Genomic DNA, 106,197 nt, shown 5'->3' on the forward strand with positions numbered 1-106,197 from the left:
AATCGGTGGAGCTGCATGACAAAGTCATCGGGCATTATCTGAACATAAAACACTATCAATAAGTTGGAGTCATTACCTAGCTCACCAATGGCTAATTTCCAGAACACGATAAATGAATATGAAAATCACCGGGAAGAGTCCGGCGGTCTGAAGTTCGTCGTTTATGAGGTTCTGCCGGACGTTGTCGGAAAAAGGGTTGCCACTCTGTTCGGCTATGATGAAGAGAATTCTCCTTTAGCGCGAGTGATCGATTTCTTAACCGTGGGGACTATTTTTGCGGATTCGTTTGTTTTTATCGGCTGGTACGGGCCGATAATAATGTTGATGCTGATGATAGCAACTCCATTGTTTTTTTTACAAATGTGTCCTAAAAATTCAGTTTTTTATGTCCAATTTTCAATTTGTACAATATTATTAGTCCTGTGCACTTTCTCTAATATGCTTGTTTATGCGTCATTATCCTTAATGTTATTTTATCCACTGTTCTCAAAGAAGAGACGCAAGAACACGCAGTTAATTAATTCAGGAATGAAATGAATAGTGTAATATTAATGTCGACTTACAATGGCGATAAGTATCTTTGTGAGCAACTTGATAGCCTATTAGTATTGGAAGGGCATCCTGATATTCTTATTCGCGACGATGGCTCTAGTGATAATACTATAGAAATTATTAAGAATTATCAGTTAAAGCATAGAAATATTAAACTGATCGAGGGCAGCAATATTGGTGTTGTAGCCAGTTTTTTTGATTTGATACAGCAGGTAGATACAGGTAAATATAGCTATTATGCTTTTTGCGATCAGGATGATTTCTGGGAAACAGATAAAGTAAGCCATGCAATAAAGTGTATCAAAGAGTATAAAGGTGCAGTAATGTACTGCTCTACGCTCAATGTTGTAGATGCTTCACTGCATTTCCAGTTTCGGTCCCCTTATCCTGAAAAAAATCTAACGCTATCGAATGCTTTAGTCGAAAATGTTGTGACGGGATGTACTTGTGTGCTTAATGCTGAGGCTTTCGGCCAGATAAAATCAAACTTGCCTGCAACCAATCGAATCGTAATGCATGACTGGTGGTTTTATCTGGTCATAGTAAGTACGGGGTCAATCTATTTTGATCGTGAATCGCGTATTAAGTACAGACAGCACGGAGAAAATGTCGCAGGAATGAAGAAAACATTTTCCGACATCGTGCAGAAATTTAAAAAACCGAAAAAAAGTAAGTACCCCCCCTTACTTTGTCAGTTACATGAATACCAGCGAGTGTGCGGTGGAATGTTGACTAAGGTTGATAATAATAAATTACGCGTGTTTATAGAAATCCTGGAAAAGCACAAGATGTTCCGTTTTTTAAGTTTGATTATGAACAAAAAAATTTACCGTCAGTCATTAGCAAATAACCTTTCATTAGTCTATTCGTTTTTGACAAATAGAATATAAAATTATTTTACTGAGCTTGATTATTACGCTTTTAAGTTAAATGGACGTGTGTATGAAATATATTGCATTTTATCTGCCTCAATATCATCCCGTAAAAGAAAATAATGAATGGTGGGGAGAGGGGTTTACTGAATGGTTTAACGTTTCAAAATCTAAACCTCGTTTTAAAGGGCATAATCAGCCACACATTCCAACGACTATGGGTTTCTATGACTTACGTGTACCCGAAACTCGTATTCGTCAGGCGGAACTAGCAAAAGAATATGGTATTGATGGTTTTTGTTACTACCACTATTGGTTCAACGGGCATCTGTTGCTTGAAAAACCATTAGAAGCTGTCCTGAAAGATAAAGAGCCCGATTTACCGTTCTGCATCTGCTGGGCTAATGAGAACTGGACTCGCGCGTGGGATGGAATGGAGCGCGAAGTCTTGATCAAGCAAGATTATACAGAACAAGATGCACTAGAACACTTTGAATACTTGTTACCTTTTTTAAAAGATGACCGTTATATCAAAGTTGATGGTAAGCCAGTGTTCTTGCTCTATAGATATGATCACATTCCCGATATTGATAACTTCATTCATACCTGGAATGAAAAAGCGAAGGAAAATGGACTGGAATCCATTTATTTCATCTGTGTTAAAAATGGTTTTGTCACGAGTGGCTATGAGGAAATCTTCAAACATAATTTTGATGCAGTTGTTGATTTTCAGCCAAACAGAATTGATTTCCCGTCCGTAAAAACCAAAGAGCAATTCCTGGTTGATACTGCTCGTAGCATTTTACCTGACGCTCTTTTCCAGTACCTCAAACGCAATGCCTCTGCCGTTAATAAGATCTCTTATAAACATATGGTGGATAATATTGTTGAAAGCTATGCAAAAAAACCGCAAAAAGTGATCCCTGCCGTATTCCCTAGCTGGGATAACTCCGCCAGACGAGCAACGCCAACCGTAATTCAAAATGATGAGCCGGAAAGCTATGGCTATTGGCTGGATGAAGCAAGTAAGTTCTCAGCCTCAAATGGACTTAGTGAGTCATTTGTATTCATTAATGCATGGAATGAATGGGCTGAAGGCTGCCATCTGGAACCTGACCTAAAAAATGGTAATGCGTTCTTGGAGCAGACCAAAAAGGTAAAAAATAAACATGAGTAACCTCAGAGTCGCTATGGTTGTCCCTACCTACAACGGTGGTGACATCTGGAAGAAATCTGCAGCGAGCATACGTAATTATTTTTCTGGCGACGTTCTTGTTATCGATTCTGGCTCAAAAGACGATACGGTTAGCATCGCTAATGAAATGGGGTTTAGCGTGTTGGGTATTAATTCACGTGATTTTAATCACGGCGGTACCCGTAATCTTGGTCTGCGGCAACTAGTTTCGTCTAGCGATATCGTATTTTTCATGACACAGGATGCGGTCCTTAACGATGCCGAATCCATTGAAAACATGATTTCGATGTTTGATGCTGATGATCAACTGGCTGCAATTTACGGTAAACAAATTCCACACGATGACGCGAATGTCATTGCTCGCCATGCCAGACATTTTAACTATTCCGAACGAAGTTATGTTGTTTCAAAGGAAAGCGGTAAACCGTTAGGCATTAAGGCTGTGTTTATGTCCAATTCGTTTTCCGCTTATCGAGTCGCTATTTTTGAAAAGTTAGGCGGTTTTGCAGAGAATACTATTCTGTGTGAAGACATGCTTTTTGCAGCTAATGCACTCTCAGCAGGTTATAAAGTTGGATATGCTGCGAATGCCGTGGCAAAACATTCACATAACTACACTGCTGTTGATGAATTTTCACGATATTTTGATATTGGTGTCTTCCATCAGGAACAAAACTGGATCAGACGTGATTTCGGTGGAGCGGGTGGTGAGGGTAAGAAGTTCATTGTATCTGAAATGAGATTTGTTTTAAAAAGACAACCGCTCTATTTGATTCAGGCATTTATCAACAACGGTGCTAAATTCTTGGGATATCAGTTAGGAAAAAGATATAAGCGATTACCTTTATCTTTATCGAAGAAATTCAGCATGCATAAAAAATATTGGAAATGAATATCTTGCAGGATTAATATGAAAATCAATGTGAAGCTCACTGTTGGTAAAATAGCCAATGCCTCAGTTGACTTATTTTTGTTGCTTTTTTCTTTCGGTATATCAATATATCTTATTGAATATCTCTTTAATAATCTTCCGGCATTTATACCGCAAGACGAATTCAACGATAAAGTTGCGACGCACTCTATTTTAAGTGTGATCTGTGTTGGTTGGTTTTGGATCAGACTGCGACATTACTCCTATCGCAAACCATTTTGGTTTGAGTTAAAGGAGATACTAAGAACGCTGCTGATATTTGCAATCATTGAACTCGCAATAAATGCCTTTTCGAAATGGCATTTCTCCCGCTATCTCTGGGTGTTCACTTGGATGTTTGCATTCATCCTGATTCCATTAGGTCGTTCCGTTACACGTAATATACTGGATAAACTTGGCTTATGGAAACGTGACACAATCATAATCGGTTGTGGGAAAAATGCTCGCGATGCTTATCTGGCTATAAATAGTGAAAAAAATCTTGGGTATAAAGTCACTTGCTTTATTGGAGATAGTACAGAAAAAGAAATGTTGGGATGTCCAATTATTAATATGGATATCAATAAAATAAAAGATACGATTAACAAATTTACCCAGTTTATTATCGCCGTTGAGTCAGAGCAGATTGAAATAAGAAATACTTGGATCAAAAAACTCTCAAAACATAAATTTCGTTATGTCTCAGTTATCCCAACAATTCGTGGATTACCGCTTTATGGTACTGATATGGCCTTTATATTCAGCCATGAGGTGATGATCTTGAGGGTAAACAATAATCTGGCTAAGCGGACCTCACGATTTGCTAAAAGAGCTTTTGATATTTTTGGTTCGCTAGCCATTATTCTTGTTGCTTCCCCACTTCTTGCTTATCTCTATCTTCAGGTGAAAAAAGATGGCGGCCCAGCCATCTACGGGCATGAGCGCATTGGACGAAACGGTAAGCGCTTTAAATGCTTGAAATTCAGGTCGATGATCCTTAATTCTCAAGAAGTGCTTAATGAACTACTTGCAAAAGATGAGAATGCCCGAAAAGAGTGGGAGAAAGATTTTAAATTAAAAGACGATCCTCGCATTACCAAAATTGGTCATTTTATTCGGAAATCAAGCCTTGATGAGCTTCCTCAGCTGTTTAATGTCTTAAAAGGTGAAATGAGTCTGGTGGGGCCTAGACCTATCGTTCATGATGAGCTGATCCGCTATAGCGAGGACGTTGACTATTATTTAATGGCCAAACCGGGAATGACTGGACTGTGGCAAGTTAGCGGTCGAAATGATATCGATTATGAAACCCGCGTCTATTTTGATGCATGGTACGTTAAAAATTGGTCGCTTTGGAATGATATAGCCATTTTGTTTAAAACCATAAATGTTGTACTCAAACGAGATGGCGCCTACTAATAATAGTGAGTTTTTATGAATGTTATTGATACAAAAATTTTCGATGTAAAAATTATTGAGCCTAAAGTTTTCGGCGATCATCGTGGTTTCTTCCTCGAAACTTTTCAGAAAGATCGTTACAAAGAAATGTTAAACATTGATCTGGATTTTGTTCAGGATAATCATTCTCGCTCATCTCAAGGTGTTCTGCGCGGACTGCACTTCCAGCGAAATAATCCTCAAGGAAAATTAGTTCGCGTTGTCAGAGGTGAAGTTCTGGATGTTGCTGTTGATATTCGAAAAGATTCGCCAACATTTGGTGCATGGCAAGGTGTTTTATTGAGTGAAGAAAACAAAAAACAATTTTGGGTTCCACCTGGACTTGCGCACGGTTTTGTCGTCTTGTCTGATGTTGCTGATTTTGAATATAAATGCACTGATTACTATGATCCAACGTCTGAAGGTTGTCTGCTTTGGAATGATCCTTTTTTGAATATTGAGTGGAATATTAAAAACCCTAAATTATCTGAGAAAGATAAAAATGGGAAAACTTTCAAGGAGTTATTCCTTTAAGTGCGTTAAAGATAAGCGATTTGCTAGCAGCACATCGCTTTGGGATGTTACCCGTAAAACCTCACGTTCGATCTTTAATGGTATCGTGCTACCGATTTGGTAATTTCTGAGTTAACATTCCTAAAACATTCAAGCCGCGCAATCGTTCGCGGTGACCACACCTGACAGGAGTATGTAATGTCCAAGCAACAGATCGGCGTTGTCGGTATGGCAGTGATGGGGCGCAACCTGGCGCTCAACATCGAAAGCCGTGGTTATACCGTCTCCGTTTTCAACCGCTCCCGTGAAAAAACTGAAGAAGTGATTGCCGAAAACCCAGGCAAGAAACTGGTTCCTTTCTATACGGTTAAAGAGTTTGTTGAGTCCCTGGAAACGCCTCGTCGTATCCTGTTAATGGTGAAAGCGGGCGCAGGTACTGATGCTGCCATCGATTCCCTGAAACCTTATCTGGATAAAGGGGACATCATCATTGATGGCGGTAATACCTTCTTCCAGGACACCATCCGTCGTAACCGTGAACTTTCTGCTGAAGGCTTCAACTTTATCGGTACCGGTGTGTCCGGTGGTGAAGAGGGCGCTCTGAAAGGTCCATCCATCATGCCGGGTGGTCAGAAAGAAGCGTACGAGCTGGTAGCACCAATCCTGACCAAAATCGCCGCGGTCGCTGAAGATGGCGAGCCGTGCGTGACCTACATCGGTGCTGACGGTGCGGGTCATTACGTTAAGATGGTTCACAACGGTATTGAATACGGCGACATGCAGCTGATCGCAGAAGCCTATTCACTGCTGAAAGGTGGCCTGAACCTCACCAACGAAGAGCTGGCGGAAACCTTCACCGAATGGAACAAGGGCGAGCTTAACAGCTACCTGATCGACATCACCAAAGATATCTTCACTAAGAAAGATGAAGAGGGTAAATACCTGGTTGATGTGATCCTGGATGAAGCCGCGAACAAAGGTACCGGTAAATGGACCAGCCAGAGCTCTCTGGATCTGGGTGAGCCGTTGTCTCTGATCACTGAATCCGTATTTGCACGCTATATCTCTTCTCTGAAAGAGCAGCGTGTAGCAGCATCCAAAGTGCTGTCTGGCCCACAGGCTAAACCCGCAGGCGATAAAGCGGAGTTCGTGGAGAAAGTGCGCCGTGCGCTGTATCTCGGTAAGATCGTGTCCTACGCGCAGGGCTTCTCTCAGCTGCGCGCAGCATCCGACGAGAATAACTGGGAGCTGAACTACGGCGAAATCGCGAAGATCTTCCGTGCGGGCTGCATCATTCGTGCGCAGTTCCTGCAGAAAATCACCGATGCTTACGCTGAAAATACGGGTATCGCAAACCTGCTGCTGGCTCCTTACTTCAAGACAATTGCTGATGAATATCAGCAGGCACTGCGTGATGTGGTTGCTTATGCGGTTCAGAACGGTATTCCGGTTCCGACCTTCTCCGCTGCTGTGGCGTACTACGACAGCTACCGTGCTGCCGTTCTGCCTGCAAACCTGATTCAGGCACAGCGTGACTACTTTGGTGCACACACCTATAAACGCACTGATAAAGACGGCGTGTTCCACACCGAGTGGCTGGATTAATCTGATTTAAACTAGTCCGATAGCAGGGCCCGGTGAATTTCACCGGGCTTTTTTTATTGCTCCGCCCCCATGATGACTTGCTTCGCCCAGACGAGTGCATTAAATGCAGAATAAACCACTAAATTATCGCATTCCTGCAGCAAGGCATTCGCCTTGACAGCCGATAAACTTAAGAGGTAAAAACCTCAACAGTTGTTTATCGCGGTGGTGTACTCGCGCCATCTGACACTCATACTTGAAGAAGTTGAACGAATGAAAATAGCAATCTCCGGAACAGGCTATGTCGGTCTTTCAAACGGTATCCTCATCGCGCAGAACCATGAAGTGGTCGCGCTCGATATCGTTCAGGCGAAAGTGGACATGCTTAATCAGAAGGTCTCCCCGATTGTTGATAAGGAGATTCAGGAATATCTTTCCAATAAAGATCTGAATTTCCGTGCAACGACGGACAAAGCAGATGCTTACCGTAACGCGGATTATGTCATCATCGCAACGCCGACCGATTACGATCCGAAAACCAACTACTTCAACACTTCCAGCGTCGAAGCGGTGATCAAAGACGTTACGGCGATCAACCCTAACGCGGTGATGATTATCAAGTCCACCATTCCCGTGGGCTTCACCAAATCCATCAAGGAAAAGCTGGGCATTGATAATGTCTTCTTCTCGCCAGAATTCCTGCGTGAGGGAAGGGCGTTATACGATAACCTGCACCCGTCCCGAATTGTGATCGGTGAGCGTTCTGAACGCGCTGAGCGTTTTGCTGCGCTACTGCAGGAAGGCGCGATTAAAAAAGATATTGCGGTGCTATTTACCGACTCTACCGAAGCCGAAGCCATCAAACTTTTCGCCAACACATACCTGGCGATGCGTGTGGCCTATTTCAACGAGTTGGACAGCTATGCAGAAAGCCTGGGTCTGAACACGCGTCAGATCATCGAAGGCGTTTGCCTCGATCCGCGCATTGGCAACCATTACAACAACCCGTCATTTGGCTACGGTGGCTACTGTCTACCTAAAGATACCAAGCAGCTGCTGGCAAACTATCAGGCGGTGCCAAACAACCTGATTTCAGCGATTGTTGACGCTAACCGTACCCGCAAAGACTTCATCTCTGATTCTATTCTGACGCGCCAGCCGAAAGTCGTGGGTGTGTATCGTCTGATTATGAAGAGCGGCTCGGATAACTTCCGCGCCTCATCCATTCAGGGGATCATGAAACGTATCAAGGCGAAAGGTGTGCAGGTTGTGATTTACGAGCCAGCAATGAAAGAAGATGAGTTCTTCCATTCGCGCGTGGTTCGCGATCTGGATGCGTTCAAGAAAGAAGCTGACGTGATCATCTCCAACCGCATGGCCGAAGAACTGGCGGACGTGGCGGATAAAGTCTACACCCGCGATCTGTTTGGCAGCGACTGATAACTGTCTTTTTGGTGTAAAAAAGCCCGGCATAGCCGTAATGCCGATCAGTTAAGGATCAGTTGACCGATCCAGTGGCTGTGTAAGAATCCGGAAATGTTCACCCGTTTCCGGATTTTTTTATGCACATTGGACAGGCTCTTGACCTGGTATCACGTTACGATTCTCTGCGTAACCCTCTGACTTCTCTGGGCGACTATCTGGACCCGGAACTGATTTCCCGATGTCTGACCGAAGCTGGTATCGTTACCCTGCGCAAGCGCCGTCTGCCGCTGGAAATGATGGTCTGGTGCATTGTCGGTATGGCGCTTGAACGTAAAGAACCCCTTCATCAAATCGTGAACCGTCTGGACATCATGCTGCCGGGCAGTCGTCCCTTTGTCGCACCCAGCGCCGTTATCCAGGCCCGACAGAGGCTGGGCAGCGAGGCTGTCCGCCGTGTGTTCACGCAAACAGCGCAGCTCTGGCATAACACCACGCCGCATCCGCACTGGTGTGGTCTGACCCTGCTGACCATCGATGGTGTGTTCTGGCGAACACCGGACACACCAGAAAACGACGCCGCCTTCCCCCGTCAGACGCATGGCGGAACCCCAGCACTCTACCCGCAGGTCAAAATGGTCTGTCAGATGGAACTGACCAGCCATCTGCTGACGGCAGCAGCCTTCGGTACGATGAAAAACAGCGAAAATGAGCTTGCTGAGCAACTGATAGAACAAACCGGCGATAACACCCTGACGTTAATGGATAAAGGTTATTACTCACTGGGACTGTTAAATGCCTGGAGTCAGGCGGGAGAACACCGTCACTGGATGATCCCTCTCAGAAAGGGAGCGCAGTATGAAGAGGTCCGAAAACTGGGTAAAGGCGACTATCTGGTGACGCTGAAAACCAGTCCACAGGCACGGAAAAAATGGCCGGGTCTGGGAGATGAGATGACAGCCCGCCTGCTGACCGTGACGCGCAAAGGAAAAGTCTGCCATCTGCTGACGTCGATGACGGACGCCATGCGGTATCCCGGAGGAGAAATGGCAGACCTGTACAGTCATCGCTGGGAAATCGAACTGGGATACAGGGAGATAAAACAGACGATGCAACTGAGCAGGCTGACGCTGAGAAGTAAAAAGCCGGAGCTTGTGGAGCAGGAGCTGTGGGGTGTCTTACTGGCGTATAATCTGGTGAGATATCAGATGATTAAAATGGCGGGACAGCTGAAAGGATACTGGCCGAACCAGCTGAGCTTCTCAGAATCATGCGGAATGGTCATGAGAATGCTGATGACGTTGCAGGGCGCGTCACCGGGGCGTATCCCGGAGCTGATGCGTGATCTTGAGAGTATGGGGCAGCTGGTAAAATTACCGACAAGAAGGGAAAGGGCCTTCCCGAGAGTGGTAAAGGAAAGGCCATGGAGATACCCCACAGCCTCTAAAAAGGGCCAGTCAGTTGCTTAACTGACTGACATTACGGCATAGCCGGGCTTTTTTGTTTTAGACGTTGTAGTAATTTCGATACCAGTCCACGAAGTTTTTAACCCCCTCTTTAACCGAGGTTTTTGGCTTGAAGCCCACCGCCTCATAAAGAGGCTTGGTGTCTGCGCTGGTCTCCAGTACGTCACCGGGCTGCACGGGCATCATGTTCTTTTCCGCTTCGCTGCCTAAAGCGTCTTCCAGCGCGGTGATGTAGTCCATCAGCTCCACCGGCTCGCTATTGCCGATATTGTAAATGTGGTACGGCGCAGAGCTGGTCGCAGGAGAACCGCTTTCAACGGTCCACTCGGGATTCGGCTGCGGGATAACGTCCTGAAGACGAATAATTCCCTCGACGATGTCATCAATATAGGTGAAGTCGCGCTTCATCTTGCCATAGTTGTATACGTCGATGCTTTTACCTTCGATCATCGCTTTGGTGAATTTAAACAGCGCCATATCCGGACGCCCCCACGGGCCGTACACGGTAAAGAATCGCAGGCCAGTGGTTGGCAAACCGTAGAGATGGGAGTAAGTGTGCGCCATCAGTTCGTTCGCTTTTTTGGTGGCTGCATACAGCGAGACCGGGTGATCTACAGAATCATCGGTAGAGAAGGGCATTTTGCGGTTCAGACCATATACCGAACTAGACGAGGCATACACCAGATGCTGCACCTTATTATGGCGGCAACCCTCAAGAATATTCAGGTGACCCATCAGGTTGGATTCAGCATACACATGTGGATTTTCTATGGAATAGCGAACGCCCGCTTGAGCAGCGAGGTGGATCACCCGGTCAAACTTCTCGTTTACAAAGAGCGAGGCCAAACCTGCGTTATCTGCCAGATCGAGTTTGCGGAACGTAAAATTCTCAGATGCCAGGAGGTCAAGTCGGGCTTGCTTAAGGCTGACGTCGTAGTAGTCGTTCAGATTATCGATACCCACAACCTGATGGCCTGCTTTGAGAAGTCTTTCGCTGACGTGAAAGCCAATAAAACCCGCGGCTCCGGTGACCAAAAATTTCATACCAATCCTCTTCAGTAACAAATATCGCGATGCGCGGTGCGCAAAAGATGGTGTGCATCATACCGCTAAGTGCCAGCTAAGCAAAACTTCGCCTGTTCGGGGATAACTCATAGGATTCTTATAGAAAAATCGGCAGCACGCGATAAACTAAACAAACAATATTTTATTTTTTGCTTTTTGCCTGTTAAGGATTGTATGACGCAGAACAACAATAACGTGGTCAGCAGAAGCGATGATCGCGAGCAGATCGATTTGATTGATTTAGTTCTCCAACTTTGGCGCGGTAAATGGACTATTGCAGCGTGTATACTTATCGCAGTTGTGCTTGCTGGTGCTTATTTATTGATAGCTAAGGAAAAATGGACTTCCACTGCTATTATTACTCAGCCTGATGCCGCTCAAATAGCAACCTATAATAACGCGCTGAATATCGTTTATGGATCTGCCGCACCGTCGGTGGGGGACGTACAGGCTCGCGTTATTAGTCGTTTCAACTCCTCATTTGCTGCACTTTCGCAAACCCTCGATAATCAGCAAGAACCTGAAAAATTGACTATCGAATCTGCTGTAAAAGGACAGTTCTTGCCGTTGAATGTCAGCTACGTTGGAGAAAGCGCTGAAAGTGCACAAAAACAGCTCGCACAGTACATTCAACAAATTGATGAGCAAATAGCGCAAGAATTGAGCGTTGATCTTAAGGATAATATCAAAGAGCAAATTAAGATGCTCAACGACTCCCTTCAGAATCAGGAGAAAGTGTCTAAGGAACAAAAGGATCTGCGTATTAAGCAAATTGTTGAGTCGCTAAAAGTGGCTCAAGCGGCAAAGATTACCGAGCCGCAGCTGCAGCAGACTCAGGATGTTACTCAGGAAACCATGTTCCTGCTAGGGACCGATGCATTGAATTCGATGGTTCAGAATGAGTCCACTCGACCGCTAGTATTTCCTGCAACCTACTACCAGACAAAACAGAACCTTTTCGACATTGAGAATTTGAATGTCGCGCCAACAACTATTCATGCATATCGCTATGTCATGAAGCCCGATCTGCCAATCAAACGTGACAGCCCGAAACGTGTGTTGACCATGATTCTGGCAATCATCCTCGGCGGCATTGTCGGCTCTGGTGTCGTTCTCGGGCGCAACGCCCTGCACAACTACCAGCCAAAATGCTAATCAGCAGACAAAAAAGACCGGGTTCCCCCTAATGCCGATCGTTTAAGGATCGGTTGACCGAGCCAGTGGCTGGTGTAAAAAGGGTTCCATGCTCATCATGGAACCCTTTTTAAATGGAATTTTCACAAGCCCTCGGCATTATTAACCTGACCGCTCCTGATGACGTCCAGAGTCTTGCCGATCTCCTTCCCCCCGACCTTATTCAGCAGGCCTTTTCCCTCACAGATACGGTGACGCTGCGTAAGCGTAAGCTTCCTCTTGAGTCCATGGTCTGGCTGGTTATCGGCATGGCGATGTTTAACAACAACCCCCTCTCCCATATCGTCAACCTGATGGACATCGTCGATCGTACCGGCAGACCCTTTACTGCCCCCAGCTCTGTCATTGCCCGGCGCAAAAAACTGGGTGAGGATGCCATCCGGGTGCTGTTCGACCTTACACAGCAGCACTGGCATGAGGAAGCCCGGCATCCGCTCTGGAACGGGCTGACGCTGAACGCTGTTGATGGTGCGGTCTGGCGGACGCCCGACACACCGGAAAATGTCGCTGCCTTCGCGAAAGCGGAAAACCAGTACGGTGAAAAAGGTTACCCACAGGTTCGCATGGTATGCCTGATGGAACTGAGTCGTCACCTGCTGCGCGCCAGCGTGATGGATCGGTATGACGTTAACGAGATGCGGCTGGCAGCAGGGCTGGCAAAACAGGTACCGGATAACAGTGTCACGTTGTTCGACAGGGGCTTCTGGTCAACAGGTCTGTTGCACGACTGGCACAAAGCCGGTGAGAACCGCCACTGGCTGCTGCCGCTGAAGAAAGGGACGCAGTATGAGGTGATACGCAGGCTGGGCAGACAGGATGAGCTGATAACGCTGAAGACGTCACCACAGGCAAGAAAACAGTGGGAAGGACTGCCGGATGAGCTCACTGTCAGGTTAATCAGGCGGAAAGTTAACGGTGTGGAACGTCAGGTTGTGACATCGATGACGGATGCAATGCGTTACCCGGCAGCAGATGTAGCGGAACTGTATAAACACCGGTGGGAAATAGAACTGGGGTATCGTGAGGCGAAGCAGTTCCTGTGCGGCAACCGCTGGACGCTGAGAAGTAAATCACCGGAGATGGTGAGACAGGAGTAGTGGGGAATACTGCTGACATACAACCTGGTCCGGTATCAGATGGTGAAAATGGCGTTCATGCTGAAGGGTGACTGCCTGCCGTATCAACTGAGCTTCAGCGGCTCGGTGGCAGAGATACTACGGCTGTTAATCGGGTTGCCGGGGTCATCACCTGGAGCAGTACCGGGGCATCTGAAACACTTCTACAGCAATGCCGCGATGCTGAAACTGCCGCCGAGACGAGAGCGGGAGTATGAGAGAGAAGTAAGACCCAAAAAGCCAAAATATCCTTTTAAAAACAATGCCGGTCACCTTAAGTGACCGGCATTAGGGGTTCCCCGGTTTTTTATTTATGACGCTTACGAAGATTCTCTATCACTGCCGTCAAATCCAGCTCCTGATCCTGCAGCAGCACCAGCAGGTGATACATCAAATCAGACGCTTCATTGGTCAGTTCCTCGCGGTCATGCACCGTCGCGGCCAACGCAGTCTCAACACCTTCTTCTCCCACTTTCTGCGCAATACGCTTGGTGCCGCTGGCGTACAGCTTCGCGGTATAAGAACTCTCAGGGTCCGCCGTTTTACGTTCAGCCAGAAGCTGCTCAAGCTGGTAAAGGAACAGCCACTGGTGGCTAGCCTCACCGAAGCAGCTGCTGGTTCCTTTGTGGCACGTTGGCCCAATTGGGTTTGCCAGAACCAGCAGGGTATCGTTATCGCAATCCGGCGAAATGCTGACCACATTCAGGAAATGACCTGAGGTTTCCCCTTTGGTCCACAGACGCTGTTTGGTGCGCGAGAAGAAGGTAACTTTACCGGTCTCGACGGTTTTGGCTAAGGCGTCCTGGTTCATATACCCCAGCATCAATACTTCGCCGGAAACGGCATGCTGGACAACCACGGGCAGTAGTCCGTCCGTTTTTTCCCAGTCCAGCTGTGCCTGTTGTTGCTCTGTTAACATACCCTGATCTCCACGCCCTGGCTGGCCAGGTACGTTTTTAATTCACCAATATTAATAATCTGTTTGTGGAACACGGACGCCGCCAGTGCGCCATCGACGTTTGCATCGCGGAAGGCTTCCAGGAAGTGTTCCATGGTGCCCGCGCCTCCGGAGGCGATCAGCGGGACGTGGCAAACCGCACGCACTTTTTTCAGTTGTTCGAGGTCATAACCGTTACGCACCCCGTCCTGGTTCATCATGTTGAGGACAATCTCGCCCGCGCCACGCTTCTGCACTTCCTGCACCCAGTCGAGGGTTTCCCATTGGGTCACTCGGGTTCGACTTTCATCACCGGTATACTGGTTAACGTGATATTTGCCCGTTGCGTCGTCATACCAGGTGTCGATCCCAACGACAATGCACTGCACGCCAAAGCGATCGGCCAGGCGAGTAATCAGCTCCGGGTCTGCCAGGGCAGGGGAGTTGATGGAAATCTTGTCGGCACCAAACGAGAGAATTTTGGCCGCGTCTTCAGCTGATTTAATCCCACCCGCCACGCAGAATGGAATATCGATCACTTCTGCTACGCGTGCTACCCAGCTTTTATCGACCACTCGGCCATCGCTGGAGGCGGTGATATCGTAAAACACCAGCTCGTCAGCCCCTTCATCAGCATAGCGTTTTGCCAGCGGGACGATGTCGCCAATGATCTCGTGGTTGCGGAACTGCACGCCTTTCACCACCTGGCCATCGCGCACGTCCAGGCAAGGGATTATCCGTTTTGCCAGCATTGAATCGCCTCCGTCACAGTAAATTTTCCTTCCAGCAGGGCGCGTCCAACGATCACGCCCTGCACACCGGTACCGCGCAGCGCGGCGATGTCAGCTAAATCACCAATTCCGCCGGACGACTGGAAAGCCACCTGCGGAAAACGTGCACAGACCTCGTCATACAGCGAGACGTTAGAGCCCGCCAGTGTGCCGTCGCGGGAGATATCAGTGCACAGTACGTGCTTCAGGCCAACGGGCTGATAAATAGCAACCAGTTCTTCCAGCGTCACACCAGAGTTTTCCTGCCAGCCGCTCACCGCAACCTGTTTGCGGCCCTGTTCGTCGATACGCACATCCAGCGCCAGTACCAGCGCATCCGCACCGAAACGGCGGAACCAGCCTTTGACCATTTCGGGGTCTTTTACGGCGGTAGAGCCAACGACAACGCGCGCCACACCAGCTTCAAGCAGAGCCGCAACGTCTTCTTCAGTGCGCACGCCACCACCTACCTGAACGGGGACATTCACGCCAGCGACCAGCTTTTTGAGTAGCGGGATCTGGCGTTTCGCCGGGTCTTTCGCGCCCGTGAGATCCACCAGGTGCAGCACTTCTGCACCCTGAGCCGCGTAATCCTGCAGACGTGGCAGTGGGTCGTTCCCGTAGTCACGTTGCTGCCCGTAATCGCCCTGATGAAGACGAACAACCGTGCCGTCAATTAAATCTAAAGCGGGAATAATCATCACATCTCCAGGAAGTTTTTCAGCAGCTGCGCGCCTGCGGCGCCAGAGCGTTCCGGGTGAAACTGCACGCCGAAGAAGTTATCTTTCTGCACCGCTGCGGTAAACGCTTCACCATAATTGCACTGAGCGATGGTGTACGGATTCACTGGCATGGCGTAGCTGTGCACGAAGTAAAAATACGCGCCATCCTCAATGCCGCGAAATAACCGATCACCTGCTTTGGCGTAAACGCGGTTCCAGCCCATATGCGGCAAAGGCAGGCCGTGGTCGTTCATTTTCGGCACGTCTTCTTCAATAATGCCCAACAGGTCGACGCCGTTGCTCTCTTCACTGCGGCGGCCCAGGATCTGCATACCCAGGCAAATGCCCAGAACTGGCTGGGTACAGGCTTTGATCAGATCGACCAACTCGCGTTCGCGAATCTGATCCATCGCGGCCTGTGCGGTTCCCACGCCCGGTAAAAAGAGTTTGTCGGCGCGCAGCACCACGTCCGGGTCACGGCTCACCACCGGCTCATAGCCATGACGCGCAATCGCCGATTTCACGGAGTTCAGGTTGGCGCATCCGGTATCCAGAATCACCACATTCATTACAGCACTCCTTTCGATGAAGGCAGGGCGTCACCTTCCACGCGGATCGCCTGGCGAAGGGTACGGCCAAAAGCCTTGAACAGACTCTCCACACGGTGGTGGTCGTTTTTGCCCTTGGTCTTAAGGTGCAACGTCAGGCCCATGGTGTAGGACAATGAACGGAAGAAGTGCTCAACCATTTCGGTGCTGAGATCGCCCACACGCTGGTAGGTGAAATCGGCTTTATATTCCAGGTGCGGACGTCCGGAGATATCCATGGCGCAACGCGCCAGGCACTCGTCCATCGGCAAGACAAAACCAAAACGGTTGATGCCACGTTTATCACCGAGCGCCAGCTTCAGGGCTTCACCTAACGCCAGGCCGGTATCTTCCACGGTGTGGTGATCGTCAATATAAAGGTCGCCTTTTACAGTAATTTCCATGCGGAAACCGCCGTGGGTGGCAATCTGATCCAGCATATGGTCGAAGAATCCCACACCTGTGTGGATCTTGCTGCCGCCTTCGCGATCCAGCCAGACCTTCACATCAATCTGCGTCTCTTTGGTGTTACGTTCAACGTGGGAATAGCGGTCACGTTTTGTTAGCTGCTCACCAATTTTCGCCCAGTTAAGACCGTTACGGTCATAGCGCAGCCCCACGATGCCCATATTTTCCGCCAGCGTAATATCGGTGATGCGATCGCCGATGACATAGCTGTTAGTTTTATCCAGCAAATCTTCCGCCAGATAGCGCTCCACCAGTTTCACTTTCGGCTTACGGCAGTCGCACTCATCGGCCGGCATGTGTGGGCAAATCAGCACTTCATCAAAGACCACACCCTGTGAGGTTAATACCTGCATCATCAGATTATGTGGGCCGTCAAAGTCCGCCTGCGGGAAGCTGTCGGTACCCAGACCGTCCTGATTGGTGATCATCACCAGCTTATACCCGGCTTTTTGCAGCTTAAGCAGTACGGGGATCACGTCCGCTTCAAAAGCCAGCTTGTCAAAACGATCGACCTGAAAATCGGCTGGTGGCTCCGAAATAAGGGTGCCGTCACGATCGATAAAAAGGATCTTCTGGGTCATACTTTCTCCGCTTTCAGGGCGTCAATCACGCGCTGGCTCTCTGCGCGGGTGCCTACGGTAATGCGCAGGCAGCCGCTCAGGGAAGGTTGTTTATTCTGGTCTCGTAAGATAATGCCCTGATCCCATAAAGATTTAAATACGGCACTGGATGCAGTGAAACGCACCAGGATGTAGTTGGTTTCCGAATCGAACACCTGCTCCACGCACGGGATATTCTTCAGAGCGGTCACCAGATACTGACGTTCCTCCAGGATTTGCGCCACACGATCGCGCATCGCGTTGATCCCCTGTGGGGTCAGCGCCTGTGCTGCAATATCGGCAACTGGCGTCGAAAGCGGGTAAGGGGCGATCACTTTCAACAGCAGGTCGATGACCTCTTTATTGGCCAGCGTGAATCCACAGCGCAGACCGGCGAGGGCAAAGGCTTTCGACAATGTACGCAGCACGACAAGGTGCGGATATTCTTCCAGCCAGCCTGTCAGCGTCGCCTGCGGGCAGAACTCAATGTAGGCTTCGTCAGCGACCACCAGGGCTTTCCCACGCGTCATCTCCAGCAGGGTACGGATGTCCTGCGGGTTGATAATCTGTCCGGTCGGGTTGTTTGGGCTACAGACAAACACCACCTTTACACCATCGAGATTATCGGCAATGCCCTGCAGATCCAGCTGCCAGTTGTCGAGAGAAAGGACGTTGCGACACGCCACGCCGAAGGTTTCCGCGCTGACGCTATACATGCCGTAGGTAGGCTGGCAGTACATCACCGCATCTTTACCCGGCTCGCAGAAGGCACGGATCAGCAGCTCAATACCTTCATCGGCTCCACGGCTAACCAGCACCTGCTCCGGCTTCACTCCCGCGTACTGCGCGTAGTTTTCGATAACGGCCTTTGGCTGACACTCCGGGTAGCGGTTCAGGGTTTGCTGAGAAAGCTCAAATTGGACCGCTGTCGGGAATTCGTTAGCGTTCAGCCAGACATCACCTTTACCACCTAAACGACGTGCAGACTGATACGGAGTCAGTTGACGGACATTTTCACGGGCTAATTCTTCAATGCTCATGCTTGCTCCTTCAGGGCTGCAACGCGCAGCGTAACGGCATTTTTGTGGGCGGTCAGGCGTTCAGCAGCAGCCAGTGTCTCAATGGTGGACGCCAGTGAGGCAAACCCTTCGCGGGACAGCTCCTGCACAGTCATGCGTTTCTGGAAATCCGCCAGGCCGAGGCTTGAACAGGTTGAGGTATAACCATACGTCGGCAGAACGTGGTTGGTGCCGGAGGCGTAATCACCCGCGGATTCCGGTGACCAGTCACCCAGGAAAACCGAACCTGCGCTGGTGATGCTGTCGACCAGGTCGCGTGCATTTCGGGTCTGAATAATCAGGTGCTCCGGGCCGTACTGATTAGAGATGGCTATACACTGCGCCAAATCGCGCGCCACAATCAGACGGCTGGCGGCTAACGCCTGACGTGCCGTTTCGGCGCGGGGCAGGTCAGCAAGCTGGCGCTCAACGGCTTCACCGACGCGTGTTGCCATATCGGCATCCGGCGTCAACAGAATGACCTGCGAGTCAGGGCCGTGTTCCGCCTGAGACAGCAGGTCGGACGCGACGAAGTCCGGCGTTGCGCCGCTGTCGGCAATGACCAGCACCTCAGACGGACCGGCAGGCATGTCGATTGCTGCACCGTCCAGACGCTGGCTGACCTGGCGCTTGGCTTCGGTCACGAAGGCGTTGCCCGGGCCAAAAATTTTGTCGACCTTTGGAATGGATTCGGTGCCAAACGCAAGGGCGGAAATCGCCTGTGCGCCACCCACTTTATAGACCGCCTGTACGCCGCACAGCTTTGCTGCGTAGAGGATCTCATCGGCAATCGGTGGCGGAGAGCAGAGCACCACTTTCTGACAACCCGCGATACGCGCCGGGGTAGCCAGCATCAATACGGTGGAGAACAGTGGAGCCGAACCGCCAGGGATATACAGCCCAACGGACGCTACCGGGCGGGTCACCTGCTGGCAACGCACACCAGGCAGGGTTTCAACATCCACAGTTTGCAGCTTTTGTGCGGTGTGGAAGGTCTCAATGTTTTTCACCGCGACGGCCATCGCCTGCTTGATGTCATCACCCAGACGATCACTGGCATCAATGATTTCCTGTTCGGTAACCTTCAGTGCGCCCACCTCAGTCTTATCAAATTTGGCACTGTATTCACGCAGCGCGTCATCGCCACGGGCTTTGACGTTCTCAAGGATCTCCGCTACGGTGCGTGAAATGCTTTCGGAGGCGGAAATCGCCGGGCGCATCAGCAACTCACGTTGTTGTGCGTCGCTACAATTATTCCAGTCGATGATTGTGTTAAAACCCATGGCCGTTACTCCATCATCTTCTCAATTGGCAGCACCAGGATTGAGCTTGCCCCCAGCGCCTTCAGTTTTTCCATGGTTTCCCAGAACAGGGTTTCGCTACTGACCATATGCATCGCCACGCGCTGCTGATCGCCCGCCAGTGGCAGGATGGTTGGGCGCTCGGCACCCGGTAACAGAGCAATCACTTCATCCAGACGCTCGGTTGGCGCGTGCATCATGATGTATTTGGATTCACGTGCCTGGATCACGCCCTGAATACGGGTCAGCAGTTTGTCGATCAGCTGCTGCTTGGCATCGGCCATGTCGCCGTCACGCTGAATCAGGCAGGCTTTTGAGCGGTAGATAACTTCCACTTCGCGCAGGCCGTTCGCTTCCAGCGTTGCGCCAGTAGAGACGAGGTCACAGATGGCGTCCGCCAGACCCGCACGCGGTGCGACTTCAACAGAGCCATTCAGCAGACAGGATTTAAACTGCACACCTTTTTGATCCAGGTAACGCTTTAACAGGTGAGGGTAGGAGGTGGCGATACGTTTGCCGTTCAGTGCAGCCGGGCCGTCCCAGGCTTCATCGACCGGCGTTGCCAGTGACAGGCGGCAACCGCCGAAGTCCAGACGACGCAGGGTGAAGTAACGCGGGTCTTCGCCTTGTGCACGGCGAGTGAGAAGTTCTTCTTCCAGCACGTTTTCACCGATGATGCCGAGGTCAACGACGCCATCCATCACCAGGCCTGGGATATCGTCATCACGCACACGCAGAATGTCGATGGGCATGTTTTCAGCCAGAGCAATCAGGCGCTGGGTGTGCAGGTTAATTTTGATCCCGCAACGGGCCAGCAGTTCGCGTGAATCGTCACTCAAACGACCTGATTTTTGAATAGCTATGCGTAAACGTGAGTTATCTAACATTCTTTATTCCTCGTTAACCTGTTTTAACCTGTCTGAATTTGGTCCAAAAAAAAGCCCCCGGAAGAAGATCTTCCGGGGGCTTTTTCATGCGTTCATGCACCACTGGAAGATCCAAACGTCTTCCAGCACACATCGCCTGAAAGACTAGTCAGGATGATGGTGATGATGGTGGTGTTTAAATTGAACGCGTGTCATATAAATTCTCGATGAATGCTTATTCATTTGATGCCTTTTAACCTAAACCAGTTGTGCAACATATTGCAAGGGCTTTTTTTGATCATTAATTCATTTCATATTGATGCTATGAATTGTGTGTTCTGCCGGGCTGGCGTAGCCTTATGAAAGACGAGTACGAGTCAGGAGAATTCGCATGAAAAAGGTCGCGATTGTCGGTTTAGGATGGCTGGGAATGCCGCTGGCGATGTCATTAGCCGCGAAAGGCTGGCAAGTGACCGGGAGCAAAACCACGGCGGATGGGGTAGAAGCAGCGCGCATGTGCGGTATTGATGGTGTCGAACTGCGTCTGGAACCCGAGCTGGTGTGTGATGCTGACGATCTGGACACGCTGATGAACGTCGATGCGCTGGTGATTACGCTACCCGCGCGGCGCAGTGGCCCGGGTGAGTCGTTTTATTTGCAGGCGATGCAGGAAATTGTCGACAGTGCGCTGGCACACCATGTTCCGCGCATTATCTTTACCAGCTCGACGTCAGTCTATGGAGATGTCGAAGGTGTGGTGAAAGAGAGCTCCGGGCGCAATCCTGTTACCGCGAGCGGCCAGGTACTGAAAGAGCTGGAAGACTGGCTGCATAATCTCCCTGGCACGCAGGTTGATATCATCCGTCTGGCGGGTCTGGTGGGGCCAGGGCGTCATCCAGGACGTTTTTTTGCCGGGAAGTCAGCGCCAGACGGGCAACATGTTGTCAATCTTGTGCACCTTGACGATGTTATTGGCGCAATTGAGCTACTCTTACAGGCTCCCAAAGGTGGACACATCTATAATATATGTGCACCTTCTCATCCTACGCGTAGTACGTTTTACCCGCTTATGGCACGTCAGTTGGGCCTGGCTCCGCCGGTTTTTGGTGAGACAAAGGATGAAAGTAAAGGCAAAATTGTTGATGGCAATCGCATTTGTCATGAGCTGGGGTTTGAGTATCAATATCCCGATCCGCTGGTGATGCCCATGGAATAAGTCTCGCAGCGGAGACGATCGCACACCAGAAGGGGGCGAGCATGAAACCGCTGCTTGATGTTCTTATTATTCTGGATGCACTGGAAAAAGAAGGGAGCTTTGCAGCCGCCTCAGCAAAGCTCTACAAAACCCCTTCGGCGCTGAGCTACACCGTTCAAAAACTGGAAAGCGATCTCAATATTCAGATCCTCGATCGCTCCGGGCACCGCGCACGTTTTACCCGTACCGGGCAGATGCTGCTGGAAAAAGGACGTGAAGTCCTCCATACCGTTCGCGAACTGGAAAAACAGGCCATCAAACTTCATCAGGGATGGGAAAATGAGCTGGTTATAGGAGTCGATGATACCTTTCCGTTTTCGCTTCTTACGCCGCTGATTGAGGCATTTTATCAACACCACAGCGTGACCCGGCTTATCTTTATAAACGGTGTGCTGGGCGGTTCCTGGGATGCGTTAACCCAGGGAAGGGCGGATATTTTCGTCGGTGCACTCCATGAACCTCCGCAGTTGAGTGATTTTGGTTTTGCCCGTCTGGGCGTGCTGGAGCAGGTTTTCGCCGTTGCGCCGCATCATCCGCTTGCTCAGGAACCAGAGCCTATTAATCGCCGGGTTATTAAAGGCTACCGTGCGATTGTAGTGGGGGACAGTTCACGGCCAGAGTGTGCGGTTTCCTCGCAATTACTTGATGAGCAGGAAGCCATTACCGTTTTTGACTTTAAAACCAAGCTGGAATTGCAAATCAGTGGTCTGGGTTGCGGCTATTTGCCTCGTTATCTTGCGCAGCGGTTTATTGATAGCGGTGCGCTGGTTGAAAAACAGGTGCTTGCTCAAAGCAGTAATGAATCAGCGTGGGTGGGCTGGAATGAACAAACCTCTGGACTGGCAAGCAGCTGGTGGCGAGACGAGATTTTAGCAAATAGTGCTATCGCTGCCGTTTACTCTCAGGCCAGCGTCGAGAAATCAGCCAGTTAGCAAAAAGAAAATCACCCAGGGCATTGCAAAGTATTGCCTTTTGTATCCGATGTGGGGCAAAATGCGGCCGCTGCAACCAAATGAATAATCGACGATATAAAAGGCGTCGGTTATTTTTTTTTGCATGTACGAAACGAAACTAAAAACCAAGAGGCCGGGCTTCGTACCGGATAGATATTTACTAAAATCCGACAGTTGTTGTCGCTGAGGAATAAAGAAATGGGGCAATTTTTCGCTTACGTGGCGGTTATCACCGTAAAGGAGAATAACTATGTCGCATAACGCAACTCCAAACACCTCTCGCGTGGAATTACGTAAAACACTTACGTTGATTCCGGTTGTTATGATGGGCCTGGCCTATATGCAACCAATGACGCTGTTCGATACATTCGGTATCGTATCAGGCCTCACTGACGGTCACGTTGCAACGGCGTATGCCTTTGCGCTGGTCGCTATTCTCTTTACTGCGCTGAGCTACGGTAAACTGGTTCGCCGTTTCCCGTCCGCAGGCTCTGCGTACACCTATGCTCAGAAATCCATTAGCCCGGCGGTAGGGTTTATGGTGGGCTGGTCATCACTGCTGGACTACCTGTTCATGCCGATGATCAACATTCTGCTGGCAAAAATTTACTTTGAAGCACTGGTACCTTCTGTACCGTCGTGGATCTTCGTAGTGGCGCTGGTGGCCTTTATGACCATCTCTAACCTGCGTAGCATCAAGACCGTGGCTAACTTCAACACCCTGATTGTTATTCTGCAGATGGGTATTGTTGCGGTAATCGTTGGCCTGATCATTTACGGTGTTTCTCACGGTGAAGGTGCAGGTACATTGACCAGCACGCGTCCATTCTGGTCTGAAGGTGCGCATGTTGTGCCGATGATCACCGGTGCGACGATTCTGTGCTTCTCGTTCCTCGGCTTTGACGGCATCTCTTCTCTGTCAGAAGAGACCAAAGACGCTGAGCGCGTGATCCCGAAAGCGATTTTCCTGACAGCGCTGATTGGCGGCATGATCTTCATCGGTGCCTCTTACTTCCTGCAGCTGTACTTCCCGGATATCTCTCGCTTTAAAGATCCGGATGCGTCACAGCCTGAAATCATGCTGTACGTGGCAGGTAAAACCTTCCAGTGGGGCGTGCTGATCTTCTCAAGCGTAACCGTACTGGCGTCCGGTATGGCGGCACACGCAGGCGTTTCTCGTCTGATGTACGTGATGGGTCGCGACGGCGTGTTCCCGACTCGCTTCTTCGGTTATGTTCATCCGAAATGGCGTACTCCTGCATGGAACGTGCTGCTGGTTGGTGCTATTGCTCTGCTGGCGATTAAATTTGACCTGGTGACAGCAACTGCACTGATTAACTTCGGTGCGCTGGTGGCGTTCACCTTCGTTAACCTCTCTGTGATCTCTCAGTTCTGGATCCGTGAGAAGCGCAACAAGACGCTGAAAGACCACTTCAACTATCTGGTGCTGCCTGTATGTGGCGCGCTGACTGTTGGCGCACTGTGGATTAACCTGGAAGAGAGCTCTATGGTTCTGGGTCTGATCTGGGGTGCTATCGGTCTGATTTACCTGGCCTGCGTAACAAAAAGCTTCCGCAACCCGGTTCCTCAGTACGACGAAGACGTTGCCTGAGTTTTAACGCAATAAAAAAAAAGCCGGAGACATCGCCTCCGGCTTTTTTTATACCCATCATTCAGACTATCTCTTGCGCGTACTGGAACAGGGATTTCAACAGTGCCTGTTTCTCAGCATTCCCTTCATATTGCGCATAAAGCATCTCCAGCTCCTGAGCATAGCTATGCAGGAACTCCGGCGTAAAGACATTACGACGATGCTGTAACCAGCGTTCCTGTTCCGCTTCATCGAGGGTTCCCGGGTAGTTACGCGCACGGTAATTAAACATCAGCTTTTCAATGCGCTTGTCGGCGAAAGTGATATCCAGCGCCGGCAGGTTACGCGGATCAGTTTGCAGGACGATATTCATCGCCGCGCGGTCGGCATCGCTGAAGAAACCGTTGTATAGCTGGGCATCCACGTTTTCAGACGGAACGAACGGTTCTGCTTCTGCAAAAATGGCGACCACTTTCTCACGCACCTGAGGGTTTTCTCGCAGCACTTTCAGGTTATCCAGGCAGTGTTGTCGGTTAATGCCCAGTTTGTCTGCATCTTCCGGGCGCAGCGTATTGGCCTGCGCCAGTACCGGACATTTATTGATATGCACCAGTTTGACCGGTACCGCAGGCAGATCGCCGAGTTCATTTTTCGGTGTGTATAGCCGTTCACGCAGGGTATCGCTGTCGAGCTCCAGCAGCGGCGAGATATCACCAGCTAAATCCACCATAATGACCGCATTACGGTTATCCGGATGCCAGGCCAGCGGCGCGACCCAACTGGTGTTACCACGCCAGGCACCGAACATACCGGAGATATGCACCAGCGGTTTCATCTGCGGCACATCAATCAGCGTGGTCAATTTCTGTTTGCTGCGGTGGCTCAGCAGATACTCAAACAGCCTTGGCTGGGCGGTTTTCACCAGCTTCGCCATGGCAATGGTGGCATAGACGTCTGCCATCGCATCGTGGGCATTACTGTGCTCAATGCCATTGGCACGCGTCAGATGTTCCAGCCTGAAGCTCGTCAGCCCTTCATCATTCTCCGACCAGTTAATACCTTCCGGACGTAACGCGTAGCAGGCGCGCATGATGTCGAGTAAATCCCAGCGAGAATTACGGTTCTGCCAGCTCCAGGCATACGGGTCGTAGAAGTTGCGATAGAAAATATTGCGCGTCACTTCATCATCAAAACGAATGTTGTTATAACCCACCACGCATGTATTGGGGACGGTAAACAGATCGTGGATGCGTCGGGCGAACTCTGCCTCATTAACCCCTTTTTCCCTCGCCTCTTGCGGGGTAATCCCGGTAACCATGACCGCGCCAGGCTGCGGCAGGTAGTCGTCAGCGGGCTTACAGTAAAAGACCTCCGGCTCGCCAATAATATTGAATTCGTCGTCGGTACGGATGGCGGCAAACTGCGCCGGTCGGTCCAGCGCCGGGTGAGTGCCAAAGGTTTCGTAATCGTGGAACAAAAAAGTCGGGCGTGCGGCAGAGTCAGACACCAGTAATACCATCCTGTTAAAAAATGACACCACTATGGTAAACGATCGAACGGGTCAGACCGAATAAAAAGCGCCTCTGGGGTAAAAATTTGCGAGGCGACTTCAGCGGAAAATTGGCTGCGTGTCACATTTTTTTGCAATTAAGCCAGGTAACGACATCAGAACTCCCGTAAAAAGGTCAGCGATTTTTAATGACCTGAGGATATACCGTTGAAACGCCGTCTGTTTATTGCTGTTTCTTTACTCGCTTCGAGTGTCTCATCTACTTTTGCGGCCGAACCACTGGATTTTTCGCCGCAGCCTCCTGCTATTCAGGCTGGCTCCTGGGTGCTGATGGATTACACGACTGGTCAAATCTTAACGGCGGGCAACGAACATCAACAACGTAATCCGGCAAGCCTGACCAAGCTGATGACGGGGTATGTGGTTGATCGGGCCATTGATAGCCATCGTATTTCGCCCGATGACGTTGTCACCGTCGGGCGCGATGCCTGGGCAAAAGGCAACCCGGTTTTTGACGGTTCGTCGCTGATGTTTCTGAAAGAGGGCGATCGCGTCACCGTGCGCGACCTGAGCCGTGGTCTGATTGTGGATTCCGGTAACGATGCCTGCGTGGCACTGGCCGATCACGTGGCGGGCGGGCAGCCGCAGTTTGTGAAGATGATGAATGACTATGTGCAAAAGCTGAACCTGCGCGACACCCATTTCGAAACCGTTCACGGGCTGGATGCGCCAGGACAGCATAGTTCCGCTTATGACCTGGCCGTCCTCTCCCGGGCCATCATTCATGGCGAACCTGATTTTTACCATATGTACAGCGAAAAGAGCCTCACCTGGAATGGGATCACCCAGCAAAACCGTAACGGCCTGCTGTGGGATAAAACCATGAACGTAGATGGGCTTAAAACGGGGCACACCTCGGGCGCAGGTTTTAATCTGATTGCTTCCGCGGTTGATGGTCAGCGCCGTTTAATCGCAGTGGTGATGGGGGCCGACAGTCCGAAAGGGCGTGAGGACCAGGCCCGTAAACTGCTGCACTGGGGACAGCAGAATTTCGATACGGTGCAGATCCTGCATAACGGTAAAAAAGTTGGTACAGAGCGTATCTGGTACGGCGATAAGGAGCAGGTGAAACTGGGTACCGACCAGGACTTCTGGCTGGCGCTGCCAAAAGCGGAAGTCCCCAACATCAAAGCCAAATATGTGCTGGATAAAAAAGAGCTGGAAGCACCGATTGCGGCGCATCAGCGGGTTGGGGAGATTCAGCTTTATGACCGAGATAAGGTCGTCGCGCACTGGCCTCTGGTCACCCTGGAAGCCGTTGATAAAGGCGGTATCTTCTCTCGTCTGAGCGATTACCTTCATCACTCACTTTAAATACATCTGTTAATGCTTGTGAGCAGACTGGCAGGGTTGCGAGTCTGCTCACATAATAAACACTCCTCGTTTGCTGGACAGTAAAAACCTGCTTTATAGTGTATAAATATACAGTAATAAGTGGAGGCAGCATGGACTACAGCATTAAGCAGCAACAAAAACGTAAGATTGCCGGTTTTCATTTGGTTGGACCGTGGGAACAAACGGTAAAACAGGGCTTTGAACAGCTGGTGATGTGGGTGGACGGTCGCCACATTCAGCCGCTGGAGTGGGTTGCGGTCTATTACGATAACCCGGATGAAGTTCCGGCAGAAAAACTGCGCTGTGATACGGCTGTGACGGTACCGGATGATTTCGTTATTCCGGAAAACAGCGAAGGCGTCATGATGACGGAAATCGTGGCCGGTGATTATGCCGTGGCAATGGCGCGCGTGGAAAACTACGACTTTGCGACCCCATGGTATCAGTTCTTCAACTCCCTGTTACAGGACAATAAATACCAGATTGCCCCTAAACCATGCTTCGAGCGCTATCTTAATGATGGCAACGCAGACGGCTACTGGGATATCGAAATGTTTATCGCCGTTGAGCATAAAACGGTTTAAGCCTGCTAAATGAAGGGTTTTTCAGTCGAGTGTGATCCGCTCGGCTGAAAACACAGTACAATTGTGGTTTGCCGTGTAGCTGGAGAGCGGGTGTGCGTCCCGACAAATCATTAACTCCTTTTGAAATTCGGTTGTACAAACATTACCGCGTGGTGCATGGGTGTCGCATCGCGCTGGCGTTTGTGTTGACGTTTGTCCTGGTCCGCTTGCTGGATGTTCCGGAAGGGACGTGGCCGCTTATTACACTTGTTGTGGTGATGGGGCCAATCTCGTTTTGGGGAAACGTTGTTCCTCGCGCCTTCGAGCGAATTGGTGGGACCGTTTTAGGTTCGGCACTCGGGCTTATCGCCCTGAAGCTGGAGCTTATTTCGTTTCCGGTCATGCTGGCATGGTGCGGTGCCGCTATGTTCCTGTGCGGTTGGCTGGCATTGGGCAAAAGGCCTTATCAGGCGCTACTGATTGGCATCACTCTCGCGGTGGTTGTCGGTGCCCCTGCCGGGGATATGACCACGGCGCTGTGGCGAAGCGGGGATGTCATCCTTGGGTCACTGCTGGCCATGCTTTTCACCGGTATCTGGCCGCAGCGCGCTTTCCTGCACTGGCGTATTCAGATGGCTAACTACGTCACTGCGTTTAACCGTGTCTATCAGGCAGGTTTTTCTCCCAATCTGATTGAGCGACCCCGGCTGGAAAAGCATCTGCAAACCATCCTTAACGATGTGGTCAAAATGCGCGGTCTGATTACCCCGGCCAGCAAAGAAACTCATATTCAGAAAGCGATTTTCGAAGCTATCCAGACGGTAAGCCGCAATCTGGTATGCATGCTCGAGCTGCAAATTAACGCGCACTGGGCTTCTCGCCCGAGCCATCTGTTGATGCTTAACGCGCAGACTCTCAAAGAGACCCAGCAGATGACGCAGCAAACACTGCTGACCATCGCCCATGCGCTCTACGAAGGTAACCCGCAGCCGATACTGGCCAACAGCGAGCGTCTGAATGAGATCGTCGCGGAGCTGAAGCAGTTAATCAACGAACGCCAGAGCGATAACGTGGCCGAAACACCCATTCATGGCTATGTCTGGCTAAGCATGGAACTGGCGCGACAGCTTGAGCTGTTATCACATCTGATTTGCCGGGCGCTGCGCAAATAAAACGCGGATGTGACGCCTGCTGCTTCGATTCAGCAGCAATTGGGGTTATGATAGCTTTAAACGATATACTCATTGTCATTCGCGGCCGCTGTCAGTAAGGTTAATGTTACAACGGTTGCTTTAACGAATCCGAATCTCACATTATCAGGGGTGTAAAAATGGAAACTACCAAGCCTTCGTTCCAGGATGTTCTGGAATTCGTCCGCCTGTTCCGCCGCAAAAACAAACTGCAGCGTGAAATCCAGGACGTTGAGAAGAAGATCCGTGACAACCAGAAACGTGTTCTGCTGCTCGACAACCTGAGCGACTACATCAAACCAGGCATGAGCGTTGAAGCTATTCAGGGCATCATTGCCAGCATGAAAAGCGACTACGAAGATCGTGTTGATGATTACATCATCAAAAATGCTGAGCTGTCTAAAGAACGTCGTGACATCTCTAAGAAGCTGAAAGTGATGGGTGAAATCAAGAACGGCGAAGCAAAAAGCGAGTAATCGCAATGAATTGTGAAAAAGGCTCTCTGGTGACAGAGAGCTTTTTTTATGACTCAGAGCGCGGTTGTAGCTGGTAAATCCAGGCCTTAACCTGTTGCTCGTCAGGTGTGGTCACCATGACCTCAACCCGATCATAACCGTCTTCAAATTCATCCAGCATTTGCCAGTGTGCGGCAAGGTTATCGGAAATAAACAGATAACCTTCTACGCGGGGGCCATCAGGGTGGAGGACGATCCCCGGAAAATCTGCCGCCGCTCCCCAGCCACGTTCATAGAACGTGCCGGTTACGAAACCGGCCAGCCATTCGCCGCCAATGTTTTCAAGGATATGCGCATTAGAGTGGCCCGGGCGCAGCGTGCCGTAGACAAACAGAGCGTTCATATTTCCCCTCACCAGCAAAGCAAAAAGCCTGCTTTAAAAGCAGGCTTTTTAAATTTGGCTCCTCTGACTGGACTCGAACCAGTGACATACGGATTAACAGTCCGCCGTTCTACCGACTGAACTACAGAGGAATCGTTGTGGAGGCTTATCTTAGCGGCGAAAAAAGTTTTGTCAAACCTGATCTTAGGGAAAATCGATCGATTGCTGATTCTGTCGTCAGTTTGTTGTAAATCCAAACATTTTTTAATTGAAAATACTTTGCAGGATTATCATTTCTCCCCCATCATTTGAAATGGAGTTTCAACTTTTCTCGCTAAGGTCCATTTTGAACGTCACTGCACCCCTGCGCCAGGTGATAACGCGCACACCATGGTACGCAAAACGTAAAAGTTATCGTGTTCTGTTCTGGCGTGAAATCACCCCTCTTGCGGTACCTATCTTTCTGGAAAATACCTGCGTTCTGCTAATGGGGGTACTGAGCACCTTCCTGGTGAGCTGGCTGGGGAAAGAAGCGATGGCAGGGGTCGGGCTGGCGGATAGCTTTAATATGGTGGTGATGTCATTCTTCGCCGCCATAGATCTCGGGACGACGGTGGTGGTTGCGTTTAGCCTGGGTAAGCTTGATCCCAAACGCGCCCGTGAGGCGGCACGCCAGTCGCTGATGATCATGACCATCTTTTCAATCATCCTTGCGGCAGTGATCCACTATTTCGGTAAAGAGATTATCGACTTTGTCGCGGGTGAGGCGACGGCAGAGGTTAAGGACCTGGCGCTGACCTATCTGGAAATGACGGTCTTAAGCTATCCGGCGGCAGCCATTGCGCTGATTGGCAGCGGTGCGCTGCGCGGGGCAGGCAACACCAAAATTCCGTTACTGATTAACGGCGGGATGAACATCCTGAATATCATCATCAGTAGCGTACTGATCTACGGTGTGTTCTCGTGGGATGGGCTGGGATTCGTTGGTGCCGGGCTGGGGTTAACCATTTCACGTTATATCGGTGCGGCGGCCATCCTTGGTGTGCTGATGACGGGGATTACCCCCTCGCTGCGGCTTACGCTTAAAAGCTATTTCCGGCCCTTTAATTTCGCCATTATCTGGGAAGTGATGGGGATTGGTATTCCCGCCAGTATTGAATCGGTATTGTTTAACGGAGGTAAGCTGCTCACGCAGATGTTTGTCGCCGGGATGGGGACCGACGTGATTGCCGGTAACTTTATCGCCTTCTCCATTGCTTCCTTGATTAACCTGCCAGGTAATGCGCTGGGTTCGGCATCGACCATCATCACTGGTAAACGGCTCGGTAAAGGGCAGATAGGGCAGGCGGAACGACAGTTGCGACACGTATTCTGGTTGTCGACCATTGGGTTAACGTTGATTGCCTGGGGAAGCGCGCCTTTTGCCGGGTTAATGGCCTCGTTCTATACCCACGAAGAGGATGTAAAAGAGGTTGTTAAGATCCTTATCTGGCTCAACGCTGCCTTTATGCCAATCTGGGCGGCTTCATGGGTACTGCCCGCCGGGCTGAAAGGGGCGCGTGATGCCCGCTTTGCCATGTGGGTGTCGATGCTCGGCATGTGGGGCTGTCGCGTTGTCGCGGGTTATACGCTTGGGGTGATGCTCGGATGGGGTGTGGTTGGTGTCTGGCTAGGGATGTTCCTCGACTGGGCCGTGCGCGGGGCGTTGTTCTACTGGCGTATGGTGAGTGGGCGCTGGTTGTGGAAATACCCACGGAAGAATGCCTGATAAATGCGCGAAATGGAGAATAAATCGGCAAACAATCAGAAATATGCATTCTGCCTTTGACATCCCTGGGGAGCCTCGATAATATGCGCCCCGTTCACACGATTCCTCTGTAGTTCAGTCGGTAGAACGGCGGACTGTTAATCCGTATGTCACTGGTTCGAGTCCAGTCAGAGGAGCCAAATTTAAAAAGCCTGCTTTTAAAGCAGGCTTTTTGCTTTTCTGCGCAAGGTAAAATTGCCGGGTAAACGCAGCGCCACCCGGCACCAGACCGCACGAAATTACACGCGAATCGGCGCCGTCGCCTCAACCAGCCACGGGCGCGCATCACTTTCCACCAGTGGAGAGAGGGTCTCGCGGACCTGCTGGTGATACTCATCCAGCCACTGTTTTTCCTGCTCGCTCAACAGATGCAACTCAACCTGACTTAAGTCGATAGGGATCTGCGTCAGCGAAGAGAATTTGCAGAATCCTGGGCGGCTTTCAACAATCTCAACTTGGTTCTCAATACGAATACCGTGGCTATCGCCCAGATAATACCCTGGCTCAATGGTCATGATATTGCCCGCCACCAGCGGCCACGGGTTGACCTTTTTGGCGATGCGATGCGGGTTCTCATGGATCAGCAACTGGTGTCCCACGCCATGCCCTGTTCCGTGATCGTAATCCAGCCCCATCTCCCATAGCGGGCGACGCGCGAAGGCATCCAGTTGATGCCCCTGCGTTCCGGATGGAAACTGCAGGGAAATTAACGACAGGAAGCCTCTCAGCACGGCAGTGTAGTGCAGACGCTGCTGCGGGGCGACCTTACCCCATGCCAGCGTGCGCGTGGCATCGGTGGTGCCGTTAACATACTGACCGCCGGAATCATTCAGGTAAAAATGATCATGCCCGATGGGCTTGTTGCTGGCTTCACTTGAATGATAATGGCACATCGCCGCATTGCTGGAGGAGGCGGAGATGGTCGCAAAACTCTGTTCAATAAAGCCAGGCTGCTGCTTGCGGAATGCAAGTTGTTGTGCCTGAACTTCCAGCTCGGTCAGGGGGTGTCCCGCAGCTTCACGCTGCGGCACTTCACGGTTCAGCCAGGCCAGGAAGTTCACCCATGCGGCACCATCCTGGTGATGGCATTCGCGATAACCTGCCAGCTCTACCGGGTTTTTGGTGGCCTTCATCAGGGTAATGGGATCGGTTTGCCAGACAATTTCACCCTGTGGCTCAATGGCAAAGCGCAGGGCTACCGGCGCGGAATCGGCATCCATCATTACCCGTTTGCCTTCGGCGTTCTGCTGACAGCGCGCGATAAAGGCGTCCTGAGGTGCAATGGTGAAAGCATTGCGCACCGCATCCGGAAGGGCGCTGAGCTTAGTATTGTCAACAAACCACTCAACGTTCCCGTCCCGGCCCAGAAGGGCAAAGGAGAGGGGAACCGGACTGTATGGAATATCCGAACCGCGCACGTTTAGCAACCAGGCGATATTGTCCGGCAGGGTAACGGCCAGATAATCGGCATTGTTTGCTGTCAGCACAGCGGCGACACGCTGACGCTTGTCAGCACTGCTTTCGCCACTGATCTCAATCGGCATTTCACGGATAAGCCCTGCCGGAGCCGCAGGGCGATCGGGCCAGAGCACGTCGAACGGAGAGGCACTCAGAGGAACCAGTTTGCACGGTGTGGCAGAGAGTTGCTCAAACTCCGTATTGGTCATCAGCAGCGCTTCAAAGCCGATACGTGTACCCGCCTCAACGTTTGCAGATAACCATTCTGCCAGCGGCTCGTTGTGCAGATGATGGATCTCAACCTCCTCCGTATTCACCTGAACGCGGGCCTGAACCTGATAGCGGCCATCAACAAACAGCAACGCTTTGTTTTTCAGTACCAGGGCCAGACCAGCAGAGCCGTCAAAGCCTGTCAGCCAGGCCAGCTTTTCGTCGTAAGGCGAGCAGTATTCGCTCTGCCAGGCATCCGCGCGCGGGACGATCATCCCGTCGAGATTGTTTTCCTGAAGCCACTGACGCAGGGCTGCTAACGGTGATGTAGAGTACATTTTTTTTCCTTATTGTTATTAGCGGAATGGCGGCTCGTTGAAGGTACGTAGCTTGCGAGAATGAAGCTTGTCACCTTCGGCCCTCAGCAAATCAATGGCACGAATACCAATTTGCAGATGTTCGGATATTGCCCCTTCATAGAAACGGTTGGCCTGGCCAGGAAGTTTAATTTCACCATGCAGCGGTTTATCTGAAACACAAAGCAGGGTGCCGTAAGGGACGCGGAAGCGATACCCCTGCGCGGCAATGGTGGCGCTCTCCATATCAATCGCTACCGCGCGGCTCAGGTTGAAGCGCAGCGCGGAGGCGGAGTAACGCAGCTCCCAGTTACGGTCATCCGTAGTGACGACCGTACCGGTGCGCAGGCGCTGTTTAACCTCTTCACCCGGCATGCCGCTGACCTCTTTGGTCGCGTCATACAGCGCTCGCTGTACTTCGGCGATGCTCGGGATAGGAATATCAGGCGGTAGAACGGCATCAAGTACATGGTCATCACGCAAATAGGCGTGAGCCAGCACATAATCGCCAATCAGCTGGCTTTCACGCAGTCCGCCGCAGTGTCCAATCATCAACCAGACGTCAGGACGCAGTACCGCAAGATGGTCGCAGATGGTTTTGGCATTAGACGGGCCAACGCCGATGTTAATCAACGTGATCCCCTGCCCGTCGGCGGTGATCAGGTGCCAGGCGGGCATCTGGTGTTTTTTCCACGCCAGGTCGGAGATGGCCTGCTCGGGTGCTTCGGTCTCTGCGGTGATCCAGATCCCACCCGCGCATGACAGCGCGATGTAAGGACTCTCCGGGTCGAGGATCTGGCTGCAGCCCCAGCGTACAAACTCGTCGACATAGCGGGTGTAGTTGGTAAACAGCACAAATGGCTGGAAATGTTCAGCGGGTGTACCCGTGTAGTGGCGCAGGCGCGCCAGGGAGAAATCGACGCGGCGAGCATCAAAGTGCGACAGAGGAGAGTACTCCGCCGGATGGAAGATGCCGTCAGCCGTCTCATCGCCAATCTGGGAAAGCTCTGTCGTCGGAAAATGGCGGGTCAGACCCGCGCTCATGGAGCGGTCAAGGGTTAACGCTGAACCGTCAATGACATAAGGATACGGGATTTCATGTTGCGATGGCTCAACGGCGATATGCGCGCCGTAATCCTGATACAGCAGCGTGAGTTGCTCTTCAAGATAGGGGCGGAACAGTGCAGGGCGGGTGACGGTGGTGCTATAGCAGCCGGAGTGGGTAAAACGGGCGTAGGCGCGGGTTTTCGGGGTGTTACTGGCGCTACCGTCCCAGGTTACAGAGAGCGATGGATAAACAAAAAGGCCCTCGGTTCTGGCCTTTTCATCGGGAAGTTTCCCTGTTTCGATGTATTCGCTGATGGCGCTGCGCAGCGCGTTGACGGACTGTTCATACAGTGCGTCGAGTTTTTCCAGCGCCTGAGCCGGGGTCAGGCTGGAGCCCTTATTATTCATCTCTGTCTCCTTGTTCCACAGGTGTGCGACTCTACCCGATAGTATGTCACACGCCTGTGAAACAAAAGTGAGATCAGCGGTGGCTCGTCTCTTTCATAAACAGCGCTGTGGCGGCGGACAGCAGGCAGCCGGCCAGCAGATAAATCGCCACACTGTGCCAGTTTCCGCCGGAGAAGGTCACCAGAGCGGCGGCGATAAACGGCGTAAACCCGCCGCCGACCACGCTTGCCACCTGATACCCCACGCCTGCACCACTGTAGCGGTAGCTGGCGCCGAACAGTTCGGTAAACATCGGCTGCTGGACACAGACCACCATATCGTGAGCGATGTTCGCGAGCATGATGGCAAAGAAGACAATCCAGAAGATCGACTGAGCTTCCAGCGCCATAAAGAATGGCCAGGCGCTGAGGGTGCCAATCAGCGCCCCGGTGATATAGACGCGGCGGCGACCAAACCGGTCTGCCAGCCAGGCGAAGCAGGGGATCGTCAGGCAGCTGATCCCACCGACCACCAGACCGATATTCAGGAACAATTCACGCGGCAGTCCGAGGTTCTGCGTCGAGTAGTTCAGTGCAAATGCGGTGACGATATACATCGTCAGCAATTCGCACAGGCGCAGGGCGATGATTTTCAGAAAAGCGCCAGGATGCTGAACCAGGGCTTCCATCACCGGCAACCGCTTTTTGACGGCAGGTTTTTCCCGCTGTTGCTGTTCAAATTCAGCGGACTCTTCCATCCCATTACGGATCCACAGGGCGGCAATTACCAGCACGATGCTGAAGATAAACGGAATGCGCCAGCCCCAGCTCAGGAACTGTTCGTCGGTGGTGAGCTGGCTGATTAAAGATACCAGCCCGGTAGAAAGCAGCAGACCCACGCCATACCCGACCTGTACACCACTGCTGTAAAACGCTTTCTTATTTTTCGGCGCACTCTCAACGGATAGCAGCGCCGCGCCACCCCATTCACCACCAACGGCAAATCCCTGAATGGCGCGTAGCGTCACCAGCAGTACCGGTGCCCACCAGCCAATAGTGGAAAACGAGGGGAGAATGCCAATCAGAGCGGTGGCGAGCCCCATCATCCAGACGGTGAGCATCAACATGCGCTTACGCCCGAGACGGTCACCAAAATGGCCGAAGATCACACCGCCTAACGGTCGAAACAGAAAACCGACACCGAAGGTGGCGAACGCCGCGAGTGTACCCATTGCGGGACTTATCTGCGGAAAGAATTCGCGGTTAAACACCAGTGCGGCGGTGATGCCGTAAAGCAGAAAATCATACCAGTCGACGACGGCGCCAGCGAAGCTACCCAAAGCGGCACGGCGGGCGCGGTTCAGCGAAGGGGTCTCCTCGTTGGGGCGATCGGAGATGAGGGTGGAGTCCATAGTTGTCCTGTCTGTACTGATTTTTAATTATTGGTATAAGAAAAGGTCACTCACATAGCAGCCGTCATATAAACGGAACCTATGAGACTACCGCTACAGGCAGCGCGAGGAAACTGATTTTATTTCGTGATGGGTAATGCAGTGCGGCTACGCTATGCTTAGCAAATAGCGGAACGACTGAGGAAGGGAATATGCGTCGTATAAATATATTGGGCGGTTTTGCTGCATTGCTCATCAGCCAGAGCGTGCTGGCGGTGAGTTATCCTCTACCGCCAACAGGAAGCAGGCTGGTGGGCAGCTCGCAGGTTATCACTGTACCGGACCATAATACGTTACCGCTTGAGGCGTTCGCCGCGCAGTACGGACTGGGGCTGAGTAATATGCTGGAGGCCAACCCTGGCGTGGATCCTTTTCTTCCCAAATCAGGTACGAAATTAACGATCCCTCAGCAACTGATTTTGCCTGATACCGTCCGGGAAGGAATTGTGGTGAATGTGGCAGAAATGCGTCTCTATTACTATCCGCCGGGTGGTAACACCGTTGAAGTGCTGCCCATCGGCATCGGTCAGGCCGGGCGTGAAACACCGCGTAACTGGGTGACGGCCGTTGAGCGTAAGCAGGTGGGGCCGACATGGTCGCCTACGCCGAATACGCGCCGTGCTTATGCGGCAGAGGGCAAAACACTGCCAGCCTTTGTCCCAGCAGGCCCGGATAACCCAATGGGTTTGTATGCGATCTATATCGGCAGGCTGTATGCCATTCACGGCACAAATTCGAATTTCGGTATCGGGCTGCGGGTGAGCCAGGGCTGTATTCGTCTGCGTAATAACGACATCAAATACCTTTTCGATCATGTCCCTGTAGGGACCCGAGTACAGCTTATCGATCGGCCCGTTAAAGTCACCACGGAGCCAGACGGTAGCCGCTGGGTGGAAGTGCATGAACCATTATCACGTAACCGTGCGGAATTTGAATCGACCCGAAAAGTGCCCCTGCCAATTTCAGCCGCGCAGCGGACGCAGTTGATTAACGAGGGGGCGGGAGCCGAACTGGAACGACGCTCGGGGATGCCGGTTAAGCTAGGGATGTGAAGTTCTTTTCGCCCACGGCAATTTGACCAGACGCAGAAAAGCAAAAAGCCTGCTTTAAAAGCAGGCTTTTCAAATTTGGCTCCTCTGACTGGACTCGAACCAGTGACATACGGATTAACAGTCCGCCGTTCTACCGACTGAACTACAGAGGAATCGTGTGAACGGGGCGCATAGTATCGACGTCAGCCGTGCTTGTCAAAGGGTGGATCAACACCTTTTGATCGTTTGCCGACAAAATCGGCAAAGTGATGTTTTTGACAGCGGAATGCACCGTAATGGTGCGGTTATACCTCTAATGGGGCAGATCATAAACTGCTGTTTCAGTAATAAATGCCCCCTCCATGATTAGGTTTCCTTATTTTCAGCCGCTTAGCAACAAATCAGACCTCTTCGAAAAACTGGCATTCATATTGCAAAACCTGTTCAACAACGACAGCCGGTTACGGCACAGCATTTCGAACAGGGGGCAAAATGAACTTAAGACGACTGAAATACTTCGTAAAAATCGTCGATATCGGCAGCCTGACTCAAGCGGCGGAAGTGCTGCATATCGCGCAGCCTGCGCTGAGCCAGCAGGTGGCTACTCTGGAAGGCGAGATGGATCAACAGCTGTTGATTCGCACCAAACGCGGCGTTACGCCAACGGAAGCAGGTAAGATCCTTTATACCCACGCACGCACCATCCTCCGCCAGTGTGAACAGGCACAACTGGCGGTGAATAATGTCGGTCAGACTCTGAGTGGACATGTTTCCATCGGTTTAGCGCCGGGAACGGCCGCATCGTCTATTACCATGCCGCTGCTGCAGGCCGTTCGCGCCGAGCTGCCGGAAGTGCTGGTATACCTGCACGAAAACAGCGGTTCAGTACTGAATGACAAACTGCTCAACGGCCAGCTGGATATGGCGGTGCTTTACGATCGCTCTCCGGTCGCCGGGATCACCAGCCAGCCGCTGCTGAAAGAAGATCTTTACCTCGTGGGCACCCGCGACTGCCCGGGTCAGAGCGTAGACCTGACCGCCGTGGCTGAGATGAATCTTTATCTGCCACGTGACTACAGTGCCGTGCGCGTCCGCGTGGATGAGGCATTCTCCCTGCGCCGCCTGACGGCAAAAATCATCGGCGAAATCGACTCTATCTCCACGCTGACCGCAGCTATCGCTAGCGGAATGGGAGTGACGGTTCTGCCGGAATCCGCTGCACGCTCGCTGTGCAGTGCGGCAAATGGCTGGATGGCGCGCATCACAACACCGTCTATGAGCTTACCTCTGTCGCTGAACATGTCCGCGCGTGGTTCGCTGTCGCCACAAGCGCAGGCGGTAAAAGAGATTTTGATGTCTCTGGTCAGCAAGCCTTCGCTTGAGAACCGAGAACTGCAGCTCGTGAGTTAATATTCCATAAAAGCATAAGATGCTGGTTTTTATTATTTGTTCTGCAGCTCAGCTGACTCTAACAATAGAGCAATGTCAGATGCGCCGGAGTGAATCGTGAATTTCCAGCAACTTAAAATTATCCGTGAGGCGGCCAGGCGGGACTTTAACCTGACCGAAGTCGCCAATATGCTTTATACCTCTCAGTCCGGTGTCAGCCGCCATATCCGCGAGCTGGAAGAGGAGCTGGGCATAGAGATTTTTATCCGTCGTGGTAAGCGACTGCTTGGCATGACGGAGCCTGGCAAGGCATTGCTCACCATCGCGGAGCGGATCCTCAACGAGGCCAGCAACGTTCGTCGACTGGCGGATCTCTTTACCAATGATGCCTCCGGCGTGCTTACCATCGCCACCACCCACACACAGGCTCGCTACAGCCTGCCGCCGGTGATTAAAGCCTTCCGCGAACTTTTCCCTGATGTCCGTCTGGAGCTTATCCAGGGCACGCCGCAGGAAATTGAAGTGCTGCTGCAAAACGGTGGGGCAGATATCGGCATTGCCAGTGAACGCCTGAGCAACGACCCGCTGCTGGTGGCGTTCCCCTGGTTCCGCTGGTACCACAGTTTATTACTTCCCGTTGATCATCCGTTGAATCAGGTATCCCCCCTGACGCTGGAAGCGATCGCTAAATGGCCACTGATTACTTACCGCCAGGGCATTACCGGGCGCTCGCGCATTGATGAGGCCTTCAACCGCAAAGGGTTAACGCCGGACGTGGTGCTGAGCGCGCAGGATTCTGATGTGATCAAAACCTACGTCGAACTGGGGCTGGGTATTGGTCTGGTGGCGGAACAGTCCAGTGGAGAACGTGAAGACGGGAATCTGGTGCGTCTTGATACACGTCATCTGTTTGACGCCAACACCGTATGGCTTGGCCTGAAGCGCGGACAGCTACAGCGCAACTATGTGTGGCGCTTTATCGAACTCTGCAACGCCGGTCTGTCCGTTGATGAGATTAAACGCCAGGTGATGGAGCCGGAAGAAGTGGCGATTGATTATCAGATCTAGGCTCTGGTTTGCCCGGTAGGTACTGTGCTTACCGGGCCCGTCATTTAGTTGAAAGGATATTTTTTAAAGACTGCCTGTGATTCGAATGATTCGGCAATCGCCTGAATCTCTCTAAAATCCGCTGCGTTAACGACGTGGGGGATCATCGACTGAATAAACGTCCAGACCACGGTACTGGTGACGGCAACTTGATCGGGAACTGCGGTGGCAGGACGCGCCTCCAGCAAGGCATTCCATTCTTTGCAGGCTGCCAGCAGCTGGATTGTAATACGTTCACCCCATGAGCTGTACTGCTTGTCCGCCGGTCGCAGGTTATGTTCATACACATTTTGCACGGCTTTCTCACAGGCGGCGAGGATAAAGCCCAGCGTCTGGAGATCATTTGCGAGCGCATCCGGTACTGCAGGTAGAAGTCTCCGTTCGGGAGCGGCTTGCGCCTCAAAATAATTCAGTATCAGCGACGAGTCCATCAGACGTATTCCGCTATCCAGAATCAGCGTCGGCGCTTTTACTGCGGGGTTGATGCGGGAGAATGCTTCGAAGGTGCTGAAGACTGACAGCGGCTGACTTTCAAACTCAACGCCATAAAGCTCAAGGGAGATCGCCGCGCGCCGTACATAAGGCGAATCCATCATACCAACAAGCTTAATCATAATTCCCGTTTTCCTGTCTCTGTGGAATAACATGTCATTGAAAAGGATGAACAGACATTACAATACAATCCGCATGGCGAATATCTTCAGTATCTTACCGCAAAGGTTAGTTTTACTGACATGTGGGCAAATTGCCGTTATAAATCCAGTGCAGATAAGGGAGTGCTCTCATGTCGGATTTTCCACCCATTGCCAGTTTGCGAAGCTTTGAAGCTGTCGCGCGTCTTGGCAGCGTGACGCTGGCGGCGAAAGAGCTTCACGTTACCCACTCTGCCATCAGCCAGCAGATCAAAGTGCTGGAGGACATGGTGGGTGTAAAGCTCTTTATCCGGCACGGGCGAGGGGTGCAGATTAATGAAGAAGGGCGGCTCTATGCCTTACAGGTACGCGAGGCTTTGAACCATATTGCGGATGCCACCCGGCTCGTGCAGGTGAAGCCGAGAAAACAGGAGCTGACGCTGTCGATGGTGCCATCTTTTGGATGCCATTGGTTATTGCCGCGTCTGGAGCGCTTTCGGGCGAAATATCCTCTTATCACTCTTCGGATCCAGGCCAGCCTGACGGTAACCAGTCTGCAGCAGGAAGGGATAGATATCGCGATACGGATGGGTAGGGGAAACTGGGAAGGGAGTGAAAGCCGTTATCTTTTTTCCGATGAACTCATTGTGGTGGCCGCACCCGGTTATAACTGCGGTGTGCTGCCCGCTACGCCAGTTGAGATTGCAAAAAGTCAGATTATTTTTTCTATGGAGTCGTGGAAAGCATGGTGCGTAAATGCAGGGCTTGAGAAAGAGATCGTGCCTGGTGGTTTATGTATTAACGACTCCAATTTAATTATCGAAACCGTTCGGCTCGGGAAAGGCATCGCGCTGGAGCGCCGTTCTCTGGTTCAGGATGCCATCACCCGGGGCGAACTGGTCCAGCTTACCCCTTTCACCGCGCCGTATCCCTGGCCTTACTGGCTGGTGACATCGCAGTTAACGGAGGCGAAACCGGAGGTGGCTCTCTTTGTCGAGTGGCTGGATGAGGAAGTGGCGGCCTGGCGTCAGCTCACGGAGTCCTGAACGCTTTTTACGACACTGCTCGCAATGCGGTGAACACCTGACGGGTGATTCACCGAAATACTCCTGCACGTCTTCAGCTTTCGCGTAACCACACAAGAAACATGCACGTTCTCTCAGGATAATCGCTGCTATAGCTTTGCGGCTATGTTGGTGTTGGGGACATGTTGCCGCATCAATTCAACGATCCAGTCAATAAAAACGCGCAGTTTAGCGTTGACATGGCGGTTCGGCGGAAACGCCAGGTGCAGGGGCATTGGACGGATACGCCATTGTGTAAACAACGGAATCAAAGAGCCGGCAGCCTGATGTGCCGCAGCCATATAGACTGGCAGCGCAATCACGCCTAATCCCGCTAACCCTGCTTCGAGGTAAGCATTGCCATCATCCACGGCAAGTACATAGCTGCCCGTGATTTCAATATGTTCACTCTCACCGTGCAGTACCAGAGGATCAATCTTACCGGTGCGTGAGGACAAGAATCCCACTATGCGATGGTCCGTGTTTTCCAGCTCTCGCGGGTGTGCAGGGGCGCCGAGGCGTTCCACATAGCTCGGTGCGACGTAAACACCGATTTGCAAATCGCCGACATGGCGTGCGATCAGGGACTGGTCGTTGATTTCGCCGCCCCGCAGGACGCAATCCACGTTGTCGCCGATCAGATCCACCACCCGGTCACTCACGCCCATGTCGAACTGGATGTCAGGGTAGCGTGCGTGGAAAGCTGGTAGCGCGGGCACCAGGATGAGGCGGGCCAGCGGACTGGGCACATCTACCCGTAGCCGTCCTCTGGGCGTAATCGCCGCACTGGACAGGCAGTTTTCAGCATCTTCCATGTCCGCCAACAGACGGATGACGCGCTCGTAGTAGACCGCGCCATCAGGAGTGACGCCGAGCCTGCGGGTGGTGCGATGGAGCAGCTTGACGCGCAGGCGTGCTTCCAGCTGCTGAATAAGCTGCGTCACCGTGGTTTTACTCATATGAAGCGTTTGGGCAGCCTTTGTGAAGCTACCTGCCTCCACCACGCGAGCGAAGGCGCGCATCGCATCGAAACGGTCCATCCCTTGTCCTCTCTTTTCACCGATTGTTTGGATATTACAAACAATGATGGACAAAGTCGCTTGTTTATCCGCCCGATCCTGCACCTGTAAAGTGTCGTTATGTTCACCGGGCAGATTTCGCCCCATTACAAAGGTACAGACATGACAACACGCGAAGCCGTTTTTCCCTTCGGACGCCAGGCGCTCTATGAGCGCAATCGCTATTCACCGGCCATCAAATCCAACGGTTTTCTGTTTGTTTCGGGGCAGGTTGGTAGCCGGGAGGATGGTTCGCCAGAGGAGGATTTAGAAGCTCAGGTCCGGCTGGCATTCGATAACCTTAATGCTGTTCTCGCGGCTGCGGGCTGCACGTTCAGTGACGTGGTTGACGTGACCCTCTTTGTCGTCGATCCCGAGTCAAACCTCGACGCTATCTGGAGTATCCTGCCAGAATATTGGGGAGAAGCGCCTTACCCTACGTTGACCGGCATCGGCGTAACGTGGCTGTACGGATTCCAGTTTGAGATTAAGGTGATTGCCAGACTGCCTTAGCGTTACGGGTCTTTCCGCCGGTCGAAAGATAAGACTGCGGGCGCAGCTCCGATCCGGAAGCCGCCTCGCATTTCGTTTATCTGAACCGCCATAATCCTTTAAACCGCAAAAACAGTTTTCTATTATCAGCCTTCTTAGTTACGAACGTCGTTCCCACCTGCACTGTCCTTCGATGGATAACAGCTTTCTGCCCACTTCATTACGAAAAGGAAATCACCATGAATCTGATGAATAATTGCGCACCTCCCGCCATGAATGTTATATTAAAATATAATATTCGGAGGTGCTCTATGTATACAACTCGCCTGAAAAAGGTTGGCGGATCCATCATGCTGGCGGTTCCTCCCGCCGTGCTGAAAACGCTGGAGCTGTCGACGGACAGCGAAGTCGGCATGACCATTAATAATGGCTGCCTGATTATTGAACCCCAAAAGCGGCCTCATTATTCGCTTGAGGAGCTGCTGGCGCAGTGCGACTCGCATGCTGAAATGAGTGAAGAGGACCGGGAATGGATTGATGCGCCTGCAACAGGAAAGGAGATCCTGTAAATGGACAGAGGGGAAATCTGGCTTGTTTCACTGGATCCGATTGCTGGCCACGAGCAAAGTGGAAAACGTCCGGTACTCATCGTATCAAAGGCATCGTTTAACAAGCTGACCCGGCTACCGGTAGTGGTTCCCGTTACCAGCGGCGGAAAATTTGCTCGTACAGCAGGCTTCACCGTTTCACTGGAAGGGGCGGGGACAAAAACAATGGGCGTTATTCGCTGCGATCAGCCCAGAACCATTGATATGGCGGCCCGGAACGGCATGCGGCTGGAACGTATACCTGATGCCGTTGTAAATGAGGTGCTTGCCAGGCTGGATGCGATTCTGAGTTAACCTCAGAGAGGTAGAAAAGCAAAAAGCCTGCTTAGTTTCCTGAGCAGGCTTCTTAAATTTGGCTCCTCTGACTGGACTCGAACCAGTGACATACGGATTAACAGTCCGCCGTTCTACCGACTGAACTACAGAGGAATCGTTTGAACGAGGCGCATATTATCGACCTCAGTACGCCTTGTCAAAGGGGGAAAACAACCTTTTTGTTCGTTTGCCGACAATTTCAGCAAATCGCTGATTTTATAGTAAATTCGCTTCGAAATTACACAGCAAAATGCGCCGCCCGCTGGCGGCGCGCAGGATTAGAACAGTACGGAGTAGTTCAGACCAAACGTACGACCACGGCCTTTATAGGTATAGAGCCCCGGTGCACCGTAGGTTGGGCTATACAGCCCCGGTGCGCGCTGGCCCCAGGCGGTGGTGTAGTCTTTGTCCAGTACGTTTTCTACGCTGAAGCTGACTTTACCCACCGGCAGGGCGTAGCTGCCCAGGAAGTCGACCGTGTTGTAGCCATCGATCTTCTTACCGTCGGCATCTGAAACGTCAAAGGTCTGCGTGCTCTGTACACGCAAGGTCCAGTCGCCTGGTGCCCAGTTGACCCATGCGCTGGCTTTTGACGGGCTGGCGCTGTCAACTGTCAGCTTCTCCCATTTACCGTTTTCACGGGTTTCAGACTTAATGGCGTTGAAGTTCGCGCCCGTGCTCCAGTCGCTGTCGGTGAAGAAATAGTCCACCTGACCTTCCACCCCGTAGATACGACGTTTGTCGTCTTCCAGGTTGATGGTCATATCGGTTTTGTTGATGGTGATGGTTTTATCCGAGAGCGAGTAATACGCCGCAACCTGCGTGCGCAGGTTATCGCCGGTGTAGCGCCAGCCCAGTTCGTAAGCGTTGACCTTAATGCCATCCAGCGTCGAGTCGTTAACGTTCACGCTGTTCAACAGACGATAGTGCCCGTCGACGAGCTGATAGGTACCGGAACCGTAGTACTTCGCCAGGTCAGGAATTTCAAAGCCTTGCGAGAAGTTAAACCACAGTTGCTGCTGTTCGGTCAGGCGACCGAGGATCCCGGCGTTAAACAGGAAGTTATTGTAATCGGTCTTCCCGCCCGGTACCGCGTCTGCCGAAGTGGCTTTTCCGGTGGCGATAGCCTGCTGCTGCGCGTAGCCAACAAAGTCATCCACCTTGTTTTCGGTGTACTGGTAACGCACGCCGCCGCTCAGAGTGATGGCGTCAATGTCATAGCTCGCCTGCAGGAACGGGGCAAGGTTGGTAATGCTGTAACCCGGATAACGTCCCACGTTGTAAGCATTGTCCAGCTTCATGCCGCCGCTCGCCGCCGCTTTACTCAGGTCGAAGAACTGCTGGTTGGCATCGAAGGTTTCATGGTCGGCATCCACACCCCAGGTCAGGGTTAAATCATCCACTGGCTTGCTGTTCAGCGTCAGCTTACCGCCGTAAAAATCGGTTTTCTGCTGAGATGCGCCGATACTGGTCACCACACCTTTGCTCAGGGTCGGGAATGGGTAGTAGGTCAGACTCTCGTCACGATAGTAAATCTGCGCAACCAGATCCTGTCCCCAGAAGTCGGTATTGGAGTACTGCAGGTTGATCAGATGACGTTCGGTACCAGGAATACGGTCAGAATCCAGATTGTTTTTGTTGTACGCGGTGGCATCTCCCGTTACCGCCGAGAAGTTCTTCCCGAGATACAGCCCATGCTTACCGTCGGACTCACTCTTGTAATACTGCGTAGTCAGCTGCAATTGCTGGTGGTCGTCAATATTGATGGTGCCTGTGCCCATCACATCAATACGGTCTGAATACTGTAAACCGGTCTGGGTGTTATCAATAATCACCTCGTCGCCGTTGCCGTCATACCAGCCGCCGTAACGCTGATAAGAAACGGACAGACGACCGGACGCTTTATCATTACCGCCACTGACGGCTGCCGACACGTTCTCATCGTGGTCGTTATGGCTGTTAAAGCCACTTTTTGTTCCAGTCTGGAACTCAACTTCGGTATCTGGCTGGCCTTTTTTGGTGACGATGTTCACCAGACCGCCGGTACTGCCACCGCCATAGAGCGATGTGGCACCGGAGATCACTTCAATACGGTCGATGTTGAACGGATCGATGGAGTCCAGTTGTCGGCTGTCACTACGGGATGAGTTCAGGCGCACACCGTCGACCATGACCATCATCGAACGGCCACGCAGGTTCATGCCGTAGTTGGTGCGACCCTGGCTGCTGACGTCCATACCCGGAATCAGCTGCGCCAGCACGTCTTTAATCTCTTTTCCGCCCTGAACCTGCTGCTCAATTTCGGCCCGTTCGATAACCCAGGTGGTCTGCGCCATCTCCGCCACGCTGCGATGCGCGCGGCTGGCGGAGACAACGATATTTTCTTCCTTTTGTTCTTCCGCCCACGCAGAGGTAGAAAGCATTGCAAGCAAACAAGGATTTAAAACCCAAAGATGAGAACGTTTCATTGTTATGTTGATCCTGATTGTGTGTGTCAGTACTCGGTGGTATTCGCTAAAGATTTAAAAACCTGGCTGTTTTCCGGGCTGGTAGTGGTACGCCAGTGGATCACGCCAGGGGAGGTAGCCAACTCAAACGGCTCGTCAGCATGCGCGCGATTCAAAATTCGTGCGGCACGCCAGGCCATCAGGCTGAGCTGGGGTTCAGCAATACCGAGACGGTGCATCCCGGCATTCACGGCAAACAGGCGGTTGCTCTGTGGGCCGTCCCATTCGAGGGTGAAATCGTTGTTAATGCAGAAGGCTTCGTCCGTATCCAGATGGAGGCGGTGAGACAGCGGGGCGAGGAACGCTGGCTGCACGCTGCGGTAACCGGTGGCGAAGATCACCACATCGGTCTCCAGCTGTTCGCGGCCACCGTCGAGATGATGCTGTATTGCCAGGCGCTGTCCGTTTTGCAGCCTCGTAAGCGCAGTCACCGAGCGGGACGGCAAAAGATGCGCCCAGGGTTTTTCACGCAACACTTCGAAGCGGTGGTACATGGCGCGGTAAATCGCCAGCAGGGACTCGGTGGTGATACCGTCGGAGGTCATCTTCTGCTCGTGCAGCATCTGGCGACGCGCCTCTTCACCGAGCGTGGAGAAGCTGTCCACGTACTCCGGCGTGAAGTACTCGTTGGCAAAAGCAGCCTCATCCAGCGCGTTGTAGTTATTGCGTCGCGATACCCAGTTCAGGCTCAACGGTTGGCCCCACTCGCCACGGAAAATATTCAAAAACAGGTCGGCACCACTTTGACCGCCACCGACAACAGTGACGCGCTTGCCCGCGAGATCCGGCGTGCGCAGCATCATCTCGCTGGCGTGGAAGCAGGTATCGTCCTGAGTTGTGACGCAGTCAGGCAGATTGATCTGTTTGCCAATCCCCACGCAGACATGGCGTGCCAGGAAGCGGTCACGTTGAGTTACCACCTCAAACAGGCCGTTTTTCTCATCAAAACTCACCTGCTGTACCTGCTGGCTGAATGACAGGTTGGTGAGGTTTTCCGCCGCCCAGCACAGGTAATCGGCAAATTCTTCACGAGAAACGGTACGCTGCTCGGTGGTCAGAAAGCGGTAGAACTTTTTACGCTGTACCAGGTAGTTGAGAAAACTATGTCGGTTGGTAGGCTCGACGGCACTGACCAGATCCTTGAGGAAGCTGGTTTGCATATGGCAGTCCGGCACCATCATGCCAGGGTGCCAGGAAAAATGTGGCTTGCGCTCAAGAAACAGTGAACTAAAACCGTCCAGCCCTTCCGCCAGGGCGGCGATGCTGAGGTTAAACGGGCCAATACCAATGCCGATGAAATCATAGGTTTTCATTGTGCTGACTCCCGGGAGGCCAGAAAAAGAGGGTTATCAAGGTCGGTGACATAGTTTGGCAGCATGCGGCTGCCACCATCGTGTTCGGAGAAGGTCAGTTTGACCGGGTTGAGGATCACGCGAATGATTTGCGGTTTGAACAGGTCGAACTTCGCGAATCGCTCTGCAAGATCCGGGTGAGCCGCCATATACTGGCGCAGCACTCCGGCCAGGATCTGATAGAAACGCGTTTCGCTGACGCCACTTTGCTGGGTGAGACGCGAGATAAAACGCAGCACTGTGACAAAATTGCCGGTTTGCAGATCATGGATGATGTAATCCGCACTCAGGCGTGCCGTCACGGCTTTCACCTGCTCCGGCAGACTTTCCGCCTGCGGGAAGTCTTCATCCACCAGACGCATGTCGCCCTGGAAATCTTTCAGCAGGATGCGCTGCGGAATAGAGTCTTTCATCACCAGCGTCACGTTCTGGCCGTGGGCGATAAGCGCCACGCCGTAGCGGCAGAGCAGGTGGTAGAAAGGGATCACCGTCACTTCAAACAGTTTTTCCAGCCATGCTTCAGCCGTTAAACTGGAATGGTTGATCCACGCGTCGATCAACGGACGCCCGGCGTTATCGGTTTCCATCAGCGCCGCCATCAGCACCGCCTGTTCACCGTCCTGCAGATAACATGACGGGTTTTCGCGCCAGATCACCCCCAGCATCTCCTGGTAACGATAGGGTGCTTTCGGTAACGCGGCGTAACCAGTATGCGACAGATACCCGGCAGCGGGTTCGCCAAGCACCTGCGCGCCTGCGCGGATAAGCGTGGCATCGGTGGCGAACTGCTGCTGCAGCCAGCGCGAAGCCAGCGGCCCGGCGGCAATGTACTTGCCCGGAATGCCGCGATAGCAGGAGGTGTTGTAGATAGTCAGTGGCAGCTTGATGTCATACGGCGTGCGACGGCTGGCATTGGTCAGCGTGCGCAGGGATTGTTGGGCCAGATACTCATCGCCAAATTCCCCCAGTTCCACCATCTCACCACGCGCGAGCTGCGCCAGGAAATGAATGGCAATTTTTTGTTGCCACTGCCATGGGTGCAGCGGCACGGGTAGCCAGTTGTCGTCCAGACCCAGCATCTGCCAGCGGGTGTCAAACCGCGTGCGCTCGGCATTGTCCATGGTGCTGGCCAGCAGGGTGTTGATATCGCAATCGACATCGCTGCTCCAGACCAGATGCTCACGTTGAACGGCAACCCAGTGCAGGCGAAAACGCCCGCAGTATTCCGGGGCGTACTGGCGCAGCGCATCCAGGCCCCAGCCACGGCGTCCTTTGTTAAAAATAAACTTAGGATGGCCGCTCATCAGACACTGGAGTTCGTCAGGATCGAGATGAATAAGTGCGTCGGCATCCAGCGTTTCACGCGCCTGTAAAAGCTGAATATCGCCTCTCAGCGTGGCGTAGAGATCTTCCAGATGCTCCGCCGTTTGCGCGTCGCTCATCTCCAGCACTGTCGCCAGTTGCAGCAGCGCGCTTTCCGCTTCGACGGCTTCGCCGCTGGCGGTGGTCAGGCTGTCCGGGTCGATATGCAGCCAGCCCCAGATCCCGCGCGTGGCGCGAAACTGCCAGGACTCGTTGCCCATGGTGATGCGCCAGCCGTCCGACGAAACCCACTCAGCGCGCAGTGTGCGTTCGTATTCCAGCTCGGCAAGGATCTTCGCCACCATCTCGCGGTTCACTTTCTGCCAGAGCGCGTTCACAGTTCCACCTCGCTGAAGAAGTGGTGACGCTGGCTCATGATGAGGCGCGAGCGCTTGTGCGGGAAATCGAACTCTTTCACGGTATCAAAACCGGCAGACGCCAGATGGCGGAACAGGCGCTGGTTGTCGAAGCGCGGCTCCGCGACAATGCGCGTGGTACGCGGTTCATCAAGATACAGATAGTGGCTAAGACCGCGCAGCCAGCTACGGATGTATTGCGCGCCACGCCAGTTCTTTTCTCCGACCAGCATATGCAGCCCACGGTCAAATGGCTGCCAGCGGTAGTGACGGCCAATACGGTCTTCTGGTGCCCAGTAGAGTTCAAAATAGCCGAACGGCTGGTCGTCGAAACAACCGATAACCGGGTAGCAATATGTCGAGTCGAGCTGACGACGCAGGTAGTTTTCCTGCTCGGACTGCGGGCCGGCCATCTCCCAGAAAGCGTTGACGCGCGGGTTATTCATCCAGCGGGTAAAGCGCTCGCCGTCCAGCGCCACATCGGCCACGCGGAAGCTAAGGGTGCGCTTGATTTGTGGGTCATAACGGCGGTATACCTCGCCCTGCGGGCGATGAGGGCGCAGCGGGAAGTACAGCTGACGGCTCTCATCAAACTGCATACCACCGCTGGCCAGGGGGCGTTCACCTTTCAGCCACAGTGGCAACTGCCAGAAGGTTTCGCGTGACAGATAGTCCCCGTGGGCCAGGCTAAAAAGCGCCTGCGCCTGGGGTTCATCCTGCCAGGTCGCCCAGGGCAGGGTAATGCCAGTCAGCGCGGGCGCGGCAACAAACAGCTGATCGAGTGCTTCAACCAGCCAGCCGTCCGGGATATCGCGCAAGCGCTCCAGCACCGCGCTGCCGTCGAGACCCAGCGTCAGCGGCAGGGACATGTCCGTTATGGTGCAACGAAAGCCGTAACCGGAATGAACGATGTTCGCGTTAGCCATCACACCTTCTCCTTGTAAAACGGGTTGCTAAAATCGAAATAGATCACTGCCGGGTCGGCAATCGTGTTTTCGTTGCGATCGTGCAGATAGCAGAAAAAGTTGCCTTTGCAGTTCCAGGTTGGGCTGTCGAGCACGTAGTCGAGACAGCGGGTCTGCTTCGCCGTCGTGCGCAGGCCGGCCAGTGCATCACGCACGCGAGACATCAGGTTTTCTTCACTGTCGAAACCAGCGGCGGCGAGGGCTGCGGTGACGGCAAGGGTAGAGTTCAGCAGCAGGTAGTAAGGGAAGTAGCGCAGTAACTGGCTCTCACCGAAGCGGTTTTCCACGTCAGTTTCGCCTGCCTCTTTCAGCCACGCGTCGGCTCCTTCGGTCCAGGCGCTGCCCTGGCAGTCGCGGTAAATAAGCCCGACCGGGAAGTCCTGCTGCATCTCCACAAGAATGTTTTGCTGATGCGCCAGCAGGACCAGACCGTAATCGGCTTCGGCGCTGAACAGCGGAAGGAGAACGCGGTCGCAATAGGCGTCCAGCCAGCAGCGTGCGGCCCGGGCGAGCGGTAAATCCAGACGCTCACTCAGACGGCGTACAGCCGCAGCCAGCAGGCTATCACCGCCGTCCGGGGCGGCCTGTGTCAGGCTCACCAGCACATTGGTTTGCGTATCCGGAGTATCAAACAGCAGATTGACGCGCAGGGCCATCAGGCTCTCTTCCTGAATCACGCCGCTTTCGTCGCGTAGCCCCGCCCAGCCATCTTCCTGCATCACGCGCATGGTCGGGTAACGCACCTGTAGATCTTGCCAGCGTTCGGTTTTAGCCAGACGAGCCAGACGCATCCCGCGCTTAACTTCTTTCACCGACAGCGTGCGCACGGAGTTGGTCAGGCGCACGCTGAGGGAAAACTTAATCATGTCGCTATTGGTTTCGCTGTACAGCGAGCGTGAAGAGCTGGTTGGCAGCCACTGTGCGCCCACTTCACCCAGGTCCTGCAGCGAACCGTTGGTCACCAGTCGCTGGCACCATTCCTGACCGAGCAGGTACTCCGCCTGCCACGGATGCATCGGCAGCAGCCAGCGGGTGTCGGTGAAGTGACCGAGAAGTTCAGGGGCGCTCTGGGCTGCGAAGCGCAGTAAACGTTCGCGCAGGGAAACATTCAGGCTGTCACCAGCAATAAGTGTGCTCTCAACGACGAACCAGCGCAGCGGGAAGCGGGAGGCGAAATCGGGCAAATAGCGGCGCGCCTCGGTTTCGTTAAACGGCTCGTGCGACTTTGGCGCAGGGTGGAATGCATGACCGACCAGCAGCGCCTGTTCTGCTTCGGCAAAGGTTAACGGTTTATCGCGCAGGGTTGCCCAGTTGTGGCGCAAATCAATCGCCTGCCAGGTGTGCGCATGGCTTTCAAAGGCACGTTGTTTAAAACGCGCCAGCGTATCGGCATCCAGCGAACCTTTTACTGACGGTTTTTCAAGAATTAAATCAACCAGTTGATGAAATGTGACGGCGTCACTACTGTCATTGTCACTCTGGATAAGCGTTGCCGGGAAACAGTACTGATGATGCTGGGTCGGGGAGAAATACCGTACCGGAACCCGAAGCGCCTGGGCCGGAGAAAGCGGAATATGAATGTGCGATAACTCATCCGCAGCGGTTGCGGAGTGATAGTGCCAGTCCTTCGTTTCACGCAACAGGGCGTTTAAAAAACACTGGGCCGCAACGTCTGTACCGGCGGAGCGGGGCAGAGTACGCATAGATGAACCTCATTCCATGACTGATAATAATTCTCGTTATGATATTCATTCTGTTTACAGTCGCAACTATTTTTGCAATATTTGTTTTCATAAATTTCATGATTTCCACACACTTATTGACACTATATTCACATTCTCATGCGCGCTTACTCTGAAACCTTGACGGAAAACGTCACCCCAAAAGCCAACTGGCCCCTGGCGTTATGTGCAGGTTTATTAGGGATTGGGCAAAACGGTTTGCTGGTCATGCTTCCGCAACTGGTCACCCAGACCGGGCTTTCGCTTTCGGTTTGGGCCGGGCTGTTGATGTTTGGTTCCATGCTCTTTTTACCCGCATCGCCCTGGTGGGGACGCCAGAGCGAGCGACATGGCTGTAAGGTCGTGATGCTGGCCTCGCTGAGTGGCTATCTGGTCAGTTTCGGAGTGATGGCGCTGGTGGTCTGGGCGATGGCGGCCGGAATGTTGGATTATTTCTGGGGCCTGACCGGGTTGGTTCTCTCGCGCACGCTCTATGGTCTGACGGTCTCAGGTCTGGTGCCTGCGGCCCAGACATGGGCTATCCAGCGCGCGGGGCTGGAGAAAAGAATGGCCGCGCTGGCGACGATAAGTTCCGGTCTGAGTTGCGGTCGTTTGCTCGGGCCACCGCTGGCGGCGCTGATGCTCAGCGTCAATCCGGTCGCACCGCTCTGGCTTATGGCGATTGCACCTTTCATCGCTTTTCTGCTGGTGCTTCGCGAAGTGGCGGACCCACCGTTACCGCCAGTGGCGCATCAGTCGACCCGTTTGCGGGCTTCAATGCTGCCGTTCCTGCTGCTGGCACTGCTGCTGGCAGCCCTGGTGAGCCTGATGCAACTTGGCCTGTCACCGCATCTTAGTCCGTTGCTGGAGGGTAACGCCCGGGACATTAGCCATCATGTTGCTCTTCTGTTAAGCCTTGCTGCTCTGGCAACACTTGCCGCGCAGTTTCTGGTGGTCCGCCCGCAATATTTCAGCCCGGTAACATTGCTCTGCGTGGCAGCGGTATTGATGGTAGTGGGTCTTGGGTTGATGTCTTTCGCTGGTCTGGCGCTTTTCTATGTGGGGATTGTTATTACGTCACTCGGGGCCGCTATGGCAACACCTGGATATCAGCTACTGCTGAACGATCGGCTGACTACGGGGAAAGGGGCGGGGGTGATCGCCACCAGCCACACATTAGGCTACGGCGTTAGCGCGCTGCTGGTACCTGTCGTGACACGCTTTTACGGTGAGCAGTTTTTAACGATGGCTGCATGGGGCATGGCATTACTGTTTTTAGTGCTCAGCGTAGGGGTTCGGTCAACTGAGCGTCCCCTTGCTGAAAAAAATTAATGGACCTGGCGGGGTGAATGACCGCCAGAATCCTCATTCTGCCGTAAACGTTGTAGAGGATCTTGCTGGTAAAACTGGCAAAAACGCTGCCACAGCGCCGGGAAACGGGGGGCGAAGAGCTCTGGTGCGCTGAAGAAGTATTCAGAGAGTACCGCAAAGCACTCTGCGGGATCGGTCGCCGCGTAGGCATCAATGCTGGCTGCGCTTTCCCCCACCAGGTCGATTTCATCCTGGATGTTATCCATCGCGGCATGCAGGTCGTGCTCCCATCCCGCAACCTCACGAAGTGGGATCAGCGGTACACCACTGGCGCGATCGCCATTGCGGGTATCCAGCTTATGCGCCACCTCGTGAACGATCAGATTAAAGCCTGATGCATCGAACGAGTCCTGAATATCGAGCCAGTTCAGGATAATTGGCCCTTGCTGCCAGCTTTGACCGGACTGAACCACCCGCTGGTTGTGCACCAGACCGATATCGTCCTGCCACTCATCGTCAACGACAAACGGCGCGGGATAGATAAGCACTTCGTGGAAACCGTCCAGCCACTCGATACCCAGTTCGAGCACCGGCAGGCAGAACAGCAGGGCGATACGTGCACTTTTATGGGCATCCAGCTCAAACCCCTGCAGCGGGACCAGCCTTTTTTGCTGCAAAAAGCGATCCGCCAGTTGAATCAGCTTTGACTGTTCATCCGGCTGGAGATTGGCCAGCACGGGGATCGCCAGCGCGTCATCCCACGGCAGCGCCACATGTTGACCAGCGTCATTTGATTTCCAGGGCCACTTAATCATCGCTTTGCTCGCAAACTCGTCACGTGAACAAAATTGAAAGGTCAGGTTAGGTTAACATGCCAAAGAACCCGGCATGAAGGCAACTACAAAACGTAGAGATGTCGGAATGGCAGGAGAGACCAGCCTCTCCGCCATTATTCAATCACTTATCTCGTTTCCTTTCAGTGACAAAACTCGCATTGAGAAAATCAGGCGAGAAAAGTCGGTTGCCCGGCGATTATTTATTGTTGTCAAAAGTGAAAACACTCTGTTCTCCATTGACATAAGTCACCTGCAGCCAGGTGTTATGCGCATCATTTGCCGGCTGGAGATCGCTGATTTGAGACCGGCCGCCAAGCGATATCTTTTTTACATACGGTTCGGCAAGGTTTTTGTTTATTGCAATCCACGAACCGGCGCGACAGGCTTCAGCGGAGTTATCACACAGGAAAACATAGTAGGAACTCTCATACATCATGCTGTACTGGCTGAGTTTTTCGCCACCTTTGATGAAGACCTTTTTGCCACTGTTCCCACAATTTTCACAGAGCATACGATCATCCGGCGTTCCGGAAAGCGTCACTTTATAAGGAAGCGGCGTACGTTGCGGGGTGAAAAGATGACTGCTTTTGGGCGCTGGTGCGTGCTCAGACGTGCTACAGGCTGATAGCAGGAGGGTTAGCATAAGAACCGGGAAAACAGCCAGGCATGATGTTTTGTTCGGGGTCACTTGCTGCTCCTGTTATAAAAATAAATTCATTATCATTCCATCAATACGCTTATAGCGTAGAGCGTTAGCTGATATTTATCGACGTTTAATATTCCCAAACGGGTCGTTCAGCGGCACCTTTCCCTGCGTTGATCTCTGCTATTATGAATGTCCGAGTTTCCAGAAAGCGCTAAGGATTGCCAGAAAATATGCCCGTCAATTTAGACCTCAACGATCTTTATGCCTTCAGAGCTCTGGTGGAGTACGGTAACTTTCGTATCGCCGCGGAGTCTATCTGCATCTCTCAGTCCGCCTTAAGCCGCCGCATTGAAAAGCTGGAGACGGCCGTCGGCGCGAAACTGTTCGACAGAACTACCCGGCGCGTAACATTGACGCTCTTCGGGCAAACCTTTGCCGACCGCTGTGGGCAGCTTCTGGAAAACGTGGAGTCGATGCTGGCGGATATCGACAAGGTGAGCGAGGAGCGCACCGGGCTTATTACCGTTGCCACGGTACCTTCGGCGGCCTGCCATTTTATGCCGGAGGTGATCCGCCAGTTCCACAGTCGCTATCCACGCGTGCGCATTAAACTCATCGACGGCAGCGCGGGTAATGTCATTGACGCGGTGGCCAGCGGCCAGGCAGATTTTGGCATCTGTTTTGCGAGAAGCCTTCAGCCGGACATCACCTTTATTCCGCTGGTGGAGGATGTGTATGTCGCCGCGTGTCGTCGCGATCATCCACTGGCAGGTCGCAAGAGTCTGACCTGGCAGGTGTTTTATCAGCAGGATTACATCAGTCTGGATATTACGTCGGGGAACCGGAATCTGCTCGATCAGATGCTTGGCCATATTAAGCCGGAACGACCCGGCATTTGCGAGACGCGCCACGTCACCACGATGTTGGGAATGGTTGAGGCGGGGATAGGCATTGCTGCCGTCCCCGCCATGTCGATGCCACACTCTGAACATTCCTTTCTGACGCATATCCCGCTGATCGAGCCCGAAGTCAAACGTACTGTCGGGCTGATCCGCCGCAGCGGGCGTATTCAGTCATGGATTGCCGCTGAGCTCGAAATGCTCATTACTGCACGTTACCGCGCGGCGTAGTGACAGGGATCATCCCAGTGGCGGTGATGGTCTCCTGCGCGTTTGCTGAAGAGAGATAATCCAGCAGGGCTTTACCCTCGGAAGGATGTTCCGCGTGAGCGGTGACGGCGCCGGCAAAACGGGTGATGTATTGCAGGTTATCCGGCAGTTTGCCGACAAAAGTCACGCCGGGCACGGGTAACAGTTCGCTGACCTGCTGGAACCCGATGCTGTATTTCCCTTTCGCCACTTCAGAGGCGACCGGGATCCGCTCCACCTTGTGCGCTTTTCCCTCTACCTGCGCTTCAATCCCCAGCTTTTTGAACAACTCTGTTTGCACATACCGGCCGCTGGCGCTGTCGGAGTAGGCGATGGCGCTGGCCTTAAGCAAGGTCTGTTTTAGTGCGCTATCCGTGGTGATATCCGGCACCGGTGAGCCGGCTTTAACCACCACGCCGATGGGCGAATCCGCCAGCTCAACGCGCGAATCCTCTTTGACCATCCGGTCCTTCGTCAGATGCGTCAGCGCATCCCCGACCATAATCACCACGTCCGCTTTTTCACCGCGAGCCAATCGGTTGGGGATCGCCTGTGGTGTCTGTCCCATTGACGGCCCCGGGATCAGCACAATGTGGTTACCCGTCCGGGCTTCATATTGGGGGGCAAGTTTTTCCAGCGCGGCTTTGAAACCGCCTGAGATCATAACCGTTACTTCCTGGGCCAGCGCGCCTGCGCTGGTCGCCATCAAAATCAGTCCGGTTAGTCCTGAACGTACAAATGTGTGCATATCATCCTCTCTGAACTTGCAGGCTCATCGCGCTGCGACGATAAAGATAAAGTGTTGCCAGCAACGCACAGATCGCCGCGAAGCTCATCCAGTAGCCTGGGGAGGCTTTATCACCGGTGTACTCAATCAGGGCCGTTGAAATGACTGGCGTAAACCCGCCGAAGATCGCGGTGGCAAGGCTATACGCCAGTGAGAAACCGGCAACACGCACTTCAACCGGCATGATCTCCGTCAGGGCCGGGATCATCGCACCGTTATAGAGGCCATAGAGGAATGAAAGCCACAGCAGTACGCTCAGCATCATGGAGAAGCTGGGGGCGTTAGCCAGCAACGTCAGTGCCGGATAGCTGGTCGCCAGCGCCAGCAGCGTCATGGCAATCAACACCGGTTTACGACCGAAGCGGTCCGACAGGGCTCCGCCCACCGGCAGCCAGATAAAGTTGGAAATCGCCACCAGCAGCGTCACCAGCAGGCTGTCTGAGGCGCTGAGCATTAACACTTTTTTACCAAAGGTAGGCGCATAGACGGTGATCAGGTAGAACGCGGTGGTGGTCATGGCCACCATCAGCATGCCCGCGACCACAACCGGCCAGTTCGCCAGCAGAGTGGTAAAGACCTGACGCATCGCCAGCGTATGACGGCGCGTGCGGAACTCTTCAGTCTCTTCCAGCTTACGGCGCAGGAAGAAGATAAACGGCACAATCAGACAGCCGAACAGGAACGGGATCCGCCAGCCCCATTCACGAATGGCGCTCTCTTCCAGCATCGCGTTCAGTGCAAAACCCATTGCAGCGGCGACCATAATCGCCACCTGCTGACTACCGGATTGCCAGCTGGTAAAGAAACCCTTGCGGCCTGGCGTGGCAATTTCAGCCAGATAGACCGACACCCCGCCAAGCTCCGCCCCGGCGGAAAAGCCCTGCAGCAGGCGTCCAGCCAGCACCAGCAGCGGTGCCCACAGGCCGATACTCTCATAAGAGGGGATCAGCACAATCAGGAAGGTTCCGGCCGCCATAATCGACAGGGTAGTGATCAACCCTTTGCGACGACCGACCTTGTCGATGTAAGCCCCAAGGACAATCGCACCGATGGGACGCATTAAGAAGCCTGCTCCGAAGACGGCGAAGGTCATCATCAGGGAAGCAAATTCACTGCTCGCCGGGAAGAAAGTATGCGCGATGTAGGTGGCATAGAACCCGAACAGGAAGAAGTCGAATTGCTCAAGGAAATTGCCCGAGGTGACGCGAAGTATCGCGCCCGCTCTTGCACGAACGGTTGCAGGTGGGGGTGAGGAAATCATGGTCGTCTCCAGTTTATTATTGACGTGTTGTCCGTCTGTTTCTGAAAACTGGATCAGTGAGGGGAATTTTATAAGCGCAATAAACACATCATCTGATGCGTTTGCCGCATCAATTGGGAGTGATGCAGTGAGTGCCATTTAATTAACAATGACTTAACATTGCATTGATGATTTATTCACCTGGCGGTGTCAGGGCAGTCTGTTTTCTGTTTTGTGAACAGACGCAACCCTAAAAAAAGCCCGGCGGCGTGGAGCCTGCCGGGCTGATGATACTCAGCGCTGTGAACACCCTTTGCACTGTTTGTTCTGGATCTGCTGGAAGAAGTCGTTGCCTTTGTCATCCACCAGGATAAACGCCGGGAAGTTCTCCACTTCAATCTTCCAGATGGCTTCCATACCCAGTTCAGGATATGCCACGCATTCCAGACTCTTAATGCTGTTTTGTGCCAGTACCGCCGCCGGGCCACCGATGCTGCCCAGATAGAAGCCGCCGTGTTTATGGCAGGCATCCGTTACCTGCTGGCTGCGGTTGCCTTTTGCCAGCATGATCATGCTGGCGCCGTGGGATTGCAGTAAGTCCACATATGAGTCCATACGTCCCGCGGTGGTCGGGCCGAGTGAACCCGATGCGTAGCCTTCCGGCGTTTTAGCAGGGCCCGCATAGTAGATCGGATGATCTTTGACGTACTGCGGCAGTTCTTCGCCGTTGTCGAGCAACTCTTTCAGCTTCGCGTGGGCGATATCGCGCGCGACGATGATAGTGCCGTTCAGCGACAGACGGGTAGAGACCGGGTGCGCGGAGAGCTGCGCCAGGATCTCATTCATCGGCTTGTTGAGGTTGATGCTGACCACGTCGCCTTCGCCCTGCTGGCGCAGAGATTCAGGAATGTACTGGCCCGGGTTGTGTTCCAGTTTTTCAATCCAGATCCCGTCGCGGTTGATTTTTGCTTTGATATTACGGTCAGCAGAGCAGGAAACACCCATGCCGATTGGGCAGGACGCGCCGTGGCGTGGAAGGCGGATCACGCGGATATCGTGGGCGAAGTATTTACCGCCAAACTGTGCGCCGAGACCCAGGTTCTGCGCTTCCTGGAGCAGTTCCTGTTCGAGCTGAACATCACGGAACGCCTGGCCGTGTTCGTTACCTTCCGTTGGCAGCGCGTCGTAATAGCGGGTGGACGCCAGTTTCACGGTTTTCAGGGTGCTTTCAGCAGAGGTACCGCCAATCACAAACGCGATATGGTAAGGCGGGCAGGCCGCAGTACCCAGGGTACGCATCTTCTCAACCAGATAATTTTTCAGTTTCGCCGGGGTAATCAGCGCTTTGGTTTCCTGGTAGAGATAGGTTTTGTTGGCTGAACCGCCACCTTTTGCCATGCACAGGAATTTGTATTCGTCCCCGTCCACGCTGTAGAGGTCAATCTGCGCGGGCAGGTTGGTGCCGGTATTCACCTCTTTATACATGTCCAGCGGGGCATTCTGGGAATAGCGCAGGTTGTCTTCGATGTAGGTGTTATACACCCCCTGGCTCAGGGCTGCTTCGTCGCCGCCGCCGGTCCAGACGCGCTGGCCTTTTTTACCCATGATGATCGCCGTGCCGGTGTCCTGGCAGGTTGGCAACACCCCTTTGGCGGCAATTTCGGAGTTGCGCAGGAACTGCAGGGCAACGTATTTGTCGTTCTGGCTGGCTTCCGGATCGTTAAGAATGGCGGCAACCTGCTTCTGATGAGAAGGACGCAGCATAAATGCAGCATCGTGGAAAGCCTGCTGTGCCAGTAGTGTCAGCGCCTCTGGCTCGACTTTCAGGATCTCCTGACCTTCGAACTCGGCAACGGAGACGTGCTCTTTGGTCAGCAGATAGTATTCGGTGTCGTCATGCGCGAGAGGGAAGGGGTTCTGGTAGATAAACGGTTTGTTTGACATAGCGTATTGCTCCACAAAAATAAAACCGCCGGAGGATGAGCCCGGCGGTCAGGAATCAGAACATCATGGACATCCACGGATAACCAATCAGCAGCAGGGCCGCCAGGAAGATGGCACCGAAGATGGTGCCGAGGCGCCAGTAGTCTTTGGTTGGCAGGTAGCCACTACCGTAGTAAATCGGGCTTGGGCCGGTACCGTAAGGGGTGATGATCCCCATCACACCCAGCGAGGTCACCATCAGCAGAACAAATACTTCCATATTCATGCCCGGAATGGTGGAGGCGATGGTCAGCATCGCTGGCAGCAGCGCGGTGGTGTGCGCGGTGGTGCTGGCAAACAGGTAGTGCAGCAGGTAGAACGCCAGCAGCAGAACGATGGTCGCTACACCCGGTGAGATACCGCCCATTAACAGACCACCTTCTTTACCCAGCCAGCTGATAAAGCCAGTAGAGGAGAGGCCATCGGCCAGCGCAACCAGGGTGGCGAACCAGACGAAGGTGTTCCACGCGGCTTTGTTGCCGGTGATATCGTTCCACTCCAGCACGCCGGTCCACAGCATCAGACCTACGATCAGAAGGGCAGCCATGGCAGGTTCAATCCATGCGGCAGCGAAGATCCACATCAGCAGCGCACAGCACACGAATACCAGCAGCAGGATTTCGTTGCGGGACAGTTTGCCCAGTTTTTCCAGCTCACGGGTCGCCCACAGCGGTACTTCATTATTCACTTTCACTTCTGGCGGGTAGAACCAGTAGGCCAGCAGCGGCATGGTCAGGATCAACAGGATGCCCAGCGGCAGGAAGGCGAGGAACCAGGTACCCCAGGAGATATCAATCCCAACCGTACTTTTCACCAGCGCCAGCGCCAGCAGGTTCGGCGCAAGTGCGGAGAGGAACATTGAGCTGGTGATACAGGCCGCAGTGATCGCCACCCACATCAGGTACGAACCAATTTTACGCGCGCTTGGATCGTTTGGTTTTGAACCATACAGCGGCGGCAGGTTAGCAATAATCGGGTAGATGGTCCCGCCGCTACGCGCAGTGTTGGACGGTGTGAACGGTGCCAGCAGCAAATCTGCGAAGGTGATGGCGTAGCCGAGCGTCAGGCTGCGACGGCCAAGATACTTCACCAGAATCAGCGCCAGACGGCGTCCGAAGCGGGTTTTGTCGTAACCTGCGGCGAACATAAAGGCACCAAAAATCAGCCAGACGGTAGAGTTACCAAAACCGCTCACGGCCCATTTAAAGGAGGCGCCGGCCAGCTTGAATTTTGGGTCAGCCAGTTGTTCTGGGCTGAACAGCACCCACTGGCTACAGAGCGCAATGGCCACCACGCCTGTCAGGCCAATCACCGCACCCGGCAGTGGTTCGAAGATCAAACCAACGATCACACCGACAAAGATGGCGAAGTAGTGCCATGCATAAGGCGGCAACCCGTCTGGAACAGGAACAAACAGCAACAGCACGGCAACAACAATCGGCAACGCCATCATAAGCAGACGTTTTGCCTTTCCGTTGGATGCCTGGTTCGCCACAGGAGGCGTTACAGCAGTTTTTGTATTCATAGTTTCACGTCTTAAGTTGTCAAAAATTCGGTCGTACTGAAAAACAAAATGGCTTTCTTAAGTTTCTTTGCTTTTTTTAGTTATTAAAGGTGCGAATTTGTATTTTCAGTAATAGCTATTTGACGCATTTTTGATTGCGCTAAATTAAAAAATGATGATGTTTTTATATTGCGCTTTTGGATGCCATAACTATTGATCGCGATCAAAAAAACAGAATGGCAGCGTTATTTTTATTCTTTTATTAATAACCACTCAGGCGTATGTGGGTATTACGTGTTTTATGAATTAAATTTATCATTTTTGTAACAACAGAGAAGTCTTTAGTTTTTTAATGTGTTGATTTTTATATGTTTTATTGTCTTGTGATAAAGTGGGTTATTCATTTTTTTTTAACGAATTTTAAATTATTGTGAATTTATAAATTACATTCACTAACACCAATGTGTTATTTGTGTTATTGAGGGGATTAAATAGTTTTTTAACTAACGTAATAACTTTAGAAACTAAAAAAATCATTATATTAATATCATGACATCGGCAAAGAACGACGAAATAAAAAATCAATCCGATAACGAATTCTTAATTTTTAAAAGTTTGGAGTTTTCTATTATGAGCACTAACGAACGCATTCTGAGTCCCTTCACATTACCGAATGGCACCGAACTGAAAAACCGTTTGTTAATGGCCCCAATGACAACCTGTACCGGCTACTATGACGGTACGGTGACCAGCGAGCTGGTGGAGTACTATCGGGCCCGTTCCGGCAGCATTGGTACCATTATTGTTGAGTGTTGCTTTGTCGACGATCTCGGCCTTGCCTTCCCGGGTGCGATCGGTATTGATAATGACGAGAAAATCGCCGGGCTGGCGAAAATCGCTGAGGCAATTAAATCTAAGGGTTCTAAAGCCCTGCTGCAGATTTACCACGGCGGCCGTATGGTTGACCCGAAACTGATCGGTGGCCGTACGCCGGTTGGGCCAAGCGCTGTTGCCGCTCCACGGGACGGTGCCGCGACGCCGGTTGCGCTGACCACCGCCGAAGTCGAAGGCATGATCGGTAAGTTTGGCGAAGCCGTACGCCGCGCAATTCAGGCCGGTTTTGACGGTGTCGAAATCCACGGGGCCAATACCTATCTGATCCAGCAGTTCTACTCCCCGAACTCAAACCAGCGCACGGACGAATGGGGCGGCAGCCGTGATAACCGCGCGAAATTCCCGCTGGCGGTGCTGGAAATTACCCACAAAATGGTGCGCCAGTACGCGGATGACGCGTTTATTATTGGCTATCGCTTCTCCCCTGAAGAGCTGGAAGTACCGGGCATCCGTTTTGAAGACACCATGTACCTGCTGGAGAAACTGGCTGCTCGCGGTGTGGATTATCTGCACTTCTCTGTGGGTGCCACTCTGCGTCCTTCTATTGTTGACACCCAGGACCCGACTCCGCTTATCGAAAAATACTGCACCCTGCGCTCTGAGACGCTGGCGCAAATTCCCGTCATGGGCGTGGGCGGCGTGGTGAATGCCGCGGACGTCAATGAAGCGCTGGACCACGGTTACGACCTGATTGCCGTGGGGCGCGCCACTATCGCTTACCCGGACTGGACTGACCGCATCGCGGCTGGCGAAAGCCTTGAATTGTTTATGGATAGCACCAAACGTGAAGAGCTGAACATCCCTGAACCGCTGTGGCGCTTCTCGCTGGTGGAAGCGATGATCCGCGACATGAGCATGGGTGAATCCAAATTCAAACCTGGCACCTTTGTTGAGAAAGTGCAGGACGATGCTAACGAGCTGGTGATTAACGTCAGCCTGGAGACTGACCGCATTGCTGATATCGAACTCGCATCGGGCCCGAGCGAAGATGTTGAGTTTGTCACCAGCTTTGAAGAGATCCGTACCCGCATTCTGGATGCCAACACCCCGCACGTGGATGCCATCACTGGCGCAACCAGCCAGAGTGAGGCGGTGAAGAAAGCGGTCTCGAAAGCAATGCTGAAATCCAGCAAAGCGCTGGCAGCAGAAGAGGGCGCCGACCCGAATGAAACCCGCAGCGTGGACGTGGTGGTGGTCGGTAGCGGTGGTGCCGGTCTGGCCGCAGCCATCCAGGCCCACGACGAAGGCGCAAGCGTGCTGATTGTTGAGAAGATGCCAACCATCGGCGGTAATACTATCAAAGCGTCTGCCGGGATGAACGCCGCAGAGACGCGCTTCCAGCGGGTGAAAGGGATTCAGGACAGCAAAGAGCTATTCTATCAGGAAAGCCTGAAAGGCGGCGGTAACAAGAACAACCCAGAACTGCTGCGTCGCTTTGTTGAGAACGCGCCGCAAGCGATTGAGTGGCTGGCAACACGCGGCATTATGCTAAACGACATCACCACCACCGGTGGGATGAGTATCGACCGTACTCACCGTCCAAAAGACGGCTCTGCGGTGGGCGGTTACCTGATTAGCGGTCTGGTGCGTAACGTCAACAAACGCAACATCGACGTCATGCTGGACACCTCCGTCAGCGATATTATCTTCGAAAACGGTGAAGTAACCGGCGTGCGCCTGACCACCGAAGAGAATGAAACTATTACCGTCGCAACCAAAAGTGTCATTGTTGCCACCGGTGGTTTCAGTGCCAACAGCCAGATGGTGGTGAAATACCGTCCGGACCTGGAAGGTTTCGTTACCACCAACCACAAAGGGGCGACCGGTGGCGGTATCGCGCTGCTGGAACGTATTGGTGCAGGCACCGTTGATATGGGTGAAATCCAGATCCACCCAACCGTTGAGCAGAAAACATCGTATCTGATTTCCGAATCTATCCGCGGCGGCGGGGCGATTCTGGTGAACCAGCAGGGGAATCGCTTCTTCAATGAGATGTCGACCCGCGATAAAGTCTCCGCGTCAATCATCGCGCTGCCAGAGAAATACGCATACATCGTCTTTGATGAACATGTGCGTGCCAAAAACAAAGCCGCAGATGAGTATATCGCCAAAGGATTTGTGACCAGCGCCAGCTCACCAAAAGCCCTGGCTGAGGCCCTGGGGATGGATTACCACCAGTTCCTGGCAACCCTTGAGCGCTACAACGGTTTTGTTGAAAAACAGCACGACGATGATTTCGGCCGTACCACTGCGTTGCGTGCGCCAATCAACGAAGGGCCGTTCTACGCCATTCAGATTGCACCAGGCGTGCACCACACCATGGGCGGCGTGACCATCAACACCGAAACCTGCGTACTGGACAGCAACCACAACGTACTGCCTGGGGCGTTTGCTGCCGGTGAAGTGGTCGGTGGGATCCACGGCGGTAACCGTATCGGTGGTAACGCAGTGGCAGATATCATTATTTTTGGTACTCTGGCCGGACACCAGGCGGCTATGCGTTCGAAAATGAGGTAAGGCACCTGTTTCTCAGGCCGGATGAGCGCAGCGCCATCCGGCATATTCCCCGGCGGCGCGGTGCTTGCCGGGGTTACATTTGAGGATACATCCCATGCCCGATAGCCATCGCGTTTACAGCTACTCCGCCGTCCTGATGGGCTCACCCATCCTCCTGAAACTCTTCTCCCATGACGAAGCCCTCGCATCCCGTGTGTTTCGCCTGATCAAACAGTATGAAGATCTGCTCACCGTCAACCGCGCGCACTCGCAGGTCATGGATATCAACCATGCTGCAGGCCAGCATCCGGTCACCGTCAGCCGACCCGTATTTGAACTGATCCGCCGTGCAAAAGCGGCAAGCCTCCTCAAGGGCAGCGCCTTTAACCTGGCCATTGGCCCGCTGGTGAAGCGCTGGAAAATTGGTTTTCAGGGAGACAGCGTTCCGCCTGCCGATGAATTAGCGTCACTGCTGGCGATTACCCGTCCTGATGATGTCATCCTTGATGAGACTCGCAGCAGCGTTTTTCTGACCAGAACGGGTATGGAGATTGATCTGGGGGCCATCGCCAAAGGGTATATCGCCGACAGAGTGCGGGATTATCTGCACAAAGAGGGGGCTGATCTGGGGCTGATTAACCTCGGCGGCAATATCCAGACATTAGGCTCGCCGGAAGGGGGCTGGAGCGTGGGGCTCAAAAAACCGTTCGCCGGAGATGCGTTGATCGGCACGATGACGGTCGAGAATATGTCTGTCGTGACGTCCGGAACATACGAGCGTTACTTTGAACAGAATGGTAAGCGCTACCACCACATTCTTGATCCGCGCACCGGGTATCCCCTGGATAACGAACTGGATAGCGTGACCATCATTTCTAAAAACTCCATTGACGGAGATATCTGGACCACGTTGATGTACGGCATGGGGGTAGAGAAAGGATGTGCCACGCTGCGAGCGCGCCCGGATATTGAAGCTATCTTTGTGACCAAAACAAAAGAAGTGGTGCTCTCTTCAGCGCACCACTTCCGGTTTACGTTGCTGGATAACAGCTACCGCGTTACTGACAATACTGCTTGAGCAGGCCTGTTTGTTCCGGCTGGAGGCGGTAGCGATACACCGGACGCCCGGTGGCACCGTAGTGAATGCTGGTGAACAAAATATTGATTTGCGCCAGCCAGATCAGATATTTGCGGCATGACACGCGGGAGATATTGACCGCGCCTGCCAGGTCATCGGTGGAGAATTCTGTCTCCGGATGGGCATCAATCCACTGACAAATCGTGCGCAGCGTCTGCGGCGTTAACCCTTTCGGCAGCTTTTTACTGTCCGCCAGCTCTGGCGCTCCGCCGTGAATCAGTCTGTCGACGTCGGCCTGCTCATAGTACTGGTGCGATCCCATCAGACTGTGCTTCGCCTTCCAGCCGTTCAGTGCCTCTTCAAAGCGCGGGAACTGGAAGGGTTTAATCAGATAATCCATCACGCCGTAATGGATGGAGGTCTGGATCGTAGCGGCGTCAGCAGCGGAGGAGATCATAATGACATCAATAGGGCGGCCTGAAGCGCGAATAACAGGCAACAGATCAAGCCCGTTATCCTGCTGCATATAAACGTCCAGCAGTACCAGATCGACAGGCTGGTTGGGGTTGTTGATAAAGGCCTCGGCCTGGTTGAGCGTAGAGGCGACACCGCAGCAGCTAAAGCCTTCAACACGGTTGACGTACAGACGGTTGAGGTCGGCTACCATGGCATCATCATCGACAATTAATACATTTATCACGCGATATTCCTCTCGCTATCCCAGGGGATGTGAACAAAAAATTGGGTAAATACACCAGGCTCAGACTCGACGGAGATGTCTCCACCCAGGTTCTGGATCTGCTGGCGAGCAAGGAACAACCCAACACCGCGGTTTTCACCTTTGGTTGAGAATCCCTTTGTAAAAATAGCCTCCAGCTGAGTGGGATCAATACCGGGGCCGTCATCACTGACTTCGCAACTGAGCCAGCCATTTTGATAATGCAACAGCAGACTGATTTCGCCTTCCTGCTGTCCTTCCATCGCGTCGAGTGCGTTTTCAATAAGGTTACCCAGCGCGGTGATCAGCACCGCAACCTGTTCCTCACTGGCGGTGTCCGGTATCTGGCACTCATCGGCCAGCGTCAGGGTGATGCCCACTTCTTTCGCCCGGTTTATTTTACCCAGCAGGAACCCGGCAATCACCGGAGATTTTACCTTGCTCTGTATCTCGCCGATATCTGTCTGGTAATTATGCGCGGTCTGGATGATGTACTCTTCCAGCTTGTCGTAGCGTTTCATGTGCAGCAGGCCAAGGATCACGTGCAGTTTGTTCATAAACTCATGTGTATGCGTGCGCAGGGCGTCGACGTAACTGACCATGCCATCAATCCGCTGCATCAACTGGCTGATTTCCGTTTTATCGCGGAAGGTGGTGATCGCGCCGATCACACGATCCTGGCTTTTGACTGGCACCATGTTGCACAGCAACAGCCGCCCGTTGCAGCTTATCTCCTGATCCTGGCGGGCAATTCCCGTTTTCGAGACTTCCCGCAGGCTGGCCAGTAGCGGCGCGCTGGCGTTTTCAGTCTGCTTACCTGAAGGCAGGAGTAAAATCTCTCTGGCGGTTTGATTAATCATCGTCACCCGGCCATGAATATCGACGGCCAGCACCCCTTCACGGAGCGACTGCAGCATAGCCTGACGCTGTTCGAACAATGCGGAGATTTCGTAGGGTTCGAGCCCGAACAGGATGCGTTTCAGTACCCGAACCAGACCCCAAATCGCCATAGAACTCATAAATATACTGAATATGATGGTCCAGACGGCGTTCATCCGCCCACGGGCGATCTGATCTTCCACTTTTTTGAGAGAGATACCGACCACCACCACACCGATCTGATCGTGCTGGCTGTCGTAAACAGGGGTGAAAACGCGGAGCGCTTCGGCGAGCGCACCACGGTTAACGGAGACATTCTCTTTACCTTCCAGCGCAGGCTCGAGGTCATTACCAATAAAGTGCAGGCCGATCAGCGCTTCGTTCGGGTGCGAGTAACGAATCCCCCGCATGTCAGTCACCACCGTGAGCAGCAGATCGTTGCGTTGGGTGACGGCTTTGGCGATGGGTTGAATAATATCTGCCTGCGGGGGCTGCATCAGACCTCGCTGGATCTCCGGGCTGTCGGCCAGCGTGCGGGCGATACCCAGAGCGGTATCTTTAACATCATCGCGGGTCGCCCGGGTAATTTGTACTGAATAGAGTGCAAAGACTACCAGCAGCACAGAGGCAATAATCGCGCATACCATCAACGTGACCAGCGTATTCAGTTTCATGGGACGCTTGCGCGTCAGAAGGAAAGGCTGCAAATCGCTCATCAACACTCCGCGATGATTAAGAAAGGGGGTAATTATCGCCGATGACGCGCTTTTCTTAAAGCCATGTAAAGGCGTGGATTTGCTCCTCTTTTCGTGACCCTCCTCGCATGTCATCCATATAAAACACTTTATAGTGTGTGGGTACTCATAATAAGGAGGCTGTTTATGAGCATTATGCTTACCGGTTCGGTCAAGGAAAGACGGCACGCCAGCACGATGAATATTGATAGATTGTCCACGCTGGACATGCTGAAAGTCATTCACCAGGATGATGCACTTATCACTGCTGCTATTACCCCCTGTTTAACAACTATCGCCCGCGTGGTGGATAACGCCGCCGCGACCCTCAGCCACGGCGGTCGTTTAGTCATTGTTGGCGCAGGCCCGTCGGGCCGTGTCGCGCAACAGGTAGCGGATGAATATGCTCCGGGTAAAACTCCTGTCATTGCCGTTACGGCAGGCGAGGGAGAAGGGAGCTATGAGCGTGGCGTTGCCGACCTGCAGGCCATCACCTTTGGCGAACACGATATGATGCTGGCGGTGACCATTAGCGGAAAAACACCGTGGGTCTGGGGCGCGATGCGGCATGCGTGGTCGCTGGGCTCTGCGGTTGCTGTCATTACCGGCGACGCGCAAAGTGAAGCGGCGCAACTGGCGAGTATGGTGATTGCCCCGGAACTGGGTGCTGATGTGGTCGCAGGCTATATCAATACCAAAGCGGGGATTGCGCAGAAAATGATCCTCTCGATGATCGCTACCGGGCTGGCTGTTCGTACCGGTCGTGTATACAGCAACCTGCGTGTGGATCTGGAGGCAAGCAATACCAAATGGGCTGAGCGACAAATCGCAATAGTGATGGAAGCCAGCGGATGTACCCGGGCGGAGGCGAAAGCCGCGCTGGAAGGGTGTAACCATAACTGTAAAACAGCGGTGTTGATGATGCTGACAGGGCTGGATGCGTGGAAAGCGCATGAACTGCTGGCGCAGAATAATGGATTTATTCGTGTGGCGTTGCAGGAAGCACCGTAATATATTCAGCACAGTAATAAAAAAGGCCGCAATTGCGGCCTTTGGTCTTTCAGTCAATCAAAACTGGTAAACAATACCCACTCCGAATTGATCGTCCGTAGCATTGCCAGTAATTTCACCGTCTTCTTCATCAAGCAGGTTGAATTTATAGGCAGTGTAGACGTTCATATTTTTATTGAAGTAGTACCAGGTGCCGACTTCAATATAATTCACGCGGTCAGCGTCAACGCCTTCAACACCGTTTTGTGCACCCAGATCTTTACCGTGAGAATAGACATATCCCAGGGATGGACGCAGACCGAAATCGAACTGATACTGAACAACGGCTTCAACGTTCTGTGTTTTGTTGGCGAAGCCAATTTCATTTTCAGAACCCGTTTTGGTCATATTACGTGTTTCACCATACATTACAGCTGCATACACGCTATTTGCGTCGTATTTTGCTGCCAGCGACCAAACTTCAGCAATATTACCGTAGCCATCCGTTGATTGCTTGTCAGTACGGTCGGATTTACCGTACACACCGACGAAACCAAAGCCGTCTACATTATAATTCACAGACATGCTGTAGCCATCGCCATTTGCTTTGAAGCGATCGCGATCGTCATTTTTTCCTTGATATTGCACAGCGAAGTTCAGGCCTTCAACCATGCCAAAGAAATCGGTATTGCGGTAGGTTGCTACGCCGTTGGTACGTTGGGTCATAAAGTTATCGGTGGAAGCCCACGAATCACCACCCCATTCAACCAGCATATCGGTATATGCTGCGGCATCATAAGCGACACCGTAGTTACGACCATAATCGAATGAACCATAATCGGCATACTTAAGACCAGCGAATGCCAGACGAGTGCTTTCGTCCTGACCTCCTTCAGGCTTGCTGGCATCAATGTTGTGCTCAAACTGGCCGTAACCGGTCAGGAGGTTGTTAATTTGCGTTTCACCTTTCACACCGAAACGGGCGTAGGAAGTATCAGTATTTTCACTATTACCACTATCAGTGTTAGACCAGATGCGTTCGCCAACCATCTTGCCGTAAAAATCAACTTTGTTACCGCCTTTGTTATAAATCTCCGCCGCATTTGCTGCGCCAGCCATTAATAAAGCAGGTACAAGAAGTGCCAGAACTTTTCTTTTCATTATATATTCCCTTTAAAGATAATTTATATGAATATATGTAATTACCCTCCGTAATTACATGGCTGATACTATTCTATCGATTGTTATTTTGGTTCAAAAATAAATGTAATTAAAGCCGTATAAATATTGCAAAACATTTCTAAATGTCGCTTTATTTTTCTTGTGAATTATTCAGTTGAATGTATAGGGGTTAATTATTGTTAAGTATTTCACGCTATTATTATTTCAGTTTTAAAATTGCTTGAAATTATATATCTCGCCCTTTCAGAGCAAAATTAATACAACCGTCAATCTTGCCTGAGATCAACTTAACGCAAACTGAGCGTAAGAAACCTTCCCACAAAGCCGCGTTTAATGACAAAATGTGATGATTGTCACAAAACTAAGTGAGAAGGTGAAAACGGTAGCGCTGCTATCGCGGAGTAAAGGGTAATGATGGAACGAAAAATTGAACGCGGCCTGGGAGGCAAACTGGCTCTGTGGGTATTCTACGCATTTTGCGGTTACTTTGTCTGGGCTATGGCGCGCTACGCGTGGGTGGTAAGTAAAATTCCATCACTGCCTGATACCGTTGCGGACGGTGATTTAGGCTCGACCAGCGGGAAGTGGCTTGGAGCCATTCTGGGGTTTCTGGTGCTGGGCACAGTCGGTCTGATTCTGGGCGCGATTGCCTGGTATACGCGTCCCCGTCAGGACAACCGGTGATAGCAGCGGGGAAAGTTGCTATTGTTACCGTTTCAACGACAGGATGTGATAATGGAACTTACGCAGTGGCAGCACCGCTTTGAACGCTGGCTCGACGAAAACCACACTACCGACGACGCCGCTCATGATATTTCACACTTTCGTCGTGTCTGGATGACCGCGCAAAAAATCATGGACAACCAGACGGTTGATCCGCTGGTTGTGCTGACCGCATGTTATTTTCATGACATCGTTAGCCTGCCGAAAAACCATCCGGAACGCAGCCAGTCATCCCGTCTGGCGGCGCGTAAGACACGTAGCATTCTGCAATGCGATTTCCCTGATTTTCCGTCCGAATGCTATGCCGCCGTGGAACATGCCATCGAAGCACACAGTTTCAGCGCCGGTCTGATGCCACAAAGTATTGAGGCCAAAATTGTCCAGGATGCAGACCGTCTGGAAGCATTGGGAGCCATCGGTCTGGCGCGTGTCTTTGCCGTGTCTGGCGCATTGGGAGTGGCACTGTTTGATGCTGACGATCCGTTCGCCGATGCACGAGCACTTGATGACCGGGCATTTGCCCTTGACCATTTTCAGACCAAGCTGTTGCGCTTGCCTGATACAATGCAAACGGATGTCGGGCGCGAGCTCGCGCATCACAACGCCGATTTTCTGATCCAGTTTATGGCGAAACTCAGTGCCGAATTACACGGCGACTGCATCGGGCTGGATAGCCAGGTTCAGAGCCGCTTCCGTCGCAGTTTGCGCAAATGAACTGTGGTAATCTGTTTCCAGTCTTTATTGTCCGGTTAAAAGAATGCAGGAAAATCGATCAGTGACTGAGCCCGCACCTGAGCAGGCTGAGAAATCAACGGCAACGGTGCAGGCGTTATTGCACCAGTTGTTAGATATCTATGATGCCAAAACCCTGGCAAATCAGCTGGTGGCACACGGTGAGAGCCACTGGAGCCCGGCAATCCTGAAAAGACTGCTGACCAGCGAGCGGGCAGGGCGTCGCCTGAGCGAAGGCGAGTTTCGTTACCTGCAGAGCCTGCTTCCACGCCCTTCAGCCGCGCACCCGAACTATGCCTTCCGCTTTATCGATCTGTTTGCCGGTATCGGTGGTATCCGACACGGCTTTGAAGCCATCGGCGGCCAGTGCGTGTTTACCAGCGAGTGGAACAAGCATGCTGTGCGCACCTACAAAGCGAACTGGTACTGCGATCCGCATGAACATCATTTCAACGCGGATATCCGCGATGTCACCCTGAGCCATAAAAGTGGCGTGAGCGATGCACAAGCCGCGGAGCACATTCGCCAGACGATCCCGGCGCATGATGTGCTGCTGGCGGGTTTCCCGTGTCAGCCTTTCTCCCTGGCGGGCGTCTCGAAAAAGAACGCCCTCGGACGCGCCCACGGTTTCGCCTGTGATACGCAGGGAACGCTGTTTTTTGATGTGGCCCGCATTATTGACGCCCGACGACCGGCGATTTTTGTGCTGGAAAACGTCAAGAATTTAAAGAGCCATGATGGTGGAAAAACCTTCCGCATCATCATGCAAACGCTGGACGAGTTGGGCTATGACGTGGCCGACTCACAGGACATGGGCGCGGATGACCCAAAAATCATTGATGGGAAACATTTTCTGCCCCAGCATCGCGAACGAATCGTGCTGGTGGGTTTCCGCCGCGATCTCAATCTGAAAGGGGATTTCACCCTGCGTGATATTCCTTCTTTATATCCGGCGCGCCGTCCTACCGTGGCTGATCTGCTTGAGCCTGCCGTCGACGCCAAATTTATCCTCACCCCGGTGCTATGGAAATACCTCTACCGCTATGCCAAAAAACATCAGGCGAAAGGCAACGGCTTCGGTTTCGGGATGGTAAACCCAAACGATCCGCACAGTGTTACCCGTACGTTGTCTGCCCGCTACTATAAAGATGGTGCAGAAATTCTGATCGACAGAGGCTGGGACAAGGCGCTTGGCGAGCAGAATTTCGACGACCCGGACAACCAGCGTCATCGTCCACGACGCTTAACCCCCCGGGAATGCGCCCGGTTAATGGGGTTTGAGACCCCGCAAGGCTACAGCTTCCGCATTCCGGTTTCGGACACGCAGGCTTACCGCCAGTTTGGTAATTCTGTGGTGGTTCCCGCGTTTGCGGCGGTGGCAAAACTGCTGGTCTCGCGCATCAAACAGGCAGTGGCGCTACGTCAGAGTGAGGCCGTCAATGACGGATGTTCACGATAAAGCAACACGCAGTAAAAACATGCGTGCCATCGGCACGCGTGATACCGCAATAGAAAAACGCCTGGCCGCACTTCTGACGCAGGCCGGGTTTGATTTCCGCGTGCAGGACCCCGCGCTTGCGGGTCGCCCGGACTTCGTTGTCGACGCGTACCAGTGCATCATCTTTACCCACGGCTGTTTCTGGCATCATCACGACTGCTACTTGTTCAAGGTCCCGGCGACACGCACCGATTTCTGGCTGGAGAAAATTGGTAAGAACGTTGATCGTGACAACCGGGATCTCACCACGCTTATTGCTCAGGGCTGGCGAGTGCTGATCGTCTGGGAGTGTGCCCTGAGAGGCAGATTAAAACTGAACGATGCCGATCTAACAGAGCGGCTGGAAGAGTGGATCTGCGGCGGCGGTCAGACCGCGCAGATCGATACTCAAGGGATTCACCCGCTTACGGTTTTTCCACCTCGCAAGGTGTGACAACCGGTTTGGCAGGCAGCAAATATTTGCCCAGCGTGACCAGCACAACAGCAAAAACAATCACCCCTAGTGCCAGCCATTCCACCGACGAGAGTGTTTCACCGCCCAATCCTGTGCCGAGCAGCACGGCCACGACCGGGTTAACATAGGCATAGCTGGTGGCGACGGCCGGAGAAACATTGCGGATCAGGAACATGTAGGCATTAATAGCGATGAGCGATCCAAATAACGCCAGATAACCGACCGCCAGAAAACCCGACAGACCCGGCATTGTCGTCAGCTTTTCTCCCGTCAGCGTTGAGGCGATCAACAGCACAATCCCTGCAGCGAGCATCTCTATTGCGCCAGCCATCATGCCGGAGGGCAACTCTATCCGGGAGCCGTATACGGAACCAAACGCCCAGCTCATAGAGCCGATCAGAATAATCACGGCGCCCCACGGGTTCCCGCTCAGGTTTCCGCCGCTGTTGAGCAGAATAATGCCAGCAAGACCAATACCAATTCCCAGCCATTCCAGCTTGCGGGTACGAATGCCGAAAAGACGGCTAAAACAGAGGGTAAACAGCGGGACGGTGGCAACAACCACGGCGGCGATCCCTGACGGTACATTCTGGTGCTCGGCAATGGTCACAAACCCATTGCCCACGGCCAGCAGCAGCAGGCCAATCAATGCAGCATTAAGCAGCGGGCGAAGTGGGGGCAGTTTATGCCCGCGTAGCAGCAGGAAAGCTAGCAACAAGACCCCTGCCGCGAGGAAGCGAATCCCCGCCATCATCAGCGGCGGCCAGCTTTCTACACCGATGCGAATGACAAAGTAGGTTGAACCCCAGATGATATACAGTGAAAAGAGTGCCCCAATGAGCGGTAGCAATTGCCGGAAACGCATAATCCCTCACGACGAAATAAAAAGGTCGCTGATAGTAAACGCGAAAACTTTCGTGCTGGCGAGCCCTTTAATTGTGTAGTTGATGTGAATTTTTTGTTGACGAAAGGTGCCTGTTTCCGGGTTTGTACTTTTGCTCCATACTATTCACTTAAATACCAAAAAAAGAAGGATTGAGATTTTGGCAGGAAGTAGCTTATTAACATTGCTGGATGATATTGCCACCTTACTGGATGACATTTCAGTGATGGGGAAACTGGCCGCGAAGAAAACCGCTGGCGTTCTGGGAGATGATTTATCGCTTAACGCCCAGCAGGTGAGTGGGGTAAGGGCTAACCGTGAACTGCCAGTGGTGTGGGGTGTAGCGAAAGGCTCATTCCTCAACAAGGTGATTCTGGTACCACTGGCGCTACTGATCAGCGCGTTTATTCCCTGGGCCATCACGCCGTTACTGATGATTGGTGGGGCATTTTTATGCTTCGAGGGCGTTGAGAAAGTCCTGCATTCGTTCGCGGCACGTAATAAGAGCGATACGCCTGAAATGCGCCAGCAGCGTCTTGAAGCACTGGCCGCGCAGGATCCGAAAACCTTTGAGCGCGATAAAGTGAAAGGGGCTATTCGTACCGACTTTATTCTCTCTGCAGAGATCGTCGCCATTACGCTGGGGATCGTGTCTGAAACATCACTGATGAACCAGGTTCTGATCCTCTCCGGGATCGCTATTCTGGTCACGGTTGGGGTGTACGGCCTGGTAGGCGTGATCGTTAAGCTGGATGATATCGGCTTCTGGCTGGAAGAGAAATCGAGCGTGGTGGCAAAAGGGGTCGGCAAAAGCTTACTGGTGCTGGCGCCGTGGCTGATGAAGAGTTTATCCGTGGTCGGCACGCTGGCGATGTTCCTCGTTGGTGGCGGTATTGTGGTTCACGGTATTGCGCCATTGCATCATGCCATCGAACACTTCTCGTCGGCGCAGGGGGCCATCGTGGCGGCTATCCTGCCTACACTGCTTAACCTTGTGCTGGGCTTTATCATTGGTGCTATCGTGGTGGCAGTCGTGAAGCTGGTCGAAAAAATGCGTGGCACGGCGCACTAATTGTTACTCGTTACAGATGCAAAAAGACTGTTCCTCGTCTAAATTGAAACAGTTTCACCCTGATACAGGAGGCAGGTATGGTCTTTTTGGTCAGTGATGAAGTTAAGCCTAAGAAGGGCGGCCCACGAATGATTGTCACCGGGTATTCCAGTGGAATGGTGGAATGTCGGTGGCACGATGGCTACAGCATCAAGCGGGAAGCATTTCGTGAAGATGAGCTTCAGCCGGGTGACGGGCAGCAGAAACGAGACAAGGCTTAATCACATAACGCCCGGCTTTGTCGGGCGTTTTTATTTCAGGTACCGGGTCCAGGCAGTCATCAGGGAGAGTGTGTGTGCAGCGCGATACATTTGTTGTAAGACGATCTTTTTTACAATGGCTGCAAAAGCGCAGCAACCCTGGCCTGATTGTTAATTCCTGTTTTCTTGTCGTTCTGATCTTTTCCACGCTTCTGACCTGGCGCGAGGTGGTGGTGCTGGAAGAGGCCTATATCTCCAGCCAGCGTAACCATCTGGAAACGGTTGCCAATTCGCTCGACAGACAGCTGCAATTTGGCGTTGATAAGGCGCTATTTTTCCGTAACAGCATGCGGGACGCACTGCATAAACCGCTGGCATTTGATGTTTTGCATGATGCGGTTGTACGTTTTGACACCCTTCGAAAGCAGCCTGCCTGGCAACTGGCGGTGGATAAAGAACGCACGCTCCCCATCAATGGCGTATCAGATGCTTTTGTTGAAAAAACCACGCTCCTGAACCGTGACGATGAACGCATCCGTAATGAAATATCTGCTGCGCTTGAAGTAGGGTATTTGCTGCGTCTGGCCTCATCGGCTGCGCAGAATGAAGAGCGGGTTATCTATATCTCCCGTGCCGGGTTTTATCTCTCCACCGATACACCTGCACAGAGTGGCGACATCATCACGCGTTATTACCACCTGGTGACCCAGCCCTGGTTTACGCAGCAGTCGGAACGCAATAATCGCGCACGGGCGGTGCGTTGGTTTATCTCCACCGCTTCATCCTGGACCGGCAATGAGCGCATGATTACGGCCAGCATACCCATCTATTTCGAACATTACTGGTATGGCGTAGTGGCGATGGATTTTTCGTTTAGCACCATGCAGCGTTTGCTGGCCGATGCAACAGACGATCATGCCGAAGGGGAATATCAGCTGTACGATTCGCGCCTCAACATTATTGCCTCTTCGGAATCCCCGGCCAGCCTGATGAACCATTTTGACGAACGCGAAATGGCGCAAATTGCGCATGCCATTGAAAGTGATACGGAAGGTGGTATCCGTCTCGGTAGTCGTTTTATCAGTTGGGAACGGCTCGATCACTTTGATGGCGTCGTTCTGCGGGTACATACCCTCCATGAGGGTGTTCAGGGTGATTTCGGTAGCATCAGCATAGTGCTGGCGCTGTTGTGGGCGCTGTTCACGGCCATGCTGCTTATCTCCTGGCTGGTGATCCGTCGAATGGTGAGCAACATGTATACCCTGCAAAACTCACTGCAGTGGCAGGCATGGCATGATCCGCTCACTCGTCTGAATAACCGTGGTGCGCTCTTCGAACGGGCCAGAATACTGGCGCAACAATGCCAGCAGCAGTCGCTACCGTTTTCCGTGATTCAGATAGATCTGGACCACTTTAAAAGTATCAATGACCGCTTTGGTCATCAGGCGGGTGATAAGGTGTTGTCTCACGCTGCCGGGATTATTGCCAGCGGGCTACGTGAAAACGATGTCGCAGGGCGCGTCGGTGGGGAAGAGTTTTGCGTGGTATTACCTGGGGTGGCACTTCCGGAGGCCTCGATGATAGCAGAACGCATCCGCGCAAGAATTGACAGCAAAGAGATTCTGGTGAAAAAAAGCACCACAGTACATATCAGTGCGTCATTTGGTGTGAGTTGTGCCCATGAAAAAGGGAACTACAACTTTGAACAGCTGCAGTCGATTGCCGATTCCCGGCTGTATCTGGCAAAACAGGGGGGACGTAATCAGGTTATCTGGCGCGATCGTGACAAGAAGTGATCCAGCCCCTCACACCAGCCCGCTGGTCCGGGCTGCTGCGTGCGATAGACCCGCGCAGGGCTAGTGTCCCGCAGCACGATACCTTGTCGGTTTATCCCTTTGATGACGACAGCGAAGTCCACGCTGTCCAGAAGTGGTGCATCATTTGGGCCATCGCCGAGCCCCAGGGTGGTAGGGACTATACCTTCCTGCTCATGGTACTGCTCAATAAGCCAGTTAACCGCAACGTCCTTACCACAGCGGGCGTCCAGAATATGCCAGAAGCGGGCGCCTTGCAGGCATTTCAGACCACTTTGCGCCAGCTCCTCTTCAAACTCAGCCATTTTCTCATCGGTGTCGCGCCAGATAAGCGTGACGGAGGCTTCATGCTTACGTGCAAGAGCTGAACGATAGCGCGTCAGCCCGGTCCACTCGCTGATCACCCGTTCATCAACGTCGTCAAAGGTAGTGAATTTAACGCGCAACTGCAGGCGGATTTGCTCAATCAGCCGGCGGATATCCTGGTGCGCCATCCCTCTGATTTGGCGCTTACCCATTTCCCAGCGGACATCAGGTTGAATCACTGCGCCGTTTTCGGCAATAAGAGGTAAACCTTCCAGCCCCAGTTCCTGCTGGATCTCAAGCATCTCTGCCACCGTCTTACTGCTGCAAAGAATGATCGGTATCTGGTAATCCAGTAGCCTGTCGAGCCAGGGTATCGCTGGTTGCCAGTCATAGGTATGAATATCCAGCAACGAGCCATCCAGATCAGAAAAAATCAGCAGTGTATCCCGCAGTGAAGGCATAGTGACTCCAGATAACGGATGTGTCAGCGACTAAGAATATTCCTAAAAAATTACGGAAATGGAAACCCGGGAGAAAGGAACTATCCCAGGCAAACCCGCATTCGGCGTATGTTGTCGCTCATAACAAAAATCAATATGTTAAAAATGTTATATTCATTCTGAGAATATATGCTTGTCAGACAAAATTGTTGGGGATAGTGTGGCGTGTACATCAGGTTTCCTGGTGTAACGAATTTCAAGTGCTTCTTGCATAAGCAAGTTTTGATCCCGGTCATCCCCATGACCGGGATTTTTTTCGTGCTACCGATTTGCTTCAGACACGCTAAAGTCATGTATATCAAGCTCGAAAGCCTCAGCCAGTTCACGATAGGTGTGATAATCCCTTCCGTTAACAATGACGCGGTCAGAATTATCGTCCATGCGACGGACTTCTGATTCACTGATCTCATTGATGGCGGCCAGCAGGGCATCGACATCCACTTCGACGTCGCGTTTGATAGTGTCGCTGTACGCTTTATCGGTCTTCATTACGGGACTCCTCTTTCAACCTACAAACGTGTCCAGGGTTAAGTATAGCCTGTGTATAAAAACGCCATTCGCGCCGGACGGCGATGTGCGCTTTTGCGTTTTGTTCTACACTGGCTCAAAACCAGAGGAGGAATGTATGAAGGTCAACGATCGGGTAACCGTTAAAACGGACGGTGGGCCGCGCCGCCCGGGTGTGGTACTGGCAATTGAAGAGTTTAGCGAAGGCACAATGTACCTGGTATCACTGGAAGACTACCCGCTCGGCATCTGGTTTTTTAACGAACTGGGGCATCCGGACGGCATTTTTGTTGAGAAAGCAGAGTAGCACGGCGTCGGGTAGCACATCGCGTGCCCGACAACCTCTCTAGAAGCAAAAATCTCTGGCCAGGCCAGAGATCAAAGGTAGGGTGCACAGGGTCTTAAGCGACTAACGCATGTTGACGAAAATCCCGTTCGTCACATTATCGGTCAGGCGTACTACGTGGTAGATCACTTGCTTATTATGCGTTTTAATTTTCCTTTTAATATTTCCTTTGTGTGACGAAACGGTTTTAGCTTTAATATTCATCTGGTCTGAGATCTGAATAGTTCCTTGGCCCGCCATCCACATTCTCAGCATACTTGATTCAGTCCTGCTTAATGATAGGGTGGGTAAGTTAACCGCTCCTACATTTTTAACTTCTTTATTCAAATAATCACCCAGAATGTCATCCAGCGACTCTGGTTTAATCGATTTAGAACTGATTAATAAGTTTTTACGGACCAATAAATACTCATCGAAATGGATATTCGCGATCGCCATAAAAACAATAAACAGGGTTTTTGGATGCTGATTAATGATTTGCTTAATGTGCTGACTGTTGGCTGGATCGTGAATGAAACAGTCCTCATTAATAAACACCACGCCTGGTTTTAGTTCGTCACAAGCGGCTGCGAGTTCGTCAACGGTGTGTGCATCGTTGATGTCTCTCTTTCTTACCCCTCTGCTTGCCAGGTACCCGGTTAACCCTAGCCGGGTGTAGCTGCATAAATCCATAATGATCGTTGACATGGCATACCCTCACTCAATGCGTAACGATAATTCACCATCTGCCTGAGAGCTCAAAACAGCCATACGGGATGGAAAAAAATAATAAACCTGTGAGCATGACAAAGACTTTCAGGCGGACTCACTATCCCGTAAAGTTACGTATAATTTGCCAGGAATCTTCTTAAAGTAAAGTAATTATTAAGTATTGTGAGGTGGTTAGAAACAATTAAACCGCGTCAGATATATCCTGGAAGATGTTTTTCGGGTTTTATTTTAGGAATATCCTCAGAAAGACAATATCAATAGTGAGGGCTATTATTTACGTGGCAGTTCGCTGACAATATCCGCTAACAGATTGAATATCTCGCCGAATAAATGTTCACAGAAGGGGGCGATAAGTGGCATGAGTAATGACATTAATAAAATTCCGACCGTCAACGTCAGCGGAAAACCAATGACAAACACCGATAACTGTGGCGCCATTCTGTTCAGTAAACCTAATGCCAGGTTTACTGTCAGCAGTAGCGTGATAATCGGTAGCGCGAGCATCAGCCCGTTCAGGAATATCAGCCCTGCTGCGCGGGTGAGCGCCAGAAAAGCATTGCTGTTCACCGGGTTCTCGCCAATCGGCAGCGTATGGAACGTATCCACCAGCATGGAGATGAGCCACAGATGACCGTTGAACGACAGAAACAGCAGCATGGCCAGCAGGTCGATAATGCGCGCCAGAACGGGCATGTTGAGATGGCTACCGGGATCGACAAACGTGGCGAACGATAACCCCATCTGCAGGCCGATGAGTTCCCCTGCGGTACGCACGGCGGCAAAGGCGAGTTGCATGGTAAAGCCGACGGCGACGCCAATCATCACCTGCTGCAATGCCACCCATATTGCATTGGCCGAGAAAATCGGAATATCCACAGGGGGGAGAGAGGGCGCAACGATAATGGAAATGATAATGCCCAGCCCCACTTTGACACGCTTGGGGATCGATTTCTCACTGAGAATCGGGGCTGTTGAGATCAGTGCCATGATGCGCAGCATTGGCCAGAAATAGACGCCAAGCCACTGAACCCACTGGTCGCTGGTGAAGTGCAGCATCGTCAGGTCAGCCGATAATGTACGGCAGATTGGTAAACAGGTTGCGCATATAGTCCAGCAACAGGTTCAGCATCCACGGCCCGGCAACGATAATCGCCACGAACACGGCGATGATTTTCGGGATGAATGACAGCGTCATTTCGTTAATCTGCGTGGCGGCCTGCAGAATACTGATAATCAGACCGGTTACCAGCGCAACAAGCAACAAAGGCGCGGCAACGGCTATCGCGATTTTCATCGCTTCCGTGCCCATCATCATGACCGATTCGGGTGTCATCGCCGTTCCTTAACTGTAGAAACTCTGGGCCAGAGAACTGACCAGCAGCTGCCAGCCATCGACCAGGACAAAGAGCATGATCTTAAAGGGCAGGGCAATGGTGGCGGGAGGAACCATCATCATACCCAGTGCCATCAGCACGCTGGCGATCACCAGGTCGATAATCAGGAACGGAATAAATATGGTAAAGCCAATCTGAAACGCGGTTTTCAGCTCGCTGGTGACATAGGCAGGCAGCAGAATACGCATTGGCACTGCTTCCGGGCCCTGAAGCTCACCGGTGTTGGACAGGCGAGCAAAGAGCGCCAGATCCGCTTCACGCGTCTGGCGCAGCATAAATTCTCGCAGCGGTTGCGCGCCTTTATCCAGCGCCTCCTGCATGGAGATTTTGTCTTCGCTGAACGGCTGGTAGGCGTCGGTATAAATCTTATCGATTACCGGCGACATAATGAAAAAGGTCAAAAACAGCGCCAGCCCCAGTAGAACCTGGTTTGGCGGTGCCGAAGGGGTTCCCAGTGCGTTTCGCAGCAGACCAAAGACGATGATGATGCGGGTGAAGCTGGTCATCATCAGCAGGATGGCCGGAATAAACGTCAGCGAGGTGATGAAAACCAGTGTCTGAACCGGGAGCGACCAACTTTGGCCGCCGCCAGCGAGGGGCGTTGAGACCAGACCTGGCAGTTGCGCATAAACCGCAGGAGCAAACAGGCCCACGCCTGCAAGCGTAAGGGATAACAAACGGCGCATCAGGATCTCCCGGAACGCTTAAGCAAACTCTTCATAACGGACTGGAAATCCGCAGGGGCGTCTGCGCGCTCGTCCACCACAACAGGAGCGGGCGGCAGTTTATGTAATACGTTAACGTTTGAGGCGGTTACGCCCAGGACCAGACGCGCATCTTCCACATCGACAATGACCACGCGTTCCCGTGGCCCGAGTGTGGTGCTGGCGCTGACCTTCAGACCGCGGGCACCGGCGGTTTTACCCGCCAGACCAACGCGTTTCGCCAGCCATGCGGCGATAAGAATAAAGGCAATAATACCGAACAATGCCCCGCTCACCTGGAGCAGAGGTGAGCCGGGGACGGCAGAAGGTTGTGATATTGTTGCCTGAGTTTTCATGCTTAACGGCTCAGACGACGCATACGTTCTGATGGGGTAATGATGTCGGTGATACGAACGCCGTATTTATCGGCAACCACCACCACTTCACCCTGGGCAATCAGATAACCGTTGATCAGAATATCCAGCGGCTCACCGGCCAGACCGTCCAGCGCCACCACGGAACCCTGCGTCAGGCGTAGCAGTTCTTTAATGGTCATACGGGTACGTCCCAGTTCCACGGTCAGCTTAACAGGGATGTCCATAATCAGGTCGATGTCCTGCAGCGTGCCGCTGACATCACCCCCGCCAAGTTGCTGGAATACTGCATCCGCCGCGCTTTTGCTCGGGGCGGATTGTTGCTCGTTTAACGCGTCAGCCCACAGATCGTCCAGTGCTCCGCTGTTTTCATCGGACGGATTGTTCATGTCACTCATTTGGGCTGTTCCTCATTCAGCGAATTCAATATCGGGTTGATCAAGTGCTCAACGCGTAACGCATACTGACCGTTAAGTGTGCCGTACTGGCTTGTCAGCACCGGGACACCATCCACATGGGCAATAATGCGGTCGGGTTTTTCTATCGGCAGAACATCGCCGGGTTGTAATTTCAGAATCTGGGATAACCGCAGCGGGATATCGGCAAAACTCGCGATCAGCTCAAGCTGCGAATGCTGAACCTGACGTACCAGGTTTTCACGCCAGTTCTGGTCTTCGTTGCGTGAGTTCTCCAGCGGCGGGTTAACCAGCAGTTCGCGCAGCGGTTCGATCATGCTAAACGGCAGGCAAATGTTGAATTCCCCGGTCAGGTTACCGATTTCCACATGGAACGGTGTGTTGACGACGATATCGTTTGGAGAGGTGGTGATATTGGTAAATTTCACCTGCATCTCAGAACGTACGTACTCCACGTCCAGTGGGTTAATGGCTTTCCACGCGTCGCTGTAAGATTCCAGCGCCAGCTTCAGCATACGGTTAATCACGCGCTGCTCGGTGTGGGTAAATTCACGACCTTCAACTTTGGTCGGGAAACGCCCGTCGCCACCGAACAGGTTATCCACCGCAATGAACACCAGGCTTGGCGAAAACACCACCAGTCCAGTGCCGCGCAGCGGCTTCAGATGAATCAGGTTAAGGTTGGTTGGCACCGGCAGGTTGCGGGCAAACTCATGATACGGCTGAATACGGATCGCACCGACCGTGATGTCCGGGCTACGACGCAGCAGGTTAAACAGCCCCATACGGAACTGACGTGCAAAACGTTCGTTAATGATCTCCAGCGCCTGCAGACGTTCACGTACCACGCGACGCTGGGTATTCGGGTCATAGGGGCGAATATCGCTATCGCCGCCAAGACCCGGTTGCGGATCATCACTCTTATCGCTGTCGCCGTTAAGCAGCGCATCGATTTCTGCCTGAGAAAGAATACTGTCGCCCATGTCGTTACCGCAGAATGAAGGCTGTATACAGAACGTCAGTGACTTCCTGCTTAGGTTGGCCGTTTACCAGCGGGGTCGCCAGCGTTTGTTTAATGGCGTCGACCAGCTTTTGCTTGCCGACATCGGTGGCCAGCGTAGAAGCATCCTGACGAGAGAACAGCAGCAGAAGGCGGCTACGCACTTCCGGAAGATAATCATTCAGGCGTGCGCGCGTGGCTTCATCCTTCAGGCGCAGCGTAATACCGACATACAGCACACGATCCGCATCACCGAGATTCACGGTGAAGGTATCGAGAGGGAAAAATACCGGCGCCGGCGGTGGTGCAGGTTCGGCTTTGGCCGCAGCGGTCGAAGGTTCCTGCTGCATACGCCAGTAACTATAGCCCGCGGTGGCGCAGGCGGCGAGCGTGATCAACACCAGCAGCGGGATCCAGATGGAACGCTTACTTTTTTTGGTGATAGCGGAGTCAGTCATCTGATACGAGCTTCCTGTTTCGGTACAGCTTAATAAGGTGATTATCCCGTGTCCTGCTGTCGTCAAAGCGTGGAAAAGACGGGGATAATCACGCTACCTCTGGCGTTTAGGCGAAGATGTCTACGGCACTGTTACCGCGCGCTGCGGATTGCAGGGCGGCAGGGGCAGGCAGTAACTCATCACTCTCTTCATTAAAACCGCCGGTGTTACCGGAACGCGAAGCCTGCTGTTGCTGCTGGGAGAAGGACTGCTGCTGCCCGGCAAAGCTCTCACTGCTGACACTGCTCTGTGCAAGCTGAATACCATTCTCAGCCAGCGATGTCCGCAGTACCGGCAGGGCTGCTTCCAGTGCTGCGCGCACGTGGCTGTGCGCCGAGACCATCTGCAGTTGCGCCTGGTTATCATCCAGTTTAAGCGAAATTTGCACCTGACCCAGGTCTTCCGGGTGCAGACAGCAGCTCTGCTGTCTGTTGTCCCTGTTTAGTGAACAGCGTGATGTGCTGGCTCAGGGATTGCTGCCATTCGTGAGTCCCCAGAGGCTGGCTTAACACCGGCGCAGTGGCAACAGTGGCGGCCGGCTGGCTGGTCGTATGGCTGGACATAACTGGTGCCAGGGTGGCCGTCGGCGATGTTGAAGACGACGCGCTGGCGAGTTCGTGCTTCTCCGCTGCAACGGTCACAACCGGTGTCGCGGGTGCGTTGTCAGGCAGAGCAGGGTCGCTGTGTTTCGCCTGACTCTGATAAGACGCAGAAAGCAGTGCTTTATCATGGCCTGCCAGCGGGGTGTTCTGGGACGATTGACCCGCGCCATTTTGTGCAAGCGTCGCTGAACTCAGAACAGACTTCGCGGTAATACCGTCAGTGCCTGTCGCGTGAGCAGTGCTGGTCTGCTGGTGGGGGAGCATCGCCATCAGCGCACTTAAACCTGCCAGCTCTTCTTCGCTCAGTTCGCTTTTGCTGTCATCTTTGCTGGCTGTATTCAGTGTCTTCAGGGCATCTCCCTTTGACAGCGGTGTCAGCCCGGAAACCAGCGTTTCCAGCGGTGTGGTTGAGGATGTTTCATCGCCATTCAGCGCACCCTGACGCGAGAGCAGGTCCGTAATTTTAGCCTGCAGCGTGGTATCGCCTCTGGCGTCCTGAGCGACTTTTGACAGCTTACTGCCAGCCGCTTTCAGGTCAGCCAGGGTCAGTGGCGCATCCTTGCCTTTGCCGGTTGCATCCGTCAGGGCGCCCGCCAGCAGAGAGAGAAAGTCTTGCGCACCGTCAGTGCCTTTCCCTGTCAGCGTGCCGCCTGACAGGTCGCTGTCGCTCATCAGCAGTTGTTGCAGTGTGATCATTCCGGTTTCCTCATTGATGCGCGCTGGGCAAACTCATCCATTTTTTTCTGATCCAGACGGTTTTCCGCCAGGGTCGAGGCTGCAATCTGCCGGTCCTGTAAGGTTTGCCAGGCCTGCAGCCGCTGTTTTTTCTCGCGCCAGAAATTCAGCGCGGTATCGACTTTCTGGGTCCACTGGTTAAGCTGCTGGCGATGCTGCTCTATCGCCTTCTCCAGCGTCTGGATAAACTGCTGATAGTTAATCCAGCGCTGGCTGCCAATGCCCTGTGTCATATCGGTATTGAGGTTGGTGCGATATTCATGCTGATAGTCGATTAACATCTTCAACTGTTCTTCAGCCTGCTGGCACCCGCGTCGCATTGCGCCAAGCTGCAATGCGGCATCATCAACTTCTTTTTCAGCCAGATCTTTCAGCGTTGATAACGCGCTGTTTTGCGCCATAACCTTCGCCCTCCACCTGTGTTACACCTGCGGGAAAATCAGCTCCAGTGCCTGAATTGAATCTTCCCAGTCGGCACGTTCAAAAATGCCTTGTTGCAAAAACGCCTCCAGTTGCGGCCACAGGTTAATCGCTTTGTCGAGCATCGGGTCGCTGCCTTTGGCATACGCCCCTACGCTGACCAGATCGCGGTTACGCTGGAAGCTGGAGAGGAGTTGTTTGAAATTACGCACGCGGGCGTAGTGCTTCTCGGTTATCAGCGCCGTCATTGCGCGGCTGATAGAGGCTTCAATATCAATGGCCGGATAGTGCCCGGCTTCGGCCAGACGACGCGACAGCACAATGTGACCGTCAAGGATCGCACGCGCGGAATCGGCAATCGGGTCCTGCTGGTCATCGCCCTCGGTCAGTACCGTATAGAATGCGGTAATGGAGCCGCCGCCGCTGATGCCGTTCCCGGCACGTTCTACCAGGGCAGGGAGCTTGGCGAATACCGAAGGCGGGTAGCCTTTAGTCGCCGGAGGCTCACCAATAGCCAGCGCGATTTCACGCTGTGCCATCGCGTAACGGGTCAGGGAATCCATGATCAGCAGTACGTGCTTGCCACGGTCACGGAAATCTTCGGCGATACGGGTGGCATAGGCTGCACCCTGCATACGCAATAACGGCGAGACATCTGCCGGTGCGGCGATGACCACCGAACGGGCGCGGCCTTCCGCACCCAAAATGTTTTCGATAAAGTCTTTAACTTCACGCCCACGCTCGCCGATCAGACCCACGACGATAACATCGGCTTGAGTGTAGCGCGCCATCATGCCGAGCAGGACGGATTTCCCCACACCAGACCCGGCGAACAGGCCCATACGTTGCCCACGGCCTACAGTTAGCAGGGCGTTGATCGGACGCACGCCGGTATCGAGCACATGCTCGATCGGAGTACGCTGCAAGGGGTTGAAGGGCTGAGTGATCAGCGCGCCGGTTTCAGTGGTGTCCGGAGAAGGCAGTCCATCAAGCGGTTTACCGCTGCCGTCCAGCACGCGACCAAGCAGGGCAGGGCCAAGCGGTAACTGTTTCCCGCTTTGCAGTCCATCACCGATAATATTTTTAGCGTATACGCGAGCACCGGGCAGAATGCCTTCCACCTCTTCAAGCGGCATCAGAAACAGACGCTGGCCGTTAAAACCGACCACTTCGCTTTCGACTTCGCGTGTTTCCTGTCCATCCTGACGCTCAATGACGCAGGTCGCCCCCAGCGGAAGCTGCAGGCCAGTGGCCTCCAGTACCAGCCCGGTGGCGCGCGTCAGCCGCCCATAACGACGAACAGATGGCAGTTGCGCCATCTTCGTCTCAAAGTTGTCGAGCGTGGTGAGCCAGCGGGTGAGGCGTGCGGTCATCAGACGACTCCCGGTGCCGCAAGGCGACACAGTTCCTGCCAGCGGGTCGCAACGCTGGCATCCAGGTCACCTTCATCGGCAGAGACTTTGCAGCCGCCGTGATGTAACGACGGGTCGCCGCGAAGACGCCAGCCGTGCAGGTTTAGCGTCGCCCCCAGGCTCTCTTCCACGCGCTGCAGGTCGTCCGGGTGAACGCGCAACTGCGGCTTACCGCTGAACAGCGGCTCTTGTTGCAGTAGCCCCTGAATTTGTTTGATCAGCGCAGTGTTATCCACCACTGGCGTCTGGCCGATAACCTGACGCGCGGCTTCCAGCGCCATCTGCATCAGTCGTGAGGCAATCACGCTGTCCAGCGCATCCAGCGTGTGCTGGAACTCGCTGACCAGCTGTTGCATGCGGGCATGGATCGGCGCTTGCTGCTGGCGCGCCTGATCAATACCGTGCTCTAACCCTTTCGCCAGTCCTTCCTGATACCCTTGCTCGTGGCCCTTCTGCCGGCCTTCGTTCAGACCGGCATTATAGCCTTGCTCGTGTGCCTGCATTTGCAGCTGAGCCAGCATCTGTGCTTGTTGCTCTTCTTCACTCAGTTCAGGCTGCTCAGCATCCGGGTCGAGCGCCTCGGGCGATACCACCGCTGGCGTGAATTCGGAGAGGGGAGGAGCCAGATCGTCCGGTGTCCAGCGCTTCCACGGCATCTCATTAGACATAGGTGTCGTCTCCGCTGCCAATCACCATCTCGCCGGTTTCCGCCAGACGACGAACAATAAGCAGGATCGCTTTCTGTTCGTTTTCCACCTGAGACAGACGTACCGGGCCACGGTTGGCAAGGTCGTCGCGCAGGATATCTGCCGCACGCTGAGACATGTTGCGCAGGAACTTCTCGCGCAGTGGCTGCTCGGCACCTTTGAGGGCGATAAGCAGCGACTCGGAGTCCACTTCCTGCAGCAGGCGCTGGATGCTGCGGTCGTCCACTTCGACCAGGTTTTCGAACAGGAACATCTCGTCGATAATTTTCTGTGCCAGCTCGCCGTCGAATTCGCGTACTGCGGTAATAACCGCCTCTTCCTGCTGGGTTTTCATCAGGTTGATGATTTCCGCCGCCGTTCTTACGCCGCCCATTTTGCTGCGCTTGAGGTTCTGGCCATCGAGCAGGTTGTTCAGTACTTCTGTCAGCTCCGCCAGTGCGGCTGGCTGCACGCCACCGAAGGTTGCGATACGCAGCATCACATCGTGACGCAGGCGCTCTTCGAACAGCGCCAGAATATCGGCCGCCTGACCACGTTTGAGGTGGACAAGGATGGTGGCAATAATCTGCGGGTGCTCGTCGCGAATAAGGTCGGCGGCACTCTGCGGTTCCATAAAGTTGAGCGTTTCGATACCGCTGGCGGTATCACGCGTTTCCAGAATATCTTCCAGCAGGCTGGAGGCACGCTCTTCGCCCAGCGCCTTGACCAGCACGGAGCGCAGGTAGTCATTGGCGTTGATGTTCAGTGCGGCAAACTGTTCGGCTTCCTGTTCAAACTCTGCCAGCACTTCGGTCAGCTGTTTATTGGAGATTTGACGCACGTTGGCCATGGCCGCACTGAGAATTTGCACTTCTCGCTGGGAGAGGTGTTTAAACACCTCTGCCGCGCGATCTTCGCCAATGGTCATCAACAGGATGACGCTTTTATCGGTGCCTGTAAGCGTATTACTCATGTTCGTTACCCATCCACTGGCGGATGACCAGCGCCACGACGCGCGGATCGTTATCTGACATTTCGCGAATGCGCTGGCTCATGACCTCAGCGCCCATGCGCTGGTTAGCACGGCGTTGCTGCAGTTGTTCATCTTTGCTGAGGCGAACTTCAACCGCTTCTTCCACTTCCTGACGCGCACTCATCTGTTCGCGAGCGGCTTTCTCGGCTTCAGCACGACGCTGGAGCTGCGGACGGACGCCTTTACGCCACAACAACCACGCGACAATCAGTACCAGCAGCCAGCGTCCCGCGGACATCAGCTGATCGATAAACGCCTGCTGTTGCCAGAACGGCAGTTCACCGCCGGTCTCATCCACCGCGTTGAACGGTGAGTTCACCACGTTGAGGCTATCGCCACGCTTCTCGGAGTAACCCATTGCTTCACGGGTCAGGTCTTCGATCTGCTTCATCTGCTCGGCTGTCAGCGCCAGCGGTTTGCCATTTGGAAGCGTCTTGTAGTTCACCACTACCGCAACAGAAAGACGCTGAATATCGCCCACGTTCAGTTTAGTGTGGCGAATCGTCCGATCCACTTCGTAGTTCGTGGTTTCGTTACGACTGCTGGTATGCGGACCGGCATTATTGGCCGTTGACGTCGTCTGCTGGTTATTTTGCTGACCGTTCTGCTGGTTAGCCGGAGGTGTAGAAATCGGTGCTGCGTTAGCCGGTGCGGGCTGGTTAGACAGCGCGCCCGGAACACCGCCAGGGTACGCACCACCAGACTGTTCGCTGGAGTTGATCTGGCGAGAGCGCATCACCGCCTGAGCGGCATCACCGTTCGGGCTGTACTGCTCTTCGGTCTGTTCTTTATTAGAGAAGTCGATCTGCGCGGTAACCTGCGCATGCACGTTGCTGTTACCCACGACCGGACCGAGGATCGCTTCAATACGACGCTGGAGACGGTTTTCAACATCTGCGGCATATTTCAGTTGCGCGTCATTCAGATCACGACCGGCGGTGTTGGATTGCGTCAGCAGATGACCACTCTGGTCAACCAGCGTCACGTTACCCGGCGGCAGACCGGCGACAGCGCTGGAGACGAGATGTGTCACCGCGCTAATTTGCCCTTCGTCCAGCGCGCGGCCAGGTTCGAGATTCACGGTAACGGAAGCGGAAGGTGATTTCTGTTCGCGGACAAATAAAGAAGGTTTAGGCATCGCCAGGTGCACACGGGCACTTTTCACCGGGCCTAACGTTTCAATGGTACGGGCCAGTTCGCCTTCCAGCGCACGCTGGTAGTTCACTTGCTCGCTGAACTGGCTGATACCGAATTTTTCCTGATCCAGCAGTTCAAAACCGACCGCGCCACCTTTCGGCAGCCCCTGCTGCGCCAGACGCAGACGAAGTTCGTGCACCTTATCTGCCGGTACCTCAAGCGCCCCCCCGTTATCGGCAAAGCGATAAGGGATGTTCATCTGGGTAAGCTGGGTGACGATGGCACCGCCATCCTGATCGGAAAGGTTACTGTAGAGCGTCCGGTAATCAGGGCTTTTCGCCCACAGGACCATCGCTACAAGGATCGCAATTGCGGCAGCGCCTGCCACGATCAACGGGATTTTAGGATTCGCGCGAAGGCGGTTCATCCACTCGAGTGATTTATTTTGTGGCGCTGTCGATGCTGTTGCACTCATTGCGCACCTCTTAAATCCTGGTGGTTTACGTTATTCGTGTAGAGAAACAAAACTGACTCCCGGGTCGGCAAACACGACAAAAGTTCCATATTGATGGCCCTGCCATTATTTGATGATTCGTGATTTTCTATGCGTCAAATAACCTGGTTTTTTCACGCTATTTACCGCCATTATCTTATTGACAAGCTGTTAGTCTTGACCGCGTAAAAAACCATCCAGGGGAGAGTCATGGCTATACAGGGTATTGAAGGGGTAATTAGTCAGTTGCAGGCAACGGCGATGACGGCCCGTAATCAGAATGTGGCAGAACAACAGCCGAGCATTAGCTTTGCAGGGCAACTGCATGCCGCTCTTGACCGTATCAGCGATACCCAGACCGCCGCACGGACCCAGGCAGAGAAGTTCACCCTCGGTGAACCGGGTGTGGCCCTGAATGATGTGATGACCGATTTGCAAAAAGCGTCGGTGTCCCTGCAGATGGGGATCCAGGTGCGTAACAAACTGGTGTCGGCTTACCAGGAAGTGATGGGCATGCAGGTTTAGGTTATCTAACCTAATGATATTTATAATTAATAACCATCCGATCCCACTGCGTGGGGCATGGATGGGGCAAACTCACTCAATTTCTGGTTGAGGATGAGTACCTGGTCATGGTTATTTTCAGCCATCCAGGATCCGTACACCCGGTAAACCATTTGCGCGTCGGTGTGGCCCATTTGCTTCGCGATGAAGTTAGGGTTGGCACCGGCAGCTAACGACCAGCATGCATACGTGTGTCGGGACTGGTATGCTCTGCGATAGCGAATCCCGGCGCGTCGCATTGCCGCTTCCCACGACTGGTTAATCGACCCCACTGCGTAATGATGCCCGGCACGGCCATTACGTGATGCGATCTGCGGGTTAAACACGAACGTGCACGGATGCACATCAGTACGGCCATACTCGCGCAGTTTCACCTCAACTTGATACTGCTTACCCAGGCGTGTTAGTTCTGCCTGGCTCTTCAGCACATCGATAGCCGGCTGAATGAGGTTAATGATGCGGTCCGTCCCGGCCTCAGTTTTCGGAAGGGTGAACTCTTTCGTTAACGTGTGGTTCCGGCGGATCATCATCGTACCCGCTTTCAGGTCGATATCTTCCCAGGCCAGCGACACCAGTTCGCCGTGACGCACACCGGTGTAGACGGCCAGCGACCACATGTTTTTCAGCTGCTGGTGGGCGCAGGCATTAATCATCCTGACGAACTCCTCACGCGTCAGCGGGTCTGGCTCGCATCGAGAACGCTTAAGCATGGCGATCCCGGTAAACGGATTCACCCGGACATACCCGCTGTCGGCGGCAAACTTAAACATCCCGCCCATGATCTTCATGTAGTTATTGACCGTTCTGACAGAGCGGCCTTTAACCGGCGTTTTCTGTCCTGCCTTCAGGGTGTGATAACCGGTCAGCAATTCCTTTCTGATAAACAGCAGGTCTTCCTGCGTCACCGCAGATACCAGCCTGTCCCCGCCGATCCTTGGCACCATGTTGCGCGCTATAGATGAATAGCGAGACATCGCGTTGGTGCTTATCTCCATGCGTTTCAATTCAAGCCATTTATTAGCCAGCTCAAGCACGGTGATTTCCTTACTCTCCACCCCAAACATTTTCAGGTTCGGCGAGTCCGGGAACTGGGCCGCATAGTTGAAGTTGCCGGTTTTTATCGCGAAGCACACCGACGCGCGCAGCTCGCCAGCGACCTTTCTGTTTTTTGGTGTATCCGGCACGCCGAGGCTTTCACGCACCCGGCTGCCTTTATAGATGAACCATATGCGGAGCGTACCGCCATGGTTCTCCACGCCTGTTGGGTATGCTGACTTAGCCATTATTCCCTCCTGACGTCCAAGAGCCCGCTAAGCATAAACGGATCTTCATTGGCGCGCACCCGGCTGTTTCTTTGACATGCTCTCAACCCACTGGTCGACAGCCTTGCGGTTATACATGCATTCACTGTTTTTCTTCGGCACGCCGTCCGGTGAGACGTGAAGGTATTCCCGTCCTACCATCCAGCATTTTTTGCGGGCCCGCTCGATAGTGCCAGGGCGAAGGCCGGTAATCTCGACGAGCTTTTCTTCGGTTACCCAGTCGTTGGGCACGATAAAGGTCATTTCGCTCATGGGTTTCTCCAGGCAAAAAGAACCCGGCGCGGGGCCGGGAAAAAGGGATAACGGAGCAGTGCTTTCGCACCCAATAGCCAGCTCATAACTGGCTATCAGTTGCGTCAGTCGTCTTCGTCTTCGTCGTATTTGTACTGGTCATTCATGCCGTGCTGTTGCGGCGTGTCGCCTGGATAGCGAACCTGAAAAGCAAACTTTCGCCATTTGAAATGCTCTTCTTCGGTCTGTTCACTCCAGGGAGCAATATCATCAGCAGACCATTCTCCATTCTTGAGTAAGACGGTTCCGCAGTTGCTACCCATATCTTCATCCGCATAACAGATATGAAACTCGAGGTGCGGGAATCTGCTGGCGAGCTCATGGTAAATAGGCTCTGGGCAACTCCATGCTGTCTTAAAACGAATCACCAGCGGGGCGCCGCTCGCCGCATGACGCGCCAGCTTCTTTTTGAAAACACGTTTATCGTATGCCCGCACGTGAGTTGGCCGATGCTGATATCCTCGCTTTACCCTTTCATATGGCCTGTATATAGGCATTTCTACGCTGTAGGCATTCCACTTTGTTCCCCATTTAGCGCACGACCAGTCATACCAGGAATAAAACCCGTAGCGGCGCTTATTTTCGATGCGCATCAGTGCGTGTTGCTTAACCTTTTTTATGTATTTGTCAGTGCTTCCATGCTTGCGCATCATCTCTATTACTGCGGATGGGCTTTCAATTTCCTCAAATGCGAAGCGGCCCATGTGCTCACCAGCAATGGCGCTGGCAAGTTTTTCCACCCAAGAGCTTTCGTCAATCATCAGGCTCTTCGGCATGCGAGAAATATTGTTGAAATCAATATTCCCGCGCTTATTGGTGATTGATCGGATAAACGCGAGGCGCTGTTTATTGGTTCCGCCGATAACGCGGATTTCGTTTGTTACGTGGTTTGGCATTCTGTCTCCTTACGCCGCACGCTGGGCGCGCAGCTTCTTCAGGTGTTCTGCTGTTTCGATTTCTTCGGAGATCCGCGCGGCCTGTGCTTTGGTCAGCGGCTCGAATTCATGTTGAAAGCGGCCCATACTGGCAATGCAGGTGCGACCGTTGCGGATGTAGTGGATGACTTCGTGGGTAGCCCGGATGATTTTGCAGGGTGCGCCGTGGAGGTCGGCATACCAAGTATTAGGCTGGATTATCCTGAACATTGGTCACCACCTTAAATTCGATTACCCAGACCCAGGGGTTGGAGTCGAAACTACCAGCGCCATTGGTCTTATCCCACCACGCTTTAAAGCCGTGCATTTCTGGACAAAGACCCACCGGAACGCCAGCGATCGCATAATGCTCGGCATGGTTGAAGGCTCGTCCAGCTACGGTTTCGCAGTGTTCAAGCATGTCTCCAAGGTCATTCAGTAAGTCCGATTCATTGGCCGTCTGAAGTTTCTCGACCCGGATGCCGGTTATCTCCAGGGTAATTCGACTGGCGGCGCGAGGCATTACTGCGCCAGATTGCGGGCGCGTCCAGTCTCCCCACTCCGGATCACCATCGGCCCAATACCAGAAATCCGGTACTTCATGAGGTACTGCGGGATCGAAGAAGTTAAATGAGTCGAGCCGTGAAAATGACTCTCTGACGTAAATAACATCGCCAACTGCACCGAATGGACATGGATGCCAGTAATCGCACACGTGCTCCGCATCTTCGCTCCATGGCCACATGCTTCCGTCGTCGCGCTCTGCAATTTCAGTAGCCCGAGTCTGACGCCATTTTATTGGCCGACGAACCTGCATCATTCCGCCATCAAGCAAGGCGCGCACCTGGTACTCGTTAAAAATCATTCCGCGCTCTTTCACTGGATCCCCCTCTGCTTATTCCTTAACTCAATGACGCCTTGGCACTCCGCGCACGTCTGGCAGCCGGGAACGGCAGCGCGCCGCGGCTCTGGGATATCCTCGCCGCATTCAGCGCAATGCTCAGATGACACGGCATTACGGTCGATGCGGTGAGCGGAAAGGGCAGCGTTACGCTGAAGCTCTTCAATCTCTGCTGCGGTATCGATGATATCGGCCATGGTCAATGCTCCCGGAATTGTCGGTTAATTCGGTTGAAGGTGAACGCCAGCAATAAAAAAGGCCGCTTTAGCGACCCGGCGATTAGTGCCTTCATGCTGCACCGCCTTCATTCTTCTCGGCTTCGACCGCCATGAGTTCAATCCGTCGCGATAACTTGGCGGCCAGCGTCTGGAATTCTTCCTCGGTCGCCACCGGAATCGGCACGAAGCGAATCCCGATGTGCGCCAGGTGGTTGGCTATTTCGAGGCTTTTCCTCAAATCAACTGGAGAAGCCCTGTTCATGCTGCACCGCCATTTTTTTCGGTTAGCACCAGTCTTCCGTCACATAAAGCACGGATTATTTCCTGATACTCCCAGCCGAAGTACATGCTCTCGACGTAGACCCGCAGAGGAGGATAATCATGCTGTTTGCGGCGAATGAAAGCCTCCGCTGCTTCACGGGTAAAGTGAGCGTTGATGTTCTGCCACTCTTTTCGGGTGCCGCAGACAGTGTGGCCGTCAAGGTCAGACAGTACTTCCCACTGAGCGTCTTCATCGAGATCGATAAAGGTAGTGTCGCACTGGTCAATGCAGAAGGCGTTTAACTCTTCCTGCTGCTGTTCATCCAGATCGTCCCAATACTCCTGCGGGCTGTCCCATTCACATTCCTCGAAATGGACTATCTTCGATTCGCCGTACTCTTCTGCCAGGCCATAAATGGTTGCCTGCTTCTGAACCATGAAAATCGGATCGGCGGTGGCGTGACGATTAATACCCTCCCCCCGATGGTGATATGTCAAACGTTCAATGAAATCTGCGAATGTTTCCGGCGTTAATTTCGCGCCGTTTGCTATCGAATCGCTCATGAATCAACTCCGAAGCGGCGATTAAGCCGCCCTGTGTATACGACGAACTCCAGGAGGCTAACTCCCAGAGCTTCAATTTTCTTGTGATGCTTGTTGATGATGGGAGGCACCGTTTCGTTCCAGTTTGGCTTAGGCTTCTTGCGCATGGTCTGCTGGATTTCTTCGGTGCAGCGGCGACAGGCTGCGCGGATGGCGTTGTCTTTTTCTGGAGTCATGCGGCCTCCGTTTTCATAACATCGATGGCGCAGCCTGGAAGCAGTTCTACCGCGGCGGTAGCGCACTGATTTCCCCAGTGATGCCAGCCTGGAGCCGCGCTGCGGCTGAAAAGCTCAATCCGCGGCACATCTCCGTAAAGCAGCTCCATCCGGTGGCGTACTTCCCACGGTTTTTCGCTATGCGCGCCGAGCGGGCTGTACACCACCTGCTTAATCCCGGCGTGCTGTCGTTCCAGCCCGGTGCCGCGGGTGGCAATCAACAGGTCTTCGGTGTTGGCCAGGGTGTGGTTTCCGCCGTTCATGCGCGTCTCGGCGTTAAGCAGATCGAGGAAGTCGTAAAAGTCGGTGAGTTCACCCTCGGCCAGCGCCTTGTTGATGCGCAGCTCGGCGTTCTGGTTCAGCTTCACCCAGGTAAAGCCTTTCATCGTGCGAACGGTAAAGCCCCAGGCATCGGCCAGTTCGATAGCCTCCTGGTTATGCGTGCCGGTGTACCACATCGCCAGCACCGAGTTTTCGGCGGAAAGCTCCCACACCGGGAGGCGCTTTATGTCGATGAGCTTCATGGTTGAGTAGTGGTCGGCAGCGGCCCCGTTACTGATGGTGTTCCCGTAAGACCAGGGCGGATCTGCATAGATAAGGGAGTATTTTCCAGTCATTACGAAACCTCACTCACAGAGTCCATAACGGGACGAGCAAACTGATGCGTCCATACTCGCTTTCACCAGGTCGTAAACCTTCCCGCCCCGGCCGGTCTTGGCCCATTCGACTACTTCCGGAACGGATGGCGCGCCCATATTTCCGCGCGGGCCATAGAACCCTGACCAGTCAATGTTTTGAACATCCGGGTCAAGCCCATAAAGCAGGACATCTTTACCGAGATGTACCGGGTATTTCCTGCTGCGCTCGATGATTCCTGGTGCTGATTCTTCTTCGGAGAATCCGGCAAATTCCCTCCAGTTGACCTCTCTGAACCCAAGCTGAGAACGCATCCATGCCTGGTTCTCTGTGCCAACGCTCATCCAATGAACCCAGCGAGAAACAAGGCGTACCTTATGCTCCCACTGGCGGTGCTTCTCAATGTGCTCCGGCCAGCGGGCGGCGGTTTCTGAAATTTCTTCTTTGTTGCACAGCACGCAATTCATGCATCCGACGCGCGCAGCACCCTGGGTATACAAGGGGTTTGGGGCAATGCCGAAATATTTATGAAGGGCGAATACATCTGCTGCTGTCCACTGGTGGATAGGAAGGAAGTTGTAGAGAAATTCAGGGTCTCTCTGGTCGGTTGAAAAGCGCTCGTAGCCAGCCCGTTTCGATGACTCATCACCGCGAACGCCAGACCACTGAACAACGACCTCTCCTTCTTCCAGCAAAGGCTTGATCGCAAAATCGAACGCAACCTGAATTTTCAACTCGTCTGTGCAGAATCGGTTGCGGAGCATAGGGAACATCCCATGCAATAACGCAGCGTCCAGGAAGCTGTTTCCGCTTGGGTGGAGAACTGAAAGAGCCGCCTCTAAAGGGGTGTCAAATTCAATACCCCAGCGCTCTGCTGTTTTCTGCCATGCGCGACCAAATGGAGTATCTGATCGTGACAGCGAAGGCATGATGACGCCGCGATAAGCACCACTTCGTATCGCCTGACGCTTGCTCCAGTTTTTGGTAAGGGATACACGGCGGGCATCAAATTCTTCCTGCGTATAAATACGCTTCACCATCTGCACTGGTGAGCACCCGATGCGCTCATGGATGGTTTTCCCAAATTCAATAGTCAGCTCATGTTCATTGTCGGTATCGGCCATGACACCCTGCACCTTGTCGCCGAACAGCGCGTGGGCAATTGCCATGGTTGCAGTGGAATCTTTACCGGCAGAAAAGTTAACGATGATTTTGTGGTCTTCAGGGATCCTGAAATCATCGACGTAACGCTGGTAAGCAGATTCGATTTCTTTAATCTTCTGGCCAATATCTGTCGGCACGATAATCATTGGTGCTTCGCTCATGCTGCCTCCTGCCTTTCCCGATATTCCTCAGCGAGCCGCTGCGCCTTTAATGGATTGCTGACCACTTCACCCCATGGCATTAGCCAGCCGTTACCAATGAAGGGAAGGCGCAGTGTGCCAACCCTGATGTCGTCGTGAGCGTGAGTCATAAGATGGACTCCATTTCGTCGATGTAGAGGCCCTGAGCAATCAGGCGGCGACGGCGTGCTGCACGTTCAATGCACTCCTGCCGTCTGCCTTCCTGCGATTGCTCTATAGCGCGCCGAGTGAACAGCCGCGATTTACCCTGCGGCGTTACGACCTTTGGCTTCGTGACCAGGTCGAATGTCCGGTCGCAGATACCGTCCCCGTTGACCCATTTTCCCGACTCAACGATCTGCGCTATCTGTCCGGAGCCGCGGGTGATGCCGTTGGCGACCCGGTTAAACTCGATGAGCGTTACGCCGAACTTCTCGGCGATTTCGCTGCCGGTTACCGGGCGGCCGCGCGTCTGAATCATCCAGATAACGCGCTCACGCAGACCGGAGAATTGCCCGGTTCGCCCGGGCCTGCGGTAGAAGGGTGTGCGTTTCATTCGAGCTCCAGAATGCGGCGCTTCGTGTCCGCAACAAGTTCGAGGAAATCTTTTCTGCGCGCGCGAAGCCTGGCTATTTCTGATTCACATTCAGCAGCTGTAAGGCGATAGACGATGAGCTGCTTACCGTCCGGGAAGTCTGAGCAGTAGCTGATGAAGTCCACCCAATCCCTACCGGAGCAATCAAGGTGCCCGACCAGTTGCCATCTGTATGCCGGATCGAAGGATCCTCTGGTGAGGGTGGAGTAGTGAGTGGCGGCAATGACCGACTTAATCTCAACGAGCCCGTCCTGGCCAACGAGGCCATCAGGGCTGTCACCGTAAGTTTCGTGATCAAAGAACCCGCCGTTATCCACGTCGACAAAGTTCATCTCTTCGTACAGCATGCGGGCAATTGGTTCCTGTTCGTGCCCGCGCTCCATGTGGTCGTTTGAGAAGCCAAACTCAGACTTGCAACCCTTAATCTGCTCAAGAGCCAACTGAAGGGCATAACGCTTGGCAGGATCGCCAAAAGCCTTCCCATCGTTAGCCATGATCAGGCCGAAGTTTGACGCGGTGGCCTTACCCAGGCGAAGAGCATCCCACTCTTCACCATTTTGCTCGACGTCGTGCCAGATCATGATGAACACTCCTGTTCAAGCTGGCGGCGATGTTCTGGAGAAATGTCCATTCTCGCCAGCACTGCATCAAGGTTGCCATCGCGCTTGAAGGCGGCCTTAGCGTTATTCCATGCCTGTGTTTTTTCCGGAGAAAGTACCGGCTTTGTAACGCGCGCCGGGCTTAAGCGGAGGCCTTCAACCGATTCCTTTCCGAACCGGACATTTTTATCGACGTAAACCGTTACCTTCACGCCAACCCAATCCTCAAGGAAGGGGGATCCGGTAATGCTTTTCAGCATCTTGCTGTTCGTAGCATTCAGAATCATCGGCTTAAGCTTTTCTCCAGGGCGCAGCTCGCGCTCTTCAAAATACGCAGTGTTAAAAACGTCTTTGGATTTTTTGGTTTTGTCGTTTTCTAACGTTGCCCGGGCGATCGTCAGCACCGTTGGCTCAACGATGTCGGCGCTGCTCAGGTAAGGGGAGTCAAAAGCTTTTCGGTAGTGAGTTTTAGATTCAGACATTTCATGCATCCTTAAAACGGGCAGCCGGTACGGTGCTCCCAGTCGTATTCCGCCTGGGCGTAAGCAACTGCCGAAATGAAATCGTTGTAGGTCTCGCCAGCTTTATCGCTGCGAAGCCCTTCGTATGGACTGGAGTCAATTGGGATCGTGAAGTGGAAGAGGCCGGACGGCTCACTTGGCATCATGTCGATGATTTGCTGTGCCCTGTCGTCGATCCACTTCTCCTTCTCGTCGGTGAGCTGCTGCTCAAACCAGCGCCGATCTTCGATGCGGTCGTAAGTGAGGTATGCGTTCATGGTTGCCTCAGTAATGAATTTTCGCGCAGGGGATCAGGTCATCTTTCAGAGCGGTGAGTACTTCGATAGCCTGTTTGCGGGTTAAGCTGGTATTGCTGGTGAGCGCGTTAACGATGTTGGTGCCGACCGTCTTGCGATGCTTCACGTCAGCTTCACGTTTTGCCTGTTCGTCGGCGATGCGCTTCTGCTCAGCCAGACGGGCTTCTTCTGCCTGTTTTGCTTTCAGGCGTTCAGCTTCTACCGCCGCGGCTTTTTCGCGTTCCGCCCGGGCTTCTGCTTCCTGCTTCTCGCGTATCGCACGCTGTTCCGCTTCAATGCGCTGGCGTTCCGCCAGTTCAGCGCGGGCTTTCTCTTCGGCTTCACGGCGCGCTGCGGCTTCAATCTCAGCTTTGTGCTTCGCTTCGGCATCGCGGCGGGCTTGCTCTGCCGCTTCACGCTTAATGCGTTCTTCGTGCTCACGCTGAGCCTGTTCCGCCAGGCGGCGCTGCTCTTCGCGGTCACGGTCAAACTTGTCATTCATCAGTAGAGCCATTTCGTGGTCTGCCTCGATCTGCGCGGCGCGCTGGCTGTCGAACTCTTCGTTCATCACCAGCGCTTCGGCGTGCAGTGCGTTCATTTCCTCTTCAGCCTTGATGCGCTCCTGCTCAGCTTCCCATTCGGTGAGTGGGCGGCGAACTTCATCTTTCAGCGCATCGAGACGTTCACGGACAACGCGGCGGCTTTCGTCGATCTGCTTCGGCAGGGCTTTAAGCTCGGCAACCAGATCTTTACCGGCGTTGTCGATGTAGGTTTTGGAACGGGCAACCTTATGCGCCATGGATGCGATAGCGTCGCGGCCTTTGCGGGTCGACACATCCGGTACCAGGCTGCGAGCTTCTTTCTCAATCGCCTCAATAATCGGGTCGAGCTGCTCTTTGGTGGTGAATACCGCCATTGCGTTCTGTTTCTCAATGACGACTAAGTCCGTTACTTCGCTCATGGTTTCTCCTGAAATTTGGATGTGCAGATCCCGCCCGCAGAAAGCCAGGCCGATCGGTTGAATAGGGTGGTTACTTAGAAAGTTTTGAGTTCCAGCACTCTATGGCTGAAATTGGTGAGTCGAAGGTAACCGGAGCGATCCATCCGCAACATTTCAGTTGGAACTGATTAAGGATGTATGGCTCAGGAGCAATCCTGCATCCGCGATTCCATTCGAACGCTTTAATTACTGGCTGTCGTTTGCAAAATGGACATTCTGTTGCGTCAGGGAGATTTTCGAAAGAAATCTCAGGCAATGAACCATCATCTTCAGCCCATTGAAGTTCGCCTGGCACAATAACCGAATATCCATCCCAACGGTCAAATTCAGGTGAAAGAACATCTTCGTAACCAGCGCCACGAAGGCGAAACTTAGCCCGGGCAATAACCGTAAGACCTTTAACTTTTCGGCTGCCCATTCGCCACATATAAACACCTGCTGCATCAGGCTTACGTTCAGAATATTTAACCCATTGCATGCTCACCTCCACGCTGATTCGAATTACCTCGATACCAAGGCATTCCAGCGGCTCTCTTCATCTCTTCGTTGGCTTCCATCCATTTAGCGCCATCACCGTTCTGGCGCGCATCACGGGCTTTCTTCTGAGCTAAGCGAAGAAGTGGGTGATTGATAGTCATACCTTCACCTCAACCTGTTTCAGGAGGCCGGCGATATGCATCTGCCAGCGGTTAAGCACCAGCTTTTCACGCGGTGCAGATACCGACGTCAGCTGCCACTCGTTATCGTTGAGCTTTTTGGCGGTGTACTGCTTGCCGTTGTGGGTGACTGTCATAAATCCTCTTGGCCTTATCGCGGCGAACGGAACGGTTAATACAAGACTTCAACGCATTTATTCAGTGTTTCAATGGCCGCCGGTTGTCATAAATGGGCAGACTCGAAAATCTGCCTATGTATGGCCGATAAAAAAGCCGCTGGTTAGGCGGCTTTAGCTTCAATGTGATGAATCAGCTTCCAGTCGGCGCTGGTTGAAGAGTGCTGGTAGTAGTCCCAGCATTCATCGTCTGCTGTGCTGGCGTTACATGTTTCTGCGTAACTGATGGCTTCTTGCTCAGAACCAAAAACATCGTTTGAATACCGGCATTTGCCATCATCGTGGACAAACAAAACATCAAACCTTGGCTCGTCATAATCAGCAGAGATATCACGAACATTGAATCCCTTTAAAATCTCTTGTCCTCTACTTGTTTTCATTGCCTTACCCTCTGTCGTTACCCGCTGATGCGGGAGAAATGCTGATCAATCGACCCATTCGACATACTGGAGAAGCGATTCTGTCTCCGCGTCATCCGGCTCTTTATTCTCTGGATTGCAGTTCTTGCAATTAGTGGCCTGAACCGGAATTCCGCCGCATCCACACATTTCAGCAAGACCAGAACAGCATCTGGTGAACACGAATCCGTGGTCGCATTTTTCACACCCAAGCATGATTTCCACCTCTCTGTTTGTTTACCGTCAGCCCCTCGCAAAGGGCTGCTGGTAAAGATTCCCCGATGTTCGGGAACTGAGCAGCAAACCATTCCGGTGCGGAGTCCTCTTCGTGTGCTATACCCGCCACGCGTTACACACCTGCCTCAATCCCATTGGGCGCCATTTCAATTTGCCAGGAGCGCTCCGGGTGATTTGCTGCTTGACTGAATTCTTAATGAGCAGGCGACTTGCTGTCCGCCGCTGGCTAACTTCGCTCAGCTGTCGATGTTTCGTTTCGATGAGTTGATAATAGCGATGAGTATTGTTTATAGCAATACGTATTGATATTAAATAATAGCAATTGCTATTAATGCGTTGATAGCTAAAGGAATTTATTTTGATATTTTTTCGAGTGAATGAGATTCGGATCGTGTTTTAAGTGGGATGGGGATTGCTGTGATGGGAGGGCTAGCTGCAGGCAATAAAAAACCCAGCGCTAAGGCTGGGTTCTTCTGAACTGAGAAATTTAGCGGGTAACCATAACTGTGTTGTTCTGTCCTGCTTTTACTGACGCAGGTGACATCAGCGCGCCGCCTTCAGTCACCAACCCGTAAGTGGATGGACGCATCCAGGTAACGGTGGTTTGAACGTAATATTCGCCAGGGGCAATGTTATCGAACTCAAACTTACCCTGGGCATCAGCAATGGTGACTTTCTCATACTTCGCAGCGCGCATATCTTCTTTGTCGCAGCGGGTCAGCCCCATGCAGGTGGTGAACTGGAAATAGGTGTAAGAGGTTTTTGGCATCAGGATCACCTGACTACCTGCAGCTACTTTTACGTCTCCGCCCATCGTCTTGAGGAAGGCCTGGCCAGTCAGCTTTTCTGAGCCATCAAGCTTCAACTTGTCATACTCGGCCTGCGGGAACGGCGGGAGATTTACGGGTTTAGGAATGGACATACACCCAGAGAGAAGCGCAGCTGCTGTCGCTGCAATAACCAACTTTTTCATGATAATCCTTGCTGTGAAAAGCCGTTAGGCAAAAATTTTAACCGTGTTTTCTGTATGTTTGAGGCATGCTGCCAATCACTTTACCGAACACCAGTATCCTGTTCATTTCTTCTTTTTCAATCGGATCCCATGGACGGTAAGTCTGGTTATCTGAAATGACCAGAAGCTTATCTTTCATCTTTTGGAGGCGTTTAACGTGCGAGGTGTCGTCGTAGATGAAGGCGTAAATCCCATCGCCATCAAAGTGCTGAACGCTGATGTCGACGAAGAGTAAGTCGCCTGGCTCAATGGTCCCGGACATGCTGTCACCGCGAACATTGATGATTCTGATCTGCTCCGCCTTCCTGCCGTTGAACATCCGGCGGGCATCTTCGACTGAATATTCCACGGATCGTAGCACCTCTACAAACTCGCTGTTGATGGCTCCTGGCCCAGCGCTCACGTAAAAGTCTAGCGCTTCAATGCGGAAAGTGTCAGTAGGTCCCGGATCGGTTTTTGTCTGAGAAATTGCGGGCATTTGACCATCGTCACGCATCGGGCCAACTCCGGTTGAAAGCCACTCAGAGCGAACGCCAAGCGCGTTGGCAATCTCAACGATTTTAGTTGAGCCGCGGGCATTGCCACTGGTCAGCCGCCAGATGGTGGGCTGAGCAACGCCAGACGCCTTAGCCAAAGCGCCCTGAGACATGCCAGATAGTTCCATCGCCTGATTCAGGCGTTCTGCAAGAGTTTCTTTTTTCATGAGTTTAAATTTATACGCTTGCGTATTGATGGTCAAAACACGTTTAGCTATTGCCTAAATCAATACGCATTGCTATTATCAATTCACACCAATACTCATAGGAATTGGAATATGACGAACAAAACCATCCAGCGCGCCATTGATATCGCTGGTAGCCAGAAGAAATTAGCCGACCTTTGCGGTGTGGCGCAGCCGACGGTATGGCGCTGGTTGCATGGTGGCGGAATCGATGCCCGCTACGTAATGAAGATTGTCAATGCAACCAACGGCAAGCTTAAACCAGCAGATATCCGTCCAGATCTCGCCCAGTTGCTTGGGTCGAATAACACAGCCGCCTAACCGGCGGCCATAACCACGAAAGGGAAAGCAATGCATTCACTTGCGTATCAACACAATACCGGAATACACCCGGGAGCGATGATAAACCGCGCTCAACCTAAGGCGGCGCCAGACCACGAAAAGATCCGCGATGCGGTACGTGCATGGTCGTCGGCCCTGGACAATCAGGACGTTGTGTCGGCGCTGATTATCAACGAATACCGGGAGCAGGGCGGGACCGCCATCAGCTTCCCGGAAGATATCAGCCGCGCGCGCCAGAAGTTATTTCGATTCCTGGATAACCGCTTCGACTCTGAGCAGTACCGCGAGAACGTGCGCCAGCTGACGCCAGCAATCATGGCCGTCCTGCCGGTTGAGTATCGCACTCGCCTGATCGGTGCCGATTGCAAAATGTCTCGCCTGGCTGAAGCCGAGAAAGAACTCGCAGAGGCTAAGCAGGCCGTGCTGCTGGACGCTCCAGAGCATCAGAAGCTGAAAGAGGTGAGCGAGGGTATAGCGTCGCTGTTCCGCCTCATGCCGGAGCAGGTAGGGCCGCTGATGACGATGGTCACGTCGATGCTGGGGGTCATGTGAGAGGCACCAGAAAAGAAAAAGCCCTTGAAGCGGTAACTTCAAAGGCCTTCCAAACACTGTGTTACGCCAAGTAACGGGAGTAATTATGGCAAACACCGCCAGAGTAATCAAATTCCCTGCGCAACAACCG

At 52.9% G+C, this 106,197-nt stretch carries 112 protein-coding genes, 4 tRNA genes, 4 pseudogenes and 1 other annotated feature; of the genes and pseudogenes, 45 read left to right on the plus strand and 75 right to left on the minus strand.

The features are described 5' to 3' along the window. The 10 genes from V6E55_RS25845 to V6E55_RS13635 all read left to right on the plus strand — a co-directional run. Positions 1-62 (plus strand): IS1 family transposase (locus V6E55_RS25845; RefSeq protein ID WP_071528444.1); only part of this gene is annotated, 62 nt, incomplete at its 5' end. Positions 63-87: 25 nt separating this feature from the next. Continuing rightward, on the plus strand, positions 88-537 hold the full coding sequence (locus V6E55_RS13595) for a hypothetical protein (RefSeq protein ID WP_316943060.1): 450 nt from the start codon (positions 88-90) through the stop codon (positions 535-537). Further along, complete coding sequence (locus tag V6E55_RS13600) at positions 534-1,442, plus strand: glycosyltransferase (protein WP_316943061.1); 909 nt, start codon at positions 534-536, stop codon at positions 1,440-1,442. The genes V6E55_RS13595 and V6E55_RS13600 overlap by 4 nt, the downstream gene beginning before the upstream one ends. Before the next feature lie 52 nt (positions 1,443-1,494). After that, positions 1,495-2,601 (plus strand): glycosyltransferase WbsX family protein, encoded by a 1,107-nt coding sequence (locus V6E55_RS13605; RefSeq protein WP_316943062.1) that lies wholly within the window; start codon positions 1,495-1,497, stop codon positions 2,599-2,601. Next, entirely contained in the window at positions 2,594-3,511 is a 918-nt protein-coding gene (locus V6E55_RS13610) for a glycosyltransferase family 2 protein (RefSeq protein ID WP_316943063.1), read from the plus strand. The genes V6E55_RS13605 and V6E55_RS13610 overlap by 8 nt, the downstream gene beginning before the upstream one ends. 18 nt (positions 3,512-3,529) lie before the next feature. Beyond that, positions 3,530-4,948, plus strand: coding sequence for an undecaprenyl-phosphate galactose phosphotransferase WbaP (gene wbaP / locus V6E55_RS13615; protein ID WP_316943064.1), 1,419 nt, complete (start codon positions 3,530-3,532; stop codon positions 4,946-4,948). A 15-nt stretch (positions 4,949-4,963) separates the two neighbouring features. Next, on the plus strand, positions 4,964-5,500 hold the full coding sequence (gene rfbC / locus V6E55_RS13620) for a dTDP-4-dehydrorhamnose 3,5-epimerase (protein ID WP_316943065.1): 537 nt from the start codon (positions 4,964-4,966) through the stop codon (positions 5,498-5,500). Between the two features lie 177 nt (positions 5,501-5,677). Next, positions 5,678-7,084 (plus strand): NADP-dependent phosphogluconate dehydrogenase, encoded by a 1,407-nt coding sequence (gene gndA / locus V6E55_RS13625; protein WP_316943066.1) that lies wholly within the window; start codon positions 5,678-5,680, stop codon positions 7,082-7,084. Positions 7,085-7,336: 252 nt separating this feature from the next. Continuing rightward, positions 7,337-8,503: a UDP-glucose 6-dehydrogenase gene (ugd, locus tag V6E55_RS13630; RefSeq protein WP_316943067.1), complete on the plus strand. Its 1,167-nt coding sequence runs from the start codon at positions 7,337-7,339 to the stop codon at positions 8,501-8,503. Positions 8,504-8,625: 122 nt separating this feature from the next. Beyond that, positions 8,626-9,954: an IS4 family transposase gene (locus tag V6E55_RS13635; RefSeq protein ID WP_316943069.1), complete on the plus strand. Its 1,329-nt coding sequence runs from the start codon at positions 8,626-8,628 to the stop codon at positions 9,952-9,954. 36 nt (positions 9,955-9,990) lie between these two features. Here the strand turns inward: V6E55_RS13635 and V6E55_RS13640 are convergent, their stop codons facing one another. Continuing rightward, positions 9,991-10,995, minus strand: coding sequence for an NAD-dependent epimerase (locus tag V6E55_RS13640; RefSeq protein ID WP_316943070.1), 1,005 nt, complete (start codon positions 10,993-10,995; stop codon positions 9,991-9,993). 195 nt (positions 10,996-11,190) lie between these two features. Here V6E55_RS13640 and wzzB point away from each other — a divergent pair, with 195 nt between their 5' ends. Then, positions 11,191-12,171 (plus strand): LPS O-antigen chain length determinant protein WzzB, encoded by a 981-nt coding sequence (gene wzzB, locus V6E55_RS13645; RefSeq protein ID WP_316943071.1) that lies wholly within the window; start codon positions 11,191-11,193, stop codon positions 12,169-12,171. A gap of 113 nt (positions 12,172-12,284) precedes the next feature. Further along, positions 12,285-13,607 (plus strand): annotated as a pseudogene (locus tag V6E55_RS13650) (IS4 family transposase). A 25-nt stretch (positions 13,608-13,632) separates the two neighbouring features. Here V6E55_RS13650 and hisIE read toward each other — a convergent pair. The 9 genes from hisIE to hisL form a co-directional block, all read right to left on the minus strand. Then, complete coding sequence (hisIE, locus tag V6E55_RS13655) at positions 13,633-14,244, minus strand: bifunctional phosphoribosyl-AMP cyclohydrolase/phosphoribosyl-ATP diphosphatase HisIE (protein WP_316943072.1); 612 nt, start codon at positions 14,242-14,244, stop codon at positions 13,633-13,635. Next, positions 14,238-15,014 (minus strand): imidazole glycerol phosphate synthase subunit HisF, encoded by a 777-nt coding sequence (gene hisF, locus V6E55_RS13660; RefSeq protein WP_316943075.1) that lies wholly within the window; start codon positions 15,012-15,014, stop codon positions 14,238-14,240. Before hisF ends, hisIE begins: the two co-directional genes overlap by 7 nt. Then, positions 14,996-15,733 carry a 1-(5-phosphoribosyl)-5-[(5-phosphoribosylamino)methylideneamino]imidazole-4-carboxamide isomerase gene (gene hisA, locus V6E55_RS13665; RefSeq protein WP_114977798.1) on the minus strand — a complete coding sequence of 246 codons (738 nt, stop codon included), beginning with the start codon at positions 15,731-15,733 and terminating at the stop codon, positions 14,996-14,998. Before hisA ends, hisF begins: the two co-directional genes overlap by 19 nt. Next, positions 15,733-16,323, minus strand: coding sequence for an imidazole glycerol phosphate synthase subunit HisH (hisH, locus tag V6E55_RS13670; protein ID WP_114977799.1), 591 nt, complete (start codon positions 16,321-16,323; stop codon positions 15,733-15,735). Before hisH ends, hisA begins: the two co-directional genes overlap by 1 nt. After that, entirely contained in the window at positions 16,323-17,390 is a 1,068-nt protein-coding gene (gene hisB, locus V6E55_RS13675; RefSeq protein ID WP_316943076.1) for a bifunctional histidinol-phosphatase/imidazoleglycerol-phosphate dehydratase HisB, read from the minus strand. The genes hisH and hisB overlap by 1 nt, the downstream gene beginning before the upstream one ends. Further along, positions 17,387-18,448, minus strand: coding sequence for a histidinol-phosphate transaminase (hisC, locus tag V6E55_RS13680; protein ID WP_316943078.1), 1,062 nt, complete (start codon positions 18,446-18,448; stop codon positions 17,387-17,389). The genes hisB and hisC overlap by 4 nt, the downstream gene beginning before the upstream one ends. Continuing rightward, positions 18,445-19,749, minus strand: coding sequence for a histidinol dehydrogenase (gene hisD, locus V6E55_RS13685; RefSeq protein WP_316943079.1), 1,305 nt, complete (start codon positions 19,747-19,749; stop codon positions 18,445-18,447). Before hisD ends, hisC begins: the two co-directional genes overlap by 4 nt. Before the next feature lie 5 nt (positions 19,750-19,754). Further along, positions 19,755-20,654, minus strand: coding sequence for an ATP phosphoribosyltransferase (gene hisG / locus V6E55_RS13690; protein ID WP_028018500.1), 900 nt, complete (start codon positions 20,652-20,654; stop codon positions 19,755-19,757). Positions 20,655-20,699: 45 nt separating this feature from the next. Then, positions 20,700-20,823: a sequence feature (His leader region), on the minus strand. Further along, positions 20,799-20,849: a his operon leader peptide gene (gene hisL, locus V6E55_RS13695; protein ID WP_001364200.1), complete on the minus strand. Its 51-nt coding sequence runs from the start codon at positions 20,847-20,849 to the stop codon at positions 20,799-20,801. It overlaps the preceding feature by 25 nt. A gap of 175 nt (positions 20,850-21,024) precedes the next feature. Between hisL and V6E55_RS13700 the strand changes: the two genes are divergently transcribed. The 4 genes from V6E55_RS13700 to V6E55_RS13715 all read left to right on the plus strand — a co-directional run bounded on the left by V6E55_RS13700 (position 21,025) and on the right by V6E55_RS13715 (position 24,453). Next, positions 21,025-21,849 carry an SDR family oxidoreductase gene (locus tag V6E55_RS13700; protein WP_316943080.1) on the plus strand — a complete coding sequence of 275 codons (825 nt, stop codon included), beginning with the start codon at positions 21,025-21,027 and terminating at the stop codon, positions 21,847-21,849. A 41-nt stretch (positions 21,850-21,890) separates the two neighbouring features. Next, positions 21,891-22,820 (plus strand): LysR substrate-binding domain-containing protein, encoded by a 930-nt coding sequence (locus V6E55_RS13705; RefSeq protein ID WP_316943081.1) that lies wholly within the window; start codon positions 21,891-21,893, stop codon positions 22,818-22,820. 219 nt (positions 22,821-23,039) lie between these two features. Further along, the gene (gene yoeI, locus V6E55_RS13710; RefSeq protein WP_099458931.1) at positions 23,040-23,102 is read left to right on the plus strand and encodes a membrane protein YoeI; all 63 of its coding nucleotides are present in this window, start codon (positions 23,040-23,042) and stop codon (positions 23,100-23,102) included. Continuing rightward, complete coding sequence (locus tag V6E55_RS13715; RefSeq protein WP_165383577.1) at positions 23,092-24,453, plus strand: APC family permease; 1,362 nt, start codon at positions 23,092-23,094, stop codon at positions 24,451-24,453. Before yoeI ends, V6E55_RS13715 begins: the two co-directional genes overlap by 11 nt. A 61-nt stretch (positions 24,454-24,514) precedes the next feature. Here V6E55_RS13715 and sbcB read toward each other — a convergent pair whose 3' ends face one another. Next, positions 24,515-25,951, minus strand: coding sequence for an exodeoxyribonuclease I (gene sbcB, locus V6E55_RS13720; protein ID WP_410493454.1), 1,437 nt, complete (start codon positions 25,949-25,951; stop codon positions 24,515-24,517). Positions 25,952-26,149: 198 nt separating this feature from the next. Here sbcB and dacD point away from each other — a divergent pair, with 198 nt between their 5' ends. From dacD to V6E55_RS13740, 4 genes are all read left to right on the plus strand, one after another. Then, a complete protein-coding gene (dacD, locus tag V6E55_RS13725) occupies positions 26,150-27,316 on the plus strand; it encodes a serine-type D-Ala-D-Ala carboxypeptidase DacD (protein WP_316943082.1) in 1,167 nt (388 codons plus the stop codon). Positions 27,317-27,447: 131 nt separating this feature from the next. Continuing rightward, positions 27,448-27,921, plus strand: coding sequence for a DNA gyrase inhibitor SbmC (gene sbmC, locus V6E55_RS13730; protein WP_049008318.1), 474 nt, complete (start codon positions 27,448-27,450; stop codon positions 27,919-27,921). A gap of 92 nt (positions 27,922-28,013) precedes the next feature. Beyond that, positions 28,014-29,072: an FUSC family protein gene (locus tag V6E55_RS13735; RefSeq protein ID WP_114977808.1), complete on the plus strand. Its 1,059-nt coding sequence runs from the start codon at positions 28,014-28,016 to the stop codon at positions 29,070-29,072. A 158-nt stretch (positions 29,073-29,230) separates the two neighbouring features. Continuing rightward, a complete protein-coding gene (locus tag V6E55_RS13740) occupies positions 29,231-29,566 on the plus strand; it encodes a DUF496 family protein (RefSeq protein WP_008499467.1) in 336 nt (111 codons plus the stop codon). A gap of 46 nt (positions 29,567-29,612) precedes the next feature. On the opposite strand, the gene V6E55_RS13745 is transcribed toward V6E55_RS13740, so the two are convergent. Together V6E55_RS13745 and V6E55_RS13750 are read right to left on the minus strand one after the other, a co-directional pair. Then, a complete protein-coding gene (locus V6E55_RS13745; RefSeq protein WP_114979749.1) occupies positions 29,613-29,948 on the minus strand; it encodes a gamma-glutamylcyclotransferase family protein in 336 nt (111 codons plus the stop codon). Positions 29,949-30,003: 55 nt separating this feature from the next. Continuing rightward, positions 30,004-30,079 (minus strand) — tRNA-Asn (locus tag V6E55_RS13750). Positions 30,080-30,240: 161 nt separating this feature from the next. On the opposite strand from V6E55_RS13750, the gene emmdR reads away from it, so the two are divergent. Continuing rightward, positions 30,241-31,695 carry a multidrug efflux MATE transporter EmmdR gene (gene emmdR / locus V6E55_RS13755; RefSeq protein ID WP_147279807.1) on the plus strand — a complete coding sequence of 485 codons (1,455 nt, stop codon included), beginning with the start codon at positions 30,241-30,243 and terminating at the stop codon, positions 31,693-31,695. Positions 31,696-31,798: 103 nt separating this feature from the next. Continuing rightward, a tRNA-Asn gene (locus V6E55_RS13760) sits at positions 31,799-31,874 on the plus strand. Between the two features lie 99 nt (positions 31,875-31,973). Here the strand turns inward: V6E55_RS13760 and V6E55_RS13765 are convergent. The 3 genes from V6E55_RS13765 to shiA form a co-directional block, all read right to left on the minus strand. Next, positions 31,974-33,740: an aminopeptidase P family protein gene (locus V6E55_RS13765; RefSeq protein WP_316943083.1), complete on the minus strand. Its 1,767-nt coding sequence runs from the start codon at positions 33,738-33,740 to the stop codon at positions 31,974-31,976. 18 nt (positions 33,741-33,758) lie between these two features. Next, entirely contained in the window at positions 33,759-35,213 is a 1,455-nt protein-coding gene (locus V6E55_RS13770) for an AMP nucleosidase (RefSeq protein WP_114979746.1), read from the minus strand. 73 nt (positions 35,214-35,286) lie between these two features. Then, entirely contained in the window at positions 35,287-36,603 is a 1,317-nt protein-coding gene (gene shiA, locus V6E55_RS13775) for a shikimate transporter (protein WP_129995429.1), read from the minus strand. 191 nt (positions 36,604-36,794) lie between these two features. Between shiA and ldtA the strand changes: the two genes are divergently transcribed. Then, on the plus strand, positions 36,795-37,694 hold the full coding sequence (gene ldtA / locus V6E55_RS13780) for a L,D-transpeptidase (protein ID WP_316943086.1): 900 nt from the start codon (positions 36,795-36,797) through the stop codon (positions 37,692-37,694). A 76-nt stretch (positions 37,695-37,770) separates the two neighbouring features. On the opposite strand, the gene V6E55_RS13785 is transcribed toward ldtA, so the two are convergent. Beyond that, positions 37,771-37,846, minus strand: a tRNA-Asn gene (locus tag V6E55_RS13785). 319 nt (positions 37,847-38,165) lie between these two features. Between V6E55_RS13785 and nac the strand changes: the two genes are divergently transcribed. After that, positions 38,166-39,083, plus strand: coding sequence for a nitrogen assimilation transcriptional regulator NAC (nac, locus tag V6E55_RS13790; protein WP_008499475.1), 918 nt, complete (start codon positions 38,166-38,168; stop codon positions 39,081-39,083). 96 nt (positions 39,084-39,179) lie between these two features. Continuing rightward, a complete protein-coding gene (gene cbl, locus V6E55_RS13795) occupies positions 39,180-40,130 on the plus strand; it encodes an HTH-type transcriptional regulator Cbl (protein ID WP_208594305.1) in 951 nt (316 codons plus the stop codon). A gap of 44 nt (positions 40,131-40,174) precedes the next feature. Here the strand turns inward: cbl and V6E55_RS13800 are convergent, their stop codons facing one another. Beyond that, a complete protein-coding gene (locus V6E55_RS13800) occupies positions 40,175-40,780 on the minus strand; it encodes a glutathione S-transferase family protein (protein WP_316943144.1) in 606 nt (201 codons plus the stop codon). A gap of 173 nt (positions 40,781-40,953) precedes the next feature. Here V6E55_RS13800 and V6E55_RS13805 point away from each other — a divergent pair, with 173 nt between their 5' ends. Beyond that, the gene (locus V6E55_RS13805; protein ID WP_316943088.1) at positions 40,954-41,847 is read left to right on the plus strand and encodes a LysR substrate-binding domain-containing protein; all 894 of its coding nucleotides are present in this window, start codon (positions 40,954-40,956) and stop codon (positions 41,845-41,847) included. Between the two features lie 128 nt (positions 41,848-41,975). Here the strand turns inward: V6E55_RS13805 and V6E55_RS13810 are convergent, their stop codons facing one another. Further along, on the minus strand, positions 41,976-42,905 hold the full coding sequence (locus tag V6E55_RS13810; protein ID WP_316943089.1) for a LysR family transcriptional regulator: 930 nt from the start codon (positions 42,903-42,905) through the stop codon (positions 41,976-41,978). A gap of 141 nt (positions 42,906-43,046) precedes the next feature. Here V6E55_RS13810 and V6E55_RS13815 point away from each other — a divergent pair, with 141 nt between their 5' ends. From V6E55_RS13815 to V6E55_RS13825, 3 genes are all read left to right on the plus strand, one after another. Further along, positions 43,047-43,436, plus strand: a complete 390-nt coding sequence (locus V6E55_RS13815; RefSeq protein WP_316943090.1) for a RidA family protein — start codon at positions 43,047-43,049, stop codon at positions 43,434-43,436. Positions 43,437-43,726: 290 nt separating this feature from the next. Beyond that, the gene (locus V6E55_RS13820; protein ID WP_128348841.1) at positions 43,727-43,984 is read left to right on the plus strand and encodes an AbrB/MazE/SpoVT family DNA-binding domain-containing protein; all 258 of its coding nucleotides are present in this window, start codon (positions 43,727-43,729) and stop codon (positions 43,982-43,984) included. After that, positions 43,985-44,317, plus strand: a complete 333-nt coding sequence (locus tag V6E55_RS13825) for a type II toxin-antitoxin system PemK/MazF family toxin (protein ID WP_236921365.1) — start codon at positions 43,985-43,987, stop codon at positions 44,315-44,317. It abuts the gene before it with no gap. A 59-nt stretch (positions 44,318-44,376) separates the two neighbouring features. Here V6E55_RS13825 and V6E55_RS13830 read toward each other — a convergent pair. From V6E55_RS13830 to V6E55_RS13855, 6 genes are all read right to left on the minus strand, one after another. Then, a tRNA-Asn gene (locus V6E55_RS13830) sits at positions 44,377-44,452 on the minus strand. A 164-nt stretch (positions 44,453-44,616) separates the two neighbouring features. After that, the gene (locus V6E55_RS13835; protein ID WP_316943091.1) at positions 44,617-46,806 is read right to left on the minus strand and encodes a TonB-dependent siderophore receptor; all 2,190 of its coding nucleotides are present in this window, start codon (positions 46,804-46,806) and stop codon (positions 44,617-44,619) included. 26 nt (positions 46,807-46,832) lie between these two features. Next, on the minus strand, positions 46,833-48,158 hold the full coding sequence (locus tag V6E55_RS13840) for a lysine N(6)-hydroxylase/L-ornithine N(5)-oxygenase family protein (RefSeq protein WP_316943092.1): 1,326 nt from the start codon (positions 48,156-48,158) through the stop codon (positions 46,833-46,835). Further along, the gene (iucC, locus tag V6E55_RS13845) at positions 48,155-49,897 is read right to left on the minus strand and encodes an aerobactin synthase IucC (RefSeq protein WP_316943093.1); all 1,743 of its coding nucleotides are present in this window, start codon (positions 49,895-49,897) and stop codon (positions 48,155-48,157) included. The genes V6E55_RS13840 and iucC overlap by 4 nt, the downstream gene beginning before the upstream one ends. Further along, on the minus strand, positions 49,894-50,841 hold the full coding sequence (locus V6E55_RS13850) for a GNAT family N-acetyltransferase (RefSeq protein WP_316943095.1): 948 nt from the start codon (positions 50,839-50,841) through the stop codon (positions 49,894-49,896). Before V6E55_RS13850 ends, iucC begins: the two co-directional genes overlap by 4 nt. Continuing rightward, the gene (locus V6E55_RS13855) at positions 50,841-52,583 is read right to left on the minus strand and encodes an IucA/IucC family protein (RefSeq protein WP_316943096.1); all 1,743 of its coding nucleotides are present in this window, start codon (positions 52,581-52,583) and stop codon (positions 50,841-50,843) included. Before V6E55_RS13855 ends, V6E55_RS13850 begins: the two co-directional genes overlap by 1 nt. A gap of 138 nt (positions 52,584-52,721) precedes the next feature. On the opposite strand from V6E55_RS13855, the gene V6E55_RS13860 reads away from it, so the two are divergent. Continuing rightward, the gene (locus V6E55_RS13860) at positions 52,722-53,933 is read left to right on the plus strand and encodes an MFS transporter (RefSeq protein WP_114979735.1); all 1,212 of its coding nucleotides are present in this window, start codon (positions 52,722-52,724) and stop codon (positions 53,931-53,933) included. Here V6E55_RS13860 and mtfA read toward each other — a convergent pair. After that, on the minus strand, positions 53,930-54,727 hold the full coding sequence (gene mtfA, locus V6E55_RS13865; RefSeq protein ID WP_129995443.1) for a DgsA anti-repressor MtfA: 798 nt from the start codon (positions 54,725-54,727) through the stop codon (positions 53,930-53,932). The genes V6E55_RS13860 and mtfA overlap by 4 nt on opposite strands. Before the next feature lie 217 nt (positions 54,728-54,944). After that, positions 54,945-55,436: a hypothetical protein gene (locus tag V6E55_RS13870; RefSeq protein ID WP_316943098.1), complete on the minus strand. Its 492-nt coding sequence runs from the start codon at positions 55,434-55,436 to the stop codon at positions 54,945-54,947. A 188-nt stretch (positions 55,437-55,624) separates the two neighbouring features. On the opposite strand from V6E55_RS13870, the gene V6E55_RS13875 reads away from it, so the two are divergent. Next, positions 55,625-56,524: a LysR family transcriptional regulator gene (locus V6E55_RS13875; RefSeq protein ID WP_316943100.1), complete on the plus strand. Its 900-nt coding sequence runs from the start codon at positions 55,625-55,627 to the stop codon at positions 56,522-56,524. Here V6E55_RS13875 and V6E55_RS13880 read toward each other — a convergent pair. The 4 genes from V6E55_RS13880 to V6E55_RS13895 form a co-directional block, all read right to left on the minus strand. Further along, positions 56,499-57,290: a substrate-binding domain-containing protein gene (locus V6E55_RS13880; protein ID WP_316943101.1), complete on the minus strand. Its 792-nt coding sequence runs from the start codon at positions 57,288-57,290 to the stop codon at positions 56,499-56,501. The two genes, V6E55_RS13875 and V6E55_RS13880, sit on opposite strands and share 26 nt — an antisense overlap. A gap of 1 nt (position 57,291) precedes the next feature. Further along, on the minus strand, positions 57,292-58,590 hold the full coding sequence (locus tag V6E55_RS13885) for an MFS transporter (RefSeq protein ID WP_316943102.1): 1,299 nt from the start codon (positions 58,588-58,590) through the stop codon (positions 57,292-57,294). Positions 58,591-58,863: 273 nt separating this feature from the next. Beyond that, positions 58,864-60,513, minus strand: a complete 1,650-nt coding sequence (gene fumA / locus V6E55_RS13890) for a class I fumarate hydratase FumA (RefSeq protein ID WP_114979730.1) — start codon at positions 60,511-60,513, stop codon at positions 58,864-58,866. A gap of 55 nt (positions 60,514-60,568) precedes the next feature. Beyond that, entirely contained in the window at positions 60,569-62,077 is a 1,509-nt protein-coding gene (locus V6E55_RS13895) for an anion permease (RefSeq protein ID WP_316943104.1), read from the minus strand. A gap of 609 nt (positions 62,078-62,686) precedes the next feature. On the opposite strand from V6E55_RS13895, the gene V6E55_RS13900 reads away from it, so the two are divergent. Together V6E55_RS13900 and V6E55_RS13905 are read left to right on the plus strand one after the other, a co-directional pair. After that, on the plus strand, positions 62,687-65,467 hold the full coding sequence (locus tag V6E55_RS13900) for a flavocytochrome c (RefSeq protein ID WP_316943105.1): 2,781 nt from the start codon (positions 62,687-62,689) through the stop codon (positions 65,465-65,467). A 94-nt stretch (positions 65,468-65,561) separates the two neighbouring features. Beyond that, positions 65,562-66,524: an FAD:protein FMN transferase gene (locus tag V6E55_RS13905; protein ID WP_316943106.1), complete on the plus strand. Its 963-nt coding sequence runs from the start codon at positions 65,562-65,564 to the stop codon at positions 66,522-66,524. Here the strand turns inward: V6E55_RS13905 and dcuR are convergent. Together dcuR and V6E55_RS13915 are read right to left on the minus strand one after the other, a co-directional pair. Further along, complete coding sequence (gene dcuR / locus V6E55_RS13910) at positions 66,505-67,224, minus strand: two-component system response regulator DcuR (RefSeq protein WP_028019609.1); 720 nt, start codon at positions 67,222-67,224, stop codon at positions 66,505-66,507. The genes V6E55_RS13905 and dcuR overlap by 20 nt on opposite strands. Further along, complete coding sequence (locus V6E55_RS13915; protein WP_316943107.1) at positions 67,221-68,837, minus strand: sensor histidine kinase; 1,617 nt, start codon at positions 68,835-68,837, stop codon at positions 67,221-67,223. Before V6E55_RS13915 ends, dcuR begins: the two co-directional genes overlap by 4 nt. A gap of 165 nt (positions 68,838-69,002) precedes the next feature. Here V6E55_RS13915 and V6E55_RS13920 point away from each other — a divergent pair, with 165 nt between their 5' ends. Further along, positions 69,003-69,866 (plus strand): N-acetylmuramic acid 6-phosphate etherase, encoded by an 864-nt coding sequence (locus V6E55_RS13920; protein WP_236921377.1) that lies wholly within the window; start codon positions 69,003-69,005, stop codon positions 69,864-69,866. A gap of 57 nt (positions 69,867-69,923) precedes the next feature. On the opposite strand, the gene V6E55_RS13925 is transcribed toward V6E55_RS13920, so the two are convergent. Then, positions 69,924-71,006 carry a porin gene (locus tag V6E55_RS13925; protein ID WP_316943109.1) on the minus strand — a complete coding sequence of 361 codons (1,083 nt, stop codon included), beginning with the start codon at positions 71,004-71,006 and terminating at the stop codon, positions 69,924-69,926. A gap of 435 nt (positions 71,007-71,441) precedes the next feature. Here V6E55_RS13925 and drpB point away from each other — a divergent pair, with 435 nt between their 5' ends. The 4 genes from drpB (at position 71,442) to V6E55_RS13945 (ending at position 74,413) form a co-directional block, all read left to right on the plus strand. Continuing rightward, positions 71,442-71,711: a cell division protein DrpB gene (drpB, locus tag V6E55_RS13930; protein WP_114979751.1), complete on the plus strand. Its 270-nt coding sequence runs from the start codon at positions 71,442-71,444 to the stop codon at positions 71,709-71,711. Between the two features lie 51 nt (positions 71,712-71,762). Beyond that, entirely contained in the window at positions 71,763-72,464 is a 702-nt protein-coding gene (locus V6E55_RS13935; protein WP_316943112.1) for a phosphohydrolase, read from the plus strand. 61 nt (positions 72,465-72,525) lie between these two features. Continuing rightward, entirely contained in the window at positions 72,526-73,941 is a 1,416-nt protein-coding gene (locus tag V6E55_RS13940) for a DNA cytosine methyltransferase (RefSeq protein WP_316943114.1), read from the plus strand. Beyond that, positions 73,922-74,413: a very short patch repair endonuclease gene (locus tag V6E55_RS13945; RefSeq protein WP_316943116.1), complete on the plus strand. Its 492-nt coding sequence runs from the start codon at positions 73,922-73,924 to the stop codon at positions 74,411-74,413. Before V6E55_RS13940 ends, V6E55_RS13945 begins: the two co-directional genes overlap by 20 nt. Here V6E55_RS13945 and yedA read toward each other — a convergent pair. Next, on the minus strand, positions 74,385-75,299 hold the full coding sequence (yedA, locus tag V6E55_RS13950; protein WP_114979720.1) for a drug/metabolite exporter YedA: 915 nt from the start codon (positions 75,297-75,299) through the stop codon (positions 74,385-74,387). The genes V6E55_RS13945 and yedA overlap by 29 nt on opposite strands. A gap of 178 nt (positions 75,300-75,477) precedes the next feature. Between yedA and V6E55_RS13955 the strand changes: the two genes are divergently transcribed. The 3 genes from V6E55_RS13955 to dgcQ all read left to right on the plus strand — a co-directional run bounded on the left by V6E55_RS13955 (position 75,478) and on the right by dgcQ (position 78,424). Then, positions 75,478-76,389 (plus strand): DUF808 domain-containing protein, encoded by a 912-nt coding sequence (locus V6E55_RS13955; protein ID WP_114979719.1) that lies wholly within the window; start codon positions 75,478-75,480, stop codon positions 76,387-76,389. 77 nt (positions 76,390-76,466) lie between these two features. Further along, entirely contained in the window at positions 76,467-76,649 is a 183-nt protein-coding gene (locus V6E55_RS13960) for a YodC family protein (RefSeq protein ID WP_028019599.1), read from the plus strand. A gap of 74 nt (positions 76,650-76,723) precedes the next feature. Then, positions 76,724-78,424 carry a cellulose biosynthesis regulator diguanylate cyclase DgcQ gene (gene dgcQ, locus V6E55_RS13965; RefSeq protein WP_236920822.1) on the plus strand — a complete coding sequence of 567 codons (1,701 nt, stop codon included), beginning with the start codon at positions 76,724-76,726 and terminating at the stop codon, positions 78,422-78,424. Here dgcQ and V6E55_RS13970 read toward each other — a convergent pair. Beyond that, a complete protein-coding gene (locus V6E55_RS13970) occupies positions 78,391-79,209 on the minus strand; it encodes a mannosyl-3-phosphoglycerate phosphatase-related protein (RefSeq protein ID WP_316943117.1) in 819 nt (272 codons plus the stop codon). The two genes, dgcQ and V6E55_RS13970, sit on opposite strands and share 34 nt — an antisense overlap. Before the next feature lie 300 nt (positions 79,210-79,509). Further along, positions 79,510-79,737, minus strand: coding sequence for a YodD family peroxide/acid resistance protein (yodD, locus tag V6E55_RS13975; protein WP_028019596.1), 228 nt, complete (start codon positions 79,735-79,737; stop codon positions 79,510-79,512). A 136-nt stretch (positions 79,738-79,873) separates the two neighbouring features. Here yodD and dsrB point away from each other — a divergent pair, with 136 nt between their 5' ends. Further along, on the plus strand, positions 79,874-80,062 hold the full coding sequence (gene dsrB / locus V6E55_RS13980; protein WP_013097741.1) for a protein DsrB: 189 nt from the start codon (positions 79,874-79,876) through the stop codon (positions 80,060-80,062). A 102-nt stretch (positions 80,063-80,164) separates the two neighbouring features. Here the strand turns inward: dsrB and rcsA are convergent, their stop codons facing one another. The 14 genes and pseudogenes from rcsA to fliF all read right to left on the minus strand — a co-directional run bounded on the left by rcsA (position 80,165) and on the right by fliF (position 91,697). Continuing rightward, entirely contained in the window at positions 80,165-80,788 is a 624-nt protein-coding gene (rcsA, locus tag V6E55_RS13985; protein WP_008500313.1) for a transcriptional regulator RcsA, read from the minus strand. Between the two features lie 278 nt (positions 80,789-81,066). Continuing rightward, positions 81,067-81,868 (minus strand): annotated as a pseudogene (gene fliR, locus V6E55_RS13990) (flagellar biosynthetic protein FliR). A 7-nt stretch (positions 81,869-81,875) separates the two neighbouring features. Next, the gene (fliQ, locus tag V6E55_RS13995; protein ID WP_008500315.1) at positions 81,876-82,145 is read right to left on the minus strand and encodes a flagellar biosynthesis protein FliQ; all 270 of its coding nucleotides are present in this window, start codon (positions 82,143-82,145) and stop codon (positions 81,876-81,878) included. A gap of 9 nt (positions 82,146-82,154) precedes the next feature. Further along, positions 82,155-82,892 carry a flagellar type III secretion system pore protein FliP gene (gene fliP / locus V6E55_RS14000; protein WP_008500316.1) on the minus strand — a complete coding sequence of 246 codons (738 nt, stop codon included), beginning with the start codon at positions 82,890-82,892 and terminating at the stop codon, positions 82,155-82,157. Further along, entirely contained in the window at positions 82,892-83,266 is a 375-nt protein-coding gene (fliO, locus tag V6E55_RS14005) for a flagellar biosynthetic protein FliO (RefSeq protein ID WP_316943119.1), read from the minus strand. The genes fliP and fliO overlap by 1 nt, the downstream gene beginning before the upstream one ends. 2 nt (positions 83,267-83,268) lie before the next feature. Then, positions 83,269-83,682 (minus strand): flagellar motor switch protein FliN, encoded by a 414-nt coding sequence (fliN, locus tag V6E55_RS14010; protein WP_114979714.1) that lies wholly within the window; start codon positions 83,680-83,682, stop codon positions 83,269-83,271. Further along, positions 83,679-84,683: a flagellar motor switch protein FliM gene (gene fliM / locus V6E55_RS14015; RefSeq protein ID WP_028019593.1), complete on the minus strand. Its 1,005-nt coding sequence runs from the start codon at positions 84,681-84,683 to the stop codon at positions 83,679-83,681. The genes fliN and fliM overlap by 4 nt, the downstream gene beginning before the upstream one ends. A 4-nt stretch (positions 84,684-84,687) precedes the next feature. Then, positions 84,688-85,158, minus strand: a complete 471-nt coding sequence (fliL, locus tag V6E55_RS14020) for a flagellar basal body-associated protein FliL (protein ID WP_028019592.1) — start codon at positions 85,156-85,158, stop codon at positions 84,688-84,690. A gap of 106 nt (positions 85,159-85,264) precedes the next feature. Next, a pseudogene (gene fliK, locus V6E55_RS14025) lies at positions 85,265-86,495 on the minus strand (flagellar hook length control protein FliK). Beyond that, positions 86,492-86,935 (minus strand): flagellar export protein FliJ, encoded by a 444-nt coding sequence (gene fliJ / locus V6E55_RS14030; protein WP_006811155.1) that lies wholly within the window; start codon positions 86,933-86,935, stop codon positions 86,492-86,494. Before fliJ ends, fliK begins: the two are co-directional and overlap by 4 nt. 21 nt (positions 86,936-86,956) lie before the next feature. Then, positions 86,957-88,327 (minus strand): flagellar protein export ATPase FliI, encoded by a 1,371-nt coding sequence (fliI, locus tag V6E55_RS14035; protein WP_114979712.1) that lies wholly within the window; start codon positions 88,325-88,327, stop codon positions 86,957-86,959. Beyond that, positions 88,327-89,034 carry a flagellar assembly protein FliH gene (gene fliH / locus V6E55_RS14040; RefSeq protein ID WP_114979711.1) on the minus strand — a complete coding sequence of 236 codons (708 nt, stop codon included), beginning with the start codon at positions 89,032-89,034 and terminating at the stop codon, positions 88,327-88,329. The genes fliI and fliH overlap by 1 nt, the downstream gene beginning before the upstream one ends. Continuing rightward, positions 89,027-90,025, minus strand: coding sequence for a flagellar motor switch protein FliG (gene fliG / locus V6E55_RS14045; protein ID WP_023312301.1), 999 nt, complete (start codon positions 90,023-90,025; stop codon positions 89,027-89,029). The genes fliH and fliG overlap by 8 nt, the downstream gene beginning before the upstream one ends. Continuing rightward, on the minus strand, positions 90,018-91,697 hold the full coding sequence (fliF, locus tag V6E55_RS14050; RefSeq protein ID WP_236920828.1) for a flagellar basal-body MS-ring/collar protein FliF: 1,680 nt from the start codon (positions 91,695-91,697) through the stop codon (positions 90,018-90,020). The genes fliG and fliF overlap by 8 nt, the downstream gene beginning before the upstream one ends. Positions 91,698-91,925: 228 nt before the next feature. Here fliF and fliE point away from each other — a divergent pair, with 228 nt between their 5' ends. After that, the gene (fliE, locus tag V6E55_RS14055; RefSeq protein WP_028019587.1) at positions 91,926-92,240 is read left to right on the plus strand and encodes a flagellar hook-basal body complex protein FliE; all 315 of its coding nucleotides are present in this window, start codon (positions 91,926-91,928) and stop codon (positions 92,238-92,240) included. Positions 92,241-92,266: 26 nt separating this feature from the next. On the opposite strand, the gene V6E55_RS14060 is transcribed toward fliE, so the two are convergent. The 24 genes and pseudogenes from V6E55_RS14060 to V6E55_RS14175 all read right to left on the minus strand — a co-directional run bounded on the left by V6E55_RS14060 (position 92,267) and on the right by V6E55_RS14175 (position 105,155). Continuing rightward, complete coding sequence (locus V6E55_RS14060) at positions 92,267-93,562, minus strand: tyrosine-type recombinase/integrase (RefSeq protein ID WP_316943123.1); 1,296 nt, start codon at positions 93,560-93,562, stop codon at positions 92,267-92,269. Positions 93,563-93,607: 45 nt separating this feature from the next. After that, a complete protein-coding gene (locus tag V6E55_RS14065; RefSeq protein ID WP_316943124.1) occupies positions 93,608-93,853 on the minus strand; it encodes an excisionase family protein in 246 nt (81 codons plus the stop codon). Positions 93,854-93,957: 104 nt separating this feature from the next. Next, positions 93,958-94,788: a hypothetical protein gene (locus V6E55_RS14070; protein WP_316943125.1), complete on the minus strand. Its 831-nt coding sequence runs from the start codon at positions 94,786-94,788 to the stop codon at positions 93,958-93,960. 9 nt (positions 94,789-94,797) lie between these two features. Beyond that, positions 94,798-95,037, minus strand: a complete 240-nt coding sequence (locus tag V6E55_RS14075) for a DUF4222 domain-containing protein (RefSeq protein WP_316943126.1) — start codon at positions 95,035-95,037, stop codon at positions 94,798-94,800. Then, the gene (locus V6E55_RS14080) at positions 95,015-95,686 is read right to left on the minus strand and encodes a hypothetical protein (RefSeq protein ID WP_316943127.1); all 672 of its coding nucleotides are present in this window, start codon (positions 95,684-95,686) and stop codon (positions 95,015-95,017) included. Before V6E55_RS14080 ends, V6E55_RS14075 begins: the two co-directional genes overlap by 23 nt. Next, positions 95,683-95,904 (minus strand): TraR/DksA family transcriptional regulator, encoded by a 222-nt coding sequence (locus V6E55_RS14085; protein ID WP_316943128.1) that lies wholly within the window; start codon positions 95,902-95,904, stop codon positions 95,683-95,685. Before V6E55_RS14085 ends, V6E55_RS14080 begins: the two co-directional genes overlap by 4 nt. 91 nt (positions 95,905-95,995) lie before the next feature. Then, positions 95,996-96,187: a DUF1382 family protein gene (locus V6E55_RS14090; RefSeq protein WP_316943129.1), complete on the minus strand. Its 192-nt coding sequence runs from the start codon at positions 96,185-96,187 to the stop codon at positions 95,996-95,998. Next, a complete protein-coding gene (locus V6E55_RS14095; RefSeq protein ID WP_286585658.1) occupies positions 96,184-96,750 on the minus strand; it encodes a hypothetical protein in 567 nt (188 codons plus the stop codon). The genes V6E55_RS14090 and V6E55_RS14095 overlap by 4 nt, the downstream gene beginning before the upstream one ends. After that, on the minus strand, positions 96,747-96,965 hold the full coding sequence (locus tag V6E55_RS14100) for a hypothetical protein (RefSeq protein WP_316943130.1): 219 nt from the start codon (positions 96,963-96,965) through the stop codon (positions 96,747-96,749). The genes V6E55_RS14095 and V6E55_RS14100 overlap by 4 nt, the downstream gene beginning before the upstream one ends. Next, positions 96,962-97,621, minus strand: a complete 660-nt coding sequence (locus V6E55_RS14105) for an MT-A70 family methyltransferase (protein ID WP_316943131.1) — start codon at positions 97,619-97,621, stop codon at positions 96,962-96,964. Before V6E55_RS14105 ends, V6E55_RS14100 begins: the two co-directional genes overlap by 4 nt. A 9-nt stretch (positions 97,622-97,630) precedes the next feature. Beyond that, a complete protein-coding gene (locus V6E55_RS14110) occupies positions 97,631-98,965 on the minus strand; it encodes a phosphoadenosine phosphosulfate reductase domain-containing protein (protein WP_316943132.1) in 1,335 nt (444 codons plus the stop codon). After that, a complete protein-coding gene (locus V6E55_RS14115; RefSeq protein WP_022651071.1) occupies positions 98,962-99,114 on the minus strand; it encodes a DUF1317 family protein in 153 nt (50 codons plus the stop codon). Before V6E55_RS14115 ends, V6E55_RS14110 begins: the two co-directional genes overlap by 4 nt. Then, positions 99,111-99,539: a hypothetical protein gene (locus tag V6E55_RS14120; protein ID WP_045344963.1), complete on the minus strand. Its 429-nt coding sequence runs from the start codon at positions 99,537-99,539 to the stop codon at positions 99,111-99,113. Before V6E55_RS14120 ends, V6E55_RS14115 begins: the two co-directional genes overlap by 4 nt. Next, positions 99,536-100,159: a lambda exonuclease family protein gene (locus V6E55_RS14125; protein WP_142091774.1), complete on the minus strand. Its 624-nt coding sequence runs from the start codon at positions 100,157-100,159 to the stop codon at positions 99,536-99,538. The genes V6E55_RS14120 and V6E55_RS14125 overlap by 4 nt, the downstream gene beginning before the upstream one ends. After that, positions 100,156-100,464 carry a hypothetical protein gene (locus V6E55_RS14130; protein ID WP_162184608.1) on the minus strand — a complete coding sequence of 103 codons (309 nt, stop codon included), beginning with the start codon at positions 100,462-100,464 and terminating at the stop codon, positions 100,156-100,158. Before V6E55_RS14130 ends, V6E55_RS14125 begins: the two co-directional genes overlap by 4 nt. Continuing rightward, a pseudogene (locus V6E55_RS14135) lies at positions 100,461-100,659 on the minus strand (hypothetical protein). The gene V6E55_RS14130 and the pseudogene V6E55_RS14135 overlap by 4 nt, the downstream one beginning before the upstream one ends. An 11-nt stretch (positions 100,660-100,670) precedes the next feature. After that, the gene (gamL, locus tag V6E55_RS14140) at positions 100,671-100,955 is read right to left on the minus strand and encodes a host nuclease inhibitor GamL (RefSeq protein WP_316943134.1); all 285 of its coding nucleotides are present in this window, start codon (positions 100,953-100,955) and stop codon (positions 100,671-100,673) included. Between the two features lie 7 nt (positions 100,956-100,962). Beyond that, positions 100,963-101,934 carry a hypothetical protein gene (locus V6E55_RS14145; RefSeq protein WP_316943135.1) on the minus strand — a complete coding sequence of 324 codons (972 nt, stop codon included), beginning with the start codon at positions 101,932-101,934 and terminating at the stop codon, positions 100,963-100,965. Positions 101,935-102,004: 70 nt separating this feature from the next. Then, entirely contained in the window at positions 102,005-102,451 is a 447-nt protein-coding gene (locus tag V6E55_RS14150) for a hypothetical protein (RefSeq protein WP_316943136.1), read from the minus strand. Next, entirely contained in the window at positions 102,438-102,611 is a 174-nt protein-coding gene (locus V6E55_RS14155) for a host cell division inhibitory peptide Kil (protein ID WP_316943137.1), read from the minus strand. Before V6E55_RS14155 ends, V6E55_RS14150 begins: the two co-directional genes overlap by 14 nt. Further along, complete coding sequence (locus V6E55_RS14160) at positions 102,608-102,766, minus strand: hypothetical protein (RefSeq protein ID WP_057059821.1); 159 nt, start codon at positions 102,764-102,766, stop codon at positions 102,608-102,610. Before V6E55_RS14160 ends, V6E55_RS14155 begins: the two co-directional genes overlap by 4 nt. Positions 102,767-102,909: 143 nt before the next feature. Continuing rightward, the gene (locus tag V6E55_RS14165; protein ID WP_316943138.1) at positions 102,910-103,185 is read right to left on the minus strand and encodes a hypothetical protein; all 276 of its coding nucleotides are present in this window, start codon (positions 103,183-103,185) and stop codon (positions 102,910-102,912) included. A 742-nt stretch (positions 103,186-103,927) separates the two neighbouring features. Next, positions 103,928-104,413, minus strand: coding sequence for a hypothetical protein (locus V6E55_RS14170; protein WP_316943139.1), 486 nt, complete (start codon positions 104,411-104,413; stop codon positions 103,928-103,930). 37 nt (positions 104,414-104,450) lie between these two features. After that, on the minus strand, positions 104,451-105,155 hold the full coding sequence (locus tag V6E55_RS14175) for an XRE family transcriptional regulator (protein WP_045135373.1): 705 nt from the start codon (positions 105,153-105,155) through the stop codon (positions 104,451-104,453). Positions 105,156-105,266: 111 nt separating this feature from the next. On the opposite strand from V6E55_RS14175, the gene V6E55_RS14180 reads away from it, so the two are divergent. Beyond that, positions 105,267-105,494, plus strand: coding sequence for a helix-turn-helix domain-containing protein (locus V6E55_RS14180; protein ID WP_316943142.1), 228 nt, complete (start codon positions 105,267-105,269; stop codon positions 105,492-105,494). Positions 105,495-105,524: 30 nt separating this feature from the next. Further along, on the plus strand, positions 105,525-106,067 hold the full coding sequence (locus V6E55_RS14185; protein ID WP_001752697.1) for a toxin YdaT family protein: 543 nt from the start codon (positions 105,525-105,527) through the stop codon (positions 106,065-106,067). Positions 106,068-106,197: the final 130 nt, after the last annotated feature.

The organism is Enterobacter sp. 342, from assembly GCF_036663495.1.
GTDB lineage: Bacteria > Pseudomonadota > Gammaproteobacteria > Enterobacterales > Enterobacteriaceae > Enterobacter.

Coding starts and splice junctions, on each gene's coding strand:
- V6E55_RS13765 (WP_316943083.1), bottom strand. CDS start 33,740: ATGTACTCTACATCACCGTTAGCAGCCCTGCGTCAGTGGCTTCAGGAA.
- V6E55_RS14145 (WP_316943135.1), bottom strand. CDS start 101,934: ATGAGCGAAGTAACGGACTTAGTCGTCATTGAGAAACAGAACGCAATG.
- wbaP (WP_316943064.1), top strand. CDS start 3,530: ATGAAAATCAATGTGAAGCTCACTGTTGGTAAAATAGCCAATGCCTCA.
- hisC (WP_316943078.1), bottom strand. CDS start 18,448: ATGAGCATTGAAGAATTAGCCCGTGAAAATGTCCGTCAACTGACTCCG.
- V6E55_RS14130 (WP_162184608.1), bottom strand. CDS start 100,464: ATGATTCTGAATGCTACGAACAGCAAGATGCTGAAAAGCATTACCGGA.
- fumA (WP_114979730.1), bottom strand. CDS start 60,513: ATGTCAAACAAACCGTTTATCTACCAGAACCCCTTCCCTCTCGCGCAT.
- hisD (WP_316943079.1), bottom strand. CDS start 19,749: ATGGGTTTTAACACAATCATCGACTGGAATAATTGTAGCGACGCACAA.
- V6E55_RS14115 (WP_022651071.1), bottom strand. CDS start 99,114: ATGACTCACGCTCACGACGACATCAGGGTTGGCACACTGCGCCTTCCC.
- V6E55_RS13895 (WP_316943104.1), bottom strand. CDS start 62,077: ATGAATACAAAAACTGCTGTAACGCCTCCTGTGGCGAACCAGGCATCC.
- fliG (WP_023312301.1), bottom strand. CDS start 90,025: ATGAGTAATACGCTTACAGGCACCGATAAAAGCGTCATCCTGTTGATG.
- yodD (WP_028019596.1), bottom strand. CDS start 79,737: ATGAAGACCGATAAAGCGTACAGCGACACTATCAAACGCGACGTCGAA.
- V6E55_RS14185 (WP_001752697.1), top strand. CDS start 105,525: ATGCATTCACTTGCGTATCAACACAATACCGGAATACACCCGGGAGCG.
- V6E55_RS14160 (WP_057059821.1), bottom strand. CDS start 102,766: ATGACAGTCACCCACAACGGCAAGCAGTACACCGCCAAAAAGCTCAAC.
- V6E55_RS14165 (WP_316943138.1), bottom strand. CDS start 103,185: ATGAAAACAAGTAGAGGACAAGAGATTTTAAAGGGATTCAATGTTCGT.
- V6E55_RS13815 (WP_316943090.1), top strand. CDS start 43,047: ATGACAACACGCGAAGCCGTTTTTCCCTTCGGACGCCAGGCGCTCTAT.
- V6E55_RS13905 (WP_316943106.1), top strand. CDS start 65,562: ATGCCCGATAGCCATCGCGTTTACAGCTACTCCGCCGTCCTGATGGGC.
- V6E55_RS13970 (WP_316943117.1), bottom strand. CDS start 79,209: ATGCCTTCACTGCGGGATACACTGCTGATTTTTTCTGATCTGGATGGC.
- fliH (WP_114979711.1), bottom strand. CDS start 89,034: ATGTCTAATGAGATGCCGTGGAAGCGCTGGACACCGGACGATCTGGCT.
- fliM (WP_028019593.1), bottom strand. CDS start 84,683: ATGGGCGACAGTATTCTTTCTCAGGCAGAAATCGATGCGCTGCTTAAC.
- V6E55_RS14120 (WP_045344963.1), bottom strand. CDS start 99,539: ATGAAACGCACACCCTTCTACCGCAGGCCCGGGCGAACCGGGCAATTC.
- hisF (WP_316943075.1), bottom strand. CDS start 15,014: ATGCTGGCAAAACGGATAATCCCTTGCCTGGACGTGCGCGATGGCCAG.
- rcsA (WP_008500313.1), bottom strand. CDS start 80,788: ATGTCAACGATCATTATGGATTTATGCAGCTACACCCGGCTAGGGTTA.
- dsrB (WP_013097741.1), top strand. CDS start 79,874: ATGAAGGTCAACGATCGGGTAACCGTTAAAACGGACGGTGGGCCGCGC.
- gndA (WP_316943066.1), top strand. CDS start 5,678: ATGTCCAAGCAACAGATCGGCGTTGTCGGTATGGCAGTGATGGGGCGC.
- V6E55_RS13595 (WP_316943060.1), top strand. CDS start 88: ATGGCTAATTTCCAGAACACGATAAATGAATATGAAAATCACCGGGAA.
- sbcB (WP_410493454.1), bottom strand. CDS start 25,951: ATGGTATTACTGGTGTCTGACTCTGCCGCACGCCCGACTTTTTTGTTC.
- V6E55_RS13850 (WP_316943095.1), bottom strand. CDS start 50,841: ATGGCTAACGCGAACATCGTTCATTCCGGTTACGGCTTTCGTTGCACC.
- V6E55_RS14155 (WP_316943137.1), bottom strand. CDS start 102,611: ATGACTATCAATCACCCACTTCTTCGCTTAGCTCAGAAGAAAGCCCGT.
- V6E55_RS13840 (WP_316943092.1), bottom strand. CDS start 48,158: ATGAAAACCTATGATTTCATCGGCATTGGTATTGGCCCGTTTAACCTC.
- V6E55_RS13770 (WP_114979746.1), bottom strand. CDS start 35,213: ATGAATAATAAGGGCTCCAGCCTGACCCCGGCTCAGGCGCTGGAAAAA.
- V6E55_RS13820 (WP_128348841.1), top strand. CDS start 43,727: ATGTATACAACTCGCCTGAAAAAGGTTGGCGGATCCATCATGCTGGCG.
- yedA (WP_114979720.1), bottom strand. CDS start 75,299: ATGCGTTTCCGGCAATTGCTACCGCTCATTGGGGCACTCTTTTCACTG.
- emmdR (WP_147279807.1), top strand. CDS start 30,241: ATGGAGTTTCAACTTTTCTCGCTAAGGTCCATTTTGAACGTCACTGCA.
- V6E55_RS13915 (WP_316943107.1), bottom strand. CDS start 68,837: ATGAGCGATTTGCAGCCTTTCCTTCTGACGCGCAAGCGTCCCATGAAA.
- V6E55_RS13860 (WP_114979735.1), top strand. CDS start 52,722: ATGCGCGCTTACTCTGAAACCTTGACGGAAAACGTCACCCCAAAAGCC.
- V6E55_RS13700 (WP_316943080.1), top strand. CDS start 21,025: ATGAAAAAGGTCGCGATTGTCGGTTTAGGATGGCTGGGAATGCCGCTG.
- V6E55_RS13900 (WP_316943105.1), top strand. CDS start 62,687: ATGAGCACTAACGAACGCATTCTGAGTCCCTTCACATTACCGAATGGC.
- V6E55_RS13885 (WP_316943102.1), bottom strand. CDS start 58,590: ATGATTTCCTCACCCCCACCTGCAACCGTTCGTGCAAGAGCGGGCGCG.
- V6E55_RS14100 (WP_316943130.1), bottom strand. CDS start 96,965: ATGACTCCAGAAAAAGACAACGCCATCCGCGCAGCCTGTCGCCGCTGC.
- V6E55_RS14085 (WP_316943128.1), bottom strand. CDS start 95,904: ATGGCCGATATCATCGATACCGCAGCAGAGATTGAAGAGCTTCAGCGT.
- V6E55_RS13740 (WP_008499467.1), top strand. CDS start 29,231: ATGGAAACTACCAAGCCTTCGTTCCAGGATGTTCTGGAATTCGTCCGC.
- V6E55_RS13715 (WP_165383577.1), top strand. CDS start 23,092: ATGTCGCATAACGCAACTCCAAACACCTCTCGCGTGGAATTACGTAAA.
- wzzB (WP_316943071.1), top strand. CDS start 11,191: ATGACGCAGAACAACAATAACGTGGTCAGCAGAAGCGATGATCGCGAG.
- hisB (WP_316943076.1), bottom strand. CDS start 17,390: ATGACCCAGAAGATCCTTTTTATCGATCGTGACGGCACCCTTATTTCG.
- V6E55_RS14170 (WP_316943139.1), bottom strand. CDS start 104,413: ATGAAAAAGTTGGTTATTGCAGCGACAGCAGCTGCGCTTCTCTCTGGG.
- fliO (WP_316943119.1), bottom strand. CDS start 83,266: ATGAAAACTCAGGCAACAATATCACAACCTTCTGCCGTCCCCGGCTCA.
- V6E55_RS14125 (WP_142091774.1), bottom strand. CDS start 100,159: ATGATCTGGCACGACGTCGAGCAAAATGGTGAAGAGTGGGATGCTCTT.
- fliN (WP_114979714.1), bottom strand. CDS start 83,682: ATGAGTGACATGAACAATCCGTCCGATGAAAACAGCGGAGCACTGGAC.
- V6E55_RS13825 (WP_236921365.1), top strand. CDS start 43,985: ATGGACAGAGGGGAAATCTGGCTTGTTTCACTGGATCCGATTGCTGGC.
- V6E55_RS14060 (WP_316943123.1), bottom strand. CDS start 93,562: ATGGCTAAGTCAGCATACCCAACAGGCGTGGAGAACCATGGCGGTACG.
- fliQ (WP_008500315.1), bottom strand. CDS start 82,145: ATGACACCCGAATCGGTCATGATGATGGGCACGGAAGCGATGAAAATC.
- V6E55_RS13855 (WP_316943096.1), bottom strand. CDS start 52,583: ATGCGTACTCTGCCCCGCTCCGCCGGTACAGACGTTGCGGCCCAGTGT.
- V6E55_RS14150 (WP_316943136.1), bottom strand. CDS start 102,451: ATGCAATGGGTTAAATATTCTGAACGTAAGCCTGATGCAGCAGGTGTT.
- hisIE (WP_316943072.1), bottom strand. CDS start 14,244: ATGTTAACAGAGCAACAACAGGCACAGCTGGACTGGGAAAAAACGGAC.
- fliJ (WP_006811155.1), bottom strand. CDS start 86,935: ATGGCGCAAAACAGCGCGTTATCAACGCTGAAAGATCTGGCTGAAAAA.
- fliI (WP_114979712.1), bottom strand. CDS start 88,327: ATGACCGCACGCCTCACCCGCTGGCTCACCACGCTCGACAACTTTGAG.
- ugd (WP_316943067.1), top strand. CDS start 7,337: ATGAAAATAGCAATCTCCGGAACAGGCTATGTCGGTCTTTCAAACGGT.
- V6E55_RS13635 (WP_316943069.1), top strand. CDS start 8,626: ATGCACATTGGACAGGCTCTTGACCTGGTATCACGTTACGATTCTCTG.
- V6E55_RS14070 (WP_316943125.1), bottom strand. CDS start 94,788: ATGCCAAACCACGTAACAAACGAAATCCGCGTTATCGGCGGAACCAAT.
- V6E55_RS14110 (WP_316943132.1), bottom strand. CDS start 98,965: ATGAGCGAAGCACCAATGATTATCGTGCCGACAGATATTGGCCAGAAG.
- fliF (WP_236920828.1), bottom strand. CDS start 91,697: ATGAGTGCAACAGCATCGACAGCGCCACAAAATAAATCACTCGAGTGG.
- V6E55_RS13600 (WP_316943061.1), top strand. CDS start 534: ATGAATAGTGTAATATTAATGTCGACTTACAATGGCGATAAGTATCTT.
- drpB (WP_114979751.1), top strand. CDS start 71,442: ATGGAACGAAAAATTGAACGCGGCCTGGGAGGCAAACTGGCTCTGTGG.
- V6E55_RS13640 (WP_316943070.1), bottom strand. CDS start 10,995: ATGAAATTTTTGGTCACCGGAGCCGCGGGTTTTATTGGCTTTCACGTC.
- V6E55_RS13745 (WP_114979749.1), bottom strand. CDS start 29,948: ATGAACGCTCTGTTTGTCTACGGCACGCTGCGCCCGGGCCACTCTAAT.
- V6E55_RS13835 (WP_316943091.1), bottom strand. CDS start 46,806: ATGAAACGTTCTCATCTTTGGGTTTTAAATCCTTGTTTGCTTGCAATG.
- V6E55_RS13805 (WP_316943088.1), top strand. CDS start 40,954: ATGTCGGATTTTCCACCCATTGCCAGTTTGCGAAGCTTTGAAGCTGTC.
- fliL (WP_028019592.1), bottom strand. CDS start 85,158: ATGACTGACTCCGCTATCACCAAAAAAAGTAAGCGTTCCATCTGGATC.
- V6E55_RS14095 (WP_286585658.1), bottom strand. CDS start 96,750: ATGAGCGATTCGATAGCAAACGGCGCGAAATTAACGCCGGAAACATTC.
- fliE (WP_028019587.1), top strand. CDS start 91,926: ATGGCTATACAGGGTATTGAAGGGGTAATTAGTCAGTTGCAGGCAACG.
- shiA (WP_129995429.1), bottom strand. CDS start 36,603: ATGGACTCCACCCTCATCTCCGATCGCCCCAACGAGGAGACCCCTTCG.
- V6E55_RS13610 (WP_316943063.1), top strand. CDS start 2,594: ATGAGTAACCTCAGAGTCGCTATGGTTGTCCCTACCTACAACGGTGGT.
- V6E55_RS13705 (WP_316943081.1), top strand. CDS start 21,891: ATGAAACCGCTGCTTGATGTTCTTATTATTCTGGATGCACTGGAAAAA.
- sbmC (WP_049008318.1), top strand. CDS start 27,448: ATGGACTACAGCATTAAGCAGCAACAAAAACGTAAGATTGCCGGTTTT.
- V6E55_RS13810 (WP_316943089.1), bottom strand. CDS start 42,905: ATGGACCGTTTCGATGCGATGCGCGCCTTCGCTCGCGTGGTGGAGGCA.
- V6E55_RS13945 (WP_316943116.1), top strand. CDS start 73,922: ATGACGGATGTTCACGATAAAGCAACACGCAGTAAAAACATGCGTGCC.
- hisH (WP_114977799.1), bottom strand. CDS start 16,323: ATGAATGTGGTGATTCTGGATACCGGATGCGCCAACCTGAACTCCGTG.
- V6E55_RS13960 (WP_028019599.1), top strand. CDS start 76,467: ATGGTCTTTTTGGTCAGTGATGAAGTTAAGCCTAAGAAGGGCGGCCCA.
- V6E55_RS13880 (WP_316943101.1), bottom strand. CDS start 57,290: ATGCACACATTTGTACGTTCAGGACTAACCGGACTGATTTTGATGGCG.
- V6E55_RS13605 (WP_316943062.1), top strand. CDS start 1,495: ATGAAATATATTGCATTTTATCTGCCTCAATATCATCCCGTAAAAGAA.
- V6E55_RS14180 (WP_316943142.1), top strand. CDS start 105,267: ATGACGAACAAAACCATCCAGCGCGCCATTGATATCGCTGGTAGCCAG.
- hisA (WP_114977798.1), bottom strand. CDS start 15,733: ATGATTATTCCCGCTTTAGATTTAATTGACGGCACGGTTGTTCGTCTT.
- ldtA (WP_316943086.1), top strand. CDS start 36,795: ATGCGTCGTATAAATATATTGGGCGGTTTTGCTGCATTGCTCATCAGC.
- V6E55_RS13935 (WP_316943112.1), top strand. CDS start 71,763: ATGGAACTTACGCAGTGGCAGCACCGCTTTGAACGCTGGCTCGACGAA.
- gamL (WP_316943134.1), bottom strand. CDS start 100,955: ATGAACGCATACCTCACTTACGACCGCATCGAAGATCGGCGCTGGTTT.
- V6E55_RS14075 (WP_316943126.1), bottom strand. CDS start 95,037: ATGTTCAGGATAATCCAGCCTAATACTTGGTATGCCGACCTCCACGGC.
- V6E55_RS14175 (WP_045135373.1), bottom strand. CDS start 105,155: ATGAAAAAAGAAACTCTTGCAGAACGCCTGAATCAGGCGATGGAACTA.
- fliP (WP_008500316.1), bottom strand. CDS start 82,892: ATGCGCCGTTTGTTATCCCTTACGCTTGCAGGCGTGGGCCTGTTTGCT.
- nac (WP_008499475.1), top strand. CDS start 38,166: ATGAACTTAAGACGACTGAAATACTTCGTAAAAATCGTCGATATCGGC.
- V6E55_RS14105 (WP_316943131.1), bottom strand. CDS start 97,621: ATGACTGGAAAATACTCCCTTATCTATGCAGATCCGCCCTGGTCTTAC.
- V6E55_RS14090 (WP_316943129.1), bottom strand. CDS start 96,187: ATGAACAGGGCTTCTCCAGTTGATTTGAGGAAAAGCCTCGAAATAGCC.
- V6E55_RS13925 (WP_316943109.1), bottom strand. CDS start 71,006: ATGAAAAGAAAAGTTCTGGCACTTCTTGTACCTGCTTTATTAATGGCT.
- mtfA (WP_129995443.1), bottom strand. CDS start 54,727: ATGATTAAGTGGCCCTGGAAATCAAATGACGCTGGTCAACATGTGGCG.
- hisG (WP_028018500.1), bottom strand. CDS start 20,654: ATGTTAGATAACTCACGTTTACGCATAGCTATTCAAAAATCAGGTCGT.
- V6E55_RS14065 (WP_316943124.1), bottom strand. CDS start 93,853: ATGAGCGAAATGACCTTTATCGTGCCCAACGACTGGGTAACCGAAGAA.
- V6E55_RS13875 (WP_316943100.1), top strand. CDS start 55,625: ATGCCCGTCAATTTAGACCTCAACGATCTTTATGCCTTCAGAGCTCTG.
- V6E55_RS13920 (WP_236921377.1), top strand. CDS start 69,003: ATGAGCATTATGCTTACCGGTTCGGTCAAGGAAAGACGGCACGCCAGC.
- rfbC (WP_316943065.1), top strand. CDS start 4,964: ATGAATGTTATTGATACAAAAATTTTCGATGTAAAAATTATTGAGCCT.